This is a genomic window from Streptomyces sp. NPDC036984 (genome assembly GCF_055607665.1).
This window is the reverse complement of the sequence record NZ_JBVJRL010000019.1, coordinates 56,101-145,574: the sequence shown is the minus strand read 5'-3', so window position 1 is coordinate 145,574 and position 89,474 is coordinate 56,101. Positions and strand designations below refer to the sequence as shown.

Below are 89,474 nucleotides of genomic sequence, written 5' to 3'. Positions count from 1 at the left end.
CCGATCGTCTTGTGGTCGGTGGTCGTCAGCCACTTGACCACGACATTGCCGGGCTGCTTGCGCCGGACCGGCAGCTCGTTCTCGTACGAGTCCTCAGCTGCCGCGGCACCCTGGGGTTCGTTGAGGATGCTCACAGGTTGTTCGTCCTCTGGTTCTTCTCGTGGCTCGTCTGCGCGATGCCGGCCGGGATGTAACCGGTCTGCCCCTTCTGCGCGAGCTCCTTGAGGTGCTGCTCGTAGCGCTCCGGGGAGACGACCTTCACGTTGAACAGCATCCGAGAGTGGTCCACGCCGCAGAGCTCGGCGCACTTGCCGAGGAAGGTGCCCTCCTTGTTGGGAGTCACCTGGAAGGCGTTGGTGTGGCCCGGGATGACGTCCTGCTTCATCAGGAACGGCACCACCCAGAAGGAGTGGATGACGTCACGCGAGGTGAGGACGAAACGGACCGTCTTGCCCTTGGGCAGCCAGAGCGTCGGACCGGGATTGTGCGTCTGCGGGTTCCGCGTACCGGGCGTACCGACGTCGTAGACACCGCCGGCCTTCGCCGGGAACTGGTCCTTCAACCGGTCCGGAATGGCTTCCAGGTTCTTGTCGGTCCTGGCATCGCCGGTGGAACCGGGGACGCTCTCGATGTAGTTGAAGCCCCAGCTCCACTGGAAGCCGACCACGTTCACCGTGACGTCGGGCTTCTTCGAGGTGTCCAGGAGCTTCGACTCGTCCCGGGCCGTGAAGTAGAAGAGCACCGAGATGATGATGATCGGGACCACCGTGTACAGGGCCTCGATCGGCATGTTGTACCGGGTCTGCGGAGGAACCTCGACCTTGGTGCGGCTGCGCCGGTGGAAGAGGGCACTCCACAGGATCAGGCCCCACACCAGCACGCCGACGGCGAGCGCGGCAGCCCAGGAGCCCTGCCACAGGGAGAGGATCCGCGGAGCCTCTTCCGTGGTCGGGGTGGGCATGCCAAGGCGGGGGAAGTCCTTGTATGTGCAACCGGTTGCGGTCGCCAGGACCAGGCCCGCGGTCAGTGCCTGCAGCAGCTTCCGCCGCATCGGGCGCCGCGGCGAGCGGTCGGAGCCGTTGGGACTCACGTAGCGCCTTCCCGAGAGTCTCGCCCGCGCGGTCGGCTGCGGCCTTCTCGCTGGTCGGTCGCCGCCCTGCGTCGGGCAGGGGTTTGGATGTTTATGCGGACCAAACCCTAGCCGACGCTCTTCGAGGCTTCGCGGGGAGGGGGGCATACGCGTCGCCTGTCACTCTGTCGGGGTGGAGATGGGTGCCTAATAGCTCGGGTTGTGGCGGTTTGACGTGCGGCTGAGGGTGAGTGCCGGGTTCTCGCGCCCCTCCACTCCCACCTGCGCTTTAACGTTGACCTGTGTCCTACTTCGACGCCGCCTCCGCCGCCCCTCTCCACCCGGTTGCCCGTCAGGCTCTGTTGGCCTCCCTGGACGACGGGTGGGCCGATCCCGCTCGGCTGTACCGGGAGGGCCGGAAGGCCCGCATCCTGCTGGACGCCGCCCGGGAGGCGGCCGCCGAGGCCGTCGGGTGCCGGGCGGACGAGGTGGTGTTCACCTCGTCCGGGACCCGGGCCGTACACACGGGGATCGCGGGGGCGTTGGCCGGGCGGCGTCGGGTGGGACGCCACCTGATCGTGTCTGCGGTCGAACATTCCTCCGTACTCCATTCGGCGGAGGTGTTCGAGGCAGAGGGCGGGACCGTCACCCAGGTGGCCGTGAACCGGGCCGGGGCCGTCACCGCGGCGGCGTACGAGGGCGCGCTACGGCCCGACACCGCGCTGGCCTGTCTCCAGTCGGCCAACCACGAGGTGGGCACCGTGCAGCCGGTGGCCGAGGTGGCCGAGGTGTGCCGAGCGGCCGGTGTGCCGCTGCTGGTGGACGGAGCGCAGTCGCTGGGGTGGGGGCCGGTCGAGGGTGACTGGTCGCTGCTGGCGGCCAGCGCGCACAAGTGGGGCGGGCCGTCGGGGGTCGGGCTGCTCGTCGTACGCAAGGGGGTGCGGTTCGCCGCCCAAGGGCCGGTGGACGAGCGGGAGTCGGGCCGGGCGCCCGGGTTCGAGAACCTCCCGGCGATCGTGGCGGCCGTGGCCTCGCTGCGCGCGGTACGGGCCGAGGCGGCCCAGGAGGCGGAACGGCTGCGGGAGCTGACGGGGCGGATCCGGACCCGGGTGCCGGAGCTGGTGGCGGACGTGGAGGTGGTCGGCGACGCCGAGCGCCGACTGCCCGGGATCGTCACCTTCTCCTGCCTGTACGTCGATGGCGAGGCGCTGCTGCACGAGCTGGACCGGGCGGGCTTCTCGGTCTCCTCCGGCTCCTCCTGCACGAGCAGCACGCTGACGCCCAGCCATGTGCTGAAGGCGATGGGGGTGCTGAGCGAGGGGAACGTACGCGTGTCCCTGCCGGCGGGGGCGGCCGAGGAGGACGTGGAGCGGTTCCTGGAGGTGCTGCCGGGGGCCGTCACGGGCGTGCGGGAGAAGCTGGGGGCGCCGGCGCCGGCACCGGCCGCACAGGCGGGCCCGGGGGAACTGGTCGTCGACTCCCTCGGCAAGCGCTGCCCGATCCCCGTCATCGAGCTGGCGAAGGTGTTCGGGCAGGTACCGGTGGGCGGGACCGTCCGGGTCCTCTCCGACGACGAGGCGGCCCGGCTCGACATCCCGGCGTGGTGCGAGATGCGGGGGCAGGAGTACGTGGGCGAGGAACCGGCGGAGCGGGGCACGGCGTACGTGGTGCGCCGGGTGAGCTGAGCGGGGCACGGGGCGGAGCCCCAAAAGGGGCGCGGGGGCTGTGTTCGACATGCGGCTCCGCCGCGTGGCGCGACCAGCCCCCCACGCACCCTCGGTCGACCACGGCAAAACCGAGGCGGGCGCCTGGCCGACGGGCACCTCAGCCGAGGTGAGCCTGCACCTCCTCAGCGGCAGCGTCCCCGTACGCCTTGGTGAACCGCTCCATGAAGTGCCCGCGCCGCAGCTGGTACTCCTGGGTCCCCACCGTCTCGATGACGAGGGTCGCCAGCATGCACCCGATCTGCGCCGCGCGCTCCAGGGAGACGCCCCAGACGAGGCCGGACAGGAAGCCCGCGCGGAAGGCGTCGCCGACGCCGGTGGGGTCGGCCTTGCGCTCCTCCTCCGGGCAGCCGACCTCGATCGGGTCCTCGCCGACCCGTTCGATGCGCACGCCGCGCGAGCCGAGCGTGGTCACGCGGTGGCCGACCCTGGCCAGGATCTCCGCGTCGGTCCAGCCGGTCTTGGACTCGATCAGGCCCTTCTCGTACTCGTTGGAGAAGAGGTAGGTCGCGCCGTCGAGCAGGACCCGGATCTCGTCGCCCTCCATGCGGGCGATCTGCTGGGAGAAGTCGGCGGCGAACGGAATGTTCCGGGTGCGGCACTCCTCGGTGTGGCGGAGCATCGCCTCAGGGTCGTCGGCCCCGATGAGGACCAGGTCGAGGCCGCCCACCCGGTCGGCGACGGTCTTCAGCTCGATCAGCCGGGCCTCGCTCATGGCGCCGGTGTAGAAGGAGCCGATCTGGTTGTGGTCGGCGTCCGTGGTGCAGACGAAACGGGCGGTGTGCAGGGTCTCGGAGATGCGGACCGAGTCGGTGTCCACACCGTGCCGGTCGAGCCACGCCCGGTACTCGTCGAAATCGAAGCCGGCGGCGCCGACGAGGATCGGCCCGGTGCCGAGCTGTCCCATGCCGAAAGCGATGTTGGCGCCCACACCTCCACGGCGTACGTCGAGGTTGTCGACCAGGAAGGAGAGTGAAACCGTGTGCAGTTGGTCCGCTACGAACTGGTCGGCGAAGCGGCCGGGAAAGGTCATGAGGTGGTCAGTGGCGATGGAGCCGGTGACTGCGATGCGCACGACGCAAAATCTCCTGCGGGAGGCTGGGTTGACAGTTCACGCTACCCGCTCGGAAGCTCCCGCTGTAGCTGGAAAAACTACCCGATAGTAGCTCTTTCTTCGCACTGTGTGCCGTGTCTACGGTGCCGTCATGACGAACCTCAAGGGCATCTCCCCCGCTCCGGCCGACCTCGACGGCGATCTTGCCGCGCTGCGCGGCGACTGCGCCCGGATGGCTCCGCACTGGGCGGTCCCGGAGCACGCCGAGCCCCGGCCGGTGCCGCCGTCCCTCATCCACGGGGTGAGCGTGCCGACGCGGTCCGCCCGGCTGCTGGACGCGATGTCGGACTACGGCGACTGACCCGCGAGGTACGACTCGCGGCCCGCACCCCGGGTGTGGGCCGGGGAACCGTGCGCTCCCCTCCCGCGTCCCACCGCCGTACCCCGCGCAGGGGATGCGGCGACGACCCAGCGAGGAGCGATGCGGTGAACACCGAGCGGCCTGAGGAATCCGGGAACGCCGAGGTTCCGGAGACGTCCGAAGAACGTGCGGCCGGGGACGCGGGCGGCCGGGAGGGGCGGCGGCGGTCGTCCGCCGTCGTCGTGTCCGTCGCCGCCGCGGCCGTGCTGCTGGTCGGCGGCGGTGGGGCCTACCTCGCCGCCGGCGGCGGCCCGGGCGGGGGCACCGGCGGCCCGGCCGCGTCCGGCGGGGGCACTCCCCCGCCGCTCGCCCTGGACGGCTGGGCGAACGAGGGCACCGGCGGTATCGCGCCCGGTGAGCCGGATCCGTACGGCACCCGGTACGTGGCGCGCGGTGAGCTGCCGGACGGGCCCGGCTCGGCGCCGGTGTACGAGCCGCGGGCCGAGGTCGGCCGGCACCAGGTGGCCCGGCTGGCGAAGGCACTCGGGGTGGACGGGACGCCGGTGGCCGAGGGCCGGAACTGGCGGGTCGGCGGGCAGGACGGCCTGGGACCGAACCTCCAGGTGAGCCGGGACGCCCCGGGCAGCTGGACCTTCGACCGGTATGCGCCGGGCACCGACAACTGCCGGAAGGCGACCGTCTGCGGGCAGGACCCGGGCGCCCCGGCCGGCGACCCGGTGAGCGTGGCGGCGGCCGAGAAGGCGGCGGCGCCGGTGCTGAAGGCGGCCGGGCTGGACGACGCGAAGATCGACGCGAGCCAGGTCATGGGCGCCCGGCGGGTGGTCAACGCCGACCCGGTGATCGGCGGGCTGCCCACCTACGGCTGGACGACCGGCCTGACCGTCGACCGGAAGGGTGAGCTGGTCGGCGGGCACGGGCTGCTGAGCGCGCCGGTGAAGGGCGACACGTATCCGGTGCTGGGCGCACAGAAGACGCTGGAGCTGCTGAACGGGGCGGCGAAGGGCGGCCACCGGATGGGGATCGGCGGCTGTGCGAGCCCCATGCCGCTGAAGGACCGGCTGGAGCAGCCGTGCGGCGCGTCCACGGGGCTGCCGAAGCCGACGGCGGGCACCGTCACGGTGGAGAAGGCGGTGTTCGGGCTGGCCGCGCACTCCGTCGGCGGGCGGCAGACGCTGGTGCCGTCGTGGCTGTTCCAGGTGCGGGGGTCCACGGCGCCGGACGCGTTCACGGTGACGTACCCGGCGGTCGACCCGACGTACCTGGCCTCGCCGTCCGCGTCGTCGCCGTCGGCCTCGCCGTCGTCGCCGTCCTCGGCGCCGCAGACGCCCGGGGCGCCCGGGAAGACCCGGAGTGTGCGGGTGAACGCGTACACGGCGGACGGCCGGACGCTGAACCTCGGCTTCTACGGCGGGGTGTGCGCCGACTACAAGACGTCGGCGCGGGAGAGCGGCGGCCGGGTGACGGTGAAGGTCACCGAGAGGCCGTGGCCGGGCAAGGTGTGCGTGCTGATCGCCAAGGAGTACGTGAAGACGGTACGGCTGGACGCGCCGCTGGACGGGCGGACGGTGGTCGGCACCGACGGCAGGGCGATTGCGAAGGCGAAGCCGGGGTCCCTGCGGCCGGACGCCTCGGCGCAGCCGCGTTAGCCGGAGCGGGGAACGAAAAGGCGGGCAATGAAAAGGCGGCGGCCCCGGAAGGGACCGCCGCCTTTCTCATGCCGTCAGGCTCTGCCGCCGGCTCAGCTGAAGGAGTCGCCGCAGGCGCAGGAGCCGGTCGCGTTCGGGTTGTCGATCGTGAAGCCCTGCTTCTCGATCGTGTCCACGAAGTCGATGGTGGCGCCGCCCAGGTACGGAGCGCTCATGCGGTCCGTGACGACCTTGACCCCGCCGAAGTCCTTCTCGACGTCGCCGTCGAGCGAACGCTCGTCGAAGAAGAGCTGGTAGCGCAGGCCGGAGCAGCCGCCGGGCTGGACGGCGACGCGCAGCGCGAGGTCGTCGCGGCCTTCCTGGTCGAGCAGGGCCTTGACCTTGGACGCGGCGGCGTCGGTCAGGACGATGCCGTCGGTCACGGTGCTGGTCTCGTCCGATACGGACATCTACATCTCTCCCGGGTTGTACGGAGACTGCTTGCCGACGAGTGCAACCGGCGCTTCCGCGGATTCATTCCGGGCCGGGCAGTCACGTTGTCGCGTTTCTTCCTCCTCATGCTCGCACATGGCCGGGAAGCCGGACAGGATCCGGCAAGGGAGGTCGGCGGGATTCACGTCACATCGACGCTATGGCCATCGTCAAAGTGACGTGAACCAGTTATGATAGATAGCGTCAGTTAGACGAAAAGTAGAAAGGGTGCGTGACGTGACCACCGCCCAGACCCCGGAGCTCGACGTACAGCCGACTCCGCTCGCCCTGCTGCTGCTCGGCCGCGAGGCCGACCCGAAGAGCGAGCGGGGCGTCGAGTGCCCCGGTGACCTGCCGTCGCCGTCCGACCCCGACCTGGTCGAGCGTGCCCGCGCGGCCAAGGAGAAGCTCGGCGACAAGGTCTTCGTGCTCGGTCACCACTACCAGCGCGACGAGGTCATCCAGTTCGCCGACGTCACGGGCGACTCCTTCAAGCTGGCCCGGGACGCGGCCGCGCGCCCGGAGGCCGAGTACATCGTCTTCTGCGGTGTGCACTTCATGGCCGAATCGGCGGACATCCTGACCTCCGACGACCAGAAGGTCGTCCTGCCCGACCTCGCCGCCGGCTGCTCGATGGCCGACATGGCGACGGCCGAGCAGGTCGCGGAGTGCTGGGACGTGCTGACCGAGGCCGGGATAGCCGAGCAGGTGGTCCCCGTCTCGTACATGAACTCCTCCGCCGACATCAAGGCGTTCACCGGCAAGCACGGGGGCACCATCTGCACCTCGTCCAACGCCAAGCGCGCCCTGGACTGGGCCTTCGAGCAGGGTGAAAAAGTCCTGTTCCTGCCCGACCAGCACCTGGGCCGCAACACCGCCGTCCGGGACATGGGCATGTCCCTGGACGACTGTGTGGTCTACAACCCGCACAAGCCGAACGGCGGGCTTACGGCGGACGAGCTGCGCGCCGCGAAGATGATCCTGTGGCGCGGCCACTGCTCGGTCCACGGCCGCTTCAGCCTGGACTCGGTCAACGACGTCCGCGAGCGCATCCCGGGTGTGAACGTCCTCGTCCACCCCGAGTGCAAGCACGAGGTCGTGGCCGCGGCGGACTACGTCGGCTCGACCGAGTACATCATCAAGGCGCTGGAGGCGGCCCCGGCCGGCTCCAAGTGGGCGATCGGCACCGAGCTGAACCTGGTCCGCCGCCTGGCGAACCGTTTCGCGCCCGAGGGCAAGGAGATCGTCTTCCTCGACAAGACGGTCTGCTTCTGCTCGACCATGAACCGCATCGACCTGCCCCACCTGGTCTGGGCCCTGGAGTCCCTGGCCGAGGGCAACCTGGTCAACCGGATCGAGGTCGACAAGGAGACGGAGGCGTTCGCCAAGCTGGCGCTGGAGCGGATGCTGGCGCTGCCGTAGCCTCCGGCGGTCGTGACCCGCGACAAGGGGGCCGCACCTCGCGGTGCGGCCCCCTTTCGTCATGCGGCTAGACCTGCGCCGGCTGCGGTTCCTCGGAAGCCTCCGCCGTCGGCTGCCGCTTCGCCGCCCGCTTCTTCGCCCGGCGCTCCTTGCGGAGCTCCAGCATCGCGTAGAGCGTCGGGACGAGGAGCAGGGTGAGGAGGGTGGAGGTGATCAGGCCGCCGATGACGACCACCGCCAGTGGCTGGGCGATGAAGCCGCCCTCGCCGGTGACCCCCAGGGCCATCGGGAGCAGGGCGAAGATGGTCGCCAGGGCCGTCATGAGGATCGGGCGCAGGCGGTGCCGGCCGCCCTCGACCACGGCTTCCACCACGCCGTAGCCCTGTCCGCGGTACTGGTTGATCAGGTCGATCAGCACGATCGCGTTGGTCACCACGATGCCGATCAGCATCAGCATGCCGATCATCGCGGGCACGCCCATCGGGGTGCCGGTGGCGACCAGCAGGCCGATCGCGCCCGTCGCCGCGAACGGGATGGAGACCAGCAGGATCAGCGGCTGGGCCAGCGAGCGGAAGGTCGCGACCAGCAGCATGAAGACGATCGCGATGGCCGCCAGCATGGCCAGGCCCAGGTTCCTGAACGCGTCGTCCTGGTCGGAGGAGACCCCGCCGATCGCGGCCGTGGCGCCCGCCGGGAGCTTCAGGGCCTTGATCTTCGACTGGAGCTTGGCGCTGATGGCGCCCGTGTTGTCGCCCGTCGGCCTGGCCGTGATCGTCGCGGCGCGCTGCCCGTCGATGCGGGTCATGGAGACCGGGCCGTCCACCAGCCTCACCGTGGCGACGTCGGCGAGCCGCACCGGGCCGAGGCGCAGCTTCTTCAGCTCGGCCAGCGTGGTCGCGGGCTTCGCCGACCGTACGACGACGTCCCGCTCGGTGTCGTCGAGGACCGCCTCGGCCGCCGTCGTACCGCGCACGGCCTGGGCGACCGCGGCGCCCAGCTTCTGGTCGTCGAACCCGGCGGCCGCCGCCTTCGCGTTCGCCCTGACCGAGATCCGGGGCACGCTCTGCGCGAGGTCGCTGGTGACGTCGGTGACGTGGTCGAGGCCGGCGACCGTGGAGCGGACCTGCTCCGCCGCCGTCCGCAGCACCCTCGGGTCGGACGCCTTCACGACCACGCTCAGGTCCTGGTTGCCGAAGCCGTCACCGGCCGACACGGTCGTCGTACCGATGCCCTTCAGCTTCGTCAGGCCGTCCTCGATGTGCCGCTGGACGTCGTCGTGGGACGCCGAGTCCGTCAGCATCACCTGGTACGACGCCTGGTTGGTGTCCGTGCCGCCGCCGAAGGCGGCCATGAAGCCGGACGAGCCGACCGTGACCTGGTAGTCCTTGACGCCGTCGGTGGAGTCGAGCAGCTTCTCCACCCGCCTGGCCTGCGCGTCGGTGGCCGCGAGGCTGGTGCCGGGCTTCAGCTCCTGCTTGACGGTGAGAACCTCCTGCTCGCCCTGGTCGAAGAAGTTCGTCTTCAGCAGGCCGCCCATGCCGAAGGTGACGACCAGGACCACGAGCGCGATCAGCACGCTGGTGAGGCGGCGGCGGGTGGCGAACAGCAGGACGGGCACGTAAGCGCGCTGAAGCCGGCTGTTCGCCTCCTTCTCCTCGGCCTTCCGGCGGGCCTCCGCCGCGTCCTCCGGGGTGCCCTTCGGGGCGCGCAGGAACCAGTACGACAGCACCGGCACGACCGTCAGCGACACCAGGAGCGAGGCCAGCAGGGCCGCCGTGACCGTGATGCTGAACGAGCCGAACAGGGCGCCCACCATGCCGCCGACCAGGCCGATCGGCAGGAACACGGCGACCGTGGTGAGGGTGGAGGAGGTGACCGCGCCGGCCACCTCGCGCACCGCGGTGAGGATCGCCTCCCGGCGCTCCTCGCCGTAGCCGAGGTGCCGCTTGATGTTCTCCAGGACGACGATCGAGTCGTCCACGACCCGGCCGATGGCGATGGTCAGCGCGCCCAGCGTGAGCATGTTCAGCGACAGGCCGCGCGTCCACAGCACGAGCAGGGCGAGGACCACGGACAGCGGGATGGACACCGCCGTGACCAGGGTCGAGCGGACGGACGCCAGGAAGACCAGGATCACCAGGACCGCGAAGAGCAGGCCGAGCGCGCCCTCCGTGGTCAGGCCCTTGATCGACTTGGACACGGCCGGGCCCTGGTCGCTGACGACCGTGAGCTTCGCGCCGGAGCCGAGGTCCGCGCGCAGGCCGGGCAGCTTGTCCTCGACCGCGTTCGAGATGGAGACCGCGCTGCCGTCGTGGTCCATGGTGACGTTGACGGCGAGGCTGGGCCTGCCGTCGGTGCGGGTGATCGAGTCGGCCGGGGCCGGCTGCTCCTTGACGGCGGCCACATCACCGAGGCGCACCGGCCGCTCGGTGCCCTCGCCGGTGACCCTGAGGTCCTTGATCTGCTGCAGCGAGGTGAAGCCGCCGCCGACCTGGACGGTACGGCCCATGCCCTCCTCGTCGAAGGAGCCGGCCGGGACGGTGGCGCCGCCCGCCTGGAGCGCCTGGCCGAGGGCCGCCGGGGTGAGGCCGGCCCGCGCGAGCTTCGCGTCGTCGGGGGTGACGGTGACCTGGAGGTCGCGGACGCCCATGACCTGGACGCGGCCGACGCCGTCGATGTCCTTCAGGGCCGGTACGACCGTGGTGTCGAGCTGGTCGGCGAGGGCCTGCTGGTCCTTGTCCGAGGTGACGGCGAGGACGACGGTCGGCATGTCGTCCGTGGAGCCGGAGACGACCTGCGGGTCGACGTCGTCCGGGAGCCGGTTGCGAGCCCGGTTCACGGCCTGCTGGACGTCCGAGACGATCCGCTTGGTGTCGTTGCCGTAGTCGAAGGACGCCATGATCACGGCGTTGCCCTCGCTCGCGGTGGAGGTGACACCGGTGACGCCGTCGACGCCCTGGAGGTTGTCCTCGATGGGCTCGACGACCTGCTTCTCGACCACGTCGGGTGAGGCGCCCTGGTACGGCGCGATCACCGAGACCATGGGCAGTTCTATGGTGGGCAGCAGCTGCTGCTTGATCTGGGGTATCGCGATCAGCCCGAAGGCGAGCGCGATGAGCGACACGAGCCCGACGAGGGCCCGTTGCGCGAGGCTGAATCTCGACAGCCAGGACATGGATCAGGGTCTCTCTTCTGTGAGCGGCAGAAGCGGCGAAGGGACGCGGACGAGCGCCCACCCTCACACCCTGAGCCATGCCGGAGGGCCGATCCGTAGGCCCCAGGTCCCTTTCCTGCTCCGGTCCTCTACTGCGCGCGCAGTACGCGGGGGTGGAGATCAGTCCGTCCTCGGACGTACCAGCCCGGACTCGTAGGCGATCACGACCAGCTGGGCCCGGTCCCGCGCGCCCAGCTTGGCCATGGCCCGGTTGACGTGCGTCTTCACCGTCAGCGGGCTGACCTCCAGGCGCTCGGCGATCTCGTCGTTGGAGTGGCCGCCGGCGACCTGGACGAGGACCTCCCGCTCTCGCCCGGTGAGCGCGCCGAGCCGCTCCGCACGGGCGGAGTCGGGGCCGTCGCCGTCGTCGCCCCGGGCGAGGAAGCGGGCGATCAGGCCCTTGGTGGCGGCGGGCGACAGCAGGGCCTCGCCGCCCGCCGCGACCCGGATGGCGTTCAGCAGCTCCTCCGGCTCGCTGCCCTTGCCGAGGAAGCCGGAGGCGCCGGCGCGCAGCGCCTGGACGACGTAGTCGTCCACCTCGAAGGTGGTCAGGATGACCACGCGGACCTGTGCGAGGGCCGGGTCGGCGCTGATCAGGCGGGTGGCGGCGAGGCCGTCGGTGCCGGGCATCCGGATGTCCATGAGGACGACGTCGGGCGCGTGCTCCCCGGCCAGCCGGACCGCTTCCGCACCGTCGGACGCCTCCCCCACCACCTCCATGTCGGACTCGGAGTCGACCAGCACCCGGAACGCGCTGCGCAGCAGTGCCTGGTCGTCGGCGAGCAGGACACGGATGGTCATACGGGCTCTCCCGGGGCCGGCGTACGGGTTTCGGTACCGGTGTCGGTACCGGTCTCGGTACGGGTGTCGGTGCGGGTGTCAGTACGGATCTCGGTGCGGGTGTCGACCGGCAGGATCGCATGGACGCGGAAGCCGCCGCCGTAGCGGGGTCCGGTGGTCAGCGTGCCGCCGAGGGCGGTGACCCGCTCGCGCATGCCGAGCAGTCCGTGCCCGCCGCCGGCCTCCGGGGCGGCGGCCCCGCCCGGCCCGTCGTCCAGGACGGTGACCTCGATGCCCGGTCCCACGCGTACGACGCTGACCTCGGCCTCGGCACCCCGCCCCGCGTGCTTCTGCACGTTGGTCAGGGCCTCCTGCACGATCCGGTAGGCGGCCAGGTCCACCGCGGCGGGCAGTTCGGTGCCCTGGTCGGCGCGGGCCACGGCCACCGGCAGGCCGGCGCTGCGGAAGGTGTCGGCCAGCTCCTCCAGGCGGCTCAGGCCCGGCGCGGGCTCGGTGGGCGCCGCGGGGTCGCCGGACTGGCGCAGCAGGCCGACCGTGGCACGGAGTTCGTCGAGCGCGCTGCGGCTGGCCTCGCGGACGTGCGCGAGGGCCTCCTTGGCCTGGTCGGGCCGCTTGTCCATGACATGGGCGGCGACGCCGGCCTGCACGTTCACCAAGGCGATGTGGTGCGCCACGACGTCGTGCAGATCGCGGGCGATGCGCAGCCGCTCCTCGGCGACCCGGCGGCGAGCCTCTTCCTCGCGGGTGCGTTCGGCGCGTTCGGCGCGGTCCCGGATGGCCTGCACGACCGCGCGGCGGCTGCGTACCGCGTCGCCCGCGGTGGCGCCGATGCCCGTCCAGGCGAGGACGCCCAGGTTCTCCTGGGCGTACCAGGGCAGCGGGCCGGCGAGCATGGCGGCGGCCGTCAGCACGGTCATGGTGAGCAGCCCGAGGCGCCAGGTGGTGGGGCGGTCGGTGGCCGAGGCGACGGTGTACAGGGCGACCACGGCGGACATGGCGACCGGGGCGCGCGGGTCGCCGGTGACGCACTCGATCAGGGAGACCGTGCCGGTGACGGCCAGGACCGTCCGCGGGGTGCGGCGGCGGAAGACGAGCGCCGCCGCGCCGACCAGTATGAGGAGGAGGCTGAGGGTGTCGGGGGTGCGGACGCCCCAGGTGACGCCGTGCGCGCCGCGGGGCACGACGAAGGAACCGGCGACCATGCAGACCAGCACGGCCGCCGCGAGGGCCGCGTCCAGCGCCAGGGGGTGGGCTCTGAGGCTGCACCGGGCGCGTTCGAGAGTGGTCACGGTGTGAACAGTACGGTTCCGGCCCGGGCCGGGAGCAAGATGCCGGTGGGGGCGCGCTCCCCTCTGGGCGCGCGGGAAACCGCCCGAGTGGTCACCATGGAGATGCGGCCGCCGGATCGCATCCGGCCCCGAGCCGTCAGGCGTCCGGTCGGCGACGGACCGTCGGCTGCCGGGCGCCCGGTCCGCCGACAGCCCGTCAGCTGTCAGGCGTCCGGTAGGCCGACAGCCCGTCAGCTGTCAGGCGCACGGTCCGCCGACAGCCCGTCAGCTGTTGGGTGTCCGGTCGGCCGACGGACCGTCGGGGGTCAGGCGCCGTTGGCCGAGCCCGCTCAGCCTTCTCCTCGACATCCGCGCCCCCGTCGATGAAAGGCACCCCATGCGCCGCCACTCACCGCTCTGGGCCGTCGCCGCTCTCACCCTGCTGTCGGCCACCGGCCCGGCCGGCTCCGCGCAGGCCGTCACCTACGGCACTCCGACGATCAAGCTGTCTGACGCCTATCTGTCCGGCGCCGTCGGCGGCACCGGGGACCCCACGGTCACCGTGACCGTCGCGCAGAGCGGCGCCGACGCCTCCGCGCTGACGGTCACGGCGACCAGGAGCACCGGGAGCACCGTGGCCGGCACCGCCGACGTGCACGTCACCGGCACCGCCGGCACCCGTACCGTCGCCGTCACCGCGCACGCCCAGGGCTACACCGACCTCGCCCTGAAGGTGACCGGTCTCGGCGGCAAGACGGCCACCACGACCCTGCACTACGCGGCATCCCCGGCCGTCCGGCACAGTGCCGACGCCCGCTACCAGACCGGAGCCTCGGACGCCTCGGCGGCCGTCGACGTGGGCGGCGGTCACTTCCTCGTCGCGAACGACGAGGACAACACCCTGCGCCTCTACGACGGCTCGGCCTCCGGCGCGCCCGTGCGCAGCTGGGACCTGGACGGTGCGCTGGGCGCCGACAAGGAGGCCGACATCGAGGGCGCGGCGCGGGTCGGCGACACGGTCTACTGGATCGGCTCGCTGGGCAACAACAAGGACGGCGAGTACAGGCCCGACCGGAACACCGTCTTCACCACGACCGTCTCCGGCTCCGGCGCCGCCACCCAGCTCGCCTTCGGCACCGCCGGGCACCGGCTGCGCGACGACCTGGTGGCCTGGGACGAGGCGCACGGCGACCGGTACGGCTTCGCCGCCGCCACGGCCACCGGGCAGACGCCGAAGCAGGCCGACGGCTTCAACGTCGAGGGGCTCGAGTTCGCCCCCGGTTCCACCACCACCGCCTACGTCGGCTTCCGCGCCCCGCTGGTGCCGCCGCCGGCCGGCGGAAAGGCGCTGATCGTGCCGGTCACGAACATGGACCGGGTGGCGCGCGGGGCCCAAGCCGCCTTCGGTACGCCGATCGAGCTGGACCTCGGCGGGCTGTCGATCCGCGATCTGCGCCGCAACGACGGGGGGCGGTATCTGATCCTCGCCGGTTCCTGGGCCGCCGACGACAACAGCGACCCGTACGTCCTCTACTCCTGGGACGGCATCGCCGGGCACCAGCCGGTGAAGGTGCTGGACCTGCCGACGGCGGACGCGGGCGGCTGGGAGTCCGTGGTGTCCGTGCCCGATCCGGTCGCCGCCGGCGCGCGGGTGCAGCTGATCACCGACGACGGGGCCGCCGACCTCTACGGCGACGGCACCGACGCGAAGGACCTCACCCACCCGGAGTGGCAGAAGTCCCGCACCACCTGGTTCACCCTGAGCTGAGAGCCGGGGGCGCGGTCAGCCGGGGATCAGTCCGTCGTCGCTGAGCATCTCCCGGACCTCGTCCAATGTCGCGTCCGGCGCCGGAAGGATCAGCTCGGAGGGTTCCAGCGCGTCGTCCGGCAGAGGGCTGCCGAGCCGGCGGACGGAGTCGAGGAGCGCGCCGAGCGTGTGGCGGAAGCCCTCCTGGTCGCCGCTCTCCAGCTCCTCCAGAAGCTCGTCGTCCAGCTTGTTCAGCTCGACGAAGTGGGAGTCGTCCAGCCTCACCTGGCCCTCCCCCATGATCCGTACGATCACGTCGGTCTCCTCGGCTCGGGACCCGGCGCCGGGCTACTGCTTGTCGAAGCGCGGGGTGTCCTGTGGCTGCTGCTGGGACTGCCCCTGCCCCGTGCCGCCCTCGATGGCCTGCTGCGGGGAGCCTCCGGCCAGTTCGGCCTTCATGCGCTGCAGTTCCAGCTCTACATCCGTACCACCGGAGAGCCGGTCCAGCTCGGCCTGGATGTCGTCCTTGTGCATGCCGGACTGGTCGTCCAGGGCACCGGAGGCGAGCAGTTCGTCGATGGCGCCGGCCCGGGCCTGGAGCTGGGCGGTCTTGTCCTCGGCGCGCTGGATGGCAAGGCCGACGTCGCCCATCTCCTCGGAAATGCCGGAGAACGCCTCGCCGATGCGGGTCTGGGCCTGGGCGGCGGTGTAGGTGGCCTTGATGGTCTCCTTCTTCGTACGGAAGGCGTCCACCTTGGCCTGGAGGCGCTGGGCCGCAAGGGTGAGCTTCTCCTCCTCGCCCTGGAGGGTGGCGTGCTGCGTCTCGAGGTCCGTCACCTGCTGCTGGAGGGCGGCGCGGCGGGACAACGCCTCGCGGGCCAGGTCCTCGCGGCCGAGCGCGAGCGCCTTGCGGCCCTGGTCCTCCAGCTTGGAGGACTGCTGCTGCAGCTGGTTGAGCTGGAGCTCCAGACGCTTGCGGCTGGTGGCCACGTCGGCGACGCCACGGCGGACCTTCTGGAGCAGCTCCAGCTGCTTCTGGTACGAGTAATCGAGGGTCTCGCGCGGGTCCTCGGCCCGGTCAAGGGCCTTGTTCGCCTTCGCGCGGAAGATCATCCCCATACGCTTCATGACACCGCTCATGGGCTTCGCGCGCCCCCTTCTGACGGACTCCAGCTCACCGATCCTGCGACAGGACCCACAGTACGGGCCCTGTCTCCATTACCGCACTGTTCGCGGGGTGATGCGCTCATCCCCGAGGACGACTGCGGACCGCACTGCTCCGGCGTAAGGAGTAGGTGATCCCACCGGAACGCCCCCCTGTGTCTCCCTGAAGACGTCCGGCGTTGCCGGATCGTTCCCCGCCGGACTGGGGTCCATGCCGGTGCAGCCCTTACCCTTGGGTTTTGTGTTCCGTAGCCGTGCCAAGGAAGAGAAGGCCCCCGCCGACAAGGCGGCGGTGACCGACTCCAAGCAGCCCCGTCACCCGCAGGCCCCCAAGGGCAGGCCCACGCCCAAGCGCAGTGAGGCCCAGACCCAGCGCCGCAGCGTGGCCAACACCCCGACGAACCGCAAGGAGGCCGCCAAGCGCCAGCGCGAGGAGCGGCGGCAGGCGCTGGAACGGCAGCGCCGTGCGCTGGCGGGCGGCGACGAGCGGTATCTGCCGGCCCGGGACAAGGGCCCGGTCCGCCGGTTCGCCCGGGACTGGGTGGACTCGCGGTTCAACGTGGCGGAGTTCTTCCTGCCGCTCGCCGTGGTCATCCTCGTGCTGAGCGTGGTGCGGGTGCCCGAGATCCAGAGCATCGCGCTGCTGCTGTGGCTCATCGTGATCGTGCTGATCGTGCTGGATGCGGCGGTCAGCGGCTTCCGTCTGAAGAAGCGGCTCAAGGAGCGCTTCCCCGACGAGAACACTCGTGGCGCCGTCGCCTACGCCCTGATGCGCTCCCTTCAGATGCGCCGGCTCCGGCTGCCGAAGCCGCAGGTCAAGCGCGGAGAGCGGCCCTGAGCGCTGACGCGTACACCGGGGGCGCGGCCGAGGCCCGGCCAAGCACGCTGGGCGGCCTGCGTGATGTCGTGAGCCAGGAACTGGTGGCCCGGCAGCTGGACGAGCAGATAGCCGGGCGGTTCCCCGTCGGGCGGCGGCTGCGGGTGCTCGACGTGGGCATGGGCCAGGGGACCCAGGCGCTGCGGCTGGCCCGGCTCGGCCACCAGGTGACCGGGGTCGAGCAGGACGCGACGATGATCGCCGCCGCCCGGGAGGCCGTGGCCCGGGAGCCGGAGGGCATCCGGGAGCGGGTCCGGCTGGTGCAGGGGGACGGGCGGGACACCGGCGTGCACTTCCTGCCGGGCAGCTTCGACGTGGTGCTGTGCCACGCCGTCCTGATGTACGTCGAGGAGCCCGACCCGCTGGTGGCGGGCCTGGCCCGGATGCTGGCCCCCGGCGGTCTGCTCTCCCTCCTGGTCCGCAACGGCGACGCGCTCGCCATGCGCCCGGGTCTCAGTGGTGACTGGGCGGGCGCCCTGGCCGCCTTCGACACCACCGCCTACCGCAACCGCCTCGGTGCGGACGTGCGCGCCGACCGGCTGGCGGCTCTCACCGCCACCCTCGCCGGCATCGCCGCCCCGCTGCACGCCTGGTACGGCGTCCGGGTCTTCACGGACACGGCGGCGGACGACGCGGCGATGCCCGACGACCTGGAGACGCTGCTCGTGGTCGAGGAGCGGGCCGGCCGCACGGACCCCTACCGCGGGGTGGCGGCGCTGCTGCATCTGTGCGGAGTACGCGGCTGAGCCCGGTCGGGGGAACAGCGCGGGCCGGTTGATCAGGCCACGGTGAGACTCGGGGCATGGACGCTTTCCGTATCCGTGCCGTCCGGACGGCCGCCGCCGCGCTGGTCTGCTGCGCCGCCCTCGCCGCCGGCTGCACCGTCCCCGCCGGACAGGCCGGCCGGGACGCCGCGGCGACCACCCGGGCGGCCGCACCGATGGCCGCGGAGGACCTGCAGACCCGGTACCAGCGGGTCATCAAGGAGGTCCTGCCGTCGGTCGTGCAGATCCAGGCCCGCCACGACCTGGGCTCCGGGGTGGTGTACGACGGCAAGGGGCACATCGTCACCAACGCGCACGTGGTCGGATCGGAGAAGACCTTCCAGGTCACCACGGCCAACAGCGAGGAGCCGCTCACCGCGAGCCTGGTCTACTCCTACCCCGAGCAGGACCTCGCCGTGATCAGACTGGACCGGGTGCCGGGCGGGCTGAAGCCGGCGGTGTACGGGAACTCCGAGAAGGTGGAGGTCGGCCAGATCGTGCTGGCCATGGGGTCGCCGCTGGGGCTGTCGTCCAGCGTGACCCAGGGCATCGTCTCGGCGACCGGACGGACCGTCAGCGAGGGCAGCGACGGCGGCGGTACGGGCGCGACGATCGCGAACATGGTGCAGACGTCGGCCGCGATCAACCCGGGAAACAGCGGCGGCGCCCTGGTCGATCTCGACGGGCAGGTGATCGGCATCCCGACGCTCGCCGCGGCCGACCCGAGTCTCGGGGGCAGCACGGCACCCGGCATCGGGTTCGCGATCCCGGTGTCGATGGTGCGGACGATCGCCGACCAGATCGTCAAGGAGGGCAAGGTCGTCGACTCCGGGCGGGCGGCCCTGGAGATCACCGCGCGGACGGTCGTGGACGAGCGCTACCAGCCGATCGGGGTGGCGGTGGTCACCGTCCGCCGCGGCGGCGCCGCCGACAAGGCGGGCCTGCGCCCCAACGACATCATCACCGCGGTGGGCGACCGGCCGATCACCACCGTCACCTCGCTGTCGGAGGCGCTGGCGGCCGCCGAGCCGGGCCGGCGGACGTCGGTGACGTACCTGCGGGACGGCGCCGAGAAGAGGGTCGAGGTGACGCTGGGCGAACAGTGAGGAGGGCGGCCCCTCCTCACCTCGCGCGCGGTCCGTTCAGGCGTCGGCGTGCAGGCTCATCGGCCCGTAGATCTCGCTGCTCTCCTCGAACAGCCGCACCTGGTCCGCCCCGCCTTCCGCCAGCGCCTTCCAGTGCTCGCCGATCCAGGACTCGGCATCTCCCTGGGTGGTGAACTCCTCGGGCTGCACCGCGGGCTGGACCTCCGTCCCGTCGGCCTTCTCGAACCGCCACGTCCATGCCGTCATGTGGGCCTCCTTTGATCCAGGACCTGCTGGCAGCCTAGCCGGAAGCGCAAGACCTGCCGGTACAGGCGAAAATCAGTCCGTGGAAGTGACTCTGCTCGGTACCGGTGCCCCCGCGGGACTGCCTCGCCCCGACTGTCCCTGCGCCGCTTGCGCGGCCGCGCTCGGGCCGGACACGCGAGCCGCGACCGCGATGCTCGTGGACGGCACGCTGCTGTTCGATCTGACGCCGGGGGCGGCGTTCGCGGCGGCACGCGCCGGGCGTTCGCTGGGCGGGGTACGGCAGGTGCTGCTGTCGCATCCGCACAACGGGCCGGCGGTGGAGGTGCCGGCCGGGCTGCCGCAGCCCGGCCGGGTGCCGGACGGGCGGGAGTTGGCGCTGCTGACGGGGCATCGGGTGCGGGCGGTGGCGATGGACGCGGGCGGCACCGGGTACGCGGTGACCGGGCCGGACGGGCAGCGGCTGCTGTATCTGCCGCCCGGCGGGGCGCCGGCCGGGCTGGAGGAGGCGCGGGCGGAGGCGTACGACATGGTCCTCGTGGACGTCGTGGGCCGGCCGGACGCGCTCGCCCGGCTCCGGGCGGTCGGCTCCGTGGGCCCGACGACGGACGTGCTCGCCGTCCACCTCGACCACGACGTGCCGCCCGGCGCGGAGTTGCGGCGCCGGCTCGCGGCGGCCGGCTCACGGGCGGTTCCGGACGGTACGACGCTGGTGGTCGGGGCGTACGAGGACGTGCCGGATCTGCCGCGCCGGACGCTGGTGCTGGGCGGTGCGCGCTCGGGCAAGTCGGTGGAGGCGGAGCGGCGGCTGGAGTCCTTCCCGGACGTGCTGTACGTGGCGACGGGCGGCACGCGGGGCGGGGACACCGAGTGGGCGGCCCGGGTGGCCCTGCACCGGGAGCGGCGGCCGGGTTCCTGGCGTACGGCGGAGACGACGGACCTGGTCCCGCTGCTGGCCGAGGACGGCCCGCCGCTGCTGATCGACTGCCTGTCGCTGTGGCTGACGGACGCGATGGACTCCGTCGGGGCGTGGGACGACGCGGAGTGGGCGGGCGGCGGCGAGATGGCGCTGCGCGAGCGGGTGCGGGAGCTGACCTGCGCGGTGCGCAGCACGCCGCGGACCGTGGTGGCGGTGTCCAACGAGGTCGGCTCCGGAATCGTCCCGGCGACCGCCTCCGGGCGTCGGTACCGGGACGAACTCGGTCGGCTGAACGCGGCGTTCGGGGCGGAGTGCGAGCAGGTGCTGCTGGTGGTGGCGGGGCAGGCGCTGGTGTTGCGGGGGTGATCAGGCGCGGGGCACGGGCCGCGGCCGGCGTACCTCCTTGCGGGCCACGATGCGGTACGCGTTGGAGAACCCGGTCCGGCGGAAGAGCGGGGCCAATCCGTGGTCCAGGGCCGAGGCCAGCGCCAGCACGGGCGTGCCTGCCGGCTGGAGCGCGGGGTGGACGTGGGCCAGGGACAGGGCGACGGCCGCGGACAGGTCGTACGGGACGTGCGGCGCCTTGCGGTCCGTGACGAGGATGGTGCAGCCCAGGCTCTCCAGCTCGGCGCGGAGGTTGGCCAGGGGCAGCAGATGCAGATGGCGGGGCTGGCCGTACGGCAGCCACCACTTGCCGAGCAGCACGGCGAACGCGCAGCGCGGTTCGGTGACTTCGACCACCAGGTGGCCGCCGGGCCGCAACACGGTGAGTGCGGAGCGGAGTTCGGCGCGCGGGTCGGGGGCGTGTTCCAGGTGGTGGAACATGGTGACCACGTCGTAGCGGGCGCGCAGGCGGGCCGCCAGGCCGGGGGTGGTCAGGTAGCCGCGGTGCGCTTCCTCCACGCGACCCTCCAGCAGCGCCTGCTCCACGCGCGCCGTCGGGTCCAGCCCGTCGAAGCTGGTGTACGGGAAGAACTCCTTCGCCGCCTCGGGAAAGCGGGCGTGGCCCGTGCCGACGTCCAGCCAGCTCTCCGGTTCGTGCAGCGCCGACAGCCGCCAGGCGGTGGCACGGTGCCGGCGGCGGACCGCGCGGGCGGACAGGACGCGGGCGGTGAACTCCTCCAGGTGCCTCTCGTAGAAGTCCCGGTGGAAGAAGGCGAGTCCCTCCGCGGTGAGCCGGGGATTCTGGAAGGCGTGGGCGCAGTCGCCGCACTCGTCGACGACGAAGGTGCCCGGCCGGTGGCGCAGCGGGTCGGGTGCGCGCAGCCGGGTGCGCAGGTTCCGGGAACCGCACCAGGGGCAGCCCTCGCGGCGCGACTCCTGGAAGGGGTCGAAGGCAGTGGTGATCTGCGGGGTGAGGGGCGAGGTCGGCATGGGCGGCTCCCTGTGCGACATTCCGCGACAAACCGGAACGTATGGGATACCGATCCGAGGTGCATAGACGCCGTTGGAGTGTGCTGGCGACGTGCCACGGAAGCGTGCGTTCGCTGGCGGTACTGTTCGGCGAATGAGCAGCCTTAATCTGGACGACTTCACCGATCTGATCGAGCGCCCGGACGGGGGCGTGCGCCGTGACGCCGAGAGCCGGCGAGAGCGCCAGATCGTGCCGCCCGGGGCACTGGGCCGCCTGGACGAGCTGGGCGAGTGGCTGGCCGCCGCGCAGGGCGCCGTACCGGTACGGCCGGTCGAACGGCCCCGGGTGGTGCTGTTCGCCGGCGACCACGGCATCGCCGAGCTGGGCGTCTCGGCACGGCCCGCGGGCGGTGCCGAGCAGCTGGTGCGGGCGGTGCTGGAGGGCGCGAGCCCGGTGAGCGTGCTCGCGCGCCGGCTGGAGGTCCCCGTCCGGGTCGTGGACATGGCCCTGGACTGCGCGCCGGACGCCTTCCCCGAGGACGTGGTACGGCACCGGGTACGGCGGGGCAGCGGCCGGATCGACATCGAGGACGCACTCACCCTGGACGAGGCCGGGGCCGCCCTGCGCGCGGGGGTCGCGATCGCCGACGAGGAGGCCGACTCGGGGACCGACCTGGTGGTGCTCGGCGATGTCAGCGTCGGCGGGACCACGACGGCGGCGGTGCTGATCGCCGCGCTGTGCGGCACCGACGCATCCGTGGTGACCGGGCGGGGCGGGCTCGCCATCGACGACCTGGCGTGGATGCGCAAGTGCGCGGCGATCCGGGACGCGCTGCGGCGGGCCCGGCCGGTGCTCGGCGACCAGCTCCAGTTGCTGGCGACCGTGGGCGGGGCGGACCTCGCGGCGATGACCGGGTTCCTGCTGCAGTGCGCGGTGCGCAAGCTGCCGGTGATTCTCGACGGGGTCGTGGCCGCCGCGTGTGCGCTGGTCGCCCAGCGGGTCGCGTTCCGGGCGCCGGACTGGTGGCTGGCCGGGCACGGCAGCGGGGAGCCGGGGCAGGCGAAGGCGCTGGACCGGATGGCCCTCGAACCGCTGCTGGAGCAGGGCGTGAAGGTCGGCGAGGGCGTGGGCGCACTGCTGGCACTGCCGCTCGTACGCAGCGCCGCCGCGCTCGCCGCCGAGCTCCCCGAGAAGCCGGAGCCCGAGAAGGAGCCGGAGGAGACGGAGAAGGCAGAGGAGACGGAGGAGGGGGAGGAGACGGAGTAGGGGGTTGCGGCCGGCCGGCACCGCCGGACACCGCCGTCTCGGCTGAGCGCCGTTGCGGCGGAGAAAGGTGACCGACGGAAGCGGGGTGACCCGCGGCAGCCAGGCGACCGGCGGAGCAAAGGTGACCCGCGAAGCGAGTGACCGGCGGAGGCGAGGCGGCCCGAGGAAGCCAGGGTGGCCCGCGGAAGCGAGTGACCGGCGGAAGCGAGGCGACCCGCGGCAGCCAGGCGACCGGCGGAGCAAAGGTGACCCGCGAAGCGAGTGACCGGCGGAGGCGAGGCGGCCCGAGGAAGCCAGGGTGGCCCGCGGAAGCGAGTGACCGACGGAAGCGAGGCGACCCGCGGCAGCCAGACGACCCCCGGAAGCCAGACGACCCGCGAAAGCCAGGCGACCCCCGGAAGCCAGGCGACCCCCGGAAGCCAGGCGACCCCCGGAAGGCAGACGACCCCCGGAAGGCAGGTGGGTGGGGAAGGGGAAGGTCGATGCCGTTACCGGCTGAATAGTGTGGTTCGTCGGAGCCGCGCCCATATGATCCTGCCCCATGGGAGATGCCCGAATTGCCGTGGAGCAGCGAGTCGAGGCGGAGCGGACGGGTGAGCGGGTGCGGCGGTCCGCCGGGGCTTCTCGGAGGGCCGCCGCCTTCGCCGTCTGGTATCTGCGGACCGTCGCCTTCATCAACTTCCTCAGCGCGGTGTGGGTCTCGCTCGGCCAGGACGTGCGCCGGCACAACCAGGACGACTTCTTCACGCCGTATCTGCTGACGGCCGGCTTCGCCTCCGGTGTGTTCACCGCCTTCCTGGCGATCACCATGCGACGCCGGAAGCGGGCCGCGTGGATCCTGAACCTGGTGATGAGCGGGCTCTTCCTGGCGCTGTTCGCGTTCGCCATGGCATTCCCGGAGATCCGGCGGTACGTGCAGAACTGGGTCTCCCTGGCGCTGACGGCCGCCTTCGTGGGCGCGCTGCTGGTCGGCCGCCGGGAGTTCTACGCCACGGGCGACCGGTCCAACCCCCGGCTCGCGGCCACGGTGGCCGTCGGCGGCGGGCTGGTGGCGAGCCTGCTCGCCGGGCTGCTGGTGACGGTCACGAACCAGGCGCCGGACGCGGCCCGCTCCACGTTCCTGGAGCGCTGGCACTACGGCGCCCTGCGGCTGGTGTCGGTGGCGGCCGAGGAATCCCACTTCCCGGGGATCGACCCGCCCAACTGGGCCAACGTCGCGGTCAACGTGCTCAGCACGGCCCTGGTCCTCGCCGTGCTCTACGCCGCCTTCCGCTCCCGGCGGGCGGTCGATCCGCTCACCGAGGACGACGAGAAGCGGCTGCGGGTGCTGCTGGAGCGGCACGGCGACCGCGACTCGCTCGGCTATTTCGCGCTGCGCCGGGAGAAGAGCGTGGTGTGGTCGCCGACCGGGAAGGCGGCCGTCGCCTACCGGGTGGTCGGCGGGGTGAGTCTCGCCTCCGGGGATCCGCTCGGGGACCCGGAGGCCTGGCCGGGGGCGATCGTGCCGTGGCTGGCCGAGGCCCGGGCGCACGGCTGGATCCCGGCCGTGATGGGGGCGAGCGAGGAAGCGGGCACCGTCTACGCCCGGCACGGGCTGGACGCGCTGGAACTCGGCGACGAGGCGATCGTGGACGTCGCCGAGTTCACGCTGGAGGGGCGCGCGATGCGGACCGTCCGGCAGGCGTACAACCGGGTGCGGCGGGCCGGGTACCTGGTGCGCATCCGGCGGCACGCGGACATCCCGGCGGACGAGATGGCGTGTCTCGTCCGGCACGCGGACGACTGGCGGGACGGCGCGACCGAGCGCGGCTTCAGCATGGCGCTCGGCCGGCTCGGGGACCCCGGGGACGGCCAGTGCGTGATGCTGGAGTGCACGGACGCCGAGGGGCGGCTGCGGGCGCTGCTCTCCTTCGTGCCGTGGGGGCCGTACGGGCTGTCCCTGGACCTCATGCGGCGGGACCGCGACTCCGAGAACGGGCTGATGGAGTTCATGGTCATCGAGCTGCTGCGGCGGGCCGGCGAGATCGGGATCACGCAGGTCTCACTCAACTTCGCGATGTTCAGGTCGGTCTTCGAACGTGGCGCGCGCCTCGGTGCCGGTCCGGTGCTGAGGCTGTGGCGGTCGCTGCTCAGCTTCTTCTCCCGCTGGTGGCAGATCGAGTCGCTGTACCGCGCCAACGCCAAGTACCGGCCCATCTGGGAGCCGCGGTTCCTGCTCTTCGAGAAGAGCGCGGACCTGCCGCGCATCGGCCTCGCCTCGGCCCGCGCGGAGGGCTTCCTGGAGGCGCCGGGACTGCCGAAGTGGCTGCACCGCAGACACCTGGACACGCACCGATGAGGAACGCCTGATGAGGACACTCGCCCGCTGGGCCCGTGCGGAGTGGGGACCGCTGTACGCCGCCGTGCGCGAGCCGCTGCGCGAGCGGGGCCTGTCGGCGCTCCCGATGACGGTCGGGGCGGTGGGCCTGACGGCCTTCCTCCAGTACGTGCAGAACCAGCGGTGGGGCTACCAGCTCGTACAGAACCTGGGTGCCGTGCGCGCCGAGGACCCGCTGGGGCCGGCCCTGCTGCGCACCCCCCTGTCGCTGTTCGTGCCCGCGCTGGACCTGCCGGTGTGGGGCGCGCTGGCGCAGATCCTGCTGGTGTTCGGGATCGCCGAGCTGTGCCTGGGCTGGTGGCGGACGCTCACCATCGCGTACGTCGCCACGCTCGCCGGAACCCTGTACGCGCGCCTGGGCATCACCCTCGGCGCGCACGCCCCGTTCGGGCTGCCGTGGACCGACGCGCAGGTGGTGGACACCGGCCCGTCGGCGGCCGTGGTGGGGCTCGCGGTGTTCGTGGGCTGGCGGTACGGCGCCTATGCGACGGCGGGCGCGGTGACGCTGGCGATGGTCGTCGAGGTGCTGGTGAAGGAGAACCTGGCGGGCAAGGAACACCTGGCCGCGCTGATGGCCGTGGGGCTGCTGTGCCTGCTGTCGGCGCTGCGGCACCGGCACGGACCGCGGTCGTACCGGGCCCTGCGTCACCGGTGGCCGGGCAGGCGCGCCGGGCGGGGGTCGGGCTTGCCGCCGATCCAGTCCTGAAGGGCGCGCCGCGGGCGGGTCCAGCGGCGGTCGTGGCGGTAGGCGCGCAGGGCGGCCTTGGCGCGGGCGCGGGGGCGGCGGCCGTAGAAGCGGCGCGACCACGGGGAGCCGGGGCGGGCGAGCCGGACCGCGCCGACGAGCGCGACCAGCGGCACGATCACCCCGAACACCGCGGTGCGGGCCTTGCCCTTGCTCAGGGCGACGAGGGAGAAGAGGAAGTTGCCGGCGATGTTGGAGATGACCGTGCCCCGGTCGGCCAGTTCCTCCTGCGACAGGTCGTTGACGCCGAACGGGGCGAATCCGGCGAGCAGCAGGCCGACGAGGGCGGCGGTGACCACGACGACCTCGACGCTCTTGCGGCCCTCCTCGGTCCAGTAGACGTCGTCCAGGTGCAGGATCAGCGCGAACTCGTCCAGGACCAGGCCCGCGCCCATGCCGAACAGCACGGCCGAGAGGATCCCGCCGGCGCCGTGCCGGTCACTGGCCACCGCGCCGAAGCCGCCGACGAGGGTGAGGACGACCCCGGGGACGACGTGGTGGATGTGCACCCCGCCCGCCTTGACGTTGCCGAACGGGCCCTTGCCGGCCCGGATCAGCCGGGTGATGACCCGGGTGACGACGAAGGTCAGCACGAACGCGGCGAGGGCGAGCAGCAGCGGGAGCTTGCCCGGCTCGACGATGTTCCGCACCCACCAGTGCCCCATGTGCGCACTTTATCCCCGACCTCCGGGGAAGGGTCCGACGACCTCCGGGTAACCTGCGCCGGTGTCCACGTCCTCACCGGTGTCCTCCCCGCTCGACGGTCTGCGCTTCGCCTTCGGCACGCTCACCGTGCTGCCCGTCCGGGTGCACCGCTGGGACCGGGGGGCGGCGCGCGGCGGCATGCTGTGCGCGCCGGTGGCCGGACTGGTCGTCGGCGGCTGCGCGGCCGGTCTCGGCCTGCTGCTCCTCCTCCTCGGCGCCGGTCCGCCGCTCGCGGCCGTCGCCTCGGCCGCCGTACCCGCCGCGCTGACCCGCGGGCTGCACCTGGACGGGCTCGCCGACACCGCCGACGGGCTGGGCAGCGGCAAACCCGCCGAGGACGCGCTGCGGATCATGAAGCAGTCGGACATCGGGCCGTTCGGCGTGCTCACCCTCGTGCTGGTGCTGCTGGCCCAGGTGGCCGTGCTGGCGCAGCTCTACGGCGACTCCTGGGCGCGGGGTGCCGTGGCCGCCGTGGCCTCCGCGGTGGCGGCCCGGCTGGCGCTGACCCTGGCCGCGCGCGCCGGGGTGCCGGCCGCCCGCCCGGAAGGGCTCGGGGCGGCGGTGGCCGGGGTGGTGCCGACGGGGGCCGCGCTGGGGCTCGCGGCCGGTGTGGTGACGGCGGCCGGGGCGGCGGGTGCCGGCCTCGGCGGGTACGACGGCGTGCGCACCGCCCTCGCCGTGGCCGTCGCGGTGGCCGTCGCCGAACTGCTGCTGCGCCGCTGCGTCCGCCGGTTCGGCGGGGTCACCGGGGATGTGTTCGGCGCACTCGCGGAGACGGCCGCGACGGTCGCGCTCGTCGTGCTCGCCCTCGGCCGCTAGCCGGCGCCCAGGCCGTAGGGCAGCGTGCCCCGGGGATGCGGGAGCTTGCCGGGAACCGCGCAGTCTCCAGCGGTGTGCGCGGTGGGCCATGACAGGGTCTTCCCCCCAGAGCATCCACCGCGGTGAGCCCGCGGAGGATGCAGTGGAAATCATGCGGACCGGCGGGTCGTTGTCCCACCGGGACCCGATGCTTGTGGCTCGGGCCACGGCAGCGCAGGAGGGAGAAGCGGCCATGACGCCACGCGCAGGTGAACGCCCGAAGGAATGAGCGAACGCACGCACGCGCGTAGGCTCGTCCCGGGTGTTCGCCGACAGGGTGAAGGCCCCGGTTGCCACCTGTCCCCAGGCCTGGACCTAGGGTCGGCTGTCGGGCCCGGTCGACCCACCCCTTTTCGGCCACAGCAACTTCACATCGGAAGCGAGATTTCACCACCGTGACTGCTCTGACTCTCAGCACCGCCGCGGCGCCCGGCCTGCGGGCCGACGCGATCGTGATCGGTGTCGCCAAGGGCGCCCAGGGGCCCGTCGTCGCGCCGGGCGCCGAGGCCGTGGACAAGGCGTACGACGGCAAGCTGGCCGACGTCCTGGAGACCCTCGGCGCCTCGGGTGCCGAGGGCGAGCTGACGAAGCTGCCCGCACCTGCCGGCTTCAAGGCCCCGCTCGTGGTGGCGGTGGGCCTGGGCGCCGAGCCCGACGACACAGACGCTGACGGCGTCGCCGGCTACGACGCCGAGGCGCTGCGCAAGGCCGCCGGCGTGGCCGCCCGCGCGCTCACCGGCTCGAAGAAGGCCGCGTTCGCGCTGCCGGTCGACGGCCCCGGCGCGCTCGGCGCGATCGGCGAGGGCATCCTGCTCGGCGCCTACTCCTTCGACGCCTACAAGGGCGGCGCCCAGAACGCCAAGGCCAAGAACGGCAAGGCGCCGCTGGCCGAGGCCGCGCTGCTCGGCGGCAAGCCGCGCGACGCCGCCCACAAGTCCGCGGTCGCCCGCGCGGTCGCGGTCTGCGAGGAACTGAACCGCGCCCGCGACCTGATCAACATGCCGCCGAACGACCTCGACCCCGCGGCCTTCGCCGGCATCGCGCAGGCGGCGGCCAAGGAGCACGGCCTGAAGGTGCAGGTGCTCGACGAGAAGGCTCTGGCCAAGGGCGGCTACGGCGGCATCCTCGGCGTCGGCGGCGGCTCGGCGGCCACCCCTCGCCTGGTGAAGCTGTCGTACAAGCACCCGAAGGCGGACAAGCACCTGGCCTTCGTCGGCAAGGGCATCACCTACGACTCGGGCGGCATCTCGCTGAAGCCGGCCGGTCACAACGAGACCATGAAGTGCGACATGAGCGGTGCCGCCGCCGTGTTCGCCGCCGTCGTCGCGGCCGCGCGCCTCGGCCTGGAGGTCAATGTCACCGGCTGGCTGGCGCTGGCCGAGAACATGCCGTCCGGCTCGGCCGTGCGCCCGGGTGACGTGCTGCGCATGTACAGCGGCAAGACGGTCGAGGTGCTCAACACGGACGCCGAGGGCCGGCTGGTGCTCGCCGACGCGCTGTGGGCGGCCTCGCAGGAGAACCCGGACGCGATCGTGGACGTGGCCACGCTGACCGGCGCGATGCTGCTGGCTCTGGGCAGCCGGACGTTCGGCGTCATGGCCAACGACGACGCGTTCCGCTCCGCGGTGTACGAGGCGGCGGAGGAGGTCGGCGAGCCGGCCTGGCCGATGCCGCTGCCGGAGCACCTGCGCAAGGGCATGGACTCGCCCGTGGCCGACATCGCCAACATGGGCGAGCGGTGGGGCGGCGGGCTGGTCGCCGGTCTGTTCCTGCGCGAGTTCGTGGGCGAGGGGATCACCTGGGCGCACCTGGACATCGCCGGGCCGGCGTTCAACGAGGGGGGTCCGTTCGGGTACACGCCCAAGGGAGGCACGGGGTCCGCGGTGCGGACGCTGGTCCGCCTCGCCGAGCTGACCGCTGCGGGTGACCTGGGCTGATGTTCGCCCACTAGCTCGGGTCGCCTGGTCCGTACGGCGACCGGGGGCGTGGGGCTGGTCGCGCCCGCGCGGCGGAGCCGCGCAGCAGGCACAGCCCCGCGCCCCTTCGGGGGCGCGGGAACGTGGGACGTCTCACACACCGGCCCGGCGTCTCGATCTCGTCCGACAAGTGCAAAGATGGAGCCCGGCAGGACAGGGCCCCCACCGAAGGGCCGAAGCATCAAGCGGCCGGACACCAGCCGCCTGCCGGTCATCGGAGACCGGCGTACGGCGCACATGCATGGAGGACGTGACGTGGCGAACGACGCCAGCACCGTTTTCGACCTAGTGATCCTCGGCGGTGGTAGCGGTGGTTACGCCGCGGCCCTGCGCGGGGCACAGCTGGGCCTGGACGTCGCCCTGATCGAGAAGGACAAGGTCGGCGGCACCTGCCTGCACCGGGGTTGCATCCCCACCAAGGCCCTGCTGCACGCGGGCGAGATCGCCGACCAGGCCCGCGAGAGTGAGCAGTTCGGCGTCAAGGCCACCTTCGAGGGCATCGACGTCCCGGCCGTCCACAAGTACAAGGACGATGTGATCTCGGGCCTGTACAAGGGGCTCCAGGGGCTCATCGCGTCCCGGAAGGTGACGTACATCGAGGGTGAGGGGCGCCTGTCCTCCCCCACCTCCGTGGACGTGAACGGCCAGCGCATCCAGGGCCGCCACATCCTGCTGGCGACCGGCTCCGTGCCGAAGTCGCTGCCCGGCCTGGAGATCGACGGCAACCGCATCATCTCCTCCGACCACGCCCTCGTGCTGGACCGTGTGCCGAAGTCCGCGATCATCCTGGGCGGCGGTGTCATCGGCGTCGAGTTCGCCTCGGCGTGGAAGTCCTTCGGTGCCGACGTCACGGTCATCGAGGGCCTGAAGCACCTCGTCCCGGTCGAGGACGAGAACTCCTCGAAGCTTCTCGAGCGCGCGTTCCGCAAGCGCGGCATCAAGTTCAACCTGGGCACCTTCTTCCAGAAGGCCGAGTACACCCAGGACGGTGTGAAGGTCACCCTGGCGGACGGCAAGGAGTTCGAGGCCGAGGTCCTCCTCGTCGCCGTCGGCCGCGGCCCGGTCTCGCAGGGCCTGGGCTACGAGGAGGCCGGGGTCGCCATGGACCGCGGCTACGTCCTCGTCGACGAGTACATGCGCACCAACGTCCCGACCATCTCCGCCGTCGGTGACCTCGTCCCGACGCTCCAGCTCGCGCACGTCGGCTTCGCCGAGGGCATCCTGGTGGCGGAGCGTCTGGCCGGTCTGAAGGTCGTTCCGATCGACTACGACGGTGTCCCGCGGGTGACGTACTGCCACCCGGAGGTCGCCTCCGTCGGTATCACCGAGGCCAAGGCCAAGGAGATCTACGGCGCGGACAAGGTCGTCGCTCTGAAGTACAACCTGGCGGGCAACGGCAAGAGCAAGATCCTGAAGACCGCGGGCGAGATCAAGCTCGTCCAGGTCAAGGACGGTGCCGTGGTCGGCGTCCACATGGTCGGCGACCGCATGGGTGAGCAGGTCGGTGAAGCCCAGCTGATCTACAACTGGGAGGCGCTGCCGGCCGAGGTCGCCCAGCTCATCCACGCCCACCCGACGCAGAACGAGGCGCTCGGCGAGGCACACCTGGCCCTGGCCGGCAAGCCGCTGCACTCCCACGACTGACCCTTCGGTCAACGGGCGCGACGACACAGACTTTCCGCAATTCGTTAGGAGCAACCGAAACCATGGCGGTTTCCGTAACCCTTCCGGCGCTCGGTGAGAGCGTCACCGAGGGCACTGTCACCCGCTGGCTGAAGGCCGAGGGCGAACGCGTCGAGGCCGACGAGCCGCTGCTCGAGGTCTCGACCGACAAGGTCGACACCGAGATTCCCGCGCCGGCCTCCGGCGTGCTGCACTCCATCAAGGTCGCCGAGGACGAGACCATCGAGGTCGGCGCCGAGCTGGCCGTCATCGACGACGGCAGCGGTGCGCCCGCCGCCGAGCCGGCCGCCGAGGCCGCCCCCGCCGCCGAGGCCGCCCCGGCCGCCGAGCCGGCTCCCGCCCCGGCCGCCGAGGCCCCGGCCGCCCCGGCTCCGGCGCCCGCCGCCGAGGCCGTGACTGCCGAAGGCCCTGCCGGCGACGCCGAGGGCACGGACGTGGTCCTGCCCGCGCTCGGCGAGTCCGTCACCGAGGGCACCGTCACCCGCTGGCTGAAGTCGGTCGGCGAGACCGTCGAGGCCGACGAGCCGCTGCTCGAGGTCTCCACGGACAAGGTCGACACCGAGATCCCCGCGCCGGCCTCCGGCGTGCTGCTGGCGATCGTGGTCGGCGAGGACGAGACCGCCGAGGTCGGCGCCAAGCTGGCCGTCATCGGCGCCCCGGGTGCCGCCCCGGCCCCCGCCGCCGCTCCGGCTCCGGCTCCGGCCGCTGCCCCGGCTCCGGCGCCCGCTCCGGCTCCGGCTCCCGCCGCCCCGGCCCCGGCGCCCGCCGCCGCTGCCCCGGCTCCGGCTCCGGCCGCTGCTCCGGCTCCGGCTCCGGCCGCTGCCCCGGCTCCGGCGCCCGCTCCGGCTCCGGCTCCGGCCGCCCCGGCCACCGCGCCGACCTCCCCGACCGCCACCCAGGCGACCGACGAGGGCGCGTACGTGACCCCGCTGGTGCGCAAGCTCGCCGCCGAGAACGGCGTCGACCTGGCCACCGTCAAGGGCACCGGCGTCGGCGGCCGCATCCGCAAGCAGGACGTCCTCGCCGCCGCCGAGGCCGCGAAGGCCGCCGCCGCTGCCCCGGCTCCGGCCGCCGCTCCGGCCGCCGCCAAGAAGGCGCCGGCGCTGGAGGTCTCCCCGCTGCGCGGCCAGACCGTCAAGATGCCGCGGATCCGCAAGGTCATCGGCGACAACATGGTCAAGGCGCTGCACGAGCAGGCCCAGCTGTCGTCGGTCGTCGAGGTCGACGTCACCCGCCTGATGAAGCTGCGCGCCAGGGCGAAGGACTCCTTCGCGGCCCGTGAGGGCGTCAAGCTCTCCCCGATGCCGTTCTTCGTCAAGGCCGCCGCGCAGGCGCTGAAGGCCCACCCGGTCATCAACGCCAAGATCAACGAGGCCGAGGGGACCATCACCTACTTCGACACCGAGAACATCGGTATCGCGGTGGACTCCGAGAAGGGCCTGATGACCCCGGTCATCAAGAACGCCGGCGACCTCAACATCGCGGGCGTCGCCAAGGCCACGGCGGAGCTGGCGGGCAAGGTCCGCGCCAACAAGATCACCCCGGACGAGCTGTCCGGCGCGACCTTCACCATCTCCAACACCGGTTCGCGCGGCGCGCTGTTCGACACGATCATCGTGCCGCCGGGCCAGGTCGCGATCCTCGGCATCGGTGCCACGGTCAAGCGCCCGGCCGTCATCGAGACCGAGGAGGGCACGGTCATCGGCGTCCGCGACATGACCTACCTGACCCTCTCCTACGACCACCGCCTGGTCGACGGCGCCGACGCGGCCCGTTACCTGACGGCTGTCAAGGCGATCCTGGAGGCGGGCGAGTTCGAGGTCGAGCTCGGTCTCTGATCTCCCCGTTCAGGCAGTACGACGGAGCCCCCGTCCGGAGTTCTTCTCCGGGCGGGGGCTCTGCCGTTGCGAGCCGGGCACCACTAGGCCAGGCGTGCCGCCACCAGCGCGAGCCAGCCGCTCACGGTGAGCCGGTCCGGAGCCTCGACCTCCATGCCCAGCTCGGCGGCGCCGACGGCGTACTCGCTCGCGTCGAGCCCGAGGGCGAGCAGTTCCCGGATCTCCCCCACGAGGCGCGCGACGAGCTGCCGGTCGGTCGTCGCGGCGTAGTCGTCCACCGCCGCGTCGTGCCCGTCGAACTCGTCGGGCATGTCCTGGGAGAACCAGCCGCCGAGGAACTGCCCGAGCTCGGGGAACCTGGCATGCCACTCCCAGTGCGTCTCCGGCTTCGCCGGGGCCGGCACCTGCCCCTCCTCGACGCTGCGCCGGATGTGGTCGGCGAGCAGCGTCAGCCAGTCCAGGATCTCCGCGTCGGCCAGACCCACGTCCGGCAGGTCGTAGAACTCGCCGAGCCGGACCCGCAGCCGCCCCGGCGGGGTGCGCGCGTACTCGCGCAGCTGGCTCTCGGCGGCGGCCAGCGCCCAGGGGCGGGTGTGCCAGGTGTGCCGCAGATACGCGGTGAGGGCCGCGCTCGGCTTCTCCTCGGTGTCGTCGGCGGGCCGGCCGACATAGGCGCGCAGGACCTGGTCCAACTCGCCGTATCTGCGGTCGTGCTCAAGAGGCGTCAGCGGCACGGTAGGACTGCCTTCACAGGTAGACGGGGAAACTGGCGTGCACGACGAATCCGTGCGCGGCGCCCGGCTCGCGGCGCAGCACGACCCGGGCGGCCCGGACCTCGACGGCTCCGCGCCCGGCCAGCATCATGGCCTGCAGCAGCACCCTTCCGACGGGCTCCTCACGGGACGGCCAGGCCGCCTCGATCGTCAGCCGCGCTCGGGCGGACTGGGCCAGCCAGCGGTGGATGACCTGTTCGTTCCGGGTGACCACGTGCTGGGTCGCCCACTGGGCGGTTTCCCGGTCGGGGTAGGTGGCGGTGCGGGTACGCAAGGGGCTTCTCCATGGTGGGCAGCACGGCGGATCGCATTACATCAGCGGAATGACCAGACCATCCCGACTTCCGTCTCCGACACGAGTACCAAGCCGAAGTCGTAGGTGCGCACGGAAAAGGAATGCCAACCAGAAACCCGCTGGTAGTAGTCGCGACTAGCACTGTGACGGCCAGTGTTCGCGTAGAAATGCGATCCTTCGGGGAAACGCGACAGGATGACGCGGGCGTTCGCTTCAAGGACCTCCCTGCGCTCCTCGAAATCCGGTTCCTTTGTGACATCGACCCAGGGCGTGGAAAGGGCCACGAGGAACCGTACGGCCTGAGAACGCGGAATCTCATACAGATAGGGCTTCCAGGCGTCCGGCGGCGTCGCGACAGCCCCCCTAGGCCCGACGAAGGGGTAGGACGGTTCGTCGAGCCTTTCGAGTTCCCCCTCCCATATGTCCACCGTGCGCCAGCCGCGGGCGTCGTGGGTGTCACCGCGCATCAGGGTGGCCAGGTCGAGCACCCAGTCCTCGTGCTCCCTGCGCGTCACCTTGGCAATGGTCGCCCGACGCTCGTACATGCCGATCGCCTCGGCCCACGACCGCTCATTGAGCTCTGCCATCACTGTCTCCTCACAGCGGATCGAGTCGGTGGGTCACCACGCGTGGAAGGACCAGACCATTCCGACCTCCTTCTCGGATACAAGGATCAACCCGAGGTCCCAGATGTGCACGGAAATCGGATCGCAGCCTGAAATATGCTTGTAGTAGTCGATTTCTGCGCTGCGCGGCCCGGTGTTGGCATAAAAGTGGGAGCCTTCGGGGAAACGTGAGAGTATGACGTCAGCCTTGGCTTCGAGATCGGCTCTGCGTTCCTCGAAGTCCGGGGTGTCCTCGACGTTGAGCCAAAGCGTGGAAAGAGCCACCAGAAACCGCTTGGCGGAGGAGCGCGGAATCTCATTCAGATGGGACTTCCAGGCGCCAGTCGTTGATGGGTCGTCCGGCCTCAGCCTGAACGGGTAGTACGGGTCGTCGAGCCTCTCGAACTCACCCAAGAGGGAATCCTTGGTGCGCCAGCCACGGTTGTCAGACGTGTCACCATGCATCAAAGTGTTCACATCGAGTGCCCAGTCCGCATGGTTCCTGCTGGTCACTTTGGCGATGGTGTACCTGCGAGCGTAGATGCCGATCGCCTCGGCCCACGTCTGCTCGTTGAGTTCTGCCATCACTGTCTCCTCATACATCACTTCGGCATGGACGTCAGGACGACGAATGGCGGATCCAGCTTTGGTTCATACTTGAGCACCGTCGAGACGCCGAGCGCGTCCTTCGGCGGCGTCGGGTGATTGTTCACCACTTGCGCCGTACGCCCGGTCACGACGGGTAGCGCATGATTCCCAATGTCGACCGCTCCCACCGTGAACTCCTTCTGCGGAGGAGCGGGCGGGTTACCCTGAAGCCACTTGTCGATCTCCGCAGAATTGGACCGGATATTGTACTGCGTATATACCTGAGCCGATTCCAGACTAGTGAAGGTGGAAGCCGCGGGAATATTCGGCTCACCCGTACCGCTCGCCTGATCCCGCAACCGCTGCGTCAGCTGCAAGTCCGTCAGGCCGACATGCTTGTCGATGCTGTGCCCGCCGTACAGTTCCTCCTCGGTCGCCAGATCGAGGCTGTACTTGTACGGAAACGGACTCTCCGGCCGCTGCCAGCTGTGCTCCTTCTTGAAGTCGTTGAGGGAGCGGGCTCCATACCCCTCCGCGCGGGCCTCCTCCGCCACGAACGTGGGCACGCTGAGCAGTGCCTCGTCCAGCTCGAGCTCCAGCTCCTTCAGCGCGGTGGCGGCGTCGCTGAATGCCTTGTGGTACTTCTCGACCGCCGCGTCCGCGGCCGCCTTGTCCATGTGCGAGCGGAACGTCATCACGATCTCGCCGAACGCCAGGGTCGCTGCGAGCCGCGTCATCTCGAACGGGTCCAGGTCCGTGGTCAGGTCCCTGACCGTGGCCATCGCCGCCTCCTTGCCGAGCCGCGTAGTGGTCTGCCTGGTTGTGACGGCCACTCCGGCCAGCTCGTCCAGCTGTTTCTGCACAGCGGTGGCCGTCTCGAAGAGGATGTCGATGATGGGGCGCCGCTTCGCGGGCACGACCTTGCGGTCCGTCTTCCAGATGCGACCCATGGAGACCCGGTTCATCTGCTTGTCATAGGTTCTGCCCCACTCGGTGGTGCCCCAGATGGTCTGGCAGAAGGCCTTCATGGCGCCCTGCCACTCGTCGTTGCCTTTGTTGTTGCTGATGAACTTGATGGCACCGTTGAAGTCGCTGGACGCGCCCGTGGCCGCCTTCGCGGCCGCGCCCCAGGCGGTGGCCATGTCCTTGAACTCCTCGTCCTTGCATCCCGGCGTGATCTCGTGCATCTTGCCGAGCCTGAGGCCGTGTTCAATGGCAGGCCGGATCACGTCGGCGAGGAAGTCGGGGATCTCGCCGAGGATGCCGGCAATCTCCGAGGAGTCCGCGTCCTCGCCGGTGCCGGACCACTTGATGTCGTTGACCGGACCGTACCGGGGCGGCTTCTGGATGACGGCGGGCGGCGCCTTGTCGACGGGCGGCGGGCCGTACACCCGGCGCGCCTGCCAGTCGGCTTGGACGTACGTGTTCGCCGTGTGTGTCAGGCCGACGGCGACCCCGCCCACGCTGACGACGCTCTTCGCCCAGAGCTCCAGGAACTTCTCGGTCACCGACTTGTACGCCGCCGCGAAGGCGTCCGCGCCCCAGCCGGCCCCCGCCGACTGGCTGTACTTGTTCAGCACCTCGACCAGCGCCGTGGCGCCCTTGTCGTAGTCGAACTGCCCGTCGCGTACCACGAGGGAGGTGTAGTACAGGTGCGGCGGCTGGACGTCGAAGCCGCCGCTCGTCTTGGGCGAGCGGGGCCGGGCCTCGATCCGCTCCTTCTGCCGCTGCTCGTCGGTGGGTCGCCGCTCGGCCATCAGGCGCCGCCCCACCCCCGCAGCACCGCGTGGTGCGCGGCCGCGTACCCGCGATGAGCACTGCTCACGACCCCGTGCAGCCACGTCTGAGCCGCCTGCAGATCCCTGGCCGAGGTGTCCCACTTGTCGAGTTCTTCGAGGAACACCTCGCGGGCCTCGCCCTGCCAGGACGCGACGACCGGCACCAGGCGGTCGTAGAGGTCGTCCAGGTGTCCGTTGAGCTTCTTGAGGATGTCGTCGAGCTCGGCGGTCAGGTGTTCCAGCGTGCCGAACGAGACCGCGATGTAGTCGTCCTCGGCGCTGCCGTCCTGCATGTCTCATCCCCCCCTTCCGGACGGCGGCACCCCGCGCCGCCGTCCTGCGCGTCGTTCACTGACTCCGGCTGGCTTCACAGCTGGTCGAGGCTGCTGCGCGGGTGCGTCGGCGGCGCCTCGGCCGGCGTGGACAGCTTGTCCGCCTCGGCCTCGACGTCGACCTTGACGGCGCGTATGCGCGCCAGTACATCGAGATCCGTCTCGGTGAATCCGTCCCGGCCCAGCCGCACGGCCGCTTCGAGCTTCCCCATGACCTCGCGGATCCGGACGGCGTCCTCGGCGACCGAGCGGTGGAGCTTGCGGTACTCGGCCGCCGCGGGCCCCTGCCAGCCCTTCTCGATCTCGTCGACGACCCGGTCCATGCGCTCGACCTGCCGGGTCAGATGCTCCTGCATGGTGTCGAGGTCGTCGGCCAGCTTGGTCAGATCCTCGCGCTTGGCCGCCAGGTCCTTCTTCCGACCCACCACGCCCCCGTTCCGTTCTGCCTCGGCTGCCTACCACGGCTCCCGGGACCAACCTAATCGAAGGCGGGTTTGACAGGTTCAGGATTCACCGGTCGGTCACCAGCTCCAACCTCATCGACACGCACCGGCGTTGGCGTTTCGTCCAGGACCGCCGCCGACGAAGCCGCATGCCTCGCCACCCGGGCGGGCACTTCTCTGTAACAGGTATCACCTGAGGTGAGAGCAGCCGTACCCCTTCCGTCCGGGGCCACGGCCGTATTGTCTAAGGGTCCCGCCGACCCGCCGGGTCCGCACTGCCGAGGAGCCCTCATGACCGCGCCCGTCGTCCACTCGCTGCGCGAGCAGATCCGCGAGCACATCGTGGAGGGGATCGTCAGCGGGCGCTGGCAGCCGGGCGAGCGCATCGTGGAGCGCCGGATCGCCACCGAGCTGGAGGTCAGCCAGACCCCGGTCCGAGAGGCCCTGCGCGAGCTGGAGTCCCTGCGGCTGATCGAGTCGGCCCCGAACAAGGGCGTACGCGTCCGCAATCTGACGGCGGCCGACCTGGAGGAGAGCTACCCCGTCCGGGCCGGCCTGGAGGCCATCGCGGCGGAGCTGGCGGCCGAGCGGCTCGCGGAGGACTGCTCGGCCCTGGAGCCGCACGTCCTGGCCCTGTACGAGGCCGACCGCAAGTCGGACGGCACGGCACAGGTGCGCCACACGGTCGGCTTCCACCGCGAACTGGTGCGGGCCGCGCGCAACTCGGTGCTGCTGCACACCTGGGAGGGCCTCGGCATCGAGGTCTTCACGGCGCTGTCGATCCGCTGGCTGGGCACGGTCCAGCAGTCGTACGCGGAGGAGCACGAGGAGCTGGTGCAGGCGTTCAAGCGCCGGGACCCGCGCATCGCCGAGCTGGTGAAGGCGCACGTCCTGGGCTGCGCGCCGCGGGCCTGACGCAGCCGAGCATATCGGCGCTCACCTGCGAAAACCTTGCCCGTGCACGGCACCGGGTGCCCATTTCAAAGGCACCCGGTGCCTACTTTCTCGATTTCGAGAGGTTTTGGCCCTCAACCCTTTGATCGATCATCGATCAGGGAGTTACAGTCGCCGACGGACTTCCACCGAAGTCCTGTGCCCTGTCCTGCCAAAGACCTAGGGCAACCCCCGAACCCTTACCGATGAGGGAACCCCCTTCGACTGAGGAAGGCGGCGACATGACCGACCCCCACGCCATCCAGCCGAGCGCGCTCGACCAGCTCCCGGACCGCGACCCGGAGGAGACCGCCGAATGGCAGGCCTCCCTCGACGCCGTCGCCAGGGAGGCCGGGCCGCACCGCGCCGCGTACCTGATGCGCCGCACGCTGGAGCGCGCCGAGGCGGGCGGCATCGCGCTGCCGAAGCTCCTCGAGACCGACTACGTCAACACCATCCCCACCTCCGCCGAGCCGGGCATGCCCGGCGACCCGGAGATGGAGGCCCGGATCACCGCCTGGAACCGCTGGAACGCGGCCGCGATGGTGACCCGTGGCGCGAAGTACGGCGTCGGCGGCCACATCGCCACCTTCGCCTCCGCCGCCTGGCTCTACGAGACCGGCTTCAACCACTTCTTCAAGGGCAAGGAGGGCGACGGCTCCGGCGACCAGCTGTACATCCAGGGCCACGCCTCCCCGGGCATCTACGCCCGCGCCTTCCTCGACGGCCGCCTGAACGAGGCGCACCTCGACAACTTCCGCCAGGAGGCCGGCGGCAACGGCCTGCCCTCCTACCCGCACCCCCGCCGCCTGCCCTGGCTGTGGGAGTTCCCGACGGTGTCGATGGGCCTCGGCCCGCTGTCGGCGATCTACCAGGCGCGCTTCAACCGCTACCTCACCAACCGCGGCATCAAGGACGTCTCCGCCTCCCACGTCTGGGCCTTCCTCGGCGACGGCGAGATGGACGAGCCGGAGTCGACCGCGGCCCTCGCGCTCGCCGCCCGTGAGGAGCTGGACAACCTCACCTTCGTCATCAACTGCAACCTGCAGCGCCTCGACGGCCCGGTCCGCGCCAACTTCAAGATCGTGCAGGAGCTGGAGGCCCAGTTCCGCGGCGCCGGCTGGAACGTCGTCAAGACGCTGTGGGGCACCGCCTGGGACGAGCTGTTCGCCCTCGACACCACCGGCGCGCTGGTACGCCGGCTGCGCGAGGTACCGGACGCGCAGATCCAGACGTACCAGACCCGTGACGCCGCCTACATCCGCCAGGACTTCTTCGGCAAGGACCCGGCGCTCGCCGAGATGGCGAAGCTGCTGAGCGACGACAAGATCCTCGAGTGCTTCCACCTCTCCCGCGGTGGTCACGAGGCCCGCAAGGTCTACGCCGCGTACAAGGCCGCCGTCGAGCACAAGGGCGCGCCGACCGTGATCCTGGCCCAGACGGTCAAGGGCCACACCCTCGGCGAGGGCTTCGCGTCGAAGAACGCCAACCACCAGATGAAGAAGCTCTCGGTGGACGAGTTCAAGGCGATGCGCGACCTGCTGGAGCTGCCGATCAAGGACAGCGACTTCGTGGACGGCGTGGTGCCCTACGGCCACCCGGGCGCCGACTCCCCCGAGGTCCGCTACCTCCAGGAGCGCCGCGCGGCCCTCGGCGGCCCGGCCCCGGCCCGCCGTACCCACGCGCTGGCCCCGCTGCCGGCCCCCGCGGAGAAGGCGTTCGCCTCCTTCGACAAGGGCTCCGGCTCCCAGAACGTGGCCACCACCATGGCCTTCGTCCGCCTGATCAAGGACCTGGTCCGCGACAAGGAGACGGGCAAGCGCTGGGTGCCGATCGTCCCCGACGAGGCGCGCACCTTCGGTATGGAGAGCCTCTTCCCGTCCCTCGGCATCTACTCGCCCAAGGGCCAGACGTACGAGCCGGTCGACCGTGACCAGCTGATGTACTACAAGGAGGCCAAGAACGGCCAGATCCTCAACGAGGGGATCACCGAGGCCGGTTCGATGGCCGACTTCATCGCCGCTTCGACGTCGTACGCGACGCACGGCGAGGCGATGATCCCGTTCTACATCTTCTACTCGATGTTCGGCTGGCAGCGCACGGCCGACCAGATGTGGCAGCTCGGCGACCAGCTGGGCCGCGGTTTCCTCGTCGGCGCGACCGCCGGCCGCACGACCCTGACGGGTGAGGGCCTCCAGCACGCCGACGGCCACTCCCCGGTCATCGCCGCCACCAACCCGGCCGCGCTGACGTACGACCCCGCGTTCGCCTACGAGGTCGCGGTGATCGTCCGTGAGGGTCTGCGCCGGATGTACGGCGAGGCCAAGCCGGGCGAGGACCAGGACGTCTTCTACTACCTGACGGTCTACAACGAGCCGCTGCCGCAGCCGGCGAAGCCGCAGGGCCTCGGCATCGACGAGGGCATCGTCAAGGGTCTGTACCGCTTCAACACGGCGGAGTCGGCGGGTGTGACCGCCCCGGCGGGCGCCCCGCGGATCCAGCTGCTGGGCTCGGGTACGGCGATCCACTGGGCGCTTCAGGCGCAGAAGCTGTTGGCCGAGGAGTGGGGTGTGGCCGCCGACGTGTGGTCCGCGACCTCCTGGTCGGAGCTGCGCCGGGACGCGATGGAGGCCGACGCGTCGCTGCTGCGCGGCGAGGAGCGGGTGCCGTACGTCCGCCAGGCCCTCCAGGGCGCCGAGGGCCCGGTGCTGGCCGTGTCCGACTACATGCGCCAGGTCCCGGACCAGATCGCGCAGTGGGTGGAGCAGGACTGGTCCTCGCTGGGCGCCGACGGCTTCGGTCTGTCGGACACCCGGGAGGCCGCCCGCCGCCACTTCGGCGTCGACGCCCAGTCGATCGTCGTCGCGGCCCTGGCCCAGCTCGCCCGGCGCGGCGAAGTGAAGGCCACGGCGGTCAAGGAGGCCCGGGGGAAGTACGGGCTCTAGGAAAACCGGCGGCGGCGGACGGAAGGTGCACGCACCTTCCGTCCGCCGCTTTTTTCTCGTCCCGTTCGCCCCGGCCCGACCGCCGCGCCCAGGTCATGCGGTCTGGTGTACATGTCCCACCCCCCCTACCTTGTACTGATTCCTACGGAAAAGGTGGTGGGGGCCTTGACCGAAGAGCATCCGCACGCGCCCCGGACGCTGACACGGCTGCAACTGGACAACGCGGCCCGGCATGTCCTGAGGACGGCCAGGGGGGCGCACGCGGTGGTGCGAGGTGGCTGCGGGGAGGCGGAGACCGAGGCGGTCCTCGCCGAGCTGCTGCTGGACTTCGCGGCGATGACGGGCCGCCCCGGCCTGCTCTGGCCTGCCGTCCGGACGCCCGGCGACGCGCAGGAGCTCGTCCGGCTCGTGGCGGAGGCGGCCGTGTACGTCCGGGCGCACAACTGGCACGCGTCCGACCTGCGGGCGATCCTGCACGGGGTGGGGGCACCGCAGGAGGGGGCCCATAGCGGTGCACGCCTCGTGGAAGACTTCCTGGACGGGTTGGGCACGCTCACGCTCGTCCATTCCGACGACGGAGCCGACTGGGAGTTCCGGTTGCTCAAGGAGGGGGCCGCGGGGGACGCGGACCTGACGGCAGTCGTGAAAGCGGCGCGCTACCTCCTGCACCCGTCCTTCCTGATGCTCTTCGGGGACGTCACGGAGCTTCTGGGGGAAGCCGTCTACGCGACGAACGTCAGGCGATTCACCGAGTGCATGACCGGCATCGAGGCGCTCACCACGCAGGCGCCCCCTTTCCCGGGGATGCCCCCGTGTGACACGGCGGTGCCGGGACTCGATGCCGCAGCGTCGGAACTCGACCACCTGCTCGGCGCCGGGCCGCTGGACGAGCCGGATGGGCCTGCCCGCGCCGAAGTCCCCGCCCCGGCCGGACCCGCGCGCCGCCGGCGAAGCTCGGTGAAGGAGGTGCGGCCGGACGGTCGGGGGCGAGTCACCCGTGGCTCGGTGCCGGCAATCGATGAGGTCGGCGGGTCGCTTCCCGACATCGACAGGGTGCCTGAGCCGGATGTCCCCGAGTCGCATCCGGACATCGGTGGAGCGGACGCGCTCCGGCACCACCGCCCACGGCCGGACGGAGGGTGGTCCTTGGATCTCTAGGCGGCTCGGGGGGTCGCGCGGGGCCTCGTCGCCCTCGGCCCCCTGCTGTCAGTGGCCCCCGGCATCATGAACGCATGCGTGCTGCCCGCCTCATCAAGATGGTGCTGCTCCTCCAGTCCCGCCCGTCCATGACCGCCACCGAACTCGCGCGCGAGCTGGAGGTGTCGGAGCGGACGGTGACACGGGACGCGCAGGCGCTGTCGGAGGCGGGCGTGCCGGTGTACGCGGACCGGGGGCGGACCGGCGGGTACCGCCTGGTCGGCGGCTACCGGACGCGGCTGACGGGGCTGGCCCGGAGCGAGGCCGAGGCCCTCTTTCTGAGCGGGGTGCCGGGGGCGCTGCGGGAGATGGGCCTGGAGGACGCCGCCTCCGCCGCCCGGCTGAAGGTGTCCGCCGCGCTGCTGCCCTCGCTGCGGGACGCGCCGGACAGCGCGGCTCAGCGGTTCCATCTGGACGCGCCCGCCTGGTTCCGGGAGCCGCAGACGCCCGCGCTGCTGCCGGTGCTCGCGGAGGCGGTGTGGGACGACCGGCGGGTCCGCGCCGTCTACCGACGCTCGGACGACGAGGTCGAGCGGGAACTGGAGCCGTACGGGCTGGTCCTGAAGGCGGGGGTCTGGTACCTGTGCGCGCGGGTGCCCGTCAGCGGCGACTTCCGGACGTACCGCATCGACCGGTTCACCTCCGTCGACGCCGGCGAGACCCGATTCGTCCGCGTCGAGGACTTCGACCTGCCCGGTTTCTGGGCGGAGCAGGCCGAGCGGTTCGCCCGGTCGATCCTGCGCGCCGAGGTCGTCGTACGGCTGTCCCCGGACGGCGTGCGCCGGCTGCCGTACGCCGCCGATCCGCTCGCCGCGCGGACGGCGCTCGACAGCGCGGGCGCGCCGGATGCCGAGGGCTGGGTGACGGTGACGCTGCCCGTGGAGTCGGAGGAGGTCGCGCACGGCCAGCTGACGGCGCTCGGCGCGGAGGCGGAGGTGCTGGCCCCGGCGAGCCTGCGGGAGCGGTGCGCGGCGGACGCGGCCCGGCTCGCCGCGCGCTACCGCCGTGCGCACGGCTGACAACGATCCGCCGTACTCCGCGTGCGTCCCACCGGCCGAGGCCCGATGCTGGTGCCGTGATGGATGAGACGGAGTTCTGGGAGCTGATCGACGCCACCCGCGAGGCCGCCGAGGGCGACCCGGAGGAGCAGGCCGACGCGCTGGTGGACCGGCTGCTCCGGCTGGACCCCGAGCTGGTCCTGGACTTCGCCCGTCACTTCGAGGCCCGCTACAACCGGTCCTACCGCTGGGACCTGTGGGGTGCCGCCTGGCTGCTGCTGGACGGGTGCAGCGACGACGCGTTCGACTACTTCCGCTGCTGGCTGATCGGCCAGGGCCGGGAGGTCTTCGAGGGCGCCCTGCACGACCCGGACGCACTCGCCGAGCTGCTGGGCGAGTTCGACGAGGAGATCGACGGCGACGGCGAGGAGCTGGGGTACGCGGCGGACGAGGCGTACGAACAGCTGACCGGCACGGTCGGGCCCGACCTGGGCATCGCCCCGCCGCCGGCCGAGCCGGAGGGCACGCCGCTGGACCTGGAGGACGAGCAGGTGCTCGCCGAGCGCTATCCCCGCCTGTGGGAGCGGTTCAAGGCGTGACGCCGGGTGCCGTACGGCCCGGGTGCCATATCCCCCTGCGCCTGCGGGTGGTGTCGGCGGGCTGCGTGCCGCCTAGGGGGTTCCTGTGGGCGTCCGCCCCTGCAACCGGGCGGCCCGCTCCCGGATCGCCGGGAGGCGGGCGGTGAGGGCCGCGCCGGGGCAGTTGGTCATGAAGCCGTCCTTGTGGGCGGCCAGGGCGGGCAGGGTGGCGGTGGTGCCCGCCTTGTAGCGGCTGAGGCCGCTGCTGGAGACCAGCCGAGCGTCTCCGCGCGGGTCGACGCCGGCCAGGCCGAGTTTCCAGGCGACCAGCGCGGCGATCGCGTCGGTCATGGCCCGGGGCACGGGCACGCCGGCGGTGAAGGTGCCGAGGGCGGCGATGCCGGCGGTGCGGTGGTTGAAGCCCTGGGTGTGGGCGCCGGTGACGGGCCGGTCGGCGCCTCCTGCGCGGCCCTCGTAGATGGTGCCGCAGCGGTCGACGAGGAAGTTGTAGCCGATGTCGTCCCAGCGGCGGGCGCCGGTCTGGCCGGCGTACAGGTGGCGGATGATGCGGGGCGCGTCGGCGCATGTGTAGCCGTTGGGCGAGTCGGTGTGGTGGAGGAAGACGGCGATCACCTTGTCGTCGTAGCGCGGCGGCGGCTGGGTGTGCCCGGTGGCGCGGTCCAGCCAGGCGGAGCGGGGCACGATCCGAGGGCGGGCGGCGCGGTGGACGACGGGTGGCCGGGCGGCCGCCGCGGGCAGGCCGGGGCGGGGCGCGGCGGCCCGCTCGACGCCGCGGGCGCACAGGGCCAGGGCGAGGACGGCGAGCAGCCCGGGCAGGGAGCCGAGCAGCACGAGGAGGGGCCCGGGGGTCCGTCGGGTCCGTGCGGTACGCCGTTTCCCGGCCGTCCGGGCTCTTCGGACGACACGCATGATCCCACTCTCGGGCCGCCGTGCCGTGCCCGCGATGCGTGCTGTGCCACCTGGCGGAACCATCGTCCTGGTCCGGGTCGTTTCTGGGGGTACACACGTACGTGACCGGTTCCGCGGTCCGGTGCTCGTCACCCGGGGGCGTGGCTGATCAGCGGACCCGTGCCGTGCGTACTGAGGGGTCCGAGAGAAAGGCGGCTCCGTGGACCTGCTCGACCTGGTGCTTGTGCTGGTGATCGTCGTCTACGCGGTGGCCGGGTACCGGCGCGGCCTGGTGGCCGGATGTCTCTCGCTGGCCGGGTTCGTGGGCGGCGCCGTGCTCGGCGTGTGGCTGCTGCCCTGGGTGACGGGCCAGGTGGAGCGGGGTACGGCGGCGGCGATGCTGCTCGCGGTGGCGACGGTGCTGGTGCCGGCGGTGGTGGGGCACGAGCTGGCGGGCCGGCTGGCACTGCGGCTGCGCGGGGAGCTGGACCGGGGTCCGCTGCGGGTGGCGGACGGGATAGGGGGCGCGGCGGCGAACTCGGTGGCGGTGCTGATCGTGGCCTGGGTGGCGGCGAGCGTGCTGGGTGCGGCCCCCTCGCAGACCCTGACCACGGCGATACGGAACTCGACGCTGCTGGGCGCGGTGCAGGACGCGATGCCGCGAACGACGCCGGCGTGGTTCTCGCGGGCCACCTCCGCGCTGACCGAGGCGGGTTTCCCGCAGGTGTTCAACCCGTTCGAGAACGAGTCGACGGCCCGGGTGGCCCGGCCGACCGGTGACAGTGTCACCCCGGCCGCGACCCGCGCGGCCAAGCTGAGCACGGTGAAGATCGAGGGTGCCGCGGGCGCCGAGGGCCGGGAGGGCAGCGGGTTCGTCTACGCGCCACGGCATGTGATGACCAACGCGCACGTGGTGGCGGGCATCGCTCACCCGGGCGTACGGGTCGGCGGGGTCGGGCCGTCGTACGCGGCCCGGGTGGTGCTCTTCGACCCGGACCGGGACGTGGCGGTGCTGTATGTGCCGGATCTGCGCGCCCCGGTGCTGCGGTTCGACCCGAGTGCGGCGCGCGGGGACTCGGCGGTGGTGGCGGGCTATCCGCAGGACGGGGCCCTGAACCTGCAGGCGGCGACGGTCGGGAACCGGGTGCGGGCGACCGGCCAGAACATCTACAACGACCGCACGGTCACCCGGGAGATCTACGCGATCCGTTCCACGGTCCGGCCGGGCAACTCCGGCGGCCCGCTGCTGACCACGGACGGCCGGGTGTTCGGGGTGGTCTTCGCCCGCTCCACCTCGGACGCGGAGACGGGGTATGCGCTGACGGCGGCCGAGGTGGCGGGCGACGCCCGGCGGGCGGCCACGGCGACGGCGCCGGTGGACACGGGCGAACTGGTCAGTTCGTAGGGCTCACAGGGCCCGGCCCATGCAGACGTCGTCGACGTACGCGCCGTCGATGAGGAACTCCCCCGGCAGCACGCCCTCGACGGCGAACCCCTCGGACGCGTAGAGGGCGCGGGCCGGGGTGTTGTGCCCGAGCACGCGCAGGGTGAGGCGCCGTGCGCCGCGCCGGCGCGCCTCCGCGACGGCGGCCCGGATCAGGGCGCGCCCGACGCCCTGCCCGCGTGCCTGCGGGGCGACGACGAATCCCTGGATCGCGAGGACGTGCGCGTTGGAGGCGAGCGGGGTGGGGCGGGTGAGCCGGACATAGCCGAGGACGCGTCCCGCGGCCTCGGCGACGAGGAACTCGTGCGGCGGGTGCCGCTCGTCGAAGAACGGCTGGTAGGGCGGCTGGGGCGGGGGCGTCACCGCGTGCAGGGTGGACCAGGTGGCCCGGTCGAGGACGGCCAGGCCCTCCTCGTCGTCGGCCTGGGCGATGCGTATGTGCGGCTCCGGCATGACGATCACCCTACGGCGGGCGGCCGGAGCGTCCCGTCGGGTTTCCGACCGGTCGCACGGTCATGCTGGGGCCATGGAACGTTCACGTATCGCGGTGGCCGGCGCGTCCGGTCTGATCGGCAGAGCTCTGGTGCGGTCCCTGACGGCGGACGGGCACGAGGTCGTACGGCTGGTGCGCCGTGCGCCCCGGGGCGCGGACGAGGTCCGCTGGGACCCCGAGCGGAGTCACGTCGACGCGGCCGGGCTGGCCGGGTGTGACGTGGTGGTCAACCTGGCGGGGGCCGGGGTCGGCGACCGGCGCTGGACCCCCGAGTACAAGCGGCTGCTGCGGGACAGCCGGGTGCTGGGCACGGCCGCGCTCGCCGGGGCGGTGGCCTCGCTGCCGCGGCCGCCGCGGGTGTTTGTGAACGGCAGCGCGATCGGCTTCTACGGCGAGACCGGCGACCGGGCGGTGGACGAGGACGCGCCGCCGGGTGACGGCTTCCTGCCCTCGCTGTGCGTGGAGTGGGAGGAGGCGGCGGCGCCCGTGGCGCAGGCCGGGGTGCGGACGGTGTTCCTGCGCACGGGGCTGGTGGTGGCCCGGGGCGGCGGAGCCTGGGGGCGGCTGTTCCCGTTGTTCCGGGCGGGGCTCGGGGGGCGGCTGGGCGACGGGCGGCAGTACTGGTCGTACATCGCGCTGCACGACGAGGTCGCCGCGATCCGGCATCTCATCGACGGGGACACCCTGTCCGGGCCGTTCAACCTGACGGCTCCCGAACCGCTGACGAACCGTGAGATCACGGCGGCGATGGGGCGGGTGCTGCGCCGGCCGGCGGTGTTCGCGGTGCCCGCTCCGGCCCTGCGGGTGGCGCTGGGCGAGATGGCCGGGGATGTGCTGGGCAGTCAGCGGGTGGTGCCGAAACGGTTGCTGGAGTCGGGATTCCGGTTCGCTTTTCCGGGCATCGATGAGGCGATCCGCGCGGCGGGGTGAGCCGGTTGACTACACCGGCGAACGAAAGTGACCGTATGCGACCTCTATGCGACCGTGCCCTGTTGATGCGCGACCCCTCCTGACCGATCACGGCCCTACCCTCGACCCGAACTCGGGTATCCCTGGGGCCTGTTGGGGGCATGACGTCTCCACCGGCCGCTGCAACCACAGGAGGGGCCTCGTGCTTGAGCCCGCGTACCAGGTGGACGTCGTCATCGTCGGAGCCGGAATCGCCGGACTCTCGGCGGCTCATCGACTGACCAGCGCAGGAATCACCACCGCGGTCCTGGAGGCCGCCCCGTACGTCGGCGGCCGCATGTCGACCGAGAAGGTCGACGGCTTCCGGCTCGACCGCATAGGACAGCTGCTGTCCACGTCCTACCCCGAACTCCGCCTGACCCCGGGCCTGCACGCGCTGAGCGTGCGCCGCTTCGCACCCGGCGTCCTGCTGCACCGCGACGGGCGCACCCAGCGCGCGGGCGTGCCGGCGGCCGGCGGGAGCGCACGGGGCGCACGGGGCGCACTCCATGCAGTGCGCGCTCTGGCGAGCGCCCCACGGGGTCCGGCGGCCACGCCGGGCCGGACCGGCGCGCCCGTGGGCGGCGCGGTGGACCAGGCCCGCCTCGGCGCCGCCCTCGGCCGGATCGCCACGACTCCCGTGGAACGCATCCTGGCCCGTCCCGAGATGCCCGCCGCCCAGGCCCTGGCGCAGCGCGGGGTGCCGGCGCGCACCATCGACGGCTTCCTGCGTCCGCTGCTCGCCGCGCTGCTGTGCGATCCGGAGCTGACCACGTCCAGCCGGTGCGCCGACCTGGCGCTGCGCGCCTTCGCGAGCGGCCGGCTGTGCGTGCCGGAGGGCGGCGCGGAGGTGCTGCCCGAGCTGATGGCCCGGGCCCTGCCGCCGGGCACCGTGCACACCGGGGTGCGGGTCACCTCCGTGTCCACGACCTCGGTGGCCACCGCCGAGCACGGGGAGATCCGGTGCCGGGCGGTGCTGCTGGCGACCGACGCGCGCGCCGCCGCGGAGCTGCTGCCGGGGCTCAGGGTGCCGGACTTCCATCCGGTGACGGTGGTCCACCACACCACCGACGAGCCCGCGGCAGCCTTCGCGACCGGTACCTCGCTGCTGCTGGACGCCGACCGCGGCGGGCCGGTCGCGCACACGGCGGTGCTCAGCAACGTGGACCCGAGCCGGGCTCCGGGCGGCCGGGTGCTGATCTCCTCGACGGTGCTGGGACCGCCGCCCGAGGGCGTGGACACCGCCGTCCGCATCCACCTCGCGCGGCTCTACGGCACCTCCACGCGCCGCTGGGAGACGCTGGCGGTCCACCACACGCCGGAGGCGGTCCCGGCGATGCGCCCACCGCACGACCTGCGTCGCCCGGTACGGCTGCTCGCGGGCCTGTACGTGTGCGGCGACCACCGGGACACCAGCACCGTCCAGGGCGCCCTGCACTCCGCCCACCGGGCCGCGGCCGCGATCCTGACCGACCTGGGCGCGGCAGGCTCGATGCACAGCGCCGACCCGGCCCCGACACTGCCGAGGGCGGCGTGAAGACGGTTCGGCGGGAAGGAAGGTGACCGGCCGTACCCGTCTCCTGCCGCGGCGGAGAACACCGGGTTACCCCAACGCCGCCACCTTCTCCCGGTAGCCCCGCACCGGCGCCGCGTCCCGGTACGGCTCCAGGCGCCGCTCGAAGTCCCGTACGTACTCCACCGCACGAGCGCTCCGCATCTCCACCGCCTGGCCCGCGGCCTCCGCGGCCAGCGCGCACGCCTGGTCGAGTTCGCCGAGGCCGAGCCGGGCGGTGGCGAGGACGACCCGGCAGAACAGCCGGCTGCGGGCGTACGTGGGCGCCCGCAGCTGGAGGGCGCGTTCGGCGTGCTGCGCGGCGGCCCGGAACTGCTGGAGATCCCGGTGGCAGTGCCCGAACTCGTCGGCGAGCTGTCCCTCGTCGAAGAACGCGGCCCAGTACGGCAGCTCGTCCCCGGGCCGGGCCGCCTCCAGCGCGCGCTCGGCCCGGACCAGGGCCGCGGTGCACGCCCGCACCTCGCCCAGGACACCGTGCGCCCGCGCCTCGCAGGCGTGCAGCAGTGCCTGGACGACCGGCGGACCGCCGGTGCCCACCCCCTGCTGGGCGACCCGCGCCAGCTGCACTGCCTCCCTGCCGTGGCCCAGGTAGACGGCCTGGCGGCTCATGGTGACCAGGACGAAGGAGCCGTAGGCCCGGTCGCCGGCCGCCTGGGCGAGCCGCAGGGCCTGCACGAAGTAGCGCTGGGCGAGCCCGTGCGCGGCGATGTCGTACGACGTCCAGCCCGCGAGCCGGGTCAGGTCGGCGGCGGCGCCGAACAGCCGGCGGCCGGTCTGCTCGTCGTAGCTGCCGCGCAGCATCGGCTCGCACTCGTGCTCCAGGTAGCGCACCAGTGCCTGCCGGGCGTGGCCGCCGCCGAACCGGTCGTCGAGCGTGCGGAACAGTTCGCCGACCGAGTGCAGCGCGGCGATGTCGCCGCCGGTCACCTTGTGGCCGGGGGCCCGCTCGGCCTGCCCGCGCATCCGCGGCGGGACCAGCGCCGCATGCGGCGGCTGGGGCTTGGCCGCACCGGGCCGGCCCTGCGGCGGCACCCGGGGCACCAATTCGCGGGCCACCCGGTCGTCGGCCTTGCCGATCAGCCAGTCCCGGCTGGGCACGACGAGTCCGGCCGGGGTGAAGGCGATCTTGCGCAGCTCGGCGTGGCTGCCGGAGTCCTTGCGCCACAGCCCGCTGACGATGTCCACGGCCTCCTCCGGGGTGGCCGCGAACTCCAGTCCGGCGTAGACCGGCGCGCAGGCGTCCAGGCCGAGGTCCTGGGCGGTGAGCCGGCGGCCGAGCCGGCGCGTGAACACCTCGGCGATGAGGGCGGGCGTCGTACCGCGCGGCTGCTGTCCGCGCAGCCAGCGGGTGACCGACGTCTTGTCGTATCTGAGATCCAGCCCGTGCTCCAGCCCGAGCTGGTCGACACGACGGGCCAGACCCGCGTTGGAGAACCCCGCTTCTGCGATGAGCGCGGCGAGCTGTCGGTTGGGGGTGCGCTGCGCGGGTCGGTCCGTCATCTGCGGTGCGGTCTCCTGCCTTCCGGGCCTGTCGAAGTGCCCGGATTGCCTTTGAGCAGCCCTTATGGCCTCACGAACGGCGCGAATGTAGCGGAGAGTGAGCAGACGATCGCATCCTTCGTCGGGCATTCATCCGATCGTGTGAGGAAAGCCCGCCGGGCTGACGTACGCCGGTCGGACGTACAGTGGCGTGGGCGCGATACATGCCTGACACACCAATCGCCGAGGGAGGCGCTTGCCGTGAGCGAGTTGCGGTTCGTCCGCATGGGATTCGGTGCGGATGCCGTCGATTACCAGGAGGCATGGGACGAGCAGCGCCGGGTGCACGCGGCCCGGTTCGCCGACGAGATCCCCGACACGGTGATCCTCCTGGAGCACCCCCCGGTGTACACGGCCGGCCGGCGCACCGAGGACAGCGAGCGCCCGCTGGACGGCACCCCGGTCATCGACGTGGACCGCGGCGGCAAGATCACCTGGCACGGCCCTGGCCAGCTGGTGGGCTATCCCATCCAGAAGCTGCCCCGCCCGGTGGACGTGGTGGCGCACGTACGGCGCCTGGAGGAGGCGATCATCCGGGCGTGCGCCGAGTTCGGCCTGGAGACCACCCGGGTCGAGGGCCGCAGCGGGGTGTGGGTGCTCGGCGACCCGGTCGAGCAGCGGCCGGCACTCGGCGGACTCTCCCTCGACTTCGACCCGCGGCTGAACGACGAGGAGTTCGACCCCCGGCTGAACGGCCCCGAGTACGCCCCCTCCAACGCGGGCCAGCGGCGCGAGGACCGCAAGATCGCCGCGATCGGCATCCGGGTCGCCAAGGGCGTCACCATGCACGGCTTCTCCTTCAACGTGAACCCGGACAACGTCTGGTTCGACCGGATCATCCCGTGCGGCATCCGTGACGCGGGCGTCACCTCGCTCAGCAACGAGCTGGGCCGGGACATCACGGTCGAGGAGGCCCTGCCGGTCGTGGAGCGGCATCTGCGGGACGTGCTGGAGAAGGCGGACCTGAAGCCGCGCGTGATCGAGAAGGCATCCGCCTGACCGAGGGAATGCGTCCTGCGGCCATGAGGTTGGCCTTGCCGGCAGGGCCCACTTAACACGGGCGTACCCTGGTGTACGCCGAAGAATCAAAGCTTAGGGAGCCGACGTGTCCGCAGTCGCACCCGACGGACGCAAGATGCTGCGCCTGGAGGTCCGCAACAGCCAGACCCCCATCGAGCGCAAGCCCGAGTGGATCAAGACCCGGGCGAAAATGGGTCCCGAGTACACGAAGATGCAGAATCTCGTGAAGGGCGAGGGCCTGCACACGGTGTGCCAGGAAGCCGGCTGCCCGAACATCTACGAGTGCTGGGAGGACCGCGAGGCGACCTTCCTCATCGGCGGCGACCAGTGCACCCGGCGCTGTGACTTCTGCCAGATCGACACCGGCAAGCCCGAGGCGCTCGACCGGGACGAGCCGCGCCGCGTCGGCGAGTCCGTGGTCACCATGGACCTGAACTACGCCACCATCACCGGCGTCGCCCGCGACGACCTGGAGGACGGCGGCGCGTGGCTGTACGCCGAGACCGTGCGCCAGATCCACCGGCAGACGGCGAACCGCGAGGGCGGCCGTACCAAGGTCGAGCTGCTGGCTCCCGACTTCAACGCGATCCCCGAGCAGCTCGCGGAGGTCTTCTCCGCCCGCCCCGAGGTGTTCGCGCACAACGTCGAGACGGTCCCCCGGATCTTCAAGCGGATCCGCCCCGGCTTCCGCTACGAGCGCTCCCTGAAGGTCATCACCGAGGCCCGCGACTTCGGCCTGGTGACCAAGTCGAACCTGATCCTCGGCATGGGCGAGACCCGCGAGGAGGTCAGCGAGGCGCTCAAGCAGCTGCACGACGCGGGCTGCGAGCTGGTCACCATCACCCAGTACCTGCGCCCCTCCGTGCGCCACCATCCGGTGGAGCGCTGGGTGAAGCCGCACGAGTTCGTGGAGCTGAAGGAGGAGGCCGAGCAGATCGGCTTCTCCGGCGTGATGTCCGGGCCGCTGGTGCGGTCCTCGTACCGTGCCGGGCGGCTGTACCAGATGGCCGTCGAGCAGCGTCATTCGGCTGCTCCGCAGCGGGGGGGCGACTTCATCGCCGCCCAGGCGGTCTGAGCCCGAGCCATGTGAATTCGCGCACAAGCAATTACCGGCCAGTAATGGCCGAGTCGCCGCGGTCCCGACCGTCCTCGCTGATGAGGGCGCCGTCCGGGGCCGCGTCGCGTTTCGGCTCGTCGCATCAAGGTTTCATGGGTGTTTGACCGGTCGGACATGCCCTGGTAACACCAATCAGTGACTCTGGTATCACGCCCCGTATCACCATCGCTCCGAGGGGGGACCTCGATCATGCAGGCCGCGCCCGTACGCGCCACCGCCATCCCGTCCTTCACCGACGCCCTGCGCGCCGTCGAGTCCCTGCTGATGAGCGGCGGCCAGCGCACCGCCCGCCGCAACGCATGGACCTCCGTCCTGGAGGACCGCCGTCGCGCCAAGGACCGCGTCGAGGCCCAGCGGGTCCTGGAGCAGGCCGCCACCCGCCCCTGACGCCTCCCCCGGCTCCTTGCCGCCGGGCACTGCCGTCGTCTGCGCTCCCGGGGGCACGTAGACTTCTGGGCATGGCGAGGAAGGAAACCGCGGCGGACGCCGCGAACGCAGGGCGACTGAAGCAGATCGCTCTCACGTACAAGATGACCCGCAAGGCCGACAAGAAGATCGGTCTTGTACTCGCGGCCGTCGGCATCGGCACGCTCGGTGTCTTCCTCGCGATCGGCTTCCTGATCGGCCACCCGGTGTACCTGGGCATCTTCGGTCTGCTGATCGCCCTGCTGGCGACGGCGATCGTGTTCGGCCGCCGGGCCGAGCAGGCCGCGTTCGGCCAGATGGAGGGCCAGCCGGGCGCCGCAGCCGCGGTGCTGGACAACATCGGCCGGGGCTGGACGACGACCCCCGCGGTGGCGATGAACCGCAGCCAGGACGTGGTGCACCGGGCCGTCGGCAAGGCCGGCATCGTGCTGGTCGCCGAGGGCAACCCGAACCGCGTGAAGAGCCTGCTCGCCGCCGAGAAGAAGAAGATGAACCGCATCGTCGCGGACGTTCCGGTGCACGATGTGATCGTCGGCAACGGCGAGGGCCAGGTCGAGCTGAAGAAGCTGCGCACGACCATGCTGAAGTTCCCGCGCGTGCTGACCGGCCCCCAGGTGACGGCCACCAACGACCGGCTGCGCGCCATGGGCGACCTGATGAGCAACATGCCGCTGCCGAAGGGGCCGATGCCGAAGGGCATGCGGCTGCCCAAGGGCGGCCCCCGGGGTCGCTAGCGGCCCGCCCGTCCACCGGCCCAGCGCCCCTTCGGGGGCGCTTCGGCGTTTTCCGGCCCGTGACACGCCGCCGAACGGAGCATCCAGCGGGTAATCGGCTCATGCGCTCCTAGCCTTCGGAACGTGACAAAACGCCATATTGCGTACCTCGCATGCACCACCGTCCTCGTCGGTGCCTTCAGCGGCACCACCCCGGCCTCGGCCGCCCACCGGACCCTCGTCGTGCTCCCGGGCCAGTCGATCCAGAAGGCGGTCGACGCCGCCAAGTCCGGCGACACGGTGCTCGTGCTCGCCGGGACCTACCGCGAGAGCGTCACGGTGAAGACGCCGGGCCTGACCCTGCGCGGCGTGGGCCACCACACGGTGATCCGGCCGCCCAAGAAGGCCAAGTCCGCCGTGCGCGGAGCGAAGGCCTCCGTCACCTGCCTCGCGGCCGGCAACGGCATCTGTGTCGTCGGAGGGAAGAAGGCCCTCACGAACGTCACCGTCGCCGACCTCAAGGTGACCGGCTTCGCCAAGACCGGCCTGTGGTCCGAGGGGACCGACCGGCTGACCGTGGAGCGCGTGACCGCCGACGACAACGGCCAGTGGGGCATCGCCCAGGAGCACTCCACCCGCGCGGTCTTCTGGGGGAACACCGCCCGGGGCAACGGGGACGCCGGTCTGTTCCTCGCCAACAGCGTCAAGGCCGAGCAGGGCGCCAAGGACAGCAAGGGCGCGGTGATCGAGGGCAACCATCTGGAGGACAACCGGATCGGCATCACCGTCCGGCGGCTGCGCAACCTCACCGTCACCCACAACCACGCCGTCGGCAACTGCGCGGGCGTGTTCGTCGTCGGCGACGAGAACAAGCCGCGGGCCGGCGCCCTCACCGTCAGCGAGAACCTCGTCGAGCGGAACAACAAGTACTGCCCGAAGACCGCCCGGCTGCCCTATCTGAAGGGCTCCGGCATCGTGCTGACCGGCACCGAGAAGGCCCTGGTGACGCGGAACACGGTCATCGGCCACACCGGCAAGTCCCCGCTGTCGGGCGGCATCGTCCTGTTCAAGAGCTTCGTGGGCGTCAAGAGCGAGAAGAACCGGATCACCGACAACCACCTGGAGAACAACGCGCCGGCGGACCTGGTCAACCAGGAGACCGCGAAGAGCAACAACGCCTTCCAGGGCAACGCCTGCCGGGCCTCCAAGCCCGCGGGCCTGTGCTGACCGGACGGCCGTACCCGACCCACATCAGGAAGGAAGGCGGCACATGACCGCACCATCCTCCGAGCTCTCGGCTCCGCTGGAGCCGGGGGCACCCCCCTCCCCTCCGCCCTCGATGCGGCTGCGCGAGCTGGTGTTCGGAGCGGCCTGCGCCGCGGCCGTCCGCGCCGCCGCCCGGCTGGGCGTCGCCGACGCGCTCGGGGACGCCCCCATGACCGTGGAGGGCCTGGCGGCCGCGCTGCACACCGAGCCGAAACCGCTGCGCCGGCTGCTGCGCGCCCTGTCCTGCTACGGCGTCTTCGCCGAGCGGCCCGACGGGACGTTCGCCCACACCGAGATGTCCCGGCTGCTGCGCGAGGACAACCCGAACAGCCTGCGGGCCATCGCCCTGTGGTGCACCGAGCCGTGGACCTGGGACGCCTGGCCGAGGCTGGACCAGGCGGTCCGCACCGGCCGGAACGTCGTGGAGGACCTGTACGGCAAGGAGTTCTTCGCCTACCTGAACGAGGACGCCCCGGAGTCGGCCGACGTCTTCAACCAGGCGATGACGAGGTCCAGCGAGCAGTCGGCCCGGGAGGTCGCCGCCCTCCTGGACCTGTCCGGCAGCTCGTCCGTCGCCGACATCGGCGGCGGCCAGGGGCACGTCGTGGCGAGCCTGCTGGACAAGTATCCGGCGATGCGGGGCTACCTGCTGGATCTGCCCCGGGTGGTGGAGAAGGCCCTGCCGCGGCTGCGCGAGGGCGACCTCGCGGACCGGACCCGGATCGTGCCCGGCGACGTCCGGGCGTCCGTCCCGGTCGAGGCCGACGTCTACATCATCAAGAACATCCTGGAGTGGGACGACGAGTCCACCGCCCGGCTGCTGTGCAACGTCGTGGAGGCGGGCGGCCCCGGCGCCCGGGTCGTGGTCATCGAGAACCTCGTGGACGACACCCCGTCGATGCGGTTCAGCACGGCCATGGACCTGCTGCTGCTCCTCAACGTCGGCGGTGCCAAGCACACCACCGACAGCATGGTGGGCCGGCTCGAGGCCGCGGGCCTGGCCGTCGGCGACATCCGGCCGGTCAACCCCTTCCTGCACGCGTTCGACTGCACGGTCTCCGGGTGAGCGACTCCCCCGCCGAACACACCGGTGCCGGGTCCGCGTCGTACGCGGGCCCGGCACCGGTGGTCCGGACGGGGATCAGTCGCGGGCGTCGCGCTCCCAGAGGTAGAAGCGCTGCGCCATCGCGTCCTTCGGGGACCGCCAGGTCTCCGGATCGTAGGCGCTGACGTACGCCGACAGGCGCTCGCTGACCTCTCGGAACTCGGGGTGCGAGGTGACCTTGGCGATGGCCGGCCCGGGCTCGCGCTCGGACTCGATGAGGTGCATGTAGACGTCGCCGAACTGGAAGAGGCTGCGCCGGACGACGCCGACGAGGTGGGGCAGCTCGCCCCGGTCGGACTCCGCGAACACCTTGGCGATGTCGGGGGCGGAGCCCGGGGCCATGCGGGCGACGATCAGGGCCTGGTGCACGGTCGTCTCCTCGTCCGGCTCAGTCGGCCAGAGCCGGGGCGGGCCGGTGTCCGGCGGCCGCCTTCTCGATCTTGTCCCGGATCAGGGCCAGCTGGACCTTGCTGTTCTTGTTGATGTTGTCGGTCATCCAGTCGTCGTCGACGGGCGCGTCCGGCTTCATCTCGAAGTCCTGCGTCCAGACCATGCGGGTGCCGGCGGGTACCTCCTCGTACCGCCAGTGGATGTTCATGAAGGCGAAGGGCCCGGTCTCCACCCGACGCGCCGTGACGGTGAGCGAGTCGCGGTCCGGCTCGCGCTCGGAGACCCAGCTCCAGACGGTGCCGTTGTCGTCCGGGTGCATGGTCAGCCGGAAGGTGGTCTTGGCGCCCTCCCGCTTGAGGACCTCGACCGAGGCGTACTCGCTGAACAGCTGCGGCCACCGCTCCAGGTCGTTGGTCATGTCCCAGACCAGATCCAGGGGGGCGGCGATGGTGATCTCGTTCTGGGTGTGTCCTGCCATCTCAGGCTCCTGCCATCAGGGTGCTGTTGACGAGGTTGAGGAACTGCTGGGGCGTCTTGCAGCGCTCCGCGTCGACCGGCATCGGGGTGCCGTGGGTGTTCTCCAGCTCGCCGACGATGCCGAGCAGTCCCAGCGAGTCGACGCCGAGGACGTCGAAGCCGGTGTCCGGCTGTGCCTCGAGCTGCTCCGGGCTGACGGTGACGCCGGCGGCCTTCTTCATCAGCGCGGCGAGTTCTTCCACGGTGATCTGGGGCATGGTTTTCCTCCTTTGCTTGCTCACGCGGTGCCGCGTCGCAGCACCAGCGCCGAGTTCGACCCCATGAGTCCCCGGCTGAGCACCAGCGCCGTGCGCAGCTCGGCGACCCGGGCGCGGCCGGTCACGAGGTCGAGGTCGTGGCAGACGTCGAAGACGTTCGGCGTCGGCGGGATCAGGCCGTGCTCCATTGCGAGCACGGCCGCCGCGGTGTCCAGGACGGGGGCCGCGCAGTAGCCGCGGCCGATTCCGGTCTTCGGTGCCGTCACCGGCACCCGGGTGCCGTGCTCGCCGAGGGCGTCGGCGAGGGCCAGCGCCTCGGCCCGGTCCGCCTCCGGCACCCCGAGGGCGTCGGCGAAGACGACGTCGATCTCCTCGGGCGCGCACTCGGCCTCGTGCAAGGCCTGCCGGATGGCGTGGGCGAGGCCGTCCTGGGACGCCGCCCAGCGGGAGGCGCCGGTGAAGGTGGCCCCGTGGCCCGCCACGACGGCCCGGGGCTCGGTGCCGCGTTCGCGGGCGGAGCCCGCCGCCTCCACGACGAGCATCGCGCCACCCTCGGCGGGCACGAACCCGCACGCCCCGTCCGTGAACGGGCGGTACGCCCGGGACGGATCCGGCTCGCGGCTCAGCTCCTCGTAGCCGAGCTGGCAGACCATCGAGTACGGCGCGAGCGGCGCCTCGGTGGAGCCGGCCACGATCACGTCGGTGCCGCGCCGCACCGCGCGGGCCGCGTGGGCGAGGGCGTCGAGACCGCCGGCCTCGTCGGAGGCGACGACGGAGCAGGGCCCCTTGAAGCCGCGGCGGATGGACACCTGGCCGGTGCTCGCGGCGTAGAACCAGGCGATGGACTGGTACGGCCCGACGAACCGGCTGCCCTTGCCCCACAGTTGCTGGAGTTCGCGCTGGCCGAACTCACCGCCGCCGGAGCCGGCCGCGGTGACCACGCCGATGGAGTACGGCGCGTCGGGGATGTCGGCCAGCGCCAGCCGGGCGTCGTCCAGCGCGAAGTCGGCCGCGGCCATGGCGTAGTGCGTGAACCGGTCGGTCTGGACGAGGAAGCGCTCCTCGATCGTCGCCGCCGGGTCGAAGGCGCGGACCTCTCCGGCCACCTTGAGCGGAAGGTGCTCGCAGCCCTCGCGGGTGATCCGGTCGAGGACGCTGAGACCCTCCTGGGTGGCCTTCCAGAAGGTGTCGGTGCTGGTGCCGTTGGGCGCGACCACTCCGATGCCGGTGATGGCCGCACGCCGGTCGTGCGGTTCGCTCATCGTGTCCTCACTCCCTGGGACGGGTCAGGATCACCGCGGACTGGAAGCCGCCGAACCCGCTGCCCACGGACAGCACGCTGGTCAGCTTCCGTTCACGGGCGACGCGCGGGACGTAGTCCAGGTCGCACTCGGGGTCGGGGATCTCGTAGTTCGCGGTCGGCGGTACGACCTGCTTGGCGAGGGCCAGCACACAGGCGACCAGCTCGATGGCGCCGATCGCCCCGAGGGAGTGCCCCACCATGGACTTGATGGAGCTCATCGGGGTGTCGTAGGCGTGGTGGCCGAGCGCCCGCTTCACGGCCGCCGTCTCGTGGCGGTCGTTCTGCCGGGTGCCGGAGCCGTGCGCGTTGACGTAGTCGATCGCGGTCGGGTCGAGCCGCGCCTGGTCGAGGGCGTTCTCGATGGCTCGTGCCATCTCCAGGCCCTCCTTGGTCAGACCGGTCATGTGGTAGGCGTTGCCGAAGGTGGCGTAGCCGCCGAACTCGCAGTACACGTGCGCACCGCGGGCCCGGGCGTGCTCCAGTTCCTCCAGGACGAGCACCGCGCCGCCCTCGCCCATGACGAAGCCGTCACGGTTGTTGTCGAAGGGCCGGGAGGCGTGCGCGGGGTCGTCGTTGTTCGGGGACGTGGCCTTGATCGCGTCGAAGCAGGCCATGGTGATCGGGGAGATCGGAGAGTCCGAGGCTCCCGCGATGCATATGTCGGCCCGGCCGTCCTGCACGGTGTGGAAGGCGTATCCGACGGCGTCCAGGCCGGAGGTGCAGCCGGTGGACACGGTCTGGACGGGCCCCTGGGCGCCGAAACGTTCCGCCACCGCGGAGGCCACTGTGCTCGGCGAGAACGCCCGGTGCAGCTGCGGCTCCGCCTCGGTGGGGTCGACGTCCCAGCGCTGCCCGCGATGGCTGACCAGGACGTAGTCGTGCTCCAGGCGGGTGGTGCCGCCGACCGCGGTGCCCACCGAGACGCCGACCCGCCAGGGGTCCTCCCCGGCGAGGTCGAGACCGGAGTCCCGGACCGCCTCCTCACCGGCGACCAGGGCGAACTGTATGTACCGGTCCGCCCGCTCGACCTGCTCGGCGTCCAGGCCGTGCGCGGCGGGATCGAAGTCGCACTCGGCGGCGATCCGGGACCGGAGCCCGGCCGGGTCGAAGAACGTGATGCCCCGCGTCGCGGTACGCCCTTCGGCGAGCAGACTCCAGAAAGCCGGTACGCCGATCCCGCCCGGAGCGACGATGCCTATGCCGGTGACCGCCACCCGCCGGGTCATGAGCGGACCTGTTCCCGGTCGGCCGGCTCGGCGGCGACGGCGACCGCCTCCGTCTCCTCCGTGTCGACGTGGCCGAGAGCCGGCCGCGGGGCCAGCGGGCCCAGGTGGAAGACGATCCGCGCCTCCACGTTGCCGACGTTGCGGAAGCGGTGCCGCATGTTCATCGGGATCATCAGCCCCTGCTCGGGCCGCAGCGGGTGCGGCTCGCCGTCCAGGTCCACCTCCAGCTGTCCGCAGACGACGTAGACGAACTCCTCGGAGTACGGGTGGTAGTGCTCCCCGATGCGGTCGCCGGGCTGCACGATGGCCACGCCCATGAAACCGCTGGTGGAGCCCACCGTGGCCGGGGTGAGCATGGCGCGCAGATCGCCGCCGCGCCGGGTGTTGGGCTCGACCTCGCTGAGGTCGATGATCTTCGGAAGGGGTTTGATCACGGCGTTCCTCCGTTGGGGTGCTGGGCCGGCCGGGGTCAGGCGTCCGGGGAGCGGCGGTCGGTGACGAGGTCCATGCCGACGGGCTCGCCGTCCAGCAGGTCGCGCAGCGCGGCCCGGTGCCCGGCCTCCGGCAGGACGGCATCGGCGCGCAGGCCGGCGCGTACGTCGATCAGCCGTACGACGACGTCGTCGCGCTGGAAGATCGTGCTGCGCAGGACCGGGCTGTCCGGGTCGTCCGCCGCCACCGTGTCCTGCTGGGCGAGCAGCTCGGCCAGCCGCATGCCGTCGCCCGGCCGGGCCGGGTAGTACAGCGCCTGCCGCTCGCCCTCGGTGAGTTCGTCCGCGGTGACGTGGTGGACGGCGGGCAGCGCCGCCCGGGTGAAGAAGACCCGTGCGGACTCCTGGTCGTCGAGGTCCCGCTCCTGCTCCAGGTAGGGGTTGATGGCCTCCTCGACGGCGCGTACCTCGGGCTGCCGGGCGACGTGCCGCAGTGCCGCGAGCAGGTCGCCGCGCACCTCGATGGCCCGCACCACCCGGTTGCCGTGCATGAACAGGGAGGTGCGGCACAACCGGGTGGTCTCGTCGACCCGCGCCTGGGGGGAGGCGTAGTTCGCGAGGATCCGCTTGACCTCCGACTCGCTGCCCGGCTTGACCGTGAAGGTCAGCGCGTGCCGGATCACGCCGTCGCCGATCCGCGGGGACGCCTGGAGCCGGCGCCGGGCCGCGGAGGCGGCCGCCGCCTCGCCGCCGGTCTCGCGGACGACGTGGAAGCGCAGCGAGCGGGTGTCCCGGACGCAGCTGTGCAGCGGTTCCACCATCCGCACGTGCTCCTCGCTGTTCACCCAGGTGAGGAACGGCGGGGCACTCTCCCACTCGCTGGTGATGAGCCATTGGGAGGGATTCTCGATCGACTGGCACAGCTGGTCGCTGACGTGGCCGGGCACCTGCGCCACCTGGTTGCACAGTTGCTCGTAGGCCTCCAGGAACTGCTGCTGGGCGCCGTCGTTGACGTCCACGAGCAGGACGACCCGGAGACGGGAGCCGTCGAACACGGACTGGGAGACCCGTTTCGACACCTGACGCGTCGACGGGGCCGAAAGCTTTTCCGACATGGTGGTCATTGCTGCGCATCTCCTTCACGGGGGCAGAGGCGAACGCCGGCCGCCGATGACGCGACGTCAGCGCTTCTTGATCCTGTGCCGCTTCCCGCGGTACGCGCGACTCGCGTGAACCACGTGGGTGATTGAGCACGCGAAAGCTCTCCCAGAGGGCACAGAAACACCAAGGCGCACCCCATCCCGACGCATGCCTCTGGAGCCTCGATGCAGCAGAAAGCCGATCACCAGGTACCCGTCCTCGTCGTGGGCGGGTCTCTGGTGGGCCTGTCCCTCTCCCTGTTCCTGGGCCGTCTCGGCGTACCGCACATGCTCGTCGAGCGGCATTCCGGCACCTCGATCCACCCGCGTGGCCGCGGCAACAACCTGCGGACGATGGAGCTGTTCCGGGTGGCCGGCATCGAGCCGGACATCAAGGCGGCGGCCTCGCTCCTCGCGGACAACCACGGCATCCTGCAGACCCCGACCCTGGTCGGCGACGCCGGCGAGTGGCTGTTCAAGCACATCGACCCGGGCGGCGGACTCGCGAGATTCAGCCCCACCACGTGGTGCCTGTGCAGCCAGAACGACCTGGAGCCGGTGCTGGTGAAGGGGGCCCGCGCGCTCGGCGGCGACCTGCGTTACTTCCATGAGCTGGAAGGCTTCGAGCAGGACTCCGAAGGGGTGACGGCGTTCGTCCGGGACCGCGACGGCGACCGGCTCTACACGGTCCGCGCGGGTTACCTGGTGGCGTGCGACGGCCCGCGCAGCCCCGTCCGGCGCCGGCTCGGCATCGGGCAGAGCGGCCCCGGCGACCTCTTCGCCAACGTGAGCGTCACCTTCCGGTCCAAGCTGCTCGCCGACACGGTCGGCGACCGGCGTTTCATCTGCTGCTACCTGACCAGTCCCGGAGCCGACGGCGCGCTGCTGCCCGTCGACAACAAGGAGCACTGGGTCTTCCACGCCCCCTGGCACCCGGAGCAGGGCGAGACGCTGGACGAGTTCACCGAGGAGCGGCTCCAGCGGCACATCCGTCAGGCCGTCGGCGTCCCCGACCTCGACGTCGAGATCACCGGCAAGGCGTCCTGGCGCGCCGCGGAACGGGTCGCCGAGCGGTACACCGCCGGCCGGGTCCTGCTCGCCGGCGACTCCGCCCACGAGATGTCCCCGACCGGCGCCTTCGGCTCCAACACCGGCATCCAGGACGCCCACAACCTGGCCTGGAAGCTGGCCGCCGTCCTCGACGGCTGGGCCGGACCCGAGCTGCTGGAGACGTACGACACCGAGCGCCGGCCCGTCGCCCTGGCCACCAGCGCCCGGGCCTCGGCCCGCTCCGTGGAGCACAGCCACCCCGGCTTCGCCCCCACCCCCGGCGTCGGCGGCGGCCCGCGCAGCGGCATCCTCCCCGTCGTCCTCGCCTACCGCTATCTGGAGGGCGCCGTCGTGGGCGCCGACCCCGCCCAGCCGGTCGTACCCGACGGGATGAATTTGACCGGGCAGCCGGGCAGCCGGGCCCCGCACCTGTGGCTGCGCCGGGCGGGCGAGCGGCTCTCCACGGTCGACCTCTACGAGCGGTCCATGGTGCTGCTCAGCGACGCCGGGTCGGCCGCGGGCAGGGCCTGGCACGCGGCCGCCCGCCGCGTCGCCGAGGCGGACGGCGTCCGGCTGGCGGCGTACCGGATCGGTGCCGGGGCGGACGCCGAGCTGGCCTACGACGGGGAGGGCCCCGCCGGCGGCAGCGACTGGGCGGCGGTGCACGGCACGACGGCCGACGGGGCGGTCCTGGTACGGCCGGACGGGTTCGTGGCCTGGCGCGCGCCCGGCGCCGTACCGGATCCGGAGGCCGAGCTGCGGACGGTGCTGGCGGCGGTGCTGCGCCGGGGCTGAGACCGCGCACACGGTGAGGGCCACCCGCACCGGGCGGCGCGGGTGGCCTTTGTGCCGTACATCACATCGTCAGACGCGGACTTCGACCGTCTTCGCGATCCGGTCGTGCAGGCCGCGGCCGTCGCGGTCCCAGATCAACGCGGGGATCGCGAGGCACAGCAGGACCGTGCGCAGCAGGGAGCGCAGCGGGCTGACCGTGCCGGTCTCCAGGGCCACCACCCGGATGCCGAAGAGGCGCTTGCCGGGGGTGAAGCCGACCGTGCCGACGGTCAGGGCGCTCAGGACGAAGAAGAGGGCCAGCGCCCAGTTGCTCGTAGCCGGGCTGTTGCCGTGCGTGATCAGGCCGTATGCGATCAGGACGCACAGCGCCCAGTCCACGGCGAGTGCGCCGAGCCGCCGTCCGGGCCGCGCGATCGAGTTCGGGCCGTGCTCCGGGAGACCGAGTTGCTCGCCCCGGTATCCGAAGTCGGCGCCCGCCTCTTCCATGGCCGCGCGCGGCCCGGAGAGCCACGATCCGATTGCCTGCCTGTTGTCCACCCGTCCACGGTACTGCGCCCGGTTTCGGGCACTACGCACAGGGGTGTGTCGGGGCTACCGTGGACACGTGGCCGGTTAACTTCTGCGAAACAAACGGGTCACGCCCGAGAAATCACCCGTCCCTAGGGTCGAGACCAGCGTGTGCCACCGCACTGGCCGCACGAACGATCTACCACCCCGGCGTCGACGGTCGGGAGTAGGAGGAGCTGGATGTTCCAGAACGCCGACGAGGCCAAGAAGTTCATCGCGGACGAGGACGTCAAGTTCGTCGACGTCCGGTTCTGCGACCTGCCGGGCGTCATGCAGCACTTCACGGTGCCCGTTGAGGCGTTCGACCCGGACGAGGAGCTGGCCTTCGACGGATCGTCGATCCGCGGTTTCCAGGCCATCCACGAGTCCGACATGGCTCTGCGTGCGGACCTGTCCACCGCCCGTGTGGACCCGTTCCGCCGCGACAAGACCCTCAACATCAACTTCTTCATCCACGACCCGATCACGGGCGAGCAGTACTCCCGTGACCCGCGCAACGTGGCGAAGAAGGCGGAGGCGTACCTGGCGTCGACGGGCATCGCCGACACCGCGTACTTCGGTCCCGAGGCCGAGTTCTACGTCTTCGACAGCGTCCGTTTCGCCACCTCGGCGAACGAGTCCTTCTACCACATCGACTCCGAGGCGGGTGCCTGGAACACCGGCGCCCTGGAGAACAACCGTGGGTACAAGGTCCGCTACAAGGGCGGCTACTTCCCGGTGGCGCCGGTCGACCACTTCGCCGACCTGCGCGCCGAGATCTCCCTGGAGCTGGAGCGGTCCGGCCTGAAGGTCGAGCGCCAGCACCACGAGGTGGGCACCGCCGGCCAGGCGGAGATCAACTACAAGTTCAACACGCTGCTCGCCGCCGCCGACGACCTCCAGCTCTTCAAGTACATCGTGAAGAACGTCGCCTGGCGCAACGGCAAGACCGCGACCTTCATGCCGAAGCCGATCTTCGGTGACAACGGCTCGGGCATGCACGTGCACCAGTCGCTGTGGAGCAACGGCGACCCGCTGTTCTACGACGAGGCCGGCTACGCGGGCCTGTCGGACACCGCCCGCTACTACATCGGCGGCATCCTCAAGCACGCCCCGTCGCTGCTGGCCTTCACCAACCCGACGGTGAACTCGTACCACCGTCTGGTGCCGGGCTTCGAGGCGCCGATCAACCTGGTGTACTCGCAGCGCAACCGCTCCGCCGCCATGCGTATCCCGATCACGGGTTCCAACCCGAAGGCCAAGCGTGTCGAGTTCCGCGCGCCCGACTCCTCCGGCAACCCGTACCTCGCCTTCTCGGCCCTGCTCCTCGCGGGCCTGGACGGCATCAAGAACAAGATCGAGCCGGCCGAGCCGATCGACAAGGACCTGTACGAGCTGGCTCCCGAGGAGCACGCCAACGTCGCCCAGGTCCCGACCTCGCTGAACGCCGTCCTCGACGCCCTCGAGGCCGACCACGAGTTCCTCCTCCAGGGCGACGTGTTCACGTCCGACCTGATCGAGACGTGGATCGACTTCAAGCGCACCAACGAGATCGCCCCGCTCCAGCTGCGTCCGCACCCGCACGAGTTCGAGCTGTACTTCGACGTGTGACAGACGCCCCCCGCGTGGCCGAGGCCCCGTCGCTCCCCCCGTGGAGCGGCGGGGCCTCGCCCTTCCCCCTCTTGTCCCCCCCTGCCGCCTCAGCTCAGCGCTGACGCGGACGGCACGACCACCCCGTAGAGGTCCTGGACGGTGGCGAGAGCGCCGTGGTGGATCTGCTCCGCGGGCACCTCGGCGACCGCCGTCCGCAGGGGCCGGGTCGCGGAGGCGTCGGCCACCACGGTGGGCCGGTTGCCGCGCAGGAACGCGCCCTGCGCCGTGGCCAGCACGCACATGTGGGTCATGAAGCCGGCGATCACCACGTCCTTGTTCCCCGCGGCGTCCACGTGCTCGGCGAGGTCGGTGTCGAGGAACGCGTTGGGGGTGTGCTTCACGACGACGGGCTCGCCGTCTGCGGGGGCCACGCGGGGATGGATCCGGCCGATCTCGGCGCGGATGTCGTACGGGGTGCCCTCGCCGCCGTCGTTGACGACGTGGACCACCCGTGCCCCCGCAGCCCGCGCCCTGGCCAGCAGCTCGGCCGCGGCGTCCAGGGCGGCGTCCCAGCCCGTCAGCTCCATGACGCCCCGCGTGTAGGTGTTCTGGTAGTCGACCATGATCAGCGTGGAGCCGGCGAGCGCGGCCGGGGTCTGGTCGAAGCCGTTCAGTTCGCGCAGGGTCGTGGTGGGCATGGCCGACCTTTCGATCCGGGGGCCGTGGGGTACGCCGACCACCCTAGGAGCCGGCCCGGATGGCAGCAATGTCATGTAACTTGCAGATCCGGACATGCACGGGAGTGCCGGGCCGAGGGGGAGCACATGAGCGGTGTCCGACGGCTGGTCGTCGTCATGCTGTTCGACGGCGTCGATCTGCTGGACGTCACCGGGCCGCCGGAGGTGTTCGCCCTGCTCGGGCAGGAGACCGACGGCGATACCGGCTACCAGGTGGCGCTGGCCGCCGCGACCCTGGACCCCGTCACCACCTCCGCCGGGGTCCGGCTGCTGCCCGACCTCACCTTCGCGGAGGTGGCCCGGCGCGCCGTCGACACGCTGCTGGTGCCCGGCTCGGTCGACACCGACGAGCAGGGCCGGGTGCGGGCCGTGACCGATCCGGACCTCGTGGGCTGGGTGAAGACGCTCGCCGCCCGGACCCGGCGCATCGCGTCCGTCTGTGTCGGCGCCCACCTGCTCGCCGCCGCCGGTCTGCTGGACGGCAAGCGCGCCACCACCCACTGGTCGACCGCGCAGCAGCTCGCCGCCGAGCATCCCTCGGTGAAGGTCGACGCCGACCCGGTCTACATCCAGGACGGCGGGGTGTGGACCGGCGCGGGCGTCACCGCCTGCCTGGACCTGTCCCTCGCGCTGGTCGCCGAGGACTTCGGGGAGGCCGTCGCCCTGCGGGTCGCCCGCCAGCTCGTCATGTACCTGAAGCGGCCGGGCGGGCAGAGCCAGTTCAGCGTGCCCCTGGAGCCCGTCTCGCCGACCCGGCGCATGGCCGAGCTGCGCCACTTCGTCACCGAGCACCTCGCCGAGCCGCTGACCATCGCCGACCTCGCCGGGCACGCCCACGTCAGCGAGCGCCAGCTGACCCGGATCTTCAAGACGGAACTGGGCACGACCCCGGCCGCCTACATCGAGGCGGCCCGCGTCGAAGCGGCCCGGAACCGGCTGGAGACCACGGACGACACCCTCGACCGCATCGCGTCCGCCTGCGGCTTCGGCACCACCGACACCCTCATCCGGGCGTTTCGCCGCACACTCGACACGACCCCCACGGAGTACCGCACCCGTTTCCGCCACTCCGGCTAGCCGGCCGGGCCCGTGTGCAACCTTTCCGGCTTCCCAGACTTCCTATTGTCGGGGGATCATCCCTCCGGACTCTGTCGGACGAGAGAGGTTGAACGGGGATGCCGGAACAGGACGACTGGGAGCGCGAGTTCGATCACAGGTGGGCGAATTCCGCCGAGCACAAGGAGCCCTCCGCCCGGGCCCGGATGCTCGCCGCCCGCTGGAAGGAGAACCCGCCGAATCCGCTGCCCTTCCGCGCGGATCCGGACCCGGTGCCGCGCCGGTCGTCATGGGTGTCGACAGCCGTGGTGCTCGGCTGCGTGGCCGTGGTGATCGTGCTGCTGGGCTACGCGCAGATGCGCTCCCCCTACTAGGCGTCGACAGGTGCACACTGGACAGCGGGACGAGTGCCTGACTGCGGGGTGATGCACCATGCAGAGCCGCTTCCGGAGCGATCGGCGGCTGACCGTGCGGATGGGTCTCACGCTGTTCCTGCTCGGACTGCTGTACGTGGGCTTCGTCGCCGCGCTGATCGTGCTGCTGAAGTCCTGGCTGCTGGTCGTCGTCCTGATCGGGGCGATGTTCGTGGCGCAGTTCTGGTTCTCCGACCGGATCGCGATGTTCGCCATGCGCGGGCGGGTCGTGGAGCGGGCGGAGTATCCCGAGCTGCACGCGGTGGTCGACCGGCTGTGCGCCATCGCGGACATGCCCAAGCCGGTGGTCGCCGTCTCCGAGATGGCCATGCCGAACGCGTTCGCGACCGGGCGCGATCCCGGCCATGCCGTGGTCTGTGTGACCACCGGGCTGCTGCGCCGGCTGGAGCCGGCCGAGCTGGAGGGCGTGCTCGCGCACGAGCTGTCGCACGTGGCGCACAAGGACGTCGCCGTGATCACGATCGCGTCCTTCCTCGGGGTGATCGCGGGTCTGGTCGTCCGGTTCGCCTTCTACTCGCAGGTCCTCGGCGGGGGCCGCCGGGACCAGAACACCGCCGCCGTCCTCGCCGCCGTGCTGGGCGTCTCGGCGGCCGTGTACGCGATCAGCTTCCTGCTGATCCGGGCGCTGTCCCGGTACCGGGAGCTGGCGGCCGACCGCGCGGCGGCGCAGCTGACCGGCCGGCCCTCGGCCCTGGCGGCGGCGCTCACCAAGGTCTCCGGGGACATCGCGCGGATACCGACCAAGGACCTGCGGACGGCCCAGGCGTTCAACGCGTTCTACTTCACCCCGGCGACCGGCCGGGAGCCCGGCATCGAGCGGTTCTTCTCCACCCACCCGTCCCTGGAGCAGCGGCTGGAACAGCTGGGCCGGATCTCGGCGGAGCTGGGCGAGGCCGCCACCCCGGGGAAGGCGGGCTGACCGGTGGGGCTGCTGGACATCCTGCTGGGCCGGACGAAACCGGTCGCGCCCGACCTCGACCAGCTCTTCGCGCTGCCGTCGGCGGCCGTGACACTCCAGGCGGCGGCCGGTTTCACGCCGACCGGAAGCGGGGCGGTGTGCTTCGCCACGGTGGAGGGCGCGGCCTTCGAGCAGCTCCACCGCGAGGTGCAGGCGCTGCTGGACGCGGACACCGACCGCACCGGCCCGCCGGTGGAGCTGCGCCGGGACGACTACGGCTACTCGTGGCTGGTGTCGCGGCGCTCTCCCCAGCAGCTGCCGCAGCTCGTCACCGACCTGCACGCGGTGAACAGCTCGCTGGAGGCGGACGGTTTCGGCCCGCAGCTGCTGTGTTCCCTGGCCGCCTTCACGGACGACACCGGGCGGAAGCTGGCGCTCGTCTACCTCTACAAGCGCGGCACCTTCTATCCGTTCGCCCCGCTGCCCGGCGCCGCCGAGCGGCGGGACAGCGCGCTGGAGCTGCTGGTGAAGGCGGCGCTCGGGAACGACCTGCGGATCGAGCCGGATCTGGGCCGCTGGTTCCCGGTGTGGGGCGCCCCCGGCCTGTGACGGCCGGCGACGCCCCCGCTCACCGCGTCTTCTCCCGCTGCTGCCGGCGGGCTTCCAGGGGCCGCTCCCGGCGGTAGCGGCGCTCCCACCGGGCCTGCCGCTCCCGGCGCTCCCGGTACGCCCGGTAGCTGTCGGGCAGGGCGCCACCGGAGCCGGCGGCCGGGGTCGTACCGGGCGAGCCACGCCCCTGCGTCGCGTACAGATACAGCAGCGCGACGGCGGCGAGCCACCAGAGATGGTTTCCGATTCCGAGGACCACCAGGACGACGGTCCCGGACGTGACGAGTAGGGACGGGGTGACCGCCGGTGCATCCGGTTTTCGAGTCCGCCGCCCACGGGCGGCCGGTGCGCAAACACGTGCGGTCCACTCCGAGGGCTGCCGAGCCGTGGTGTTCGACTTCGCCGGGCACGGCGAAAGCACCGGCCGTCTCTCGGAGTTGGTCCTGCGGCGGCGGTGCGAGCAGGCACTCGCGGTGCTCGACGCGCACGCCCCGGCGGGGAACCCGCTGGTGCTGGTCGGGTTCAGCGGTGGGGGTCTCCCGTACGCACCCGAGGCATGGGAGCTGCCGTTCGAGGACGGCCAGGGGCGGTTCAGCCCCGGCGGACGACGACACAGGGCGTGGGCCCGCGCGAGCAGTTCGTATACGCGGGCGGGAAGAGCGAACAGGGCGTGTACTCGGTCTCCGCACGCCTGCCGCGGCCGCCGGTACGGCCTGGCGGCATGGTGGTACCGGGTGCCCCGCAGCGGTGTGGGGCACCCGGCAACCGCTCAGCGCGAGTAGCGCATCAGCGCCCGGACCATGTGGCACGTGGTGTCGGACGGTGGACGCATGCCGATGCGCTCCGCCGCGCTGCGGATCGTCTCGTCCTGGGCCTGGCCCGGCAGGTAGACCCCGGAGTCGAGCAGGGCTATGGCGAGGCGCATGGCCTTCAGGCGCCGGTTGTGCGTGACGTACCACTCCCGCGGCCGTCCGGCCGGCAGCGGCCGCTTCACCACGGGCTCGTAGGGCGAGTCGAACAGTACGGAACGGTGGGCGGTGGACTGGGTCGGAAACGGCTTCGGCTTCACGGCGGCAGCGGGCACAGGCATCCTCCTGTCGCGGTCAGGACACACACCGGGGATCCGGTGCCCGTCCTCGAACACTGCTTCTATTCTACGGCCCACCACTGACAAAAGGCCCTGGCCACAAGGGCTTTCGGGGCCCCAGTGACGGGGGTGCCGGACGGGTTTGGCGTACCGTGTGCGGCATGGAGATCTGGATCAATCCGGCCTGTTCCAAGTGCCGCAGCGCGCTCAGCCTGCTCGACGCCGAAGGGGCCGAGTACACCGTCCGGCGGTATCTGGAGGACGTGCCGAGCGAGGACGAGATCAGGGCCGTACTGGACCGGCTGAACCTCGAACCGTGGGACATCACCCGCACCCAGGAGGCGGCCGCCAAGGAGCTGGGGCTCAAGGAGTGGCCGCGGGACGAGACCGCGCGTGACCGGTGGATCACCGCGCTGGCCGAGCACCCCAAGCTCATCCAGCGCCCGATCATCACCGCCGACGACGGAACGGCCCTGGTCGCCCGCACCGAGGAGGCCGTGCGCGAGGCCATCGACCACAGCAAGAGCTGAGGAATGCTCAACTCACCTGTGACGCAGGTAACTTGAGAATGCCACGGTGACCACTGAGTAACCTCGTTCGGCATCTCGTACATAGCGGCGTACGCTCCCCTACCTCTTCAGGAGGCGCGCATGTCGCGTAGGCGAACACTCAGCACGAAGAAGAAGCTCGCGCTGCTCGTCAGCGCCGCGGCGGTGGCGGGCGGCGGAGCCTTCGCGCTCGCCGCCACCTCGAACGCCGCGCAGCCCGCGAAGAACGCCAAGACGCTGTCCGCGGACTCGACCGCCTGCCAGGGGCTCGCCACCGCCCTCGGCAACAACGAGAAGTTCATCGCGGACCAGAAGGCGAAACCGGACGCCCAGTCGGCCGCCCGGATCGCCAACCGCGAGAAGGTCATCGAGCAGATCAAGGTCCAGCAGAAGGCGGCCGGCTGCACCGTTGGGGAGTCGGCTCAGGGCTCCCAGTCGGGGCAGGGTGCCGCGGATCAGCAGGGCCATGCCGGCCAGCAGGGCAATGCCGGCCAGCAGGGCGGCGAGCAGGCCGGGGGTGCACAGCAGAGCGCCCAGCCCGGGCAGGGCGGCGGCGCGGGCGACGCCGGCGGCGCCACGGCCGCCGGCCAGCAGGTGTGCAAGGGCTCGACCGTGACCCTCTCCGGCGAGGGCGGCGCCCCGGCCGCGTCCAGCAACCAGTTCCCGGCGGGCACCACCCTGAAGGTCACCAACCTGGACAACAACAAGTCCACGACGGTGAAGGTCACCTCGGTCTCCGGCAGCTGCGTCCTGCTCAACAACGCGGCCTTCGAGCAGGTCCGGGAGCCCGGCAAGTTCCTCATCCGCCGGGCGGTGATCGAGAAGGTGGGATGAGGTGGGGCCGGCGACCGCGACGGGGGTGGCGGTCGCCGGCCGTCCCATATCCCACGACCATCCGCCTCACAATGTGAGACACGGCACAGAAGCACCAGGTAACACGGGGTTCACATACGAGCAATGACCGGGAAACGGCCTGTTGACAGGCTGCCCGGCAGATCGAGCGGCGCCCCCGTGCCGCAGCGCCGCAGCACCCGCGTAGTGCGCCCGACCCACCCCCGAAGGATGTGGCCCCCGTGACCTTCAAGGCTGAGTACATCTGGATCGACGGCACCGAGCCGACGGCCAAGCTCCGTTCCAAGACGAAGATCATCGCGGGTGCACCGGCCGGCCTCGACGCGCTGCCGATCTGGGGCTTCGACGGGTCCTCCACCAACCAGGCCGAGGGACACTCCTCGGACCGTGTGCTCAAGCCGGTCTTCACCTGCCCGGACCCGATCCGCGGCGGCGACGACATCCTGGTGCTGTGCGAGGTCCTCGACATCGACATGACCCCGCACCGGTCCAACACGCGGGCCGCGCTGGCCGAGGTCGCCGAGCGGTTCGCCGCGCAGGAGCCGATCTTCGGCATCGAGCAGGAGTACACCTTCTTCGACGGCTCCCGCCCGCTGGGCTTCCCCGAGAACGGCTTCCCGGCCCCGCAGGGCGGCTACTACTGCGGTGTCGGCTCCGACGAGATCTTCGGCCGCGACATCGTCGAGGCCCACCTGGACAACTGCCTCAAGGCCGGTCTCGGCATCTCCGGCATCAACGCCGAGGTCATGCCGGGCCAGTGGGAGTTCCAGGTCGGCCCGCTCGCCCCGCTGGAGGTCTCCGACCAGCTGTGGGTGGCCCGCTGGCTGCTGTACCGCACCGCCGAGGACTTCGGCATCTCCGCGACCCTGGACCCGAAGCCGGTCAAGGGTGACTGGAACGGCGCGGGCGCGCACACCAACTTCTCCACCAAGGCGATGCGCGAGGGCTACGACGCGATCATCACCGCGTGCGAGTCGCTCGGTGAGGGCTCCAAGCCGCTGGACCACGTCAAGAACTACGGTGCCGGCATCGACGACCGCCTGACGGGTCTGCACGAGACCGCCCCGTGGGACAAGTTCTCCTACGGCGTCTCCGACCGCGGTGCCTCGGTCCGCATCCCGTGGCAGGTCGAGAAGGACGGCAAGGGCTACATCGAGGACCGCCGCCCGAACGCCAACGTCGACCCGTACGTGGTGACCCGCCTGCTGGTGGACACCTGCTGCTCCGCGCTGGAGAAGGCCGGCCAGGTCTGATCCGCCCAGCTCTCCCCGAGGGGCGCCCGCCGACACGGCGGGCGCCCCTCGCGCATGTCGTGCACGGGCCCCCGGGCGGCCACGACCGATCCCGGCCGGGGCCGCCGCATGCCGGCCGAGGCGCGCCCGAGGTCGCGCTGTCCGAGGAGTGAGACGCCGTTCCGGCCACGGGAATTCACCGACAAGGCGCTGACCAGGGCCGAACGCCGGGGCGGGGGACGGATGCAACGCCACTTTCACGCCACCGAAGCGTCCAAGCAGTGAGAGGACTCTCCTGCCCGCAGGCCGCCTCTGCTTCAATGGGCCCATGGCCGGCATCCAACACATCACCGCGACGGGTCGTCAGGACCTCGAGCCGTTCTGGCCTTCCCGTCAGCACCACGACTTCGACCGTGTGTGTTGCCGCGCGACGAACGCGCGGGCCCTCTAAAGCCGTACACCCCGGCCTTCGGCCAGCGCGAAACGACGTACGTCCTCCGGCGCGCCCGACCACGAATCGCGGCCGTCGCATCGTCCGACGAACTCTCGCGCGAAAGAGCTGACCTCTCATGGCGATCACCCGTTCCCTCTCCACCGCCAGCCTGACCACCCCCGCCCCGAACGGCACCCGGCACCGGTTGCGCGCCGTCGACCGCGACGAGGTGGTCGTCGACGTCCCGGACTTCCTGCCGCCGGGTGCCAGGTGGCTGCCCGCGCCGCAGCACACCCTGCCCACCCTGCCGGGCCAGCCGCCGATGGTCGGCTACCTGGTGCTGGTCCCGGCCGACCAGCAGCCACCGTTCCTGCCGGTCGCGGTCCCGGAGCGGCCGGAGGACGAGGCGGACATCGCCGCCGACCCGCTGGTGCGGATCGACACCGTGCGGCGCACCGCCGGCGTCGACGGCCGCGAACTCGACCTCACCTACCTGGAGTTCGAGCTGCTCGCCCACCTGGTGGCGCACCCGCACCGGGTACACACCCGCGACCAGCTGGTCACCACGGTCTGGGGCTACGGACACGTCGGCGACGGCCGCACCGTCGACGTGCACATCGCCCGGCTGCGCCGCAAGCTGGGCGCCCAGCACCGCCAGACGATCCAGACGGTGCGCCGGGTCGGCTACAAGTACGCCCCGCCGGCCGGCCGCTGACCCCCGGCTCTGCCCTCGGCAGAGCCCGGTACCGGTCCGCGCCCTGAGCGGGCACGATCCCGGCATGAGACTTCTTGTGCTGGGTGGTACGGAGTTCGTGGGGCGGGCCGTCGTGGAGGCCGCGCTGGGGCGCGGCTGGGAGGTGACCGTCTTCCACCGGGGGCGGCACCGACCTCCCGCCGGCGTACGGTCGTTGCGCGGCGACCGCACCGCGCCCGACGGCCTCGCCGCGCTCGCGGCGGATGCCGGCTGCTGGGATGCCGTGGTCGACACCTGGTCGGCCGCCCCGCGTGCGGTGCACGAGGCGGCCCGGCTGTTGCGCGGCCGGGCCGGGCGGTACGCGTACGTCTCCAGCCGGTCGGTGTACGCCTGGCCCGGGCCGCGCGGAGCCGCGGAGGACGCACCGCTGGTCGACGGCGCGGCCGACGCGGAGGTGACGGAGTACGCGGCCGACAAGCGCGGCGGCGAACTGGCCGCCGTCGGGGCCTTCGGCGAGGAGGGCTCGCTGCTGGTCCGGGCCGGGCTGATCCTCGGCCCGTACGAGAACGTCGGCCGGCTGCCCTGGTGGCTGACCCGGATCGCCCGCGGCGGCCCGGTGCTGGCCCCGGGGCCGCGCGAACTGCCGCTCCAGTACGTCGACGCGCGCGACCTCGCCGACTGGCTCCTCGGCGCGCTGGAAGGGGAGTTGAGCGGCCCGTACAACCTGGTGAGCCCGCCCGGCCACACCACCATGGGCGAACTGCTCCAGGCGTGCCTGCGGGTCACCGGCGCGGACGCGGAGCTGCGCTGGACCGACCCGCAGCTGATCCTGGACGCCGGAATCGAGCCGTGGACCGAGCTGCCGGTGTGGGTGCCGCCGGGCGGTGAGATGTACGACGCCGTGCACTGCGCGGACGTGTCGCGGGCGCTCGCGACCGGGCTGGTGTGCCGGCCGGTCGAAGAGACCGTCACGGACACCTGGCGGTGGCTGACGGAGATCGGCACCGCACCCCTGAGGCCGGACCGGACCGGCAAGGGACTGGACCCCGAGGTGGAGGCGAAGGCGCTGGCCCGGGCCGGGGGTGTACCTGGCACCACCCCCTGACGTGGGCCTTCGCCCAGTGACCGGGGCGTCCGGGTCGGAGAGACTGACGCCATGAACACCGACACGCAGGGGCACGATGTCCGCACCCGCACCCGGGAGGTGGTGCTGGCCGCCGTACGGGGCCTCGTCCTGGCCCTGGCGATGCTGCCGGTGACCGTGCTGTGCTTCGTCCTGACCGTCGTCTCCCTGGAACTCGTCCCGATCGGTCTCGGCCTGTTCCTCGCCCCCTGGATCCTCGGCGGAGTGCGGGAGTACGCGAGCACGCGACGCAGGCTCGCCGCCGAGTGGTGCGGGGTGCGGATCCCGGTGGTGTACCGGCCGATCCCTGAGGGCGCCAACCCCTGGACCCGCACCTTCACCATGCTCCGGGACCCGCAGACCTGGCGGGACGTGCGCTGGCTGCTGGTCGACATGACGGCCGGCTTCGTCACCGCGCTGCTCCCTGCCGTGCTGCTGCTGTTCCCGATCGAGGGGCTGCTGCTGCCGGTCGGGCTGTGGCGCGCGTACGTCCCCGGTCCGGGCGACACCTACTGGTACGCGTTCGTGCCGGTCACCGGTCAGGCGACCGCCTTCCTCGCCGCCGCGCTCGCCGCCGTGCTGCTGTGGGTCGCCTACCGCTACACCCCGGCGCTGCTCACCGCCCACTTCCGGCTCACCCGAGCCGTCCTCGGCGGCGACGCGGAACTCGCCGAGCGGGTCCGCGTGCTGACCGAGACCCGGCGCGACGCCGTGGACACCTCCGCCGCCGAACTGCGCCGCATCGAGCGGGACCTGCACGACGGCGCCCAGGCCCGGCTGGTCGCCATGGGCATGGACCTCGGCACCATCGAGATGCTGGTCGAACAGGACCCGGCCCAGGCGAAGAAGCTGCTCGCCCAGGCCCGCCGGAACTCCGCCGAGGCCCTGGAGGAGCTGCGCGACCTGGTGCGCGGCATCCACCCACCGGTCCTCGCCGAACGCGGACTCGGCGACGCCGTACGGGCGTTGGCGCTCCGGCTGCCGCTGCCCACGGAGGTGACCGTGGAGCTGCCCGGCCGGGCGGACGCGCCCGTGGAGTCGGCCGCCTACTTCGCGGTGAACGAGGTGCTCACCAACGCCGTCAAGCACGCGGGCGCCGACCGGGTCTGGATCGACGCGCACCACACCGACGGCCGGCTGCGGATCACCGTCACCGACAACGGCAGGGGCGGTGCCCGGGTCGGGGCGGGCTCGGGGCTCTCCGGGGTCGAGCGCCGGCTCGGTACATTCGACGGAGTCCTGGCCGTCAGCAGCCCCGCCGGCGGTCCCACCATGGTGACCATGGAGATCCCGTGCGTGTTGTCCTAGCCGAAGACCTCTTCCTGCTGCGCGACGGGCTGGTGCGGATGCTGGAGGCCCACGGCTTCGAGATCGCCGCGGCCGTCGAGTCCGGCCCCGAACTCAGCCGGGCGCTGGCCGAGCTGACCCCGGACGTGGCGGTGGTCGACGTACGCCTGCCGCCGACGCACACCGACGAGGGCCTCCAATGCGCGCTCGCCGCCCGGCGGGCGCGGCCCGGGCTGCCGGTGCTGGTCCTCTCCCAGCACGTGGAGCAGCTGTACGCGCGCGAGTTGCTGGCCGACGGCACCGGCGGGATCGGCTATCTGCTGAAGGACCGGGTGTTCGACGCGGAGCAGTTCGTGGACGCCGTACGACGGGTGGCCGCGGGCGGCACGGCGATGGACCCGCAGGTGATCCAGCAGCTGCTGAACCGGGGCACGGGCGGCGACCGGCCGCTCGGCCGTCTCACCCCGCGCGAGCGGGAGGTGCTGGAGCTGATGGCGCAGGGCCGGTCCAACGCGGGCATCGCGGCACAGCTCGTGGTGACGGAACGGGCCATCGCCAAGCACACCTCCAACATCTTCGGCAAGCTGGGTCTTGAGGTGTCGGACGACGACAACCGGCGCGTGCTGGCGGTGCTCGCCTATCTCGACCGCGACCGCTGACCGGCCAACTCCCCTCGTCGCGGGAGTAATTCGTGAGGCCGGTGAACACCTCTGGGACGGCGTCCGTATGTAGGGACGCCGCTTCACTCCTGTCGGGCGCCTCGATGCTGCCCCGCAAGGAAGTCAGAGGAGTTCCATGGGACGCAACACACGAAAACGCCGTACGCCGCTGGCCACCAAGGCCATTGCCGCATCGGCGGCCCTAGCGCTCGGTGGGGGCGGGCTGATCTGGGCGAACTTCTACGCCTCGGCGCACGAGTCGAGCAACCAGACGTGGGGAGGCAACTCGACCAAGGCCGCGACGGCGCAGGTCGCGACGGTCTCCTGCCCGGACGTCGGCCAGAAGCTGACGAACGTGCCGAACGCGGCCCGCCAGGGCGTGGCGACAGAGCTGGCGAACCTCGACAAGCAGATCACCGAGGCCTACAACCGGCTCGCCTCCACCAGGGACGCCCAGGCCAAGGACCCGAGCTTCGTGCAGAACGCGATCGTCGGCCCCCTCAAGGAGAAGCGGGCGGCGACGATCGACCGGATCCGGATCGACATCCAGCGAGTCGGCGGTTCCTTCGACAACGCGCTCAAGCAGCTCGCCGCCTGTACGACGCAGACCGCCAATCAGACGACCGCCGGCGGCCAGCAACAGAACGGCGACCAGCAACAGAACGGCGACCAGCAACAGAACGGCGACCAGCAACAGAACGGCGGCCAGCAGCAGAACGGCGGCCAGCAGCAGGGCCAGAACGGGCAGCAGGGGAACATCGGCGGGCAGGCGGGCAACGGCCCGGTCGCGGCCGACTTCGTCGACATCACCAAGGTGGCGCCGAACGTCCAGGGCAAGCCGCGCAGGACCGGCAACGCCTCTACCGGCATCTTCACCACGCGCTGCGGTGTGAACGCCAACAAGAACTTCAACACCGACAACGTCATCGTGGCGCCCGGCGTGACCAACGGCGCGCACCACCTGCACGACTACGTCGGCAACCAGAAGATCAACGCCTTCTCCAGCAACAACACGTTCCTCCAGGGCGGCACCAGCTGCCAGAACCGGAACGACCTGTCGTCGTACTACTGGCCCGTGGTCCGCGTCCAGGACGGCACGCAGGACTTCGACCAGAACAAGGACGGCGGCGGCAAGGAAGGCAACGTCGGCCGGATCCTGACCCCGGTGCAGGCGCAGATCAAGTACGTCGGCAGCCCGGCGAGCAAGGTCGTCGCGATGCCGCAGTTCCTGCGCATCATCACCGGTGACGCCAAGACCACCACCAACGGCCTGGCGAACGCCAACGCGCACTGGAGCTGCACCGGCTTCGAGAACAAGGTGCAGCTGACGCAGCAGTACCCGATCTGCCCGCAGGGCAGCAAGGTGGTGCGCACGTTCGCCTTCCAGAACTGCTGGGACGGGCAGAACATCGACAGCGCCAACCACCGCACGCACGTGGCCTTCGCGGACCCGGCCAGCGGTGCCTGCCCGAACGGGTTCAAGGCGATCCCGCAGCTGACCATGCGGCTCGTCTACAACATCAACCCGCCGGCCATCCAGAACGGCCAGGTGAAGAACGCCTACGCCGTGGACGGTTTCCCGGAGCAGCTGCACAAGGCGGCCACGGACCACGACGACTTCATCAGCGTCACGCGGAACGGTCTGGCCAACAAGATCGCCAACTGCATCAACCGCGGTCAGAACTGCGCATGATCCCCACCGCGGGTCCCTGACAGAAGGCCGGTGACGAGATCCCCCTCCCGTCACCGGCCTTCGCCGTGTCCGCGGCCGCGTCAGCCGCTGTGCGCACCGCTGTGCCCGCCGCTGTGCGCGTGATGGTCGACGCCCTCCTCCAGATCGCCGCCGAGCGTGCCGCGCAGCGCCTCGACCACCCCGTCGTCGCCGACCGCGACCCACTTGCGGCCGACCAGGTAGTGACCGCCGTAGTCCTTCGCGTCGTTGATCCACTCGCGCTGGCCGCGGTCCGTGGCGAAGGTGGCGAGGACGAACCTCCCGTCGCCGGTACGGCAGATGGCCTGCCGGATCTCGTCGGCGTCGGTCTGCATGTCCGGCTTGCACTTCACCTCGGCAGCCAGGTGCTCCAGGCTGCCGGTCGCCGTGGGCGGCACCGACGCGGTGTCCCCTCCCGAGCCGCAGCCCGCCAGCGTCAGTACGGCGGCGGCGCCGAGCAGCAGTCCTGCCAACCTCATCTGTTCCTCCGGTCTCGGTGGCCCAAGCATGCCCCAACCCCCTGGCATACGGCTCCGCCCGGCGTTCCGCTCAACACCCGTCGACGCGCTCGTCGCCGAACGGCCCGAGGCCGGCCCGCCGGCGGGCCGAGCCGCGGGCGTGAATCACTCGTCCGGCGGTGACCAACCCACGGTTCGGTCGTTTCCCGGTTGTGCAGTCACAGGATGTAGCCCAGCATCACGCGTCCGCCCCCGCCACCACCCCGGTCGACGTCGAGCAGGCCGAGGCCGCGCTCGTCGAGCACTACCCCCGGCTGGTCCGGCTCGCCTACCTGGTGCTGCCGCCGGGCCTCGGCCGCAGCCGCCGCGTACTGACCGCACACGCCCTCGCCCAGCGCGCTCTGCCCCGGGGCCGCAAGCAGCCGCCCGTGATCCCGGCCCAGGCCACCGGCCGGGACGGCGACCCCGGGTACGCCTATCTGCGTGAGCGGGTCCTACGGACGGCCCTGGAGGCGGCCCGCCCGCGCAAGGGACTGCCCCGGCTCTCCCAGCTCCCGCCGCTGCTCCCCCAGGTGTGGGGCCTGCGGCTGTTCCCGCGCTCGGGCGGCGCCGACGAACTCGCCCTGGACCAGCGGCTGTCCACCCTGTCCGGCCCGGCCCGCGCCGCCTACGTCCTGCGCGGCCTGGAGCAGCTGCCCGACGCGGACATCCGCGAGCTGCTCGACGCGGCCGGCGTGGCCGACCCGGGCGGCGCGGTGGCCTCGGCGAACAGCGTGCCCACCCAGCCGGGCCTGCTCGCCTCCGCCGAGTTCGACCCGTGCTCGCTCCAGGCCCGCCCCACCGACCTCATGCGCCGCCGCCAGCACACCAAGGCCGCCCTCGCCGCCGCCGCCGCGCTCGCGGTCTGCGGCGCGCTGGTCGCCCTGCCGGGCGACGGCTGGGGCCCGGACGGTGCCGCCGCCCCCGCCTACGCCGAGAACCCGTCCGCCGAGGCCGCACTCGACCCAGCCAAGCTGACCCGGGTCTCCCCCACCGCCTGGCGCACCTCGGCCCGCACCGACTTCTCGGTGTGGCCCGCGCGCGGCCCCCTCACCGGCGACCAGGCCCTGCTGCGCCGCGCCCTCGCCGTCTGGGCCCGCCCCGGCGAGACCGTCCGCGTCTCGGCGACCCCCGGCACCCAGACCGGCGGCCCGGCCGGCCCGCCCCAGCTGCTGTACGCGGGCGAGGTCGACGCCGCCCGGGTGGTGATCCTCTACGACGGCCTGCGCATCGCCCGCTACGCCGAACCGAAGAACGGCACGCAGGGCGCGGCGCTGGACTTCGCCCGGGCCGACGGTGCGTCCGGCGCCGAGGCGAGCGCGCTGGTGCTGGGCCGCTCCGACGGCAACGTCCGCTATCTCACCGCGCCCTGGGTACGGAAGGCGGCCCAGCGGGACCTGACGAATCCGGACTCGGCGGCGACGCCGCTCACCCTCGCCGACGGCGTCACCGCGCCGCTGGCCAGCCCCGTCCTGCGACCGGGCGCCTGCACCTCGTGGACCGTGCTCCAGCTGACCGACGCCTCCGGCAGCCGGCTCACCACCGACCTCGGCGAACTGGTGCCGGCCCACCTGACGGCCGGCCGGCCGGGCTCGGCCGAGGAGGCGTCCGGCGCGGCGGGGCTGCGGGCCTGGGCGCCGTTCGCCTGCTCTCTCGCGGCCGAGCGCACGGCGGGCATCCGGAGCGTCAACGCCTGGGCCTACGCCGCGCAGCCGCTGCCCGACGGCAGCGGATCCGGCACGTGGGTGTGCACCCGGGCCGAGACCTGGCGCGGCGACGGCACGGCGGCGCTGGCCCAGTTCCGTACGCCGGGCGGGGCGGCCGGTGCGGTCGTCGCCAAGGGCACGGACGTACCGGCCTGCGGGCCGCGTGACCCGCATGTGCTGGCCGGGGTGCTGTGGAAGTCGGCGGCCGGGAGCTGGTACCTGCTGGCGGCGGGCAGCGAGGGGACGTCGTCGATCTCGTCGACGGGCGGGGTCACCGCGTCCGGGCAGGGGCCGTTGCTCGCCGTGAAGGCGGAGCAGGGCGCGCGGGCCGATCTGGCGGCCACGTTGACGGACGGACGGTCGATCACCGGTTTGCGGTAGTACGGCACCGCCGGTCACCGCCATCGTGGTCGAGCGCCGTCGCGGCCGAGAAGAAGTTGCTGACACGGGTGTAAACAAGCCTCACCACAGGGGTTCTCAGCCGCGCTACCCGCCAGTACATTGACGCCATGTCTAACACGCAGGCCCGGCCGGTGGAGTCCGAGCGCATCGCGCTCAAGGCCCGCAACGTGTCCTTCTCGTGGCAGGACACGCCGTTGCACTGGGTGCCCGGCGACCCGTTCACCACGCACACCATCAACGTGCTGCACCTTCTGCTGCCCGCCGGTGAGCGGTGGTTCGTGCACGTGTACAAGCAGGCGCTGCCGCTGATCCGGGACGATCGGCTGCGCGAGGACGTCGTCGGGTTCATCGGGCAGGAGGCCATGCACTCCCGGGCCCATGACGAGGTGCTGCCGCACCTGCGGGCCCAGGGCCTGGACCCGACGCCGTACACCGCGCAGGTCGACTGGCTCTTCGAGAAGCTGCTCGGCGACCGCACCCTGCCGCCCGGCAGGGCCCGCCGCTGGTGGCTGCTGGAGCGGATCGCGCTGATCGCGGCCATCGAGCACTACACCGCGTTCCTCGGCGACTGGGTGCTGAACGCGACCGAGCTGGACCGGCGCGGCGCCGACCCGACCATGCTGGACCTGCTGCGCTGGCACGGCGCCGAGGAGGTCGAGCACCGGTCCGTGGCCTTCGATCTGTTCCTGCACGTCGACGGCGGCTACCGGCGCCGGGTGCGCACCTGGGCGACGGCCTTCTCGGCGCTGGTGTTCCTGTGGCAGCGCGGGATCCGCTTCTTCCTGGAGAACGACCCGACGCTCGTCGACGCCAAGGCGTCCTTCAAGGACTTCCATCAGCGCGGCCGGCAGGGCACCCTGCCCGCCACCGGGGACCTGCTGAAGTCGATCCCGCGCTATCTCAGCCGTGCCTACCACCCCTCGCACGAGTTCTCCACGGCCCAGGCCGTGGCCTATCTGGGCGTCTCCCCCGCCGCGCTCGGCGCCGAGAAGAGGGAGGCCGCCTGATGCCGAAGCCGCTGACCGCCGCGCTCGTCGCGGGCGCCGCCCTGCTCACCCGGCGGGCTTTGCGCCGCCGGGTGAGGACCTCGCCGCTGTGGCCGTTGCCCGCCCTGGACCCGCCGGTCTCCGGCCGGCCGCGCTCACGGGCCCTGCGGCTGCTGCTCACCGCCCACGAGACGATCGCCGACGGGGTCGTACAACTGCGCCTGGAGGGCGCCGGGCTGCCGCGCTGGGAGCCGGGGGCCCATCTCGACCTCGTGCTGCCGTCGGGGCTCGTCCGGCAGTACTCGCTGTGCGGGGACCCCGAGGACGCCTCCTCCTACACCGTCGCCACCCGGCTCGTGGCCGACGGCCGGGGCGGCTCCCGCGAGGTGCACGAGCAGCTCGCCGAGGGCATGGAACTGGAGGTGCGCGGCCCCCGCAACCGCTTCCCGCTGGTCGAGGCGCCCGCGTACGTCTTCGTCGCCGGCGGCATCGGCATCACCCCGATCCTGCCGATGCTCCGGGCGCTGCCGGGCGGCACCGAGTGGCGGCTGCTCTACGGCGGGCGGACGCGGGCGTCGATGCCGTACCTGGAGGAGGTGCGGGGGCTTGCCGGGGACCGGCTGACGGTCGTGGCCGAGGACGAGGACGGGCGTCCGGACCTGGCCGCCCTGTTCCCGGACACGGCCGAGGGCACCGCCGTCTACTGCTGCGGCCCGGAGGGCCTGATGGCGGCGGTGGAGGAGGCGCTGCCCGAGACGGCCACCCTGCACCTGGAGCGGTTCGCGCCGCACACCGGGTCCCCCGAGTTCTCCACTTCGCTCGAACAGGGAGGCACCCCCGCCGGCACCACCGAGTTCGAGCTGGAACTGCGTCGCAGCGGGCGGACGCTGACCGTTCCGGCCGACTCGACGGTGCTGGCCGCCGTACGCCGTGCGCTGCCGGACACCGCCTACTCCTGCGAGCAGGGCTTCTGCGGGACCTGCCAACAGCGGGTGCTGGAAGGGGAGATCGATCACCGGGACGAACTGCTGACGGACGCGGAACGGCGCGACTCGATGCTGATCTGCGTGTCCCGGGCGCGGAGTGATCGCCTGGTGCTCGACATGTGAACGCGTGCGGCCGAATCCGATCGGTAAGGTGTTCGCATGAGTACCGGGGTTCGCCGCAGGATGGGCGTCGAGGAGCGTCGGCAACAGCTGATCGGTGTCGCTCTCGATCTGTTCAGCCGACGCTCGCCCGACGAGGTCTCCATCGACGAGATAGCGTCGGCGGCGGGCATCTCGCGCCCGCTCGTCTATCACTACTTCCCCGGCAAACTCAGCTTGTACGAGGCCGCGTTGAAGCGCGCGTCGGAGGATCTGGCGAGCCGCTTCGCCGAGCCGCACGAGGGCCCGCTCGGCGCCCGGCTGCTACGCGTGATGTGCCGCTTCTTCGACTTCGTGGACGAGCACGGCCCCGGTTTCTCGGCCCTGATGCGCGGCGGCCCCGCGGTGGGCTCGTCCACCACGAACGCCCTGATCGACTCCGTACGACAGGCCGCCTATGTCCAGATGCTTTCGCATCTCGGCGTGGCCGAGGCGTCCGCGCGGCTGGAACTGGTCGTCCGCTCCTGGATCTCGCTCGCCGAGTCGACGGCGCTGATCTGGCTGGACGGCCGGCGCATCCCGCGCGCCGAGCTGGAGCTCCAGCTGGTGCACGACTTCGCCGCGCTGGCCGCCGTGAGCGCGGCCCACGACGAGGACATGGCCGAGCTGCTGCGCACGATGGTGAAGGACGAGCCGGCCGACGGCCCCTTCGCGGAGCTGGCCGGCCGGCTCATGTCCCTGGCGTCCTGAGCGACGGCTACCGGTCGAACTTCCGGTACGACGGGTCGAGGTCGCGGACCTCGGCGGAGGCGTGCAGGGTGAACGCCGCGTCCGCCACATGCGTGCGGAGCAGCTCCAGGGCCGTCTCCGTGAGCTTCGCCTTCGTCTCCTCGCTGCGTCCGGCGAGGAGCCCGATCGTCACGTGCACGATGGCGTGCCCGCGCGCCTCGGGTTCCTCGTACCCGAACGCCGTGTACGCGCTCGGCCGGAACAGCGTCTTGCACGCCTCCGGCTTCGCCGCCGCGATCTCCACGGTCGCCTCGTGCAGCGCCCGCGCGAGGCCCGCACGGTCGAAGGCGTTCTCCATGGTGTCGGAGTAGTCGATGGTGATCTGCGGCATTACGCACTCCTGTTCTACGGCAACGGCCTCACCCTAGTCACCGGCCCGGGTGAACACCGCCACGGTCCGCGCCGGCACGGTGAAGGTGCCGGAGCCGGCCGCGTAGGCGGAGGTCTTCACCACCGCGTCGGCGCCCGCAGCCTGCACCGGGTGGAGCCGGAAGTGGTCCCCGGCCAGCGCGGGAACCCGCTGCTCCTGCCGCTCGGGCGTGGCGTTGAACACGACGACCAGGTCACCGAGGTGCATGGTGATCACCCCGGGCGTCTCGTCCTTGCCGGACAGCGGGAAGGCCAGCCGGTCCTGCACCTGGGCGGCCGTACCCAGCGAGAACGCCTGCTCGGTCGTACGGATCCTCAGCAGGTCCCGGTAGGCGGCCGAGGCCCCGGTGATCTCCGGGCAGCCGACCTCGACCGCGCCCAGCAGCGGCCGGGCGTACTCCCACTTGGACTGGTTGTCGGCCGCCATGGGCAGCCCGCGCCCGAAGCCGTTGCCGTCGGCACAGTTCCAGTGGATGGCGTTGAACCAGTCGCCGCTGTCGAAGGAGTTGCGGTCCAGGGACTTCGAGCGCAGCAGGTCGGTGCCCGCCTGGGAGAGGGCCGGGCCCTGCGAGAGGGCGGCCGTGGCCATCGCCAGGACCTGCATCCGGGCCCGGTCGGCGGCTCCCGTCGACGCGGGCAGCTTGTAGGCCAGCGCGTCGAACAGCGACTCGTTGTCGTGCGCGTCCACGTAGGCGAGGGCGTCGCCGGGCGCGTCCGCGTAGCCGGCGGGCGCGCCGTTGTAGTCGACCTCGGCGCCCTTGACCTCCTTGCCGGCGGTGTCGGTGAAGGTGAAGGACTTCAGGTTGCCGGACAGGCCCACCTTGATCAGGTCCTGGTAGTGCAGCAGCCGGGCCTTCTGCTCCTCCTCGGTGCCGTTGGCCGAGGAGGTGTTGGGGTCGGTGTACAGCCCGGACGCGAAGCCCTGGACGCGGGGGTCGGAGTCGAAGGGGCCGCCGCCGCGCACCGCGTCACGGGCGCGGTCGGAGAAGGTGGCGATCCCGGTGCCGGCCATGTTCTTCTGCGTGGCCTGCACGAACCGGGCGTCGTCCGCGACCTCGCCGAAGTTCCAGCCCTCGCCGTACAGGATGATCTTCTTGCCGTCGACGCCGTCCTTCTCGTAGGTCAGCGCGTCCAGGGCCTTGCGGACGGCCAGGATGTTGGCCTTCGGGTGGTGGCCCATGAGGTCGAAGCGGAAGCCGTCGACCTTGTACTGCCTGGCCCAGGTGACGATCGAGTCCACGACCAGCTTGCCCATCATCGCGTTCTCCGGCGCGGTGTTGGCACAGCAGGTGCTGTTCGCCACCGAGCCGTCGGCGAGGAGCCGCTGGTAGTAGCCGGGCACGATCCGGTCCAGGACGGAGGTGTCCGTCTGGCCGCTCGCCGCCGTGTGGTTGTAGACGACGTCCATGACGACCCGGAGGCCGTCCTGGTTCAGCGCCTGGACCATCCTGCGGAACTGGACGGTGCGGGCGGTGCCGTCGGGGTCGGTGGCGTAGGAGCCCTCGGGGACCGTGTAGTGGTACGGGTCGTAGCCCCAGTTGTAGGCGTCCTTCGCGGCGGTCTTCGCCACGCACTCCTGCTGCTTGTCGGAGTCGGCCGGGTACGAGGCCAGGTCGCAGTCGGTGGTCGCCTGGTCGGCCTTCTTCTCCGGGATGGTGGCGATGTCGAAGGCGGGCAGCAGGTGCACGTACGAGGTGCCCGACTTCGCCAGCTCCCTCAGGTGCTTCGAGCCGTCGCTGTTCTTGTCGGCGAAGGCCAGGTAGGTGCCCTGGTCCCGCGCCGGGACGGTCGGGTCGGCGACCGAGAAGTCCCGGATGTGCAGCTCCTGGATCTGCGCGTCCCTCAGCGGTACGGCCTTGGGCTTGCGCAGGGCCGCCCAGCCGCTCGGGGTGAGGGACTTGTCGTTCAGGTCCACGACCAGGCTGCGCTCGGAGTTCGCGGTCAGGGCGACCGAGTAGGGGTCGGTGACCTTGTTGGTGACCACCTTGCGGACGCTGGGCGCCCACACCTTCACGACGTACCGGTAGGGCTTGCCCTTCCAGGAGGCCGGGCCGGTGGCGGACCAGACGCCGGTGGTGGCGTTGCGGTGCATCGTGACGCCACGGCCGTCGAGGTCGAGGTGGACGGACTGGGCCGTAGGCGCCCAGACGGAGAGGGTCGGCTTGCCGTCGTGGAAGACCGGCCCTGGCTTCGCCTTGGTCGCGCCGGCGTACAGGTCGTCCAGCACACCGGCGGTCTGCACACCGGTCGCGGCCAGCACGGCGCCGTCGGCGGCCCGCTGCGAGGCGACGAGCTGCCCCCGGAGCGCCTCGCGCACCCGGTCGCGGTCGCGCGGGTCCACCGACCAGGCGGTGTAGTCCTTCAGGTGCGGGAACTTCGCCTTCTGGGCGTCGGTGAGCGTGGTCTTCGTCAGGCGCAGCCAGCGCTCGTCGTCGCTGGTCAGGGTCCCGTCCTTGACGGCGATCGAGCCGTCGCGGGAGGAGAGCAGCTGGGTGGAGGCGGCGCCGTCGGCGCCGTTCCAGGCGACGGTGTTCCGGTCGATCCAGACCGCCTTGGACGTGGTCAGGTCGAGCGCGGCGGCACTGCCGGCGGGCTGCGGCAGCAGGTACTGCTCCTGGCCGTTCAACAGCCACACCTCGTGGCCGTTGGCCTTGAGGTCCAGGGACTGGTCGGCCGGGAGATCCTTCTCGTCGCCCTTGTGGATGATGTAGCTGAGGCTGGTGGCACCCTCGGTGAGGGGTACCTCGAAGACCGCGCCATAGGCATCAGTCTTCACCGGCCGCAGTGGGTTCGACCAGTCGGTGGGGCCGGCGGCACCCGTCCAGACGTGCAGGCCCCAGCCGTCGTAGGCGCCGTCGGCACGGTGGTAGTGGATGACCGCCTTGGTCCTGTCCTGGGCGGGATAGTCGGGCTTCTGGGTGAGAACGTCCGTCTTCCCCTGCTCGACCCACACCTCACCCGTCTTGGTGACGTCGATCGTGCGGTCGGCGGAGACGTCCTTGTTGCCGTCCTTGTCGATGACCAGGAAGCCGACGTTCGAGGCGCCGGGCCTGAGCTTGACGTAGGCGAAGGCGCCGTAGGCGTCCCGGCCGGTGAAGGGGTGGCTGGCCGGCCAGTCGGTGGCCTCGCCGTCGGCAAGGTCGCCCCAGGCGTACAGGCCCCAGTCGGCGTAGTCGCCGTCGGTGCGCTTGTAGTGGACGATCGCGTAGTCCCGGGAGGAGGCCGTGGGGACCTCGGGCGCGGGCGGGGTGCCGGTGGTGCTGCTCGCCAGGGCGCTCGCGGTGCGCCCGGCCGAGTCGATGACGACGGCCTTGTAGCGCAGCGCGGTGCCGGCGGGTACGTCCTTGCCGATGGCCTGGGTGACCTTGTAGGGAGCGTGGTCGGCTGAGCCGAGGACCCGCCACTTCCCGTTCCCGGCCTGGGCGGCGAAGACGACCCGATTGAGCCGGCCTCCGTCGACGTCGGCGGTGATGTCCACGGTCCCGGTGGCTCCGGTGGCGGGGGCCTTCAGGGTGATCGTGGGCTTGGCGGCGGGCTCGGCGAGGGCGCCGGCGGCCTTGTAGACGACGGCGGAGCCGGCCGGGACGGTGACGGTGAGTTTCTTGTCGGCGTCGCTCTTCCGCGTGTCGCTCGCGCCGTGGATGCCCCGGTACGCCATGGACGCCGAGCCGGTCGCGAAGGTCGCCGTCTTCGCCTCACCGGCGTTGTTGAACGCGACGACGTACTCCTGGCCCGTCTTCGCGTCCGTGCGGGTGAAGGCGTAGATGCCGGCGCCGTCCGCCGCGTACCGCTCGGTCTGGACGCCGTCGGTCAGGGCCGGGTTGGCCTTGCGGAGTCCGGCGAGGGCGGCGATCTCCCGGTACAGCGGGGCCCGCGTGTCGTAGGAAGCGCTCGCGTGGGTGCGGCCGGTGCCGATCTCGTCGTCGTCCAGGTAGTCGGCGACCTTGGAGGCGAACATGGTCTGGCGGGCGTCCTTGTCGCCGCCGGAGCCGGTGAAGCCCTGCTCGTCGCCGTAGTAGACGACCGGATTGCCCCGGCTGAGGAACATCAGCTCGTTGGCGAGGCGGTCCTTGGCGAGGATCTCGGCGTCGGTCGCCTTCGGGTTGTCCTGCTTGAGGAAGTACCCGATGCGGCCCATGTCGTGGTTGCCGAGGAAGGTGACCTGCTCGTAGGCGTTGGCCTTGTCGGTCGTGTACCTCCAGTCGTCACCGAAGACGCTCGCGAGCCGCTGCGCGCTGCCGCCCTGGGAGGCGTAGGAACGGGCCGCGTCCTGGAAGGGGAAGTCGAGGGTGGCGTCGAGGCGGCCCTGGGTGACGTACGGGGACGTGATCGCGGTGTCGGCGGAGTACACCTCGCCGAACATGAAGAAGTTCTTCCGCCCG

The 89,474-nt window shown here is 71.8% G+C and carries 83 protein-coding genes (1 of these 83 running past the window's edge); 48 read left to right on the top strand and 35 right to left on the bottom strand.

Features of this window, described 5'->3' with window-relative positions:
* Window positions 1-130 precede the first annotated feature (130 nt).
* A complete protein-coding gene (ctaC, locus tag ACZ7DL_RS29555) occupies window positions 131-1,090 on the bottom strand; it encodes an aa3-type cytochrome oxidase subunit II (RefSeq protein WP_470778704.1) in 960 nt (319 codons plus the stop codon).
* A 281-nt stretch (window positions 1,091-1,371) separates the two neighbouring features.
* On the opposite strand from ctaC, the gene ACZ7DL_RS29550 reads away from it, so the two are divergent.
* The gene (locus tag ACZ7DL_RS29550) at window positions 1,372-2,754 is read left to right on the top strand and encodes an aminotransferase class V-fold PLP-dependent enzyme (protein WP_470778703.1); all 1,383 of its coding nucleotides are present in this window, start codon (window positions 1,372-1,374) and stop codon (window positions 2,752-2,754) included.
* Between the two features lie 139 nt (window positions 2,755-2,893).
* Here ACZ7DL_RS29550 and ACZ7DL_RS29545 read toward each other — a convergent pair whose 3' ends face one another.
* Window positions 2,894-3,868 (bottom strand): carbohydrate kinase family protein, encoded by a 975-nt coding sequence (locus ACZ7DL_RS29545; RefSeq protein WP_470778701.1) that lies wholly within the window; start codon window positions 3,866-3,868, stop codon window positions 2,894-2,896.
* Window positions 3,869-3,998: 130 nt separating this feature from the next.
* On the opposite strand from ACZ7DL_RS29545, the gene ACZ7DL_RS29540 reads away from it, so the two are divergent.
* Entirely contained in the window at window positions 3,999-4,208 is a 210-nt protein-coding gene (locus ACZ7DL_RS29540) for a hypothetical protein (RefSeq protein WP_470778699.1), read from the top strand.
* A 125-nt stretch (window positions 4,209-4,333) separates the two neighbouring features.
* A complete protein-coding gene (locus ACZ7DL_RS29535) occupies window positions 4,334-5,875 on the top strand; it encodes a hypothetical protein (protein WP_470778698.1) in 1,542 nt (513 codons plus the stop codon).
* Window positions 5,876-5,967: 92 nt separating this feature from the next.
* On the opposite strand, the gene ACZ7DL_RS29530 is transcribed toward ACZ7DL_RS29535, so the two are convergent.
* Window positions 5,968-6,324, bottom strand: a complete 357-nt coding sequence (locus ACZ7DL_RS29530) for a HesB/IscA family protein (RefSeq protein WP_004001854.1) — start codon at window positions 6,322-6,324, stop codon at window positions 5,968-5,970.
* Between the two features lie 259 nt (window positions 6,325-6,583).
* On the opposite strand from ACZ7DL_RS29530, the gene nadA reads away from it, so the two are divergent.
* Window positions 6,584-7,768, top strand: coding sequence for a quinolinate synthase NadA (gene nadA / locus ACZ7DL_RS29525; protein WP_356162440.1), 1,185 nt, complete (start codon window positions 6,584-6,586; stop codon window positions 7,766-7,768).
* Window positions 7,769-7,835: 67 nt separating this feature from the next.
* Here nadA and ACZ7DL_RS29520 read toward each other — a convergent pair whose 3' ends face one another.
* The 3 genes from ACZ7DL_RS29520 to ACZ7DL_RS29510 all read right to left on the bottom strand — a co-directional run bounded on the left by ACZ7DL_RS29520 (window position 7,836) and on the right by ACZ7DL_RS29510 (window position 13,072).
* Entirely contained in the window at window positions 7,836-10,943 is a 3,108-nt protein-coding gene (locus ACZ7DL_RS29520) for an efflux RND transporter permease subunit (protein WP_470778695.1), read from the bottom strand.
* Window positions 10,944-11,102: 159 nt separating this feature from the next.
* Window positions 11,103-11,783 carry a response regulator gene (locus tag ACZ7DL_RS29515; RefSeq protein WP_470778693.1) on the bottom strand — a complete coding sequence of 227 codons (681 nt, stop codon included), beginning with the start codon at window positions 11,781-11,783 and terminating at the stop codon, window positions 11,103-11,105.
* The gene (locus tag ACZ7DL_RS29510; RefSeq protein ID WP_470778691.1) at window positions 11,780-13,072 is read right to left on the bottom strand and encodes a sensor histidine kinase; all 1,293 of its coding nucleotides are present in this window, start codon (window positions 13,070-13,072) and stop codon (window positions 11,780-11,782) included. The genes ACZ7DL_RS29515 and ACZ7DL_RS29510 overlap by 4 nt, the downstream gene beginning before the upstream one ends.
* A 376-nt stretch (window positions 13,073-13,448) precedes the next feature.
* On the opposite strand from ACZ7DL_RS29510, the gene ACZ7DL_RS29505 reads away from it, so the two are divergent.
* On the top strand, window positions 13,449-14,819 hold the full coding sequence (locus tag ACZ7DL_RS29505) for a DUF3616 domain-containing protein (RefSeq protein ID WP_470778690.1): 1,371 nt from the start codon (window positions 13,449-13,451) through the stop codon (window positions 14,817-14,819).
* 15 nt (window positions 14,820-14,834) lie between these two features.
* Here the strand turns inward: ACZ7DL_RS29505 and pspAA are convergent, their stop codons facing one another.
* Together pspAA and ACZ7DL_RS29495 are read right to left on the bottom strand one after the other, a co-directional pair.
* Window positions 14,835-15,113, bottom strand: a complete 279-nt coding sequence (gene pspAA, locus ACZ7DL_RS29500) for a PspA-associated protein PspAA (RefSeq protein ID WP_470778689.1) — start codon at window positions 15,111-15,113, stop codon at window positions 14,835-14,837.
* 33 nt (window positions 15,114-15,146) lie between these two features.
* On the bottom strand, window positions 15,147-15,926 hold the full coding sequence (locus ACZ7DL_RS29495) for a PspA/IM30 family protein (RefSeq protein WP_078611732.1): 780 nt from the start codon (window positions 15,924-15,926) through the stop codon (window positions 15,147-15,149).
* A gap of 247 nt (window positions 15,927-16,173) precedes the next feature.
* Between ACZ7DL_RS29495 and ACZ7DL_RS29490 the strand changes: the two genes are divergently transcribed.
* The 3 genes from ACZ7DL_RS29490 to ACZ7DL_RS29480 all read left to right on the top strand — a co-directional run bounded on the left by ACZ7DL_RS29490 (window position 16,174) and on the right by ACZ7DL_RS29480 (window position 18,709).
* On the top strand, window positions 16,174-16,800 hold the full coding sequence (locus ACZ7DL_RS29490) for a DUF3043 domain-containing protein (RefSeq protein ID WP_470778687.1): 627 nt from the start codon (window positions 16,174-16,176) through the stop codon (window positions 16,798-16,800).
* 83 nt (window positions 16,801-16,883) lie between these two features.
* Entirely contained in the window at window positions 16,884-17,585 is a 702-nt protein-coding gene (locus tag ACZ7DL_RS29485; protein WP_470778712.1) for a class I SAM-dependent methyltransferase, read from the top strand.
* A gap of 56 nt (window positions 17,586-17,641) precedes the next feature.
* Window positions 17,642-18,709 carry a S1C family serine protease gene (locus ACZ7DL_RS29480; protein ID WP_470778685.1) on the top strand — a complete coding sequence of 356 codons (1,068 nt, stop codon included), beginning with the start codon at window positions 17,642-17,644 and terminating at the stop codon, window positions 18,707-18,709.
* A 36-nt stretch (window positions 18,710-18,745) separates the two neighbouring features.
* Here the strand turns inward: ACZ7DL_RS29480 and ACZ7DL_RS29475 are convergent, their stop codons facing one another.
* Window positions 18,746-18,955, bottom strand: a complete 210-nt coding sequence (locus tag ACZ7DL_RS29475; protein ID WP_470778684.1) for a hypothetical protein — start codon at window positions 18,953-18,955, stop codon at window positions 18,746-18,748.
* A gap of 79 nt (window positions 18,956-19,034) precedes the next feature.
* Between ACZ7DL_RS29475 and ACZ7DL_RS29470 the strand changes: the two genes are divergently transcribed.
* Window positions 19,035-20,237, top strand: coding sequence for a bifunctional adenosylcobinamide kinase/adenosylcobinamide-phosphate guanylyltransferase (locus tag ACZ7DL_RS29470; RefSeq protein WP_470778682.1), 1,203 nt, complete (start codon window positions 19,035-19,037; stop codon window positions 20,235-20,237).
* On the opposite strand, the gene ACZ7DL_RS29465 is transcribed toward ACZ7DL_RS29470, so the two are convergent.
* On the bottom strand, window positions 20,238-21,245 hold the full coding sequence (locus ACZ7DL_RS29465; RefSeq protein WP_470778681.1) for a class I SAM-dependent methyltransferase: 1,008 nt from the start codon (window positions 21,243-21,245) through the stop codon (window positions 20,238-20,240).
* Window positions 21,246-21,378: 133 nt separating this feature from the next.
* On the opposite strand from ACZ7DL_RS29465, the gene cobT reads away from it, so the two are divergent.
* The 3 genes from cobT to ACZ7DL_RS29450 all read left to right on the top strand — a co-directional run bounded on the left by cobT (window position 21,379) and on the right by ACZ7DL_RS29450 (window position 25,574).
* Complete coding sequence (gene cobT / locus ACZ7DL_RS29460) at window positions 21,379-22,491, top strand: nicotinate-nucleotide--dimethylbenzimidazole phosphoribosyltransferase (protein ID WP_470778679.1); 1,113 nt, start codon at window positions 21,379-21,381, stop codon at window positions 22,489-22,491.
* A 541-nt stretch (window positions 22,492-23,032) separates the two neighbouring features.
* Window positions 23,033-24,829, top strand: coding sequence for a phosphatidylglycerol lysyltransferase domain-containing protein (locus ACZ7DL_RS29455; RefSeq protein ID WP_470778678.1), 1,797 nt, complete (start codon window positions 23,033-23,035; stop codon window positions 24,827-24,829).
* Window positions 24,830-24,839: 10 nt separating this feature from the next.
* Window positions 24,840-25,574, top strand: a complete 735-nt coding sequence (locus ACZ7DL_RS29450) for a hypothetical protein (RefSeq protein ID WP_470778675.1) — start codon at window positions 24,840-24,842, stop codon at window positions 25,572-25,574.
* Here ACZ7DL_RS29450 and ACZ7DL_RS29445 read toward each other — a convergent pair.
* On the bottom strand, window positions 25,514-26,278 hold the full coding sequence (locus tag ACZ7DL_RS29445; protein ID WP_470778674.1) for a hypothetical protein: 765 nt from the start codon (window positions 26,276-26,278) through the stop codon (window positions 25,514-25,516). The genes ACZ7DL_RS29450 and ACZ7DL_RS29445 overlap by 61 nt on opposite strands.
* A 61-nt stretch (window positions 26,279-26,339) precedes the next feature.
* Here ACZ7DL_RS29445 and ACZ7DL_RS29440 point away from each other — a divergent pair, with 61 nt between their 5' ends.
* The 4 genes from ACZ7DL_RS29440 to sucB all read left to right on the top strand — a co-directional run bounded on the left by ACZ7DL_RS29440 (window position 26,340) and on the right by sucB (window position 32,673).
* On the top strand, window positions 26,340-27,137 hold the full coding sequence (locus ACZ7DL_RS29440; protein WP_470778673.1) for an adenosylcobinamide-GDP ribazoletransferase: 798 nt from the start codon (window positions 26,340-26,342) through the stop codon (window positions 27,135-27,137).
* Between the two features lie 434 nt (window positions 27,138-27,571).
* Complete coding sequence (locus tag ACZ7DL_RS29435) at window positions 27,572-29,113, top strand: leucyl aminopeptidase (RefSeq protein ID WP_470778672.1); 1,542 nt, start codon at window positions 27,572-27,574, stop codon at window positions 29,111-29,113.
* A gap of 294 nt (window positions 29,114-29,407) precedes the next feature.
* Complete coding sequence (lpdA, locus tag ACZ7DL_RS29430) at window positions 29,408-30,796, top strand: dihydrolipoyl dehydrogenase (RefSeq protein ID WP_470778671.1); 1,389 nt, start codon at window positions 29,408-29,410, stop codon at window positions 30,794-30,796.
* 62 nt (window positions 30,797-30,858) lie between these two features.
* A complete protein-coding gene (gene sucB / locus ACZ7DL_RS29425; protein WP_470778669.1) occupies window positions 30,859-32,673 on the top strand; it encodes a 2-oxoglutarate dehydrogenase, E2 component, dihydrolipoamide succinyltransferase in 1,815 nt (604 codons plus the stop codon).
* A gap of 83 nt (window positions 32,674-32,756) precedes the next feature.
* Here sucB and ACZ7DL_RS29420 read toward each other — a convergent pair whose 3' ends face one another.
* From ACZ7DL_RS29420 to ACZ7DL_RS29390, 7 genes are all read right to left on the bottom strand, one after another.
* Entirely contained in the window at window positions 32,757-33,407 is a 651-nt protein-coding gene (locus ACZ7DL_RS29420; RefSeq protein ID WP_470778667.1) for a contact-dependent growth inhibition system immunity protein, read from the bottom strand.
* A 13-nt stretch (window positions 33,408-33,420) separates the two neighbouring features.
* A complete protein-coding gene (locus ACZ7DL_RS29415; protein ID WP_470778665.1) occupies window positions 33,421-33,720 on the bottom strand; it encodes an RNase A-like domain-containing protein in 300 nt (99 codons plus the stop codon).
* Window positions 33,721-33,761: 41 nt separating this feature from the next.
* Complete coding sequence (locus tag ACZ7DL_RS29410) at window positions 33,762-34,328, bottom strand: hypothetical protein (RefSeq protein ID WP_470778663.1); 567 nt, start codon at window positions 34,326-34,328, stop codon at window positions 33,762-33,764.
* Between the two features lie 33 nt (window positions 34,329-34,361).
* Window positions 34,362-34,931, bottom strand: coding sequence for a hypothetical protein (locus ACZ7DL_RS29405; protein ID WP_470778661.1), 570 nt, complete (start codon window positions 34,929-34,931; stop codon window positions 34,362-34,364).
* Window positions 34,932-34,948: 17 nt separating this feature from the next.
* Complete coding sequence (locus ACZ7DL_RS29400; protein ID WP_470778659.1) at window positions 34,949-36,691, bottom strand: RNase A-like domain-containing protein; 1,743 nt, start codon at window positions 36,689-36,691, stop codon at window positions 34,949-34,951.
* Entirely contained in the window at window positions 36,691-37,005 is a 315-nt protein-coding gene (locus ACZ7DL_RS29395) for a WXG100 family type VII secretion target (RefSeq protein ID WP_470778657.1), read from the bottom strand. The genes ACZ7DL_RS29400 and ACZ7DL_RS29395 overlap by 1 nt, the downstream gene beginning before the upstream one ends.
* 74 nt (window positions 37,006-37,079) lie before the next feature.
* Window positions 37,080-37,472 (bottom strand): WXG100 family type VII secretion target, encoded by a 393-nt coding sequence (locus ACZ7DL_RS29390; RefSeq protein WP_470778655.1) that lies wholly within the window; start codon window positions 37,470-37,472, stop codon window positions 37,080-37,082.
* Window positions 37,473-37,778: 306 nt separating this feature from the next.
* Here ACZ7DL_RS29390 and ACZ7DL_RS29385 point away from each other — a divergent pair, with 306 nt between their 5' ends.
* From ACZ7DL_RS29385 to ACZ7DL_RS29365, 5 genes are all read left to right on the top strand, one after another.
* Window positions 37,779-38,402 (top strand): GntR family transcriptional regulator, encoded by a 624-nt coding sequence (locus tag ACZ7DL_RS29385; protein ID WP_470778654.1) that lies wholly within the window; start codon window positions 37,779-37,781, stop codon window positions 38,400-38,402.
* A gap of 260 nt (window positions 38,403-38,662) precedes the next feature.
* Window positions 38,663-41,365: a pyruvate dehydrogenase (acetyl-transferring), homodimeric type gene (gene aceE, locus ACZ7DL_RS29380; protein ID WP_470778652.1), complete on the top strand. Its 2,703-nt coding sequence runs from the start codon at window positions 38,663-38,665 to the stop codon at window positions 41,363-41,365.
* Between the two features lie 165 nt (window positions 41,366-41,530).
* The gene (locus tag ACZ7DL_RS29375) at window positions 41,531-42,523 is read left to right on the top strand and encodes a hypothetical protein (protein ID WP_470778651.1); all 993 of its coding nucleotides are present in this window, start codon (window positions 41,531-41,533) and stop codon (window positions 42,521-42,523) included.
* A 74-nt stretch (window positions 42,524-42,597) separates the two neighbouring features.
* Window positions 42,598-43,581, top strand: coding sequence for a helix-turn-helix transcriptional regulator (locus ACZ7DL_RS29370; protein WP_470778649.1), 984 nt, complete (start codon window positions 42,598-42,600; stop codon window positions 43,579-43,581).
* 59 nt (window positions 43,582-43,640) lie between these two features.
* Window positions 43,641-44,159, top strand: coding sequence for a DUF4240 domain-containing protein (locus tag ACZ7DL_RS29365; RefSeq protein ID WP_470778709.1), 519 nt, complete (start codon window positions 43,641-43,643; stop codon window positions 44,157-44,159).
* A gap of 72 nt (window positions 44,160-44,231) precedes the next feature.
* Here ACZ7DL_RS29365 and ACZ7DL_RS29360 read toward each other — a convergent pair whose 3' ends face one another.
* Window positions 44,232-45,068, bottom strand: coding sequence for a peptidoglycan recognition protein family protein (locus ACZ7DL_RS29360; protein WP_470778647.1), 837 nt, complete (start codon window positions 45,066-45,068; stop codon window positions 44,232-44,234).
* A 199-nt stretch (window positions 45,069-45,267) separates the two neighbouring features.
* On the opposite strand from ACZ7DL_RS29360, the gene ACZ7DL_RS29355 reads away from it, so the two are divergent.
* A complete protein-coding gene (locus tag ACZ7DL_RS29355; protein ID WP_470778645.1) occupies window positions 45,268-46,452 on the top strand; it encodes a MarP family serine protease in 1,185 nt (394 codons plus the stop codon).
* A 3-nt stretch (window positions 46,453-46,455) separates the two neighbouring features.
* Here ACZ7DL_RS29355 and ACZ7DL_RS29350 read toward each other — a convergent pair whose 3' ends face one another.
* Window positions 46,456-46,944, bottom strand: a complete 489-nt coding sequence (locus ACZ7DL_RS29350; RefSeq protein WP_470778643.1) for a GNAT family N-acetyltransferase — start codon at window positions 46,942-46,944, stop codon at window positions 46,456-46,458.
* Between the two features lie 73 nt (window positions 46,945-47,017).
* Here ACZ7DL_RS29350 and ACZ7DL_RS29345 point away from each other — a divergent pair, with 73 nt between their 5' ends.
* Entirely contained in the window at window positions 47,018-47,914 is an 897-nt protein-coding gene (locus ACZ7DL_RS29345) for a TIGR01777 family oxidoreductase (protein ID WP_470778642.1), read from the top strand.
* Window positions 47,915-48,095: 181 nt separating this feature from the next.
* The gene (locus tag ACZ7DL_RS29340) at window positions 48,096-49,469 is read left to right on the top strand and encodes an NAD(P)/FAD-dependent oxidoreductase (protein ID WP_470778639.1); all 1,374 of its coding nucleotides are present in this window, start codon (window positions 48,096-48,098) and stop codon (window positions 49,467-49,469) included.
* Window positions 49,470-49,535: 66 nt separating this feature from the next.
* On the opposite strand, the gene ACZ7DL_RS29335 is transcribed toward ACZ7DL_RS29340, so the two are convergent.
* Entirely contained in the window at window positions 49,536-51,005 is a 1,470-nt protein-coding gene (locus ACZ7DL_RS29335; RefSeq protein ID WP_470778638.1) for a regulator, read from the bottom strand.
* A gap of 240 nt (window positions 51,006-51,245) precedes the next feature.
* On the opposite strand from ACZ7DL_RS29335, the gene lipB reads away from it, so the two are divergent.
* The 6 genes from lipB (at window position 51,246) to ACZ7DL_RS29305 (ending at window position 56,652) form a co-directional block, all read left to right on the top strand.
* Window positions 51,246-52,043, top strand: a complete 798-nt coding sequence (gene lipB, locus ACZ7DL_RS29330) for a lipoyl(octanoyl) transferase LipB (protein WP_470778636.1) — start codon at window positions 51,246-51,248, stop codon at window positions 52,041-52,043.
* Window positions 52,044-52,149: 106 nt separating this feature from the next.
* The gene (gene lipA / locus ACZ7DL_RS29325) at window positions 52,150-53,139 is read left to right on the top strand and encodes a lipoyl synthase (protein WP_470778634.1); all 990 of its coding nucleotides are present in this window, start codon (window positions 52,150-52,152) and stop codon (window positions 53,137-53,139) included.
* Window positions 53,140-53,370: 231 nt separating this feature from the next.
* The gene (locus ACZ7DL_RS29320; RefSeq protein WP_361132127.1) at window positions 53,371-53,568 is read left to right on the top strand and encodes an SCO2195 family GlnR-regulated protein; all 198 of its coding nucleotides are present in this window, start codon (window positions 53,371-53,373) and stop codon (window positions 53,566-53,568) included.
* A 71-nt stretch (window positions 53,569-53,639) separates the two neighbouring features.
* Window positions 53,640-54,341, top strand: a complete 702-nt coding sequence (locus ACZ7DL_RS29315; protein WP_470778633.1) for a DUF4191 domain-containing protein — start codon at window positions 53,640-53,642, stop codon at window positions 54,339-54,341.
* Between the two features lie 123 nt (window positions 54,342-54,464).
* Window positions 54,465-55,547, top strand: coding sequence for a right-handed parallel beta-helix repeat-containing protein (locus tag ACZ7DL_RS29310; RefSeq protein WP_470778631.1), 1,083 nt, complete (start codon window positions 54,465-54,467; stop codon window positions 55,545-55,547).
* A 112-nt stretch (window positions 55,548-55,659) separates the two neighbouring features.
* A complete protein-coding gene (locus tag ACZ7DL_RS29305) occupies window positions 55,660-56,652 on the top strand; it encodes a methyltransferase (protein WP_470778708.1) in 993 nt (330 codons plus the stop codon).
* Window positions 56,653-56,727: 75 nt separating this feature from the next.
* On the opposite strand, the gene ACZ7DL_RS29300 is transcribed toward ACZ7DL_RS29305, so the two are convergent.
* From ACZ7DL_RS29300 to ACZ7DL_RS29270, 7 genes are read right to left on the bottom strand one after another with little or no spacing between them, the layout of a single operon-like run.
* A complete protein-coding gene (locus ACZ7DL_RS29300; RefSeq protein WP_470778630.1) occupies window positions 56,728-57,060 on the bottom strand; it encodes a TcmI family type II polyketide cyclase in 333 nt (110 codons plus the stop codon).
* A gap of 19 nt (window positions 57,061-57,079) precedes the next feature.
* Entirely contained in the window at window positions 57,080-57,559 is a 480-nt protein-coding gene (locus tag ACZ7DL_RS29295) for an SRPBCC family protein (protein ID WP_470778628.1), read from the bottom strand.
* Window position 57,560: 1 nt separating this feature from the next.
* Entirely contained in the window at window positions 57,561-57,815 is a 255-nt protein-coding gene (locus ACZ7DL_RS29290) for an acyl carrier protein (RefSeq protein WP_470778626.1), read from the bottom strand.
* Between the two features lie 20 nt (window positions 57,816-57,835).
* A complete protein-coding gene (locus ACZ7DL_RS29285; RefSeq protein WP_470778625.1) occupies window positions 57,836-59,077 on the bottom strand; it encodes a beta-ketoacyl synthase N-terminal-like domain-containing protein in 1,242 nt (413 codons plus the stop codon).
* Window positions 59,078-59,084: 7 nt separating this feature from the next.
* A complete protein-coding gene (locus ACZ7DL_RS29280) occupies window positions 59,085-60,344 on the bottom strand; it encodes a beta-ketoacyl-[acyl-carrier-protein] synthase family protein (protein WP_470778623.1) in 1,260 nt (419 codons plus the stop codon).
* A complete protein-coding gene (locus ACZ7DL_RS29275; protein ID WP_470778706.1) occupies window positions 60,341-60,754 on the bottom strand; it encodes a cupin domain-containing protein in 414 nt (137 codons plus the stop codon). The genes ACZ7DL_RS29280 and ACZ7DL_RS29275 overlap by 4 nt, the downstream gene beginning before the upstream one ends.
* Before the next feature lie 59 nt (window positions 60,755-60,813).
* Window positions 60,814-61,899, bottom strand: coding sequence for a SchA/CurD-like domain-containing protein (locus tag ACZ7DL_RS29270; protein ID WP_470778621.1), 1,086 nt, complete (start codon window positions 61,897-61,899; stop codon window positions 60,814-60,816).
* 201 nt (window positions 61,900-62,100) lie between these two features.
* Here ACZ7DL_RS29270 and ACZ7DL_RS29265 point away from each other — a divergent pair, with 201 nt between their 5' ends.
* Window positions 62,101-63,759, top strand: coding sequence for an FAD-dependent oxidoreductase (locus ACZ7DL_RS29265; RefSeq protein WP_470778620.1), 1,659 nt, complete (start codon window positions 62,101-62,103; stop codon window positions 63,757-63,759).
* A 69-nt stretch (window positions 63,760-63,828) separates the two neighbouring features.
* On the opposite strand, the gene ACZ7DL_RS29260 is transcribed toward ACZ7DL_RS29265, so the two are convergent.
* On the bottom strand, window positions 63,829-64,296 hold the full coding sequence (locus ACZ7DL_RS29260) for an RDD family protein (RefSeq protein ID WP_470778618.1): 468 nt from the start codon (window positions 64,294-64,296) through the stop codon (window positions 63,829-63,831).
* Between the two features lie 210 nt (window positions 64,297-64,506).
* Between ACZ7DL_RS29260 and glnA the strand changes: the two genes are divergently transcribed.
* Window positions 64,507-65,916 carry a type I glutamate--ammonia ligase gene (gene glnA / locus ACZ7DL_RS29255; protein ID WP_208031859.1) on the top strand — a complete coding sequence of 470 codons (1,410 nt, stop codon included), beginning with the start codon at window positions 64,507-64,509 and terminating at the stop codon, window positions 65,914-65,916.
* Between the two features lie 89 nt (window positions 65,917-66,005).
* On the opposite strand, the gene ACZ7DL_RS29250 is transcribed toward glnA, so the two are convergent.
* Entirely contained in the window at window positions 66,006-66,596 is a 591-nt protein-coding gene (locus tag ACZ7DL_RS29250) for an isochorismatase family protein (RefSeq protein WP_470778616.1), read from the bottom strand.
* A gap of 126 nt (window positions 66,597-66,722) precedes the next feature.
* Between ACZ7DL_RS29250 and ACZ7DL_RS29245 the strand changes: the two genes are divergently transcribed.
* The 4 genes from ACZ7DL_RS29245 to pspAB all read left to right on the top strand — a co-directional run bounded on the left by ACZ7DL_RS29245 (window position 66,723) and on the right by pspAB (window position 69,632).
* Window positions 66,723-67,712 carry a GlxA family transcriptional regulator gene (locus tag ACZ7DL_RS29245; RefSeq protein ID WP_470778614.1) on the top strand — a complete coding sequence of 330 codons (990 nt, stop codon included), beginning with the start codon at window positions 66,723-66,725 and terminating at the stop codon, window positions 67,710-67,712.
* Between the two features lie 98 nt (window positions 67,713-67,810).
* Entirely contained in the window at window positions 67,811-68,065 is a 255-nt protein-coding gene (locus tag ACZ7DL_RS29240; protein ID WP_470778613.1) for an SCO2583/SCO2584 N-terminal domain-containing protein, read from the top strand.
* Between the two features lie 58 nt (window positions 68,066-68,123).
* Window positions 68,124-69,044 (top strand): zinc metalloprotease HtpX, encoded by a 921-nt coding sequence (gene htpX, locus ACZ7DL_RS29235; RefSeq protein ID WP_470778612.1) that lies wholly within the window; start codon window positions 68,124-68,126, stop codon window positions 69,042-69,044.
* Window positions 69,045-69,047: 3 nt separating this feature from the next.
* Window positions 69,048-69,632: a PspA-associated protein PspAB gene (gene pspAB / locus ACZ7DL_RS29230; protein ID WP_470778609.1), complete on the top strand. Its 585-nt coding sequence runs from the start codon at window positions 69,048-69,050 to the stop codon at window positions 69,630-69,632.
* A 19-nt stretch (window positions 69,633-69,651) separates the two neighbouring features.
* Here the strand turns inward: pspAB and ACZ7DL_RS29225 are convergent, their stop codons facing one another.
* Entirely contained in the window at window positions 69,652-69,891 is a 240-nt protein-coding gene (locus ACZ7DL_RS29225) for a hypothetical protein (protein ID WP_470778606.1), read from the bottom strand.
* Window positions 69,892-70,401: 510 nt separating this feature from the next.
* Window positions 70,402-70,716: a hypothetical protein gene (locus ACZ7DL_RS29220; protein ID WP_470778604.1), complete on the bottom strand. Its 315-nt coding sequence runs from the start codon at window positions 70,714-70,716 to the stop codon at window positions 70,402-70,404.
* A gap of 164 nt (window positions 70,717-70,880) precedes the next feature.
* On the opposite strand from ACZ7DL_RS29220, the gene ACZ7DL_RS29215 reads away from it, so the two are divergent.
* The 8 genes from ACZ7DL_RS29215 (at window position 70,881) to ACZ7DL_RS29180 (ending at window position 79,240) form a co-directional block, all read left to right on the top strand.
* Complete coding sequence (locus ACZ7DL_RS29215) at window positions 70,881-71,249, top strand: arsenate reductase family protein (RefSeq protein WP_470778603.1); 369 nt, start codon at window positions 70,881-70,883, stop codon at window positions 71,247-71,249.
* Between the two features lie 120 nt (window positions 71,250-71,369).
* A complete protein-coding gene (locus ACZ7DL_RS29210) occupies window positions 71,370-72,101 on the top strand; it encodes a hypothetical protein (RefSeq protein ID WP_470778601.1) in 732 nt (243 codons plus the stop codon).
* Window positions 72,102-72,340: 239 nt separating this feature from the next.
* Window positions 72,341-73,372, top strand: a complete 1,032-nt coding sequence (gene glnII / locus ACZ7DL_RS29205; protein ID WP_470778599.1) for a glutamine synthetase — start codon at window positions 72,341-72,343, stop codon at window positions 73,370-73,372.
* 548 nt (window positions 73,373-73,920) lie between these two features.
* Entirely contained in the window at window positions 73,921-74,499 is a 579-nt protein-coding gene (locus tag ACZ7DL_RS29200) for a winged helix-turn-helix domain-containing protein (protein WP_470778596.1), read from the top strand.
* A 64-nt stretch (window positions 74,500-74,563) separates the two neighbouring features.
* Window positions 74,564-75,583, top strand: a complete 1,020-nt coding sequence (locus tag ACZ7DL_RS29195; protein WP_470778594.1) for an NAD-dependent epimerase/dehydratase family protein — start codon at window positions 74,564-74,566, stop codon at window positions 75,581-75,583.
* Window positions 75,584-75,634: 51 nt separating this feature from the next.
* A complete protein-coding gene (locus ACZ7DL_RS29190) occupies window positions 75,635-76,909 on the top strand; it encodes a sensor histidine kinase (RefSeq protein WP_470778591.1) in 1,275 nt (424 codons plus the stop codon).
* The gene (locus ACZ7DL_RS29185) at window positions 76,894-77,547 is read left to right on the top strand and encodes a LuxR C-terminal-related transcriptional regulator (RefSeq protein WP_470778589.1); all 654 of its coding nucleotides are present in this window, start codon (window positions 76,894-76,896) and stop codon (window positions 77,545-77,547) included. Before ACZ7DL_RS29190 ends, ACZ7DL_RS29185 begins: the two co-directional genes overlap by 16 nt.
* 136 nt (window positions 77,548-77,683) lie before the next feature.
* Window positions 77,684-79,240, top strand: coding sequence for a DUF1996 domain-containing protein (locus ACZ7DL_RS29180; RefSeq protein WP_470778588.1), 1,557 nt, complete (start codon window positions 77,684-77,686; stop codon window positions 79,238-79,240).
* 80 nt (window positions 79,241-79,320) lie between these two features.
* Here ACZ7DL_RS29180 and ACZ7DL_RS29175 read toward each other — a convergent pair whose 3' ends face one another.
* Window positions 79,321-79,737 carry a hypothetical protein gene (locus ACZ7DL_RS29175; protein WP_470778586.1) on the bottom strand — a complete coding sequence of 139 codons (417 nt, stop codon included), beginning with the start codon at window positions 79,735-79,737 and terminating at the stop codon, window positions 79,321-79,323.
* A 191-nt stretch (window positions 79,738-79,928) separates the two neighbouring features.
* On the opposite strand from ACZ7DL_RS29175, the gene ACZ7DL_RS29170 reads away from it, so the two are divergent.
* From ACZ7DL_RS29170 to ACZ7DL_RS29155, 4 genes are all read left to right on the top strand, one after another.
* Complete coding sequence (locus ACZ7DL_RS29170) at window positions 79,929-81,842, top strand: hypothetical protein (protein WP_470778584.1); 1,914 nt, start codon at window positions 79,929-79,931, stop codon at window positions 81,840-81,842.
* Window positions 81,843-81,970: 128 nt separating this feature from the next.
* Window positions 81,971-82,870 carry a metal-dependent hydrolase gene (locus ACZ7DL_RS29165; protein ID WP_470778583.1) on the top strand — a complete coding sequence of 300 codons (900 nt, stop codon included), beginning with the start codon at window positions 81,971-81,973 and terminating at the stop codon, window positions 82,868-82,870.
* A complete protein-coding gene (locus ACZ7DL_RS29160) occupies window positions 82,870-83,958 on the top strand; it encodes a PDR/VanB family oxidoreductase (RefSeq protein WP_470778581.1) in 1,089 nt (362 codons plus the stop codon). The genes ACZ7DL_RS29165 and ACZ7DL_RS29160 overlap by 1 nt, the downstream gene beginning before the upstream one ends.
* Before the next feature lie 36 nt (window positions 83,959-83,994).
* Window positions 83,995-84,684 carry a TetR/AcrR family transcriptional regulator gene (locus tag ACZ7DL_RS29155; protein ID WP_470778579.1) on the top strand — a complete coding sequence of 230 codons (690 nt, stop codon included), beginning with the start codon at window positions 83,995-83,997 and terminating at the stop codon, window positions 84,682-84,684.
* Between the two features lie 7 nt (window positions 84,685-84,691).
* Here the strand turns inward: ACZ7DL_RS29155 and ACZ7DL_RS29150 are convergent, their stop codons facing one another.
* Both ACZ7DL_RS29150 and pulA read right to left on the bottom strand, forming a co-directional pair.
* Window positions 84,692-85,054: a 5-carboxymethyl-2-hydroxymuconate Delta-isomerase gene (locus tag ACZ7DL_RS29150; RefSeq protein ID WP_470778577.1), complete on the bottom strand. Its 363-nt coding sequence runs from the start codon at window positions 85,052-85,054 to the stop codon at window positions 84,692-84,694.
* A gap of 33 nt (window positions 85,055-85,087) precedes the next feature.
* Window positions 85,088-89,474, bottom strand: the 3' portion of a protein-coding gene (gene pulA, locus ACZ7DL_RS29145; RefSeq protein WP_470778576.1) for a pullulanase-type alpha-1,6-glucosidase. Its footprint extends 1,019 nt past the window's final position; only the last 4,387 of its 5,406 coding nucleotides appear in the window; the start codon falls outside the window, past its right edge; the stop codon is at window positions 85,088-85,090.

Excerpts from the sequence above, each read along its gene's own strand:
- ACZ7DL_RS29455 (WP_470778678.1), top strand. The coding sequence starts at position 23,033 with ATGGGAGATGCCCGAATTGCCGTGGAGCAGCGAGTCGAGGCGGAGCGG.
- ACZ7DL_RS29400 (WP_470778659.1), bottom strand. The coding sequence starts at position 36,691 with ATGGCCGAGCGGCGACCCACCGACGAGCAGCGGCAGAAGGAGCGGATC.
- ACZ7DL_RS29305 (WP_470778708.1), top strand. The coding sequence starts at position 55,660 with ATGCGGCTGCGCGAGCTGGTGTTCGGAGCGGCCTGCGCCGCGGCCGTC.
- ACZ7DL_RS29495 (WP_078611732.1), bottom strand. The coding sequence starts at position 15,926 with ATGAAGCGTATGGGGATGATCTTCCGCGCGAAGGCGAACAAGGCCCTT.
- ACZ7DL_RS29215 (WP_470778603.1), top strand. The coding sequence starts at position 70,881 with ATGGAGATCTGGATCAATCCGGCCTGTTCCAAGTGCCGCAGCGCGCTC.
- ACZ7DL_RS29290 (WP_470778626.1), bottom strand. The coding sequence starts at position 57,815 with ATGCCCCAGATCACCGTGGAAGAACTCGCCGCGCTGATGAAGAAGGCC.
- htpX (WP_470778612.1), top strand. The coding sequence starts at position 68,124 with ATGCAGAGCCGCTTCCGGAGCGATCGGCGGCTGACCGTGCGGATGGGT.
- ACZ7DL_RS29445 (WP_470778674.1), bottom strand. The coding sequence starts at position 26,278 with ATGGGGCACTGGTGGGTGCGGAACATCGTCGAGCCGGGCAAGCTCCCG.
- ACZ7DL_RS29280 (WP_470778623.1), bottom strand. The coding sequence starts at position 60,344 with ATGACCCGGCGGGTGGCGGTCACCGGCATAGGCATCGTCGCTCCGGGC.
- ACZ7DL_RS29365 (WP_470778709.1), top strand. The coding sequence starts at position 43,641 with ATGGATGAGACGGAGTTCTGGGAGCTGATCGACGCCACCCGCGAGGCC.
- ACZ7DL_RS29370 (WP_470778649.1), top strand. The coding sequence starts at position 42,598 with ATGCGTGCTGCCCGCCTCATCAAGATGGTGCTGCTCCTCCAGTCCCGC.
- glnA (WP_208031859.1), top strand. The coding sequence starts at position 64,507 with ATGTTCCAGAACGCCGACGAGGCCAAGAAGTTCATCGCGGACGAGGAC.
- ACZ7DL_RS29410 (WP_470778663.1), bottom strand. The coding sequence starts at position 34,328 with ATGGCAGAGCTCAATGAGCGGTCGTGGGCCGAGGCGATCGGCATGTAC.
- ACZ7DL_RS29315 (WP_470778633.1), top strand. The coding sequence starts at position 53,640 with ATGGCGAGGAAGGAAACCGCGGCGGACGCCGCGAACGCAGGGCGACTG.
- ACZ7DL_RS29490 (WP_470778687.1), top strand. The coding sequence starts at position 16,174 with ATGCCGGTGCAGCCCTTACCCTTGGGTTTTGTGTTCCGTAGCCGTGCC.
- ACZ7DL_RS29160 (WP_470778581.1), top strand. The coding sequence starts at position 82,870 with ATGCCGAAGCCGCTGACCGCCGCGCTCGTCGCGGGCGCCGCCCTGCTC.
- ACZ7DL_RS29155 (WP_470778579.1), top strand. The coding sequence starts at position 83,995 with ATGAGTACCGGGGTTCGCCGCAGGATGGGCGTCGAGGAGCGTCGGCAA.
- ACZ7DL_RS29265 (WP_470778620.1), top strand. The coding sequence starts at position 62,101 with ATGCAGCAGAAAGCCGATCACCAGGTACCCGTCCTCGTCGTGGGCGGG.
- ACZ7DL_RS29395 (WP_470778657.1), bottom strand. The coding sequence starts at position 37,005 with ATGCAGGACGGCAGCGCCGAGGACGACTACATCGCGGTCTCGTTCGGC.
- ACZ7DL_RS29350 (WP_470778643.1), bottom strand. The coding sequence starts at position 46,944 with ATGCCGGAGCCGCACATACGCATCGCCCAGGCCGACGACGAGGAGGGC.
- ACZ7DL_RS29475 (WP_470778684.1), bottom strand. The coding sequence starts at position 18,955 with ATGACGGCATGGACGTGGCGGTTCGAGAAGGCCGACGGGACGGAGGTC.
- ACZ7DL_RS29245 (WP_470778614.1), top strand. The coding sequence starts at position 66,723 with ATGAGCGGTGTCCGACGGCTGGTCGTCGTCATGCTGTTCGACGGCGTC.
- ACZ7DL_RS29345 (WP_470778642.1), top strand. The coding sequence starts at position 47,018 with ATGGAACGTTCACGTATCGCGGTGGCCGGCGCGTCCGGTCTGATCGGC.
- ACZ7DL_RS29240 (WP_470778613.1), top strand. The coding sequence starts at position 67,811 with ATGCCGGAACAGGACGACTGGGAGCGCGAGTTCGATCACAGGTGGGCG.
- ACZ7DL_RS29515 (WP_470778693.1), bottom strand. The coding sequence starts at position 11,783 with ATGACCATCCGTGTCCTGCTCGCCGACGACCAGGCACTGCTGCGCAGC.
- ACZ7DL_RS29165 (WP_470778583.1), top strand. The coding sequence starts at position 81,971 with ATGTCTAACACGCAGGCCCGGCCGGTGGAGTCCGAGCGCATCGCGCTC.
- ACZ7DL_RS29295 (WP_470778628.1), bottom strand. The coding sequence starts at position 57,559 with ATGGCAGGACACACCCAGAACGAGATCACCATCGCCGCCCCCCTGGAT.
- ACZ7DL_RS29320 (WP_361132127.1), top strand. The coding sequence starts at position 53,371 with ATGCAGGCCGCGCCCGTACGCGCCACCGCCATCCCGTCCTTCACCGAC.
- ACZ7DL_RS29480 (WP_470778685.1), top strand. The coding sequence starts at position 17,642 with ATGGACGCTTTCCGTATCCGTGCCGTCCGGACGGCCGCCGCCGCGCTG.
- cobT (WP_470778679.1), top strand. The coding sequence starts at position 21,379 with ATGAGCAGCCTTAATCTGGACGACTTCACCGATCTGATCGAGCGCCCG.
- ACZ7DL_RS29210 (WP_470778601.1), top strand. The coding sequence starts at position 71,370 with ATGTCGCGTAGGCGAACACTCAGCACGAAGAAGAAGCTCGCGCTGCTC.
- ACZ7DL_RS29190 (WP_470778591.1), top strand. The coding sequence starts at position 75,635 with ATGAACACCGACACGCAGGGGCACGATGTCCGCACCCGCACCCGGGAG.
- ACZ7DL_RS29520 (WP_470778695.1), bottom strand. The coding sequence starts at position 10,943 with ATGTCCTGGCTGTCGAGATTCAGCCTCGCGCAACGGGCCCTCGTCGGG.
- ACZ7DL_RS29335 (WP_470778638.1), bottom strand. The coding sequence starts at position 51,005 with ATGACGGACCGACCCGCGCAGCGCACCCCCAACCGACAGCTCGCCGCG.
- ACZ7DL_RS29270 (WP_470778621.1), bottom strand. The coding sequence starts at position 61,899 with ATGACCACCATGTCGGAAAAGCTTTCGGCCCCGTCGACGCGTCAGGTG.
- ACZ7DL_RS29360 (WP_470778647.1), bottom strand. The coding sequence starts at position 45,068 with ATGCGTGTCGTCCGAAGAGCCCGGACGGCCGGGAAACGGCGTACCGCA.
- ACZ7DL_RS29385 (WP_470778654.1), top strand. The coding sequence starts at position 37,779 with ATGACCGCGCCCGTCGTCCACTCGCTGCGCGAGCAGATCCGCGAGCAC.
- ACZ7DL_RS29285 (WP_470778625.1), bottom strand. The coding sequence starts at position 59,077 with ATGAGCGAACCGCACGACCGGCGTGCGGCCATCACCGGCATCGGAGTG.
- ACZ7DL_RS29250 (WP_470778616.1), bottom strand. The coding sequence starts at position 66,596 with ATGCCCACCACGACCCTGCGCGAACTGAACGGCTTCGACCAGACCCCG.
- ACZ7DL_RS29405 (WP_470778661.1), bottom strand. The coding sequence starts at position 34,931 with ATGGCAGAACTCAACGAGCAGACGTGGGCCGAGGCGATCGGCATCTAC.
- ACZ7DL_RS29450 (WP_470778675.1), top strand. The coding sequence starts at position 24,840 with ATGAGGACACTCGCCCGCTGGGCCCGTGCGGAGTGGGGACCGCTGTAC.
- ACZ7DL_RS29505 (WP_470778690.1), top strand. The coding sequence starts at position 13,449 with ATGCGCCGCCACTCACCGCTCTGGGCCGTCGCCGCTCTCACCCTGCTG.
- ACZ7DL_RS29175 (WP_470778586.1), bottom strand. The coding sequence starts at position 79,737 with ATGAGGTTGGCAGGACTGCTGCTCGGCGCCGCCGCCGTACTGACGCTG.
- aceE (WP_470778652.1), top strand. The coding sequence starts at position 38,663 with ATGACCGACCCCCACGCCATCCAGCCGAGCGCGCTCGACCAGCTCCCG.
- ACZ7DL_RS29530 (WP_004001854.1), bottom strand. The coding sequence starts at position 6,324 with ATGTCCGTATCGGACGAGACCAGCACCGTGACCGACGGCATCGTCCTG.
- ACZ7DL_RS29200 (WP_470778596.1), top strand. The coding sequence starts at position 73,921 with ATGGCGATCACCCGTTCCCTCTCCACCGCCAGCCTGACCACCCCCGCC.
- ACZ7DL_RS29180 (WP_470778588.1), top strand. The coding sequence starts at position 77,684 with ATGGGACGCAACACACGAAAACGCCGTACGCCGCTGGCCACCAAGGCC.
- sucB (WP_470778669.1), top strand. The coding sequence starts at position 30,859 with ATGGCGGTTTCCGTAACCCTTCCGGCGCTCGGTGAGAGCGTCACCGAG.
- ACZ7DL_RS29195 (WP_470778594.1), top strand. The coding sequence starts at position 74,564 with ATGAGACTTCTTGTGCTGGGTGGTACGGAGTTCGTGGGGCGGGCCGTC.
- ACZ7DL_RS29150 (WP_470778577.1), bottom strand. The coding sequence starts at position 85,054 with ATGCCGCAGATCACCATCGACTACTCCGACACCATGGAGAACGCCTTC.
- ACZ7DL_RS29465 (WP_470778681.1), bottom strand. The coding sequence starts at position 21,245 with ATGCCGACCTCGCCCCTCACCCCGCAGATCACCACTGCCTTCGACCCC.
- ACZ7DL_RS29540 (WP_470778699.1), top strand. The coding sequence starts at position 3,999 with ATGACGAACCTCAAGGGCATCTCCCCCGCTCCGGCCGACCTCGACGGC.